This is a genomic window from Shewanella nanhaiensis, from assembly GCF_019457885.1.
Classification (GTDB): domain Bacteria; phylum Pseudomonadota; class Gammaproteobacteria; order Enterobacterales; family Shewanellaceae; genus Shewanella; species Shewanella nanhaiensis.
In genome coordinates, this window is sequence record NZ_JAHZST010000006.1 from 1 (window position 1) to 115,343 (window position 115,343).

Genomic DNA, 115,343 nt, shown 5'->3' on the forward strand with positions numbered 1-115,343 from the left:
TAAGATGAAATGTGCTTTTACCTAAATCAATCCCTATAACGCGAAAGTTAGACATGATGACCACCTCTTCTTTGTTAACCAGACAAACTGGAGTTTAACACTAGGTTGGGGCGTACCATCTTATTAACTTGCTGACTTGCCTGATAGCAAGTTTCAAATATCTTTTGAATTGGTTCATTGGGCGGGTTTGGTATTTGATGGTATCTAGGAAACCATAGCTTCAATCTTGTTAATTGCTTGCAGCATGCCTTATGTGTGAATACTTCTGCGGGACGCTATGAATATGTCCCTATACGCTCGACGGTGGCATCCCTGCCACCAACGCCCACAGCCGCATTCACACCTGAGTGTTTATCTCTTCGAATTAGGCTTTATAGTTATGGCACATTTTTGGACAAAAGCTTGCTGACTTGCCTGATAGCAAGTTTCAAGTCTCTTTTTGATTGAGTTCATTGGACTGGGTTTGTGTTTGACTAGTTTGCTGGAAACCATAGCTTTATTGTTATCTATAGCCTGCGGCTCGCATTGTGTGTAAACACTTCTGCGACACGCCGCAAGCACAATCCCTGTGGGCTCTGCCGTGACATCCATGTCACCACAGAAGGTCGCAGCCGCGTTCACACCTAGTTGTTTATCTCTTCGATTGAGGTTTTGGGTTTCAGCTAATTTTTGGACAATTATTGGTTAGAATATTAGGTCTAGTTTGGCTTACTTCATTCAACCTTCCAGTAGTACATCAAGGCTTGAACCCAGTCGATTTTTGCCTTTAATAACTAGGCCATATAGATAACTTTGCTTATTTTACTCTGACCCCAAATAGCTTCCAAATAGCTCTTTTTTAGAGGTGATTTTAGCCAATGTTAAAAATCATAAATGCAAAAAGAAACACACTAAATAAACATACTAACCTAACAGCCCAAATAGGCAAAAGAACTGTTAAGTATTTAATTAAAGCTTCTAATTTATGAGTACTAGCAATCATAATAATTAATACGGCAGTTAATGATAAACACCCTAAAACCAAAAAGATAGCTGGAAAAGTAGTTGTTTCCGCTGACAAAATTAAGGAAATACCCAGCAAAAGTCTAATTGAAAGATCAGTATACCTTGCCAATTTAGACTTTATAAGAAGTGGCATCCAATCGATTAATTTTTGGGGAGAATGGATACAGAAAGTACTTAGTAATACCATCCCAAAAGAGATTAAGATAATTATTGATTGCCAAACGGTATAACTCACTCCATTTACCTCTAATAGCTCATTGATTTGAAATAGAATAATGTTCCAGATTGCTCTTCTATTTTTAGTTAACTTATCACTGCTAACAGACAGATGTAAATTGATTGCTTTTGTGAGAATCAATGAAAACATGCAAGTGCAGCTTATCTTGTTAGGTCTGTATTGACCTCTCTTTGCCTTCTCCTTGCTTAGTAAGGAATACTCTAGTGGAGAGGAGGTTGTGACCGTCCGTGACGTGGCCGTTTTATGACATCAGCCCTATATGGACAATGGAAATGTGAAAAAATGTAGGGAACAATTTTGACCATAAATCTCGTTCATGATCTTATATATTTCACTTATCGTGTCACTGAGGTCATTTAGAGCAATGAATGGTCGACCTTCAAACTTTCAATTTTCAACCCAATACCAAACCAGCCAAAAGCTAATTAAGAAAAGTTAGTCAGACTTCATTCGAAGGCTGACTAACTTTTGAAGGCTGATACATTCTTGAAGGGTCTTATCAGTCGTCTAACCAATCCATATTGGGTAGTGCGTCCAAATGCTGGTCGTAGCGCTTTGCGTTAAAAGAGGCCCCGTTTTCCATGATATCGAATATTTCGACGGCTAGTGCGCAGGCTATCCATTTAATCGCTTCTTCACGAGGTGTTCCTGTCATGACTAAACGCATCAAGGTCGCTTTGACCTTTTTAGGCTCTCCATCGGCTATCTGGTTTTCGACTGTTTCAATTAATGTCTCTTCAGTCATGTAGCTGTCTTGTTGGTCGTCCACTATTATTTCTCTGTTATCTACTTAACGCCATTATGCCACATGCATAAGCAAAGATAGGCTCGCTATATTAAAACATAAGTACCCTGTTACTACCGGCGAAAGAAAAATTAGGAATAACACTAGAAATATCAACATATTTTTTCATCCATGTTATGAGGTAATTGTTTTGTTCAAATGCTCTGTTTCACTAAGCCTCTGTACGATGCAAAGCTAGGACAGCCATATTTTTGAGGGAGCAAAATCGAAGAGGTACTCTTGCTTAAAATCAGCAGGTGTAGGTGCGGCTGCGAGCTTCAAAAACAGGGATGTTTTGGTAGAGCCCACAAGGACGTGCTTGCGGCGTCTCGTAGAAGTACCTGCACATACCCGCTGGAAAGCGATAGGTTACAATTAAGGTGCGACTCACAAAAAGTAAGCCAACACCAAAATCAGCTTAAAGTTAAACTAAGAAAATGTAATTAGAAGGCTAGCCTTCCCTTAGTTCTCGTCTTAGGATCTTACCGACCGTTGATTTAGGTAGGGCGTCAACAAATTCGATAATGCGAGGGACTTTATAGGCGGTTAACTGTGCTCGGCAGTAACTTTCAAGCTCTGCTCTGGCTGTTTCATGGTCAGCGCTTTGATCGTTTAATACGATAACCGCTTTGACCTTTTCGCCTGCACGTTCATCTTTTACGCCGATAACGGCACACTCTAAGATAGCGTCGTGGTTGGAGAGCACATCTTCAATCTCGTTGGGGTAGACGTTAAAGCCTGAGACGATGATCATATCTTTGATACGGTCGACTATTTTATGGAAGCCGTCGTTGGTTGCTACGCCGATATCGCCAGTTTTAAAGAACCCATCTTGGGTCATCACCTTGGCTGTTTCCTCTGGTTTGTTCCAGTAGCCTTGCATCACCTGAGGGCCGCGTACTGCTACTTCGCCACTTTCACCTAGTGCTACTTCGTTATCGTCAGTATCGAGAATTCTGACCTCGGTACCAATGACTGGCTTGCCTATGGTGCCTATCTGTTCAAGCCCTGGTGAGTTAAGTGACACAACCGGCGAGGTTTCAGAGAGCCCATAGCCTTCAGAGATGGTGCAGCCTGTGGTCTGTTGCCACACATTTGCCGCTGCTTGGGTCAGGGCGGTGCCGCCTGAGATGGTCACTTTGAGATGAGAAAAATCTAAGGCTTTAAACTCTGGTTGATGACAGAGGCCAACAAAGAGTGTGTTTAAGCCTGCGAAACCAGTGAATTTATAGTTAGAGATGGTTTGGATCAGGGATGAGATATCTCTGGGATTGGGGATCAGTACCGAGCAGGCACCTCGCTCGAAATAGAGCACCAAGTTCACCATAAACGCGTAGATATGGTAGATGGGAAGGGGAGCAACGAAGATCTCTTCACCTTTGATAAGCTTATCGCCGACACGGGATTTTATTTGCATCGCATTGGCGATAAGGTTGCCGTGGCTCAGCATGGCACCTTTAGAGAGCCCCGTAGTGCCTCCTGTATATTGTAGGGCGGCAAGTTGCTCAAGTTGGCTGGTAATTGGCTGGTAGTTTAGTTTAGCCCCTTGGCTCAAAATATGATGGAATGTCAGTGTCGCAAAGGGAACCTCTGGTTGAGGCTGAGCTTGCTCTTGTGGGGCGTGTAGATCAAGAGCATGGGTTGAGATCACTGTCTCTATATCGGTTTTGGCGACCACGTTTGTCAGGGTGGGCAGAAGATCTGAAAGTACCACTAATGCTTTGGCGCCAGAGTCGTTAAATTGATGAATGAGTTCACGCTCGGTATAGAGTGGGTTAGTGTTTACTATCACCATTCCTGCTCGTATTGCACCATAGGCGGCAATCACAAACTGAGTAATATTGGGCAACTGGATGGCGACGCGATCACCGACGTTTAAACCTTCAATGCTCTGGAGGTAGGCGGCAAAGAAACGGGAGTCTCGCTCTATTTCGCTAAACGATGTGTGGTGTCCTAGGCAAGCGTAAGCCGTTTTGTCACCGTATCTATCACTGGTCTGCTCTATCAGGTCGATAAGAGAGGTGTATTGGGTGAGGTCAAGTTGCTGATCTGAGTCATACGCCATGTTGATTGCCCTTTTAAAGTATTGAAGACTTTCTTAAAAACACCGTTTGTCTGCTTTGAGCTTTTATTTTTATAAAATCAAACAGGTGTTTAGATTAGTGCTAAGAATAGCCTTAGGTCAATAGGAATTGTGAAATAGATCACGGTTGAAATACTTGCTATCAGCTTGTAAGGGTTAGAGTTTATACTCAGCTTTAGTTTGAGAAGATATTTTTATTTAGCAAAGTATGGGGTTAGCACGTAACCCCATGATGCTAGCAGGCTAGAGCGGCCCAAAGAAGTTGGATTGTTGAGATACACGACTGTCAGTTTGGTTGATGTCGGTGACAGAGAATATGATGGCGGTGCGTGTCGACATAAGCTGATCGATATCGGTTTTAAGTGTGACTGGATAATCCAGCTGCTCTCCAGGTTTTATCACTAGCTCAGCGTTACCCACTAACATAAGCTGCGGCTTGTCTATTGAGAGTCGATACTGCCTGGTTTGCTGGGTTTTATTGCGTATTTTTAGGGTGTAGCTGTTCTCTATCTGGCTCTGGGCCGTTTCGCGGTATAGATTTTGCCTGTCACGAAGCACATTGAGCTGTATATCGCTCTTATTAGCCATGTCTACACCTATCACAACTAACATGATAAGGGCTGAGAGGCCGTATCCGATAAATTTGAGTGAGGTAAAAATAGGCTGGCTTTTGCCTTTAAGTGAGTTCTCACTAACATAGGATATGAGGTTTTTTTGGTAGCCAAATTTCTCCATGGTTTGGTTACAGGCATCGACACAAGCGCCGCAGTTGATGCATTCATATTGTAAACCGTTGCGGATATCGATCCCCGTTGGGCAGACATCGACGCAAAGGTGACAATCGACGCAATCGCCTAATTCTGTTTCCTGCTTGCGCTTCCTTGCTCCTCGGCTTTCACCTCGGTTGGCATCATAGGTCACCGTTTTGGTATTGGCGTCAAACATCACTGATTGAAACCGAGAGTATGGGCAGCAGTGCAGGCACATCTGCTCGCGCATCCAACCCGCATTAAGATAGGTACAGATAGCGAAAAACCACACCCAAGTAGTGACCCAAAAACTGGCTTCTAAGCTAAATATATCGCTATAGAGCTCCCGTGCGGGAACAAAGTAGGCGATAAAGGCGCAGCCTGTCAGCAGGGCGGTGAGCCCCCAAGCTATGTGTTTAGCCACTCTTTTTACTATTTTTTGACGAGTCCAGGGGGCTTTGTCTAGTGCGATCCGCTTATTTTGATTGCCCTCTAAACGTGTCTCTATCCAGACATACATAAATGTCCATGCGGTTTGAGGGCAGAGGTAACCACACCAGACTCTGCCCCAAAAGACTGTGGTAAAGAAAAGCAGAAAGGCTGCGGCAATAAAGACCCAAGCTAACACAGTAAAATCCTGAGGCCAGAGTGTGGTGCCAAAGAAGATAAATTGCTGCTCACTTAAGTTGAACAGTATGGCTTGATTGCCTTGGTAAGAGATAAAAGGCAGTAGAAAAAAGAGGATAACAAGTAGGCTGTTAGTCGCGGTGCGTATTCGTTGGAACCTCCCTTTCTGCTCACGAATATGGATCTGACCCAAGGCTAATGGTGTTTTCTTACTGAGTTTGGCCGATTGATGTGCTGGAGAGATGGGGAGCTCTCTAAACTCAATGCGCTGCTCAGTCGCTGGGTGCCTATTCACAGCTTGAGTGGAGGAGGCGGTGACGGGATCGATATTGTTATGGCTTGTTTTGTTATTGCTCATCTGAACTCTCTAAGGGGGAAACATACTCAACACTTCCCTCACTCATAGCAAGCAGTAGGCCAAAACGAACTATTGATAACCTTTTGAATTTAATCGGTTTAAAATTGTTTATGTAACTGTTGACTCACGATATATCGCATATTTTTGATATATCGTGCTTTATGTAAAGATGGCAGGTTTATACTGATTGGTATTATAGAGGTCGCTCAATATTTAGTTTTTTCATGCGAGATCTGAGTGTGCTAGGGGGCAAGCCTAAAGCTGATGCTGCGCCTAACGCACCAGAGATCCGCCATTTTGTTTGCTGCAACACGCGAGTGATATGTTTCTTCTCCATCTCAGCTAAGGTCTGATTGGTTGAATTTGAGCTTTGCTTCTGTTGGGGGGGCTGAATGGCTGGCAGCTGCGTAAGTTTAAGCACAGGGCTTTGCGAGAGTATGGTTTCTCGTTCGAGTACATTTTGAAGTTCACGAACATTACCCGGCCAGGTGTGTAGCATCAGTTTTTTCAACCCTTGTTGACTGACTCGGGTGATCTTTTTACCCAACTTCCTGTTTAAATCCTGAATTAAGTGACTCACTAGCTCAGGTATATCACTGAGTCTATCCCTTAAAGCGGGAACCTGAATAGGGAACACATTGAGACGATAGTAGAGATCCATACGAAATAGCCCCTGCTCAACCCGTTTAAGAAGATCATGATGAGTGGCGGTGATAAGCCTTATATCAACCTTAATGGTTTCACTGCTACCAACTCGCTCAAACTCCTGCTCTTGAATGACCCTAAGCAGCTTAGACTGGGCTTCAAGGCTAAGCTCCGCCACTTCATCTAGAAACAAAGTCCCCTTGTTAGCCAGCTCAAATCGACCTTTACGCCGATTTGTGGCTCCGGTATAGGCACCTTTTTCATGGCCAAAAAGTTCACTCTCCAGTAAACCAGCTGAGAAAGCAGCGCAGTTAACACAGACTAGAGGTTTATCTGCACGTTTACTTAGTTTATGTAAGTTACGGGCGACCAACTCCTTACCTGTTCCGTTCTCTCCACTGATAAGTACGGTACTTTCTGTATTGGCAACGAGTTTAATCTGCTGAATTAACTGTTTTATTTTAGGGCTGTTACCTGAGATCCCTACATCTCCTGTTCTATCCGCTAGCTCTAATTGAAGGTATTGATTCTCTGAGGAGAGGGTTTCTGAAAGGGCTTGAACCTGCTCTAGGGCTTCTCTGAGAGACTTTTCTGTTTGTTTCTGAATACTTATGTCACGAAATATCGCGACTACACCCATCATCTTCCCATCTTTATAAACTGGGGTCGAAGTATAATGCACAGGGAAGCTAGAGCCATCCTTGCGCCAGAACACTTCATGACTGATCTCACGGGCAATACCATCATTGAGCGTGTTATAGATAGGGCACTCTTCTTTAGGGTAATGACTACCATCGCTATGGCTATGGTGATGACAATTATGGATATTCTTCCCTAGTAGCTCTTCGGCTTTCCAGCCTGTCATCCGCTCAGCTGCCGGATTAATAAAGACCGCATTTCCCGCTAAGTTAAAACCATAAATCCCCTCACTTACCGCATTTAGGATAAGTTGATTCTCGGGCAGGAATTCAGATTGAAGCGACACTATTTGGGCTTTGGTTGTGGGCATAGGGTTAATTTGTCATTCAGCAGTACTCTGGTAGTTAGCAGTATAGCGCTTTTTATTTATGTCACGAAATAGCGTGGATGAGTTTGAGTATGCTTGGTGATGATGAATGAGTTCTTATTCTTTTTCTGACTATCTAGGCTCATTTTAAGCATTTTTTCATTAAAGCTAGGCTCTTAATCTGAGGTGAACAAAATTTCAGCTAAAACATACTTGGTAAAGGGGTTTAAAAGCCATTCTTGTGTTTTTAATGTTAATTAATTGTTTCTTTAAGTGGTTGAATAGTCGTGGAAATCATTTTTACTACCATATTTACCTAATTTAGCAATGGTAATTCTGAAACTTTTGTTATAGAAATGTGTCAGGAATGTTTTACGTTCCCGTGGGGTTACTTGAACTTAAAAGGCCAATTCAAATGGTTAGGTTTGGGTAGAGACGAGATAAAAAATAATAAAGAGAAAAATGATGACAATAAGAAACAGGAAGAAGTTTGGCTTCAATGCCTTGAGCTTTGCTGTATCAATGGCGCTAGCTGGAACACTCGGATCCTCTGCGGCATCGGCTGCAGATGATAAAGATAAATTGGAAGATGTTGAAAAGATTGCGGTGGTAGGCTCTCGTGCCACACCAAGATCCATCGGTGACTCAACAGTTCCTATCGACATTATCAGTGGTGATGATATTCGCAAGTCTGGTAACTCAGATATGCTGGAAATATTAAAAGGTGCAGTCCCTTCACTTAACGTGCACTCAAATCCAATCAGTGATGCAGCAAGTTTAGTCAGACCTGCGAACTTACGTGGTTTATCAGCCGATAGTACTCTTATCCTACTTAATGGTAAGCGTCGTCACCGCTCCTCTGTGATCGCCTTCCTAGGTGGTGGTATTAACGATGGTGCTCATGGCCCTGATATCTCAGTTATTCCAAGTATTGCCCTTAAGCAGGTGGAAGTACTTCGCGATGGGGCTGCAGCTCAATACGGTTCAGATGCGATTGCCGGTGTGATGAACTTTGTACTTAAAGACAATGCTGAAGGCGGCTCTTTAGAGGTGAAAACCGGCGAGTACTATGAAGGTGATGGTGCAACAACTGAAGTGTCTGGCAACATTGGTATGCCACTAACAGAAGATGGCTTTGTTAACTTGAGCTTCCAGTATAAAAATGCCGATCCAACCAGCCGTAGTGTACAGCGCCCCGATGCGCAAGCATTTGCAGATGCTGGGCTAGATGTGGCCAATCCTGCTCAGATCTGGGGCTCTCCTGAGATCAAAGATGATATCACCCTGTTTGCAAACTTAGGCTTAGATCTCGATGATCATTCAGAGGCTTACCTTTTTGGTAACTACTCGGAGCGAGACGTTAAAGGTGGCTTCTATTACCGTAACCCCCATAACCGCCCTGGTGTTTACTCAAATGATGACGGTGCAACACTGTTAGTTGGGGACTTAACTCCTGGTCCAGTTGGACAGGTCAACGATGGGCTTGGTTTAGGCGATGGCATTGATTGTCCTGTTATCAATATCACTTCTGCAGATGTTACTCAGCAGCAAGACTATATTGATAATGTTCAGAATAACCCTAACTGTTTTGCTTTCAATGAGATGAATGGGTTAGCTGGAGGTTTTACTCCTAATTTTGGCGGTAATATTGTCGATACCTCTCTTGTTGCCGGCACTAAAGGTGAATTCCAGATGGAGTTCCTTGAAGGCATTTTATATGACTTTAGTGGTTCATATGGCAGCAACGAGTCTAGCTATAAAATTGTCAATACCTTAAATGCGTCCATGGGGCCTGACTCGCCACGTGATTTTAATCCAGGCAAATACATTCAGACTGAGTGGAACTTTAATGCCGATTTTGTCAAATATGTCGATTGGGGCTTATCTGATGACGTGAGTATCGCGACGGGCCTAGAGTGGCATGATGAAACCTTTGAAGTGGTTGCTGGTGATGAGGCTTCATTTAAAGTTGGCCCACTATTCTCACAAGGTTTTGGTATCGGCTCTAACGGTTTTCCTGGTTTTCAGCCATCAGCAGCTGGTGAATATACCCGTAAGAACAAAGCGATATACCTAGATACCAGCATGCCTATTCTTGATAGTTTAGTGGCTGAGTTTGCCGTGAGATATGAAGATTATGATTCGTTCGGCTCAACGGTCAATTATAAACTGGCGGCTAACTGGAACATTATCGATGAGCTTGCGGTTCGTGGCTCCTTTAATACAGGTTTCCGTGCGCCAACAGTTGGTCAAGCGAATGTGAGTAATGTACAAACTAACCTATCTGGTGGTGTATTGGTTGACTCGGCACTATTGCCGCCGACTAACCCTATCTCTGCACAGCTTGGTGGTACAGAGCTCACGCCTGAAGAGTCAAAAAGTTTCACTTTTGGTACGGTTTATACTCAGGGAGATTTCTTCTTAACAGTTGATTACTACAACATTAAGGTTGACGACCGTATTAGCCAATCTGAGAAGATTGAGTTAACCGATGCTGATAAGGCAACCTTGAAAGCGGCGGGCGTACCTAATGTTGATGGTCTGTCGCAGGTGAGTTTCTTTACCAATGATTTTGATACCACCACTCAAGGTGTTGATATTGTTGCTAACTACTCTGCTGAGTTGTTTGCGGGCGATTCAACCTTTGCGCTGGCCTATAACTGGAATAAAACGGAAGTTGACAGATACACAGATATTACTGGTGACTTTAAAGTTTCTCGCCTAGAGAACGATCTGCCAAACCACCGTGCTACCTTCACTTGGGGACAGAGCTGGGATCAGTTTAACCTGTTTACCCGTGTGAACTATTTCGGTGAGTATCAAGGTGTGCATGTTGATTACGATGCTACGATCAATACAGGTGAAGCAGCGGTGACTGTAGATATGGAGCTGAGCTACTTTATCAATGACTCCTTCAGTGTTGCTCTGGGTGCGCAAAACTTGTTTGACCAAGATGCCACTGAGATCGACTTTACTCCTGCGGGAGCTGCTGAGTGTGGCGGTTGTACCAATAACCAATGGGGTGGTATCTATTACGAGACATCGCCATTTGGCTTTAACGGTGGTTACTACTACCTTAAAGGCACCTACACCTTCTAACTTTTTTATTATGGTTAGTTAATCGTTTAGCTAAGAGTTTAGCTAAGAGTTTAGTTAAGTGATAAGTCAGAGCCCGAACCAATGTTCGGGCTTTTTACTTCCATCGTTTGACGCTAATGCTATTCATTAAACTTACTTGCAAACACTAGGTGCAACTTTTACCATCCAACTAACTTTTAAAGAGGCGTTTAGCGCTCTTTTATTCGGGAGAGCACCATGAGTTTTACTGCTTGGCTGGGATTACTGGCTATCTGTTGTTTAGGGGCTATGTCACCAGGCCCAAGTTTGGCCATGGTTGTCAGGCATACTTTAGGTGGCGGTAGAGGCAAAGGAATAATCTGCGCTTGGGCGCACTCTATTGGAATAGGTATCTATGCGCTAGTGACACTATTAGGTCTGGCAGTTGTACTTAAGCAAGCGCCCATGGTGTTTAATGGCATTGCCATCATAGGTGCTCTTTATCTTGCTTGGATGGGCGTTCAAGCCTTGAGATCCAAAGGCGGGATGTCAGATAAGCTAGCCGCAGGTGAAAACACCAGTGCATTAGAAGCTGCCCGCGACGGTATTGCTATTTCACTTTTTAACCCTAAAATCATGCTGTTCTTTTTGGCGCTGTTTAGTCAGTTTGTGATGGTTGCTGATAACTTAGTTGGTCAGTCACTGATTGTATTAACTCCCCTCGTGGTAGACGGGCTTTGGTATACCATTATCGCCTTAGTATTGTCCCATCAATCTGTATTGCCTAAGCTGAGGTCGAAGGCGGCATTGATCGATAAGTTATCCGGGGTTGTGTTGATCTTGCTTGCGGTGCGGGTATTGGTGACTATTTAGTTGTAAGTTTCGAGTTGCGAGCGTTAACTCGCAACTTTCTTAGCTCTGCCTAGAGTTCGCAGCTCAAAAGGTTTTAGCTTTTGAAAACTTGCACTGCGTCATCTTGAGCAGGCTCTTCTGCAGGCTCAGAGTGAGAGACTGGTGGGTGCTTGATATGATCATCTAAGTTGTCGTTGAGCATCGCTTTGTACTCATTAACGAACCACTCAAGGGCATTCTCTTTCTCAGCAGCTAGATCGGCAGACTTTAGTGCGGCTTCAAAGGCGTTAAAGCGCGAGGCGGCAAAACGTAATGCGGTACCGACTTTGCTAACATCTTGCTCTTTAGCGCTTAGCTCATTGGCTAGGGCAATAAATTGATCGGCTAACTGAAAAATGGTGGTCTCTTTACCTGCTTCTGACATGGTGCCTCTCTGTTTACACTCGGGTTAATATTTTTGGTTTAATATGGATTTTAACTTAATTTAGCCTTGAAGAAACCATAGGGTTTAACTATTGGGATCTTTATCGATGACGACACTGCCGTCGCGAGAATCATAACTGATGCTTAGGTTGAGATTATCTCTGTAGTCAAAGCGGCACTGGTTTGGCGAGATATAGTTCGCCTTATAGTCCGTTTCATCAGTTGATGTGCTGTTTGATACACTAGGCTCGTTACCAGCAAAGATGGTTTCCCATACTGAGATACAATCCTCGACATTATCTAGCTGGGGGGATGCTTCATCATCGGTGAAATAGTGTTGAGCGGGCCAGCCAATAGCATTAAAGTCCATCTCTCCCTCCTCGCCGTCACCAAAGGTAGGGAGGTTTTCTGCGGGGCCAGAGCCCACACGCACAGCCCAAACACTCCTTGCCAGGTTGATCCCAGATTTAAATGCGCCACCCGTACCAGCGACGGTTGAAACATGAGCATCTTCAGAGAGATTAATAAATTTTGGTAGGGCGACCACTGAGAGGATCCCGAGTATAATGATCACCACAACAAGCTCTATCAAAGTAAAGCCTGCGTTTTTGGTTAATGCTCTGGATGGAGAGTGGTAATGCATTTTTAAATAAGCCCTGTGAAATCTAATCTGGGATTATATCACTTTTTTGAGGCTCGCATTATGGTTTGCGGGTCTTATACCAATCTGTATTACCTAAAGATGGATGATGAGGAAAGTATGACACGAGTAAAAGATTGGGATAGTTTTCTTGCCGCAGAGAGGGAGCAAGACTACTATAAGGCACTGCAAGCTTTTGTCTCGACAGAGCGTGCAAATGGAAAAGCTGTATTTCCCCCTGAAGATGAGGTGTTCACGGCCTTTAACCTGACCCCACTCGATAAGGTCAGAGTGGTGATTATAGGCCAAGACCCCTATCACGGGCCAGATCAGGCTCATGGTCTCTGTTTTTCGGTTAAGCATGGTATTAAAACGCCGCCCTCTTTGGTGAATATGTATAAAGAGCTAGCGGCCGATATTCCTGGTTTTACAACTCCAGAGCATGGCCATCTCTCCGATTGGGCTGAGCAGGGGGTCTTGATGCTTAATACTGTGTTGACGGTAGAGCAAGGCAGGGCACATTCACATGCAAAATCAGGTTGGGAAACCTTTACTGGACATGCGATGGAGCTGTTAAACCAACAAACATCTCCTATTATCTTTATTTTATGGGGCGCTCACGCCATTAAAAAAGGCAAAGCTATCACAGGCAAGCAGCATCATATCTTATCTGGTCCACATCCATCTCCTTTATCCGCGTACCGAGGTTTTTTTGGCTGTCAGCACTTTTCGAAAACCAATGAGATCTTAACCTCGCTTGGAACCCCTGAGATCAATTGGCAGGTTTAGTGGTCTGATAGAAAAGGAGCCCTATGGCTCCTTTTTATATTTGGATATTTGGATATTTGAATACTTTTTTATATTTGGATATTTGGTTGCTGTTACTGCTCTTTGGCTAAGCGATAATACTCCGCAAGCTCACCTGTGATGCGTTGTCCCTCTTTGTCTAACATAAAGAGTTGATTCTCTCCTACCTGATATTGGTTACCGGATTGATCGCTTCCGTTAGCATGCAGAGTGATTGCTGCGCCCGCTTCATTCCATTTAAGTTTGCCCGTCTCAATAAAGCGTTTACTGCTTTTTCCCAGATAGATAGTGACAAGCTTGTAGGTGTTGTCATAGTAGAGGATAAGCTCTGTTTTAATCCCTTCACAGCTGGCACAAGGGGTGATGCCTGAATAACGACCGTTCCAGTCTAGCGAATTTTGGCTATTATCTTCGACGGCAATCACGGGCGTCACTTCTTCGCTTTTTACACTCTCCTTGATGGGCTTAGGAGCAGATTTACTGTCGGTCAAATCTGAGCAGGCTAAAATGGTTAAAGCCAAAAGAGGTAGTGTAATTAATTGTAATTTCATCATTATCCTTATGAAGCCATTTAGCAGAAAAGATTAAAGCAATAATCTAATGCTAGACTGTTTTAAGCCACTGGTTTTCTGTAAATGTCATATAATTTATTGGTAGCAGCATACCTCAAAAACGGGAGGATAACAGAAATGAGTTTAAAGATAGCTTGTATAGTCGTTTTGATGCTTGGTTGGTTCGCTCCTCCTGTATTTGGAGTCGATGAGAAAAAGACACTGAACATTGTCTCCACCAACTACCCGCCTTTTTATAGTGACAGTTACCGCAGAAATGGTGCGGTAGGTTATATTGTTGCAACCGCCTTTGGGCGCCGCGGTTATCATGTCTCCCATAAGTTTTACCCTTTTACCCGTGCTACCTTGCTGGTTAAAACGGGTAAAGCAGATGGCATAGTTGGGCTCTGGTATCGCAAAGAGCGTGAAGAGTGGGCGGAGTATTCGCAACCTATAGTGCCGTTAAATATCGTACTCTATAAACGAAAAGACAGGGATATCAGCTATGAGCAGCTCTCCGATCTGCGAGGATTACGTATAGGGATAGGTCGAGGGTATGCTAATCCTGTTGCCTTTACTCAGGCTAAGCTGTTTACTGAAGAGTCCAGCTCGGATGCGTTGAATATGAAGAAGCTGTTTCTTGGGCGTGTCGATCTGGTGTTGATCGGTCGAGAGCTTGCCCGTTATCTTATACGAACAGGCCCAGATGACTATGCTGATGCCTTTGAGGAGGTAGGGATGTCATTGAGTACTGAAGTGTTCCATTTTGGGGCGTCTAAGCAGATCCCAGGTTACCAACACTTAATCAAGGAGTTTAATTTGGGGCTAGAGAGTATGAGACGAGATGGCACCTTAGATAAGGTGCTCAAAGAGTATAAGATCACCTCAAATATTGAGTCTGCACCACTCAAAGTTAACGCACGCTAAAACTTCCATATCTTAGTGGGGGTGATAATCATTGGTAGAGGGATATCCCAATACTCGCAGGGTAAACTGTCGACTTGCTGACAATCGTGGGCATAACCAATAGGAAGTGGCGACCCCATTCGCTCCCAATTCACCAGTGTTCTGTCATAAAAACCACCCCCCATCCCCATACGATTTCCTACATCATCGAATGCCACCAAAGGAGTGATTATCACATCTAATTGGTGGGGCTGAATCATCTGAGTGATATCCAGTTTAGGCTCCCAAATCTTAAGGGAGTTTTGTACCAAGCTGGTGTTTGGTCTATAGGCTAAAAAAAGCAGGTTGCCTCGGCTAAAAGGGTGAAGTCTTGGTAGATAAACCTCGATACCATTTTGCCATAAGATCTCAATTAAAGGCTGGGTGTCCAGCTCGCCATCATTGGTTAGATAGAGGGCTAGACGTTTTACCTTGAGCTTCTCAAGTTGAGCAAGCATATGTGCACAGGCTTGTTGACCAAAACAAGCTTGTTGCTCAGGGGAGATATTGCGTCTGGCTGCGCGAATATTGGCTCTTATCTCACTGCGTTTAATGTTCGCTGAACTGGTCATCTTTTGTGAGGGAGTGGTTCCTTGATGCAAAGTGGTCGCCTTTTTCTAATGCTACTTAACCAGCTTAACACTACCCATCCATTTGGATAAAGGTAATGGCGCGTTTGTTTAATTGAATTAAGCCTTAAAAAATAGATGAGATCATCTGCATCCACTCAGAGATCTTGTTCGTATAAGTGGTAGTTATTAATTAAGAGAGCTATTTATGAAAACCACTTTTGCTATGCTAATTTTATTCATCACCCTACTAAGCTCAACTTCGGCCTCTGCGCAATGGGCACTAGAGTCAAACTCAGCTGAGTTGAACTTTTTATCGACCAAGGTGTTGATGAATAAACAGAGCATTACTGAAATTTCAGGCTTTAATACACTATCGGGCAGTGTTTCTGATGATGGGAGATTCATGTTAACGGTTCAGCTTGAGAGTGTGAATACTCAAGTACCAATTCGAGATCAACGTCTGCGTGATTGGGTATTTCAGGTGGAGAAATACAGCAGAGCCGAAATTTCAGGTCAGATATCCAAAGCTGAGCTGAAGGCGTTAGTGGTGGGTAAGCCTATGGGAATTACTCAAGAATTTATATTGAAAACACATGGGAAATCGCTGCCATTAAAGGCTGAACTACAGTTAGTGGAGAGTGCCGATGGGGCACTTCATGTTTCCACTCTTACGCCTATTTTGCTTGATGTAAAGCAGCTGGATATGAACCTTGGAGTTGAGAAACTCATTGAGGTGATGGGCTTAGCATCCATTAACCAACAGATCCCAATTACATTTAATGGCACCTTCACTGAGCGTTAATGGGTCGATAACTGGTCTCATTTAAAAGAGATATTAAGAGAGCACTGTAATTGAACGAAACTGATGAGATGTTATTAGCGCGAACGGCGATGGGAGATAGAGAAGCATTTAAGTCTCTATACTTGAGTCTTTCACCTAAGATTTTCCCTGTATTAATGCAGCTGATGCACGATCGACAGTTAGCTGAAGATCTGCTTCAAGACACTTTTGTGAGGATCTGGGAGCAAGCCTCCCGCTACGATCTGAATAAAAGTGGAGCTTATACCTGGAGCTACACTATTGCCCGTCACCTGGCACTGGACAACCTGAGGCGCAGCTCGAAACGTCGAACAGAGCAGTTTACGGGAGCAGAGATTGAACTTGAAGTGATGGAGAGCAAGATGTTTTCATCCAGTAGTCATACCCAAGGCAAAGTCGATAACTGTTTATCCCAACTTAAAGGTGATCAGCGCCAAGCTGTGATCTTGAGTTACTGTTATGGTTATGAGCAGCGAGAGCTTGTGGGTGTCCTGTCACACCCGCTAGGAACCATCAAGTCCTGGTTAAGGCGTGGAATGGAGTTTATGCAACAATGCGTATCCCACTAAGGTATCACGACCCAGTTTTGCAAAAACAGCTGATTCATAGTTATGTTAGCGGTTTGATGAGCTATCGGGCTCGACTGCGGATGAGAGGGTTACTGCAACAGCTGCCTGAACTAGAGGCAAAGCTGTTAATTGCTGAGGCCGATTTTCAACTGCTCAATGCAAATCTGGAGCAGGCTGCACCTAGTGCTAAGAGCTGGACACAGATCCAATCACGGCTTGGTTGGCAAGTCGAGCGTTGGTGGCAAAAAATTAACTATTGGAGAGCCGCCTCAGCCGCATTATCGCTCTCTTTGCTTATGGCAATTACAGTGCAGGTTTATCATCCTGAGCAGGATGTTTTGTCAGAATATGTTCCCATCAGTTATGTCGGTATTTTAAATGGTGATGATACAGAGGCAAGTCTGGCGGCGGCAGTTCATCGCGCCACAGATGCAGAAGATGCTCCTTGGATGATGACCCTGCATCTGACTCAGCCTTGGTCTGAAACAGCCGAGTCTGCTAGTTTATGGATCACCGATAGCCGTGGTCGTAAACGCTCAATGGGGCAGGTTCAAAGCCAAGATACCCAGCAGTTTCAGCTGACAGACTCCCAATGGCAGTTTATTCAAGGTGCTGTTTGGATGGAGTTGATCGCCGATAATAGTGGCGAGGTGATTTTGCAGGGCCAATGCCTCTCACTAAAAAAGTGGCAGAGCTAAAATATAGCAATAATTTGTGTAGTCCATTTAGCGCAGGAGAGCACAAGAGTAGAGTGGACACTATTTCGCTTTAGCTTTAAGCTTGTTAGCGTAATAAGAAGACAGAGCCTCTATTTAGCAAAAATAAAAGGATGTCATTATGCGCCAACCAAATGGATCTATGCTTTTGTTCACTCTTCCCCAAAACTTACTCATAAGTAACGTCACTTCATGAGCAATCTTTCTCATCGCTGGCCACATCTCCTGACGATATTGTTACTAGCATTGACCTTGGCGCCTCAAATTTCCCGTGCATCAGATATCGCTAACAGTGTTGTTGGACGAGAAGATAACCGTTTTGTTAATGGTGGTTACTTTGAGCTGGGAGCGAGTGTTTATGGGGTGAATAAAATTGATGTTCGACAAACAGATCATCAAACCATACAACCTTCATTGCTGATAAGTGGCATGTACCAGTACAAAGGGTTATTTGTTGAGATGCTACATCAATCTCAAGATGGCATTAATCTGGGGTATAACTTTTGGAATTCAGAGAACTGGTCGCTCGACCTTCTAGTCGCTAATCTTCAAAGCTCTTGGGCACGTCCAGAAGGAATCGATCCTAAAATGCTCAATGAGGCTGGCCGTGATCTCTATTTGATGTCAGAAGAGTCCATCTATGTTGGGGCAGGCTTTCGTGCCACACGATATTGGGATGATCACTACGTATTTCAGTATCGCATAGTGAGTGATTATTATGATGGTCAAGGCCTTCAAAGCTCAGCCAGATTAGGAAAATCTTGGCAGGTTCGCAACTGGAACTTCCATGCACTGGCCAGTGTTGAATACGCATCGGCGACCTTGAACAATCACCTGTTTGGTGTGAGTAGCGATGAGGCGACAACGCGATTCCCTGAGTATCACCCCGATAGCTCGTTTCATTATGGTATGGAGTTTGGAGTTGCTTATCCTCTGAGCGAAAGTCTTGTATTCCGTGCCATGTATCGCTTCAATGTACTGTCTGACGAAGTGACTGACAGCCCCTTTAATCAAGCTGGCCATGTGTCGTTTTTTAACGCCTCAATCAGCTATGTATTTTAGGCGGCGTATGGATAAGTTAAGCCTCTGGTTACTATTATTCTGTTTAATCATTCCTTTGCCCGTATTAAGTCAGGAAGGCTCAATCGTGTTTACTGCAACCCCTGAGCGATGTGTTGCGCTGCACAAGGGACAGACCTGCTATCAGGATGTACTGTTTCAGTGGCAGACACCGCAAGTAGGTAGTTACTGTTTAGTTATGTCGAAAAGCCTGCATCAATTAGCCTGTTGGAATGGTCAAACAATACAGAAGTATCAATATAGTTTTGAAGGCGACAGTACAACAGCTTTTAGCTTGATCCGAAATGATGAAGCTGAGCCTTTAGCTGAGGTTAAGGTGGTGGTGACTTGGGTATATAAAGCACCTAAACAGAGTCAGTCTGGCTGGAGATTATTTTAGCTATGTCAGCAGAAAAGCATATCTTGGTCGTCGAAGATGATATCTCGCTGGCTGAGTGGGTTAGCGATTACTTACTCGATCATGGCTATCAAGTCACGGTTGCAAGTCAAGGAGACTTTGCCTTAGAGATGATTGCTGAGGAGCAGCCCGATCTTGTTTTGCTCGATGTTATGTTACCAGTTAAAAATGGCTTTGATGTATGTAAAGAGGCGCGTGCATTCTATGCTGGCCCCATTCTATTTATGACCGCTTGTGTCGAGGATGGAGATGAGATCCAAGGCCTAGAAATGGGGGCCGACGATTATCTCACGAAACCTATTCGTCCAAAAGTTATGTTAGCTCGTATTAAAGCGTTACTGCGCCGTGCCATCGATGACAAACTTAAGCAGCAGCTGGTATTTGAATCTCTTACCTTAAATGCAGCTGCTAAGTCAGTGATGGTTGATGATGAGTTGTTAGATCTTAATGCCAATGAGTTTGATGTATTTTGGTTACTTGCATTGCAAGCGGGAAAAGTGGTTAGTCGTATCGACTTAGTGTCTGAGCTTCGTGGTATAGAGTATGATGGCCTTGATCGCTCGGTTGATATTCGAGTGTCACGATTACGTAAAAAATTACAGGATGCCAAAAGTCAGCCCTATAAAATCAAAACCATTCGCGGAAAAGGCTATCTATTTTGCCGCGACGATGATGAAGCTATGTTATGAAGAAACTCATCGCCTCACTGGTTTTAGTGGTGTTAGCCTCAATTGCCAGTTTAGGTTGGTCGATTAGCGAGTTTGCAAGCCTGCACAAGCCCGATACAGAAGCACTTACAACTGTTGAACACATAAGAGCACTGAAATTGATCGGGGTTGCTTTAGCGCAAAGTCTAGACAATGAGCAGGCCGATGACAGTTTTATCGATAGCTGGAATCAATCCAATCCAGAGAAGCTGTCATTAATAGCCGAAACAGAGTTTATTCTCCCTTTATCACTGCAATCTCAGTTTAATACCGAGGCGTCTCTGTTACTTGAGTCAGCTGAAGGGATCTCGCTACATTATCGGTTACCCAATACAGGACAAGTGCTCAACATTAGCACCAAATTGGTGACGTCAACGGATGATAGTTTAAGTTTAAATAAGCTCTATACCATGATCTTTTATGTGGGTGTGGTTGCGATTTTACTCTTGTGGGTATCACCCTTGATCCGTCAATTGTTGAATCTAAGCCAAACTGCTAAAGCGTTTGGTATGGGGGAGTTAGGGCAGCGGATCACACTTAACAAGACCTCTTATATAGGTTCAATTGAGACCGAGTTTAACCGTATGGCGGATAGGATCCAGCAGTTAGTCGATGACAATAAACTACTGAGTCGAGCTGTGTCCCATGATTTGAAAACACCAATCGCACGACTTAGGTTTGGTATTGAGGTGTTAGAGGAGAATCAAAATGAGCAGTTACGAGAGAAGTACTTCCAGCGATTAAATCGAGATCTCGATACCATGGAGGAGCTGGTGATGACACTGCTAAGTTATGCTCGGCTTGATCAAGCTAATATTCAGCCAGACATTCAACCGATAGAGCTCAATGCGTGGCTAGAACAGAAACTCGCTGAACACAATAGCGCTGCTTGCTCTGTTAATTTTGTACCTTTGCCGCAGCCAGTCATTGTTAATAGCGATCCTAAATATTTATCGATGCAAGTGAGTAACTTGCTCAATAATGCTCAAGGCTTTGGTCAATCAAAGGCGCAAGTATTGCTAGTTGTCGAGGCGGATGAAGTGTGGATCCATATTGATGATGACGGTCCTGGGATAGATGCAGAGGAAGCTGAGCAGATCATTAAACCTTTTGTTCGCGGTAAACAGAGCCGTGATAACTCTGGGCATGGCATGGGGCTGGCAATTGTAAGCCGTATTGGTTTCTGGATGGGCTCAACATTATCTATTGGTCATGCTCCTACGCTTGGGGGGGCACGCATGTCACTTAGGTTTACATCTTTTAAAGGCTCAGAAAAATAGACCTTTATAAACCGTCTTAACTAAAAACTGTAAAAGAGAAAGCGCCTTAAAGTAAGGCGCTTATATTCAATGCAGTTGCTACTGCTTAACTCTCAGGGCTCACATGGTTCAAAATGTAGTTGACATCATACACTCTGCCACCTGAGTCGGTGATGTTGCTATTGAGTCCAGTTACTTCAACGACTGAAGAGGTCTCTTTGTCATAGGTTGAGCTACCCCATAAAATATCACTATTGCTGCTCCCTATACCGAACTGTCCAACTGAATCGCGATTGGTTTGCTCATTAGTAAAGGTAAAGTAACGATAACCAGCTTGCTTACAAACCTCTGCTGATTTTAGCATGACATATTTACGTGTTAATGCTCTGTCTGTGTTGGTGTTGCCAACAAAACTTATCTGCCAGCTGTCAGGTGCTATTTGCACTGTTTCAAAGCCTTTACCGAAAGTCCAAAAGCTTTTCTCTGTATCGTAAGGAGTGGCACAAGCGCTCAATATGAGTGCCAGTGCGAGAGTTACGGATAAACTTCTTAATGATTTCATAATATTTCTCACTAAAAACTGTAGCTGACACCAAGTGTGGTAATCCATTGGTTTTTGCTATCGACAAGGGGAGAATCAGCTATTTCTGATGTTAGATGGGAGTAGCCTGCTGCCTGAGTAATGTCTAGGTGATCAGTGAGCGGTACGACCATTACATAACCCACTTGATAGGTAAATGCATCCTTGCCTTTAAATTCTGGGCGCTTGGTTGTGGCATCGGCCTTGGATACTCCAGTGTAGTAATCAACATAATCTTGACTGAAATAATGTACGCCAGCGTAAGGAACGATATCTGCGAAGCCGACGTTCATAGGGAGATAGTATGTGATATCTGCTTGGTAGCCGCCGTATACATCGGTTACATCATGTTGGAACTTAGTTGACAAGGTTCCATTCCCAAGCCTGATGTCGACGTTCAAACCTAAATCACCACTGATTTTACGATCTTTCATGCCAGCTAACACATCGGCATCTTTTGCGTCAAAACCTGGGTTACCCACGGCAAAAACACTGAAGTTTATCTTGCTGTTGTTGTCACCTAAAAAGCGGTAGTTGATGCCTGCTAGATCGGCATTAAAATCTTCGCCGTGGTAACCACCGTTAAAATAAACGCCTGTTGTATGATCTTGGCCTTTATAGAGCTCACTGCCAGTTGCTACGCCAGCACCTGCAAAGAACTGACCTTGGTGGCTGTATATATTACCGTTGCGGATATAAGTGTTATCAGCAGCGAAGGCGTGGCTAGACAGTAGGACTGCAGAGATAGCGAAGCATAATTTTTTCATGGTGTGATCCTTAAAAACTGTATCGAGTGACTGTAGAGCTACTATATTCGAGCTATAATTTTCACTCTGTATCCAAATGTATCCTGATACCGTTTTACTGATCAGCCTGAAGAATCTAAGTGTGCTTACCTCTTTAACCATCAGCGATTCGAACCCTGTTTTCGTTCAGATACAAAAAAGCCATCAGGGTTATGTGATGGCTAATTTGCTGTTCGAAACTCGAACCTAGGTCTTAGAACCTTCTTTATTTAAATTGCTCTCCAAATACCCGTTACCGCCAAGTTTTTGGTCGAGAGTCCCTTGAACCGCACTTTCGTTCAGACATAAAAAAACCACTGTTATTGCTAACAATGGCTTTCTCTTTTACTCGAAACCCGCGGCTCGAAGCTCGCAGCTTTCATTATAAATTGCTCTCCAAATACCCGTTACTGCCAAGTTTTTGGTCGAGAGTCCCTTGAACCGCACTTTCGTTCAGACATAAAAAAACCACTGTTATTGGTAACAATGGTTTCTCCATAAAATAAATTGCTCTCCAAAGACCCGTTACCGCCAAGCTTTTGATCGAGAGTTCCTTGAACCCTGTTTTCGTTCAGATACAAAAAAGCCATCAGGGTAATGTGATGGCTAATTTGCTGTTCGAACTTCGAACCTAGGTCCTAGAACCTTCTTTATTTAAATTGCTCTCCAAACTACCGTTACCGGCGTAGCCCTTGAACCGTAGGTTCAAGGCGGGTAAATGAATAAATCCTAAGGCTTCTCGATACGAGCCGAGCTTGCACAGTGTCAATAAAACATTCACCCTGGGTTTGTAAGTATCGGCACAGGGACATTGCCGGCTCACGCGTAGCCCAGAGAGCAAAACTGGTGTATTTAATTCAAATCTAATGGTTTAACCATCTTGTCGCTATAGTATTTACTATAGCGTTATCTTCTCTTGCTGACCGAATAAAATACGTAAACTGTTAATCTTCTTTGGTTGAACGCTCAACTAAGGCGTCCTCTAAAGTTGATTGTAGCAGACCGATCTTCTCATCCATCTGTCTATTGTAATCTTGATTTTTCTGCTGCTCTTCCAGCAGTTCATAGCCTATGTTCAGCGCCGCCATAATGGCAATCTCTTCACGACTTAAGTTGTTAGTTCTCGCTTTTAGCGAGGTTAACTGCTTCTCAAGTTTTTGTGCCACGTGCTGCAATGCTGTCTCTTGTCCCGGAGGGCAAGCGATGGAGTATGTGCGGCCTAGTAAGCTAATTTCAATAGCGTGGCTACTCATGAAGCTGTGGGTCCTTAAGTTTGGCTCTTGAGCGGACTATAAAGGTCTACCTATCAAAGTGCAACATGAGTCGGGCTTTAGATGGATAACTTTAGATTAAATGTTGTTTAGATAGACAGACTTGAATAGTTAGTAGGCATTTCGTTGGATTTTTTGAACAGCGCTTTTAATCGTGAGTTATCCCGTTTCTAGCTCGCTTTTCTCAATTCCCGGCTCTTTTTTAAGCTTTCTCTGAAATTTGTGGATGTTAACCCTGCCATATGCTGGGTTTTCTTGGCTGTATCTGTCACTTCTGCTAGCATGAGCATAGTAATTTGTGTCATTGGAATATTGTTATGGCGACCCCCCCATCTTTACGTATCGACAACCTAAAAGCTGCACTTAATGCGGCCGATATTGCCCAACATCCCGTTGAGGTACATGGCGCACTCGTTGGCCTTATTTGTGGCGGCATAGAGCAGTCCAGAAGAGAGTGGAGTGCCTCACTGCTTGAGTTGATGAATGATGGACAAGCCTTGCCTGAGTCTCTGCAGCATCTTATCGATGAGCTCTACCAAGACACCTTAGCTAGGATCTCTGATGTAGACTTTGGATTCTCACCTATGTTGCCTGAGGAGGAGGAGCCTGTCTCGGTTCGCGTTGAAGCCCTGTCGCTTTGGGTACAGAGCTTCTTGACTGGCCTAGCCATAGTCCAACCTAAGCTGCACAATGCATCGGCGGATGTACGTGAAGTGATTAAAGATTTAGCCGAAATTGCACTGGTTGAGTTCGACGTTGCCGATGATGATGAGTCTGAAGCGGCCTATATGGAGCTCACCGAGTTTGCCAAAATGGCTGCGCTACTTTGCTACTCTGAGTTTGGCCCTGAGCCATCAGAGTCACAAGCAGGTGTTATCCACTAAGTTCTGGCTCTGCTTAAACTGGTGAATGCCGAAAACCCAGATAATCATCTAGCATTGCCACAAGCAAGTTGACTTGTGGCGAAATAGAGAAGGCCAATGACTGCTCATACAGAACAAGATACCGATCTGATAAACGTCGATGTTGCCATCGTTGGTGGTGCCATGGCTGGGGCTACATTGGCCCTTGGTCTTAAAGGACTCGCTGATTTTCTTAAACGTCCTTTGAAAATCGCACTTATCGAAGCCCATCGTCCCAATTCAGAACATCCTGGGTTTGATGCCCGCTCTATTGCTATCGCCCATGGCTCCATCTTCGAGTTAACTAAGTTAGGTCTATGGCCTAAATTGGCCCACTTAGGGACGCCGATTGAGAATATTCATATCTCAGATCGTGGTCATATGGGGATGACAGAGCTCAACGCTGATTCGTTTCACCTTAACTATCTGGGGCAAGTTGTTGAACTTGAGCGGGTGGGGCAGGTACTGTTTAAGTTACTTGATGATGCGGATATCTCCCTCTATTGCCCAAATAAGCTGGCATCGGTAGAGGCGAAAGTCGACGCGCAACTGCTGACTCTTGATGATGGTACTCGTATTCGCACTTCACTGTTAGTGGCCGCCGATGGCGTCAACTCTAAAGTGAGAGAAGCATTTAAACAACCCCTAGAGCAAGTGGATTTTGGTCAGACGGCATTAATTGCCAATGTCGAAACCGACAAGCCCCACGACAACTGGGCTTTTGAGCGCTTTACCAATACAGGCCCTTTAGCTGTGTTGCCGATGTCATCAAATCAGGGCGGTGGACGAGTGTCTCTGGTGTGGGCACTGGATCCTGACCAAGCTAAACTTCTGCTTTCTATCCCTAAACCTGATTTTTTGAGAGCGTTGCAAACAGCTTTCGGCTCAAGAGCGGGACAGTTTACCTCTGTGGGTGAGCGCTACTCATACCCATTGCTGCTCTCCTATATGCCAAGACCCATCTATCACAGAACTGTTTTTATCGGCAATGCAGCACAAACCCTGCACCCGATAGCGGGACAAGGCTTTAACTTAGGGCTGCGGGATCTGGTGAGTCTGCTTGAGGTGATAAAGCAGGCATTACAAGATGAAACTCAAGATAAACCTGTGGATCTGGGCAGTGCTCAGATTGCCCACGCTTATCTGCAGAGCCGTGAACAGGACAGAAACAGCACCATCACTAATATCGAGTTTTTGGTGCGAGGGTTCTCAAATGATCATTGGCCATTAGTGGCGGGCCGCAGCTTAGGTTTGAGGTTACTCTCCTGGTTTCCACCGCTGAAAACCCCTGTTGCTAGAACCGCGATGGGCTGGAAACAGTTTGGTTAAAATATCGGGGCTAAATCAAAGCACTTAAGCATCAAATCGTTCACACTGGCTCTGACCAAATTTAGCGTTAACGACAACTCTGTTAGCGAATAAGTACAATTGAAAGGAAAACCGAATGTTGAGCACTAAAACCTATGACGTTGCTATTGTTGGTGGAGGCATGGTTGGCCTAGCGACTGCAATAGGCTTGGCCATGGAGAGTCTGCGTGTCGTGGTTATCGATGCGGGAGAGACTCAGGCCGTCACAGGCTCACCTAAACTTAGGGTGAGTGCAATCAACAAGGCGAGTCAGCGGCTGCTGCAAAATATCGGTGCTTGGTCCTACCTCGATGAAGCGCGCTTGAGCCCCTATCAGAAGATGGCGGTGTGGGATAAGGATAGTTTGGGCAAGATATCATTCGATGCCCATAGTCTCAGTGAGCAGTATCTTGGGAGCATTATTGAAAATGATAATATCGCCCATGCGCTGGTTAAGCGTGCTGCAGAGTTTGATGAGATCACCCATATCGAAAACCATAAGTTAGATAAGATAGCCTTTGGTGAGCGTGAAGCCTGGCTGACATTGGACAATGGTGACAATGTCAGCGCTGCATTGGTTATCGGCGCCGATGGTGCAAACTCTTGGGTGCGCGAGCAGTGCAAGATCCCTATGACATTTTGGGATTACGGCCACCATGCCATCGTGGCTACAGTACGCACCGAGATCCCCCATCAAGACACAGCCCGTCAAGTTTTTCTTAAGGATGGCCCATTAGCTTTTCTGCCACTTTATGAAAATAACCTATGCTCGATCGTCTGGTCAGTGCCACCAGCTAAAGCTCAGCAGCTGCTAGAGGGAGAGAAACAGGCTTTTGAGCGTACCCTAACCGCTGAGTTCGATGGTCGTATGGGTATGTGTCAGCTTGAATGTGATCCACAAGCTTTCCCATTACGTATGCGTTATGCACGTCACTTTGTTCGACATCGTTTGCTGTTAGCCGGCGATGCTGCTCACACTATCCACCCCTTGGCGGGACAGGGAGTGAATCTGGGCTTTCTCGATGCGGCGGCAATAATACAAACCTTAAGTGAGCTTAAACTTGAGGGCAAAGATCTGGGAGACTATGGCAACCTGCGGGCGCTTGAGCGTTGGCGCAAGGCTGACGCGCTGGAGATGATCGCCGCAATGGAGGGCTTTAAGCGTCTGTTCGAAGGTAGTCATCCGGTTAAGAAAGCGTTACGTGATTTTGGCTTAAATTTGGTCGATAATTTTTCTCCTGCGAAAACACTGTTTATGCAACAGGCCATGGGCAACAAAACAGGTCTACCGGACCTGTGTAAAGCTCAATAAACAGAATCTAGGCTTATGGATAATAAGCCTGATTTTTCAGTAAGTTGTTTTGTATTTACTAGTAAATATTTTTTGCACATAAAATTTATTACTTTTTAACATGAGAAAAAGTAATGACAAAAGGGTTCGGATTAGAAAATTCTCTTGTATACAAAATGCTGTTGCAAGGTATAATTTCGCCGCATTTTAATACCCCCGATTGGTATTAAAGGTGCCGATACATCTTTATCTGTCGCATTTGATTAACATATCGAGTGCGTAAAAACACACTGGCCTGAGTTACCCTACGCCAGGTAAGACCCGAAAAGGGCAAATAAAGAAGAGATTATAATGGCTAATAAAACAGTACTCTTTAACAAGCACCTTGAATCAGACGCTAAGATGGTAGATTTCCACGGTTGGGACATGCCACTGAACTATGGTTCACAAATCGAAGAGCATCACGCGGTTCGTCAAGACGCTGGTATGTTCGATGTGTCACACATGACGGTCGTTGACGTCAATGGCACCGATGCCTGTGCTTTCCTACGTAAATTATTAGCGAACGATGTGGCTAAACTTAAGGTGCCAGGTAAGGCGCTTTATGGCGGCATGTTAGATCATAACGCCGGCGTTATCGACGACCTAATCACCTACTACCTCAACGACACTCACTACCGTATCGTGGTTAACTCTGCGACTCGCGAAAAAGATCTAGCTTGGATTGCACAAGAGGTCAAAGGCTTCGATGTTGTTATCACTGAGCGTCCAGAGCTTGCGATGATCGCCGTTCAAGGACCTAATGCTAAGGCTAAAGCCGCTAGCGTATTTAACGCTGCACAAAATGCTGCCGTTGAAGGGATGAAGCCATTTTTCGGTGTACAAGCTGACTCACTCTTTATTGCTACCACAGGTTACACAGGTGAAACTGGTTACGAGATCATCGTGCCAGATTCAGAAGCCGAAGCGCTATGGCAGGCATTGCTAGAAGCTGGCGTTAAGCCATGTGGACTCGGCGCACGTGATACACTGCGTTTAGAAGCGGGCATGAACCTTTACGGCCTAGACATGGACGAAAGCGTTAACCCACTTGCAGCTAACATGGGCTGGACTATCGCATGGGAGCCAACAGATCGTAACTTCAACGGCCGTAAAGCACTAGAAGCCATCAAGGCCGCTGGCACCGAGAAGATGGTTGGTTTAATCATGGAAGCCAAAGGCGTAATTCGCCCAGGTATGAGCGTCTTCTTTACCGACAGTGACGGCGCCGAGCAGCAGGGCACAATTACCAGTGGTACCTTCTCACCAACTCTAGGTTACTCTATCGCCATGGCGCGCGTACCTAGAAGTATCGCAGATACGGCTGAAGTCGAAATGCGTAAGAAGCGTGTTCCTGTTAAAGTGATTGCACCATCGTTTGTGCGCAATGGTAAACAAGCATTCTAATTTTTCTTGGCTAATACTGGTTATTTCATTCTCCTTTGTTGTCGCCAGTGCTCATTGATACATATCAACTGCGCGCTGGCTCCTAAAATTAGAACGAAATTCCTGCGTATTAATCTCAGGAGATTAGGTAGGCAGTATGCTTACCCAATTGAAGATGTGAATTAACAATAAGTTATTTCATTCTTCTTTGTTGTCGCCAGTGCTCATTGATACATATCAACTGCGCGCTGGCTCCTAAAATTAGAATGAAACTCCTGCGCTGAAGCGCAAAAACTGATATAAGCCTTATATACCCAAGCTACCTCAAGATGCTCGTTTCAGAGCTCCCGTAGGATAGCTGAACAAGGCAGTGATTGAGGATAATGGTTATTCCCTTGTCGATATCACTAACGCAGTGCAGGGATTCTACGGGAACTCCCGAAGGGCATGGCGAGAAGCAACATTTTTCTGTGTTATGAAATATTGAATTAGAATAACTAGTCCTACTATTTCATGCCTTGAACTCTGTCACTTCTCGACATGCTGAATCCTGCATCTTGAAGTTGTTTGGGTATAAGTAAATCAGTGTGATCTCTTATTAAATACAGAATTAGAACAACCGAATAAGGACTAAGAACAATGAGCAATATCCCAGCTGAATTGAAATACGCTTCTTCACACGAGTGGATCCGTAAAGAGGAAGACGGTAGCTATACCGTAGGTATCAGTGAGCACGCTCAAGAGCTATTGGGTGACATGGTATTTGTTGAACTTCCTGAAGTTGGCGATACCTTAAGTGCAGGTGAAGATTGTGCCGTTGCTGAATCTGTTAAAGCGGCTTCTGATATCTATGCACCACTTTCAGGTGAAGTATTGGCGGTAAACGAAGCGCTTGAAGATTCTCCTGAGCTTGTAAACAGTGATGCATTTGGTGACGGTTGGTTCTTCCGCGTGATGCCATCTGATGTCGCTGAAATTGACAACTTGCTTGATGCCGAAGGTTATCAAGCAGTTATCGACGAAGAGTAATCGCCGATTAAAAACAAAGCCTCATTTTTTCCAAAATGAGGCTTTGTTCGTTATAGCTAAGTGACTTTGATATCGATAGAAGTTATTTAGCTATTACACTCTAGTTTTTCAATCATACAACGAGACCGGTACCTTAGCCCCCTACAGGCGGATACTGGCAAATATGGAATTAGGTTTATCATGACCACTGAAACGCTTACTACACTTGAGCAGCATGATCGCTTTTTGGGCCGCCATATAGGTCCTGACAGTGAGCAACGCCAAGAGATGTTGAACTATGTTGGTGCAGAGTCTCTTGAAGACCTCACTGCACAGATCGTTCCTGAGTCGATCCGCCTTAATCGCGATCTTGCCGTTGGCGATCATGTTAGCGAAGCTGAAGGCCTAGCCTATATCCGTCAAATTGCGGACAAGAACAAGGTGTTTAAGAGCTACATCGGCATGGGATATTATGGCACTGAGGTTCCGTCTGTTATTCAGCGTAACGTGCTTGAAAATCCAGGTTGGTACACAGCGTACACACCATATCAGCCTGAAATAGCTCAAGGTCGTCTCGAAGCGATCCTTAACTTCCAGCAGTTGTCGATGGATCTAACCGGTCTTGATTTAGCGTCTTCATCTCTACTCGATGAAGCGACTGCAGCAGCGGAAGCGATGGCACTGGCTAAGCGTGTTTCTAAAGCGAAGAAAGCCAATATCTTCTTTGTGGCTGATGATGTATTTCCGCAAACACTGGATGTGATTAAAACTCGCGCCGAGTGTTTCGGTATGGAAGTGGTTGTAGGCCCTGCTGAAGAAGCGGTTAACTACGAGCTATTTGGTGCCCTGTTCCAGTACACCAACCGTTATGGTCAGATCACCGATTTCACTGAGCTATTTACCGCGCTGCATGAGAAGAAGGCAATTGTCTCAGTTGCTGCCGATATCATGTCACTGGTGATGCTCAAATCTCCAGGTTCTATGGGCGCCGATGTTGTATTTGGTAACTCTCAACGCTTTGGTGTGCCTATGGGATTCGGTGGGCCTCACGCTGCATTCTTCGTATCACGTGACGCACACAAACGCTCACTACCAGGTCGTATTATCGGTGTATCACAAGATACTCGCGGTAACCGCGCACTGCGTATGGCGATGCAGACTCGTGAGCAGCATATCCGCCGTGAAAAAGCCAACTCAAACATCTGTACTGCGCAGGTACTGCTAGCGAACATGGCCTCTTTCTATGCCGTATTCCATGGCCCACAAGGGCTGAAAGTGATCGCTGAGCGTATTCACCGCCTGACTGATATTCTGGCTGCAGGTTTAACGGCCAAAGGCGTAGAGCTAGTTAACGATACTTGGTTCGATACACTGTCGATTAAAGGCTTAGATGCTAAAACTGTGCAAAAGCGTGCAGATGCAGCGGGTATCAACCTGCGTGTCGACTCTTGTTCTGAGAGTGATGGTAACTCTGATCAAGTGCTAGGTGTCAGCTTGGCCGAGACTACAACCCGTGCAGATGTGACTCAACTGTTTGATGTCATCTTAGGCGAAGGTCATGGTCTGGATGTGGCTGAACTCGATGCGCAAGTGATGGCTGACAGCACCTCAGTGCCAGCAGAGCTTGTTCGTCAAGATGCTATTTTGACTCACCCAACATTTAATCGCTACCACAGCGAAACCGAGATGATGCGTTACATCAAGCGTCTCGAGAATAAAGATCTGGCGCTTAACCACTCAATGATCTCACTTGGTTCATGCACCATGAAGCTGAATGCTGCCACAGAGATGATGCCAATCACTTGGCCTGAGTTTGGTAACATGCACCCGTTCTGCCCACAAGAGCAGGCGCAAGGTTACGCGCAACTCGTTGGTGAACTCTCTGAGTGGCTAGTGGATATCACAGGTTACGATGCGGTATCACTGCAGCCTAACTCTGGTGCACAGGGCGAGTATGCGGGTCTGCTTGCGATTAAGCAGTACCACGAGTCTCGCGGCGATGCACACAGAAATATCTGTCTAATTCCATCTTCTGCCCACGGTACAAACCCAGCATCGGCTCAACTGGCTGGCATGAAGATCGTCGTTACCGCTTGTGATAAAGCGGGTAACATCGACATGGAAGATCTTAAGGCAAAAGCCGCTGAAGTGGCTGATAACCTCTCTTGCATCATGGTGACCTACCCATCGACTCACGGCGTGTACGAAGAGACGATTGGTGAGATCTGTGAAGTTATCCACCAGCACGGCGGTCAGGTTTACCTCGATGGTGCCAACATGAACGCTCAGGTGGGTCTGACATCACCAGGCTTTATCGGTGCTGACGTATCACACCTTAACCTGCACAAGACATTCGCTATTCCACACGGTGGCGGTGGGCCAGGTATGGGCCCTATCGGTGTTAAAAAGCATCTAGCGCCATTCCTATCTGGCCACAGCGTGGTTAAGCACGGACTTGAATCAGACGGCAACGGCGCCGTATCTGCTGCGCCATACGGCAGCGCAGGTATCCTGCCAATCACTTGGATGTACATCAAGCTATTAGGCAAGCAAGGTCTGCGTGAGTCAACTCAGGTTGCACTGCTAAATGCCAACTACATGATGAAGAAGCTTTCTGAGCACTACCCAGTGCTCTATACAGGCCGAAATGACCGTGTCGCTCACGAGTGCATCATCGACCTGCGCCCACTGAAAGAGGCTTCAGGTGTGACTGAGATGGATATCGCTAAGCGTCTTAATGATTACGGTTTCCATGCCCCAACCATGAGCTTCCCAGTTGCGGGCACCTTAATGATTGAGCCAACTGAGTCAGAGTCTAAAGTTGAGCTAGACCGCTTTATCGAAGCCATGGTCTCAATTCGCGCCGAAGCGGCACGAGTGGAGTCTGGTGAGTGGCCTGTGGATAACAACCCGCTGCACAATGCACCGCACACGCTTGCTGATATTATGGATCCTGAGTTTGATTCACGTCCATACAGCCGTGAAGTGGCCGTGTTCCCGACGGCAGCGGTTAAGCAGAATAAGTTCTGGCCAACGGTTAATCGTATTGATGATGTGTACGGTGACAGAAATCTTTTCTGTGCCTGTGTACCAATCTCTGATTACGAGTAAATGGCTACTTAGCCTCGGTAATACGGCTTCAGCCTCAGGTTTTCGCTGCTCATTGACTGGAGTCAACTCCGCGGCGAAAACAATCGGCTTCTTTGTCTTACCGTCGGCAGTAACGCCATTTGATTGCTGCTTGGGCTCGCTACTGCGGTGTTGAACCTCGGCTCCAGTCCTCATTGACTGGAGTCAACTCCGGACTAGAGCCTTCGGTTCGTCTAGCAGTAGCATCGCCAGCGACGCAATTATGGAATAGTTAGCTTCACTTGGTTGGAGCTAGATTTGAAAAGCGAGCCGATTGGTTCGCTTTTCTGTATATGGATATACTTATCCGTGATTGCCATGGATGGTGAGTGAGGGGATTTGTATCTGGATATACTTATCCGTGATCGCCAGAGTATTGGGGTCAGAGTAAGATTAAGTTTTGGTTCCTATTTCTGACTTGGTCTTCCTCGTTTTTTTGGTCTCATAGACTCTCCAGTTAGTGTTTCAATCTCCTGCTTAAATTTGTCATTCCCGATAGCCATGTCTTCTGTGGCATGCTCCAACTCCTCTCTGCGTTCCTTCGTGAGCTCTGTAGTTAGTCGCTATTATTTCTTCATATTGTTAAGTTAATTAACAAAAAAAGCCCTTTTGGGTTAGTAGTTTTTACCTATGTTAAATGCTATTCGTTTGCTGTAAGTTATTTTTTTGATTCGTTTCACATTGAATTATTAATTAAATTATAAGGACATAATGATATGAAATTATTTTCAATATTTTTAGCTGGGTTAGTTGTCTCTTTTTCAGCTTCTGCTGAGTTTGGCGAGAAAGTTAATTGTAGAACAGAAACTACAGGCCAGATAGCGATTTATTCTGGATACGCTAGTTGTAATGCTTATGTAGACGGGCGCTATTATGTGATTGATGACTATGTGCAACCTACAACACATCAATATACTTATATAAATGACATTATTAATGGTCGCTATGCTTCTTGTAGGGCGCAAGTACCATTCCACTCATACCAAGATGTAACGAGTGAAGTTTGTGACTATAAACCTATCTCAAGTGTTGGATTTTTTAGGATAGAGGGATCAACTGAAACGTTAGTTAGCGCTAATGGTGATGATTTTGATGGAACTGTTGTTAAGAAAGAACTTTGGGTTGATGGAGTAAAGCAGTCAAGTTCAAACTCTTCTGTTGATGGGAATGTTGGTGATGTGTTTGTTGTCAAATCAAGAGTGACGGATAATGATGGTTATTATACTGATGCTACAAAAAGCATTACGATTATCTACCGCCCAGAAGATATATGTGATGTAAACCCTAGACTTTGTAGATAATAAACCTTAATGGTGGCACCCATAGTTAATTCTATCTGTGGGTGGCTTTTATATAATTTCTGGTTGAATGGATTTAGTCTGTTTTTCTTTCTGCTCCTCTCCGTGTTCCTCCGTGCCTCTGTGGTGAATCGCTTCTCTTTTTGTTAACTAATCGGTGTCAGTAGAGTATTGGCTCAGATCCTGACCCAATTTAAGCTCCATAACAAAGCGGCTTGCATATCGCTATGCAAGCCGCTTGTATTCATTTTAGTAAGCTAAACGTCATTGTCAGCTATCTCTACCCAAACCTAACCAATAAAGACCATAAACAGGTAGGCAGCTAGAATGATGGCAACCCAAAGCACCATATTGCCAGAGGGGTAGGTACTGGAGATAAAGCTTCCCGCTCCTTTGCTCTTGCGCGTTAATAGTTGCTGACCTTGGTTAAGCTTACCTAGGACTGCTTGACGCACTTCGCCATCCACTCTCCAGATAACAGCAAACATCCGCTGCAAGGCATTAGGAACTAGGCGTCTGTAGACCCAGTCCACATCCAAGTGGGTCGAACGTAGCTCTGGTGGGTACATACCTTTGAGATTCAACCATACGAAGGCCAGTGCCGAGAACAGCAGTAGCTGGGTCTGTGCGAGCACATGGGTTGCATCGTAGGGGTTGTAACCCGTATCGTATGGTAGCAGCGAATAGAGCGCTGCAGGATAGATACCAATGCCGATACACAAACAGGCTGCAATGAACATCGCCAATACCATATTGTTTGGAGGATCATTAGCTCTGATACCTGAATCATGGGCGAAAAATGCAAAGTAGGGGATCTTGATACCTGCATGGTGGAATACCCCTGCTGAGGCAAATAGCAGCATTAACCAAACCCAGTCATGACCGGTTTCAATGGCGGCTGTCATTACCATAGATTTACTGACAAAGCCGCTAAACAGTGGGAATGCCGAGATAGAGGCTGCACCGACAATACACAGTATCGTTGTTTTGGGCATGGTCTTATAGAGACCGCCGAGATCTGAGCCATTTATTCGACCTGTCATATGCAGCACTGCGCCCATGCTCATAAACAGCAAGCCTTTAAAGATCACATCGTTAAAGGCGTGAGATACAGCGCCATTAAGTGCTAAGGCTGTACCAATACCGATCCCGACCACCATAAAGCCCACTTGGTTAATCAAGCTATAAGCCAGTACTCGACGAAGATCGTTTTCTATCACCGCAAAGAAGATGGGGAAGCAAGTCATGGCTGCGCCAATATAGATCAGCAGTTCCGTGCCGGGGTAGCCGCGGGCCAGAGCATAAACCGCCACCTTAGTGGTAAATGCACTGAGTAATACGGTACCGGTCGGTGTCGCTTCAGGGTAGGCATCGGTAAGCCAAGTGTGGGCAAAAGGAAAGGCGCACTTAATGCCAAAGGCGATAAAGATAAGCCAGCCAGCAATACCCTCTAGGCCGATAAAGTCAAAGGAGATACTGCCAGTGTCTGCAATATAAAACAGGGCGCCGACCAGCAGAATTACCCCTGAGAGTACTTGCATGATCAAATATCTCATACCTGCACTGTAGGCTTGAGGGGTACGGCGAGCCCAAATTAGAAACACTGAGGTAAAGGCCAGTAGCTCCCAGAATACAAACAGAGTAAGCAGATCGCCCGCAAACACCGCACCTATGGCGCTGCCTGCATAGAGCATGGCTGCGACCTGCTGAATTGTGTCTTTAACGTGCAGTGAATAGATGATGGCAATAAATGCGGCAATATGAAAAATATAGCCAAACATCAGGCTTAATTTGTCGGCGCGGTAGGGGACAAGTTGATAGTCTAAAAACATCAATTGTAAGTGGACGCCTTCAGGTACGGTCCACAGATGTAATCCGCTGATAACCGGAATGGCAATCATCAATGCACCACGCAGCTTCCCGCGTGTCGTTGCAGCAATTAGTCCGCCAATTAGAAACAGTACAAAGGGCGGTAGCTCAAGCATCCACATTGCGGTCACCTATATCCTTTTTAACGTCAGTCGCGTGTCCGCTTGTTGCGTCAGCATCTGAAGTGGGGGTTGAGTGGTTGTTGTCATTGGCTTCAGGCTCATCATAATAGCCTTCTGGGCGCATCAGAAAGGTGCGCATCCAGCTGGCTATCAATACCAAGATGACACAGCCGACAAAGCCATAGATAGGATAAAAAATAGGTAGATTTTCCCAGCTATGATAGACATGGCGGTGGATGACGAAATCAAGTATCACAAGCAATGTGCAGCAGGCGTACAACAGATATAAAACACGCTGGATATTTTTTGGGTTATCAAAAAGGTACTGCTTCTCATTGTCCATGGCTGACTCCAGATACAGTCAAGATAGCTTTTGCTAATTCATAAAAGGGCTGTGGATAGATGAACATAGTTAAGCAGCCTAAGGTGGTGATGGTTAATGCAATCAATGATGGTAGTGGTGCTTCTTTAATACCGCCGCTTGATGCTGCTGGGTGATCCTTACCTGGGAAAAAGGCGTGGTAAGGAATGGGCAGTAGATAGGCGATATTAAGTAAAGAGCTGAGCATCAGTGTGATCATGATGAACCAATAACCGGTTTCTACTGTGCCCATTAACAGGAACCATTTACTCCATGTGCCCCCCGCAGGTGGAACGCCAATAATGCTTAGGCTAGCAATGAAAAATGCTGCCATAGTGATTGGCATCGCAAAGCCTAGGCCGCGCATCTCACTGATCTTTGATTTGTGACTGGCCACCAGAATGGCGCCAGCACAAAAGAACAGGGTAATTTTGCCAAATGCGTGGGAGGCGATATGCATAGAGCTGCCGATAACACCCGATGAGGTCGCTAGCAGCGCGCCTATGGTGATATAGCCCAGTTGGCTCACCGTCGAGTAGGCTAACCTGGCTTTTAAGTTGTCTTGTCGCATAGCCACAATAGAGGCTAATAGTACCGAAATGGCTGCTAAATATAGTAAAAACTCAGTGGTGGGTAACTTAGGTAGTAGGTCGAGTCCAAAAATGAAGATACAGACCTTGAGTACCGTAAATACCCCAGCCTTTACTACCGCCACGGCATGGAGCAGGGCGCTGACCGGTGTTGGTGCCACCATCGCAGCTGGTAACCAACGATGAAATGGCATTATTGCCGCTTTACCTATACCAAATACAAACAGTACTAAGATGGCGCCTGCGACTGTGGTATTCACATTATCATCAAACACACCGCCAGCTTTAAATTCAAGGCTACCGCTGACAAACCAGGTCAAGATGATGGCCAGTAGGAAAAAGGCGATAGAGGTGCTGAGTAAGATCCCGAGGTAGACTCGTCCACCTTGCTTAGCTTTTTCAGTACCCGCGTGGGTGACCAGAGGGTAGGTTGATAGCGTTATCACTTCGTAAAAGATGAACAAGGTAAATAGGTTCGCCGAAAAGGCGAGCCCCATTACTGCACTAATCGCCAAGGCAAAGCAGATGTAAAAACGGGTTTGATTCTCTTCTCCATGACCACGCATATAGCCGATGGCATAAATGGTGGTGATAAGCCACAGAAAGCTGGCAATAAGTGCGAACAACATACCCAGTGGTTCAACAACAAAGCTTATCTCTAAACCGGGCATAAGTGCCCACCATGAGACGCTAATGCTGGCTCCGGCATTGAGCGCTTGGTAGAGATTGACCACACAGTAAAGCACCGCCAGACTGGTACTTATGGTGACCGCCTCACGAAGATTAGGTTTCTGTCCCGTTACTGCTATTGCAAAGGTTGCCAGCAGTGGCAATAGGATAGTTAGCTGTAACATCAGCGCCAAAGAAAGATTCATGGGTTAATTCCAAACAAACTTTGAGAAGCCGCCTGTGCGACCTGCACACTCAGACGAGTATCGATACCAAAATAGATATTAGCGATGACGAGAAGCCAGATAGGGCCAAGGAAGGACCAAGGTGCCTCTTTGACCGCTTCACGCCCTGGCAGTGGTGGCTTGAAATAAGCGGTTTCCACAATACGCCAGATATACACAATCGTCAGTAGTGAACCCAGTAGAATTAGCACTGCCACTGGCCACATCCCCGCTTCAACGCTAGCGATAAGCAGGTACCATTTACTGACAAAGCCGACGGTTAATGGCACACCAATTAGACTCAGACCACCGATAACAATGGCTGACATGGTCAACGGCATCTGTCGTCCTAGTCCTTGGAATTGACTGAGCTGCACGCTGCCGATGCGGTACATTACTGCGCCTAGTGCTAAGAAGAGCGCACCTTTCATTAAGGCGTGGTTAAACAGGTGCAGTAAGCTTGCCATTACCCCAGTGCTGGTATTAATGGAGTAACCGATAATCATATAACCCACTTGAGCGATACTTGAGTAGGCTAAGATGTGCTTAACATTTTGTTGATATATCGCGGTGATAGAGGCGGCAAATACCCCCATAAGGCCGAGCACCATCAAAATGCTCTGCAGGGGCAGGGTGGTGAATGAGAAAGAGATGCCGAATACGGTAAAGGTAAAGCGGATCAGCAGGTACACAGCCACCTTAGTTGCGGTGGCAGCCAAAAATGCGGTGACGATTGAAGGTGCATAGGCATAAGCATTGGGTAACCACAGGTGTAGTGGGAACAGTGCCAGCTTTAAGCAGATCCCGACGATTAAGAAGGCAAATGCTGCAAATACCGTGCGGGTGTGGCCAACATCGACTAGTCGAGTGGCCAAATCGCTCATGTTGAGCGTGCCGGTCATCTGGTAGAGCATGCCGATACCAATCAGAATAAAGGTGGCACCAATGGTGCCCATTATCAGATATTGGTAGGCAGCCCATAATGCTCGTCTGTCTCTGCCTAAGGCGATTAAGGCATAGGCAGACAGTGAAGATATCTCTAAAAATACGAATACGTTAAATGCATCACCAGTCGCCACAATGCCGAACATGCCGGTTAAGGACAATAGGTAGAGACTGTAAAACAGGGTATGACGGTCTTCGTCTAACTCTTTTTGGATGCTTGTTTGAGCAGCAAACAACACCACAGTGCCTATGGTGGAGATGATGAGCAGTAAGAAGGCGTTAAGTTGATCGATACGATATTCTATTCCCCAGGGTGCCTCCCAGCCACCTAACTCATAGATAATAGGGCCAGACTTCATGACCTCTATCAGTAATAGTATGCTGTTGACACTGGTTGCAGCACAGACCAATAAGGCAAACATCCACACCAGCTTCGAGCGATTTAAAAACCAGCATAACGGCGCAGCCATTAGCGGTAGCACGACTTGTAAAATAGGTAGGTGAGCTAACACTATGATTTATCCTCGTTAAGCTGATCCTGTCTTTGGATCTCATCCTCTTCTACACTGCCGTAGGATTCTTTGATTCTGACGGCCAGTGCCAGTCCAAGTGCGGTGGTGGCTATCCCCACCACAATGGCAGTTAGGATCAATACATGGGGTAGCGGGTTAGAGTAATCACTAATCCCTTCTGCCAAAATCGGTGCGCTGCCGCGCTCGACCATGCCGACGCTGATATAAAAAATAAATACTGAGGTTTGAAAAATAGTCAGTCCGACTAATTTTTTTATTAAATTTCCGTGGGCGATAACGATATAAAAACCGATCATCATCAAGAGTACTACGATCCAATAGTTATAGAGTCCGAGAAACATCATGCTCCCCTTTTTGTTCTGTGCAGTGTTGCTGGGCTTGTCTGCGACCATCAAAGTTGAAAAAGATGCTCAACATCACTGCGGCGACTGTGATACCTACCCCTAATTCAATCAGCAAGATCCCTATATGTTGGCCAGCAACTGGGTCATCAGCCAGCACGTTATAATCTAAGAAATTGGCGCCATTGAGCATGGATACCACCCCAACGCAGGCGTAGACCAGCAATCCAACAGCTGCGAGTAGCTGGATTATCGACGGGTTAAACACCTTCTTAGCGGTTTCTAAACCAAATAGCATGGTGTAGAGAATAATCGCCGCTGCGAATATCACGCCAGCCTGAAAGCCGCCGCCGGGACCGAAGTCGCCATGAAATTGCACATAGAGAGCAAACAGCAAGATGAAAGGAATAAGAACCTTGCTTACAATACGTAGCACCATATGACGCTCATGCATCTGCTCTACCGTCGCCTCATCAGATTTGACGGCCCTGCGGCGCCTAGGCAGTGACAGCAAAGAGAGCACACCTATACCTGCGGTAAAGATAACCGCCACTTCTCCTAAAGTATCGAAGGCACGATAACTACCTAAAACCGCAGTAACAATATTGGGGACGCCAACCTCCTCCATTGATTGATGAATATAGCGAGGTGCAACATGTTGATGAACAGGGGCGTCAACAGCACCAAAATAGGGCATATCCATGGTGCCGTAGATCAGCATACTGCCGGTGACCAGTACGACAAAAAGTGCAAGAAACGGTTTATGACGTCTCGGGGCTTCTTTTCGCCCTGTCATGGTAATGGCTGTCAGCATCAATAAGCCGGATATTCCGGCACCAACAGAGGCTTCGGTAAAGGCAACATCTACTGCGTCAAGTACCACAAAGAAGCTGGCAGAGAGTAAGCCATAGATCCCGGTTAACATGACGACGGCTAATAGATCTCTAGTGCGAACAATTGCGATGGCTATGACCACCAGAAAGGTTAACAGTACGATATCAACTAAAGTTTCGATGGCTTGTCCCCTCCCTTATTTGCACCCTTATCTTCGCGCGGTAACAGGCCATTATGCAGTGCGGCTTTGGCTAATGCATGGCTGGCTGACGGATTGATAAATAGTGTGAACAGTAAAATTAATATCAGTTTAATGAGTACTAAACCGTCTGGACTTTGCAGCATTAGCCCTAATAACACTAGGCCTGCACCTAAGGTATCTGTGATGCTCACTGCGTGCATGCGGGTATAAAAGTCAGGAAAACGTAAAATTCCTATACCACCTGAAAAACAGAGGAAACAGCCAACAAGTAGGCAAATTCCACTGCTGATTTCGAGAAAGAGGTTCATTCTTCCCCCTCCTTGGTTGATTGGCGTTCATAGGGGGTGACCTTGAACTCGGCGGAGTCAGAAAAGCGTAATACGCCGATGACACTGATAAAATTAATTAGGGCATAGACGAGCGCGATGTCGAGGAACTCTGGTCGTCCCATTAAAAAGCCTAATACTGAGATCAGCAGTACCGTTTTGGTACCAAACATGTTGAAGGCTAATATGCGATCGTACAGGGTCGGGCCGACGATGCAGCGAGTGATCGCTAGCAACATAACGACGAGGATTGCGATTGTGGCGGCAGCTAACATTATTTTTCCAATTCAGTTACTCGGCGATCCATCTCGCCGACTCGTAAAGTATCGATATTTTCTTTGATCAAAGCGTGTATGGTCATGCGATCATCGACTAAGTCCACCGTGACTGTGCCTGGTGTTAAGGTGATGGAGTTGGCGTAGATAACCTTGCCGAGATCTGTGTGTTGACTGGCATCTATCGTTTCAAGGGTTGGGGAGATACTGCTATTGCCTAGCCAGATGTGTTTGACCACAGAGATATTGGCAAGGACTATCTCTTTGGTTAGCCATAGCAAGTAGCCAGGTATTTTTATTGAAAGGTGAATTGGCTGAGACTCATGGTCAATCACATTCATCCTGTATGCAATATAGATAACGAGCAGGATAGAGGAGGCGCCGAGGGACAGCAGAAGTAGGTTGCCGTAATTTGAGTTTATCCACCAAAAGAGAGACAGGGTTACACTGAGACTTATTGTATGGCTCGGTAGATACTTAGCTCTCTCTTCGAGCGTTGATTTATCATCATTCATTGTCATTTTCTCACTGTTACTCATGAGTTATTGGGTTGACTAGGGCTGATACATGGCTTCGCTATTAAATTTAATACTTATATTCTGTTGGTTACGAACATGGTAGTTCCACTATGAGCGCATCTGAAATCTGTGTATGTAGTGCTTCCATCGACTCGATAGGGGGCGAAAAATGTTCAATGAGGCGCTGGGTTAACTGTTCAATATTTTTATCTTTAGGTAAGCATAATGGGATCGGTTGCTCTTCCGAAGTCTGCTTGCCGACTCTAGTTCGATAGGCCCTATCGAGAAACTCACCTGATGTTTCACGTACGATAAAAGTTGATTTTGTACTTAGGGAACCAGCTAGAAATCCTCGGACGTAGTAAAAACAAGGGGCAGCTGCGAGGTCTTTAGGTGCATGATTAAGTGATGTACAAGATTCAAGTACAACTCTTTCTTCATCTGTATGAGCAGTTGGGGCTGCAAGTAAGGAAAAGGGTAAAACTAATGTGAATACTAGTAATATTTGGCTGATTTTCATTTTAACCCCCTTGTTATAATTTGACTCATCCGATTGTCATCACTGTATCTAAAGCAAAATAGTTATATGTTATTGGCAAGCATAATCTCTTTATTGTTATTTTTTATGCTGGCTACTCACTTAAACTTTTAGATATTGACTCTGATGGATTTTGAGTTCCCTGTATAGCTGATTGTTACTCGAACATATAATTAACATACTATGAGCTTAGCTATTTTTCCTACTAATATACTAATAACTCATATATAAATTGTTCGGCGTCGTTACTCTTCGACCTTTACCAGTTAAGAGTAAATGGCTAGTTAGTGTAAACTCGGATATTCTTACTTTGCGCATCGGAAAAACCAAGGTGTCATTTCAAGGTATTGTTTATTATAGTATAAGTCAATTCTTTTGGTGGTTTTTTGTTCAAGGGGGAGGCTGATTAAGTTTGCATTTATGTTAATTCAGTCTTTTTTGGCTGTTTTTTAAGTTAGTTTAAGGTGTTGCGTTGGCATTAACGTTATCTTGAGTATTGAGTAAGGGCTCAAGATTTAAGTTTTACGGCAAAAGCAAAGGAAAAGAGTGATATGCAGGAAGATCTTCCCATCAAGATAGCGGCCGATGGCCAATTCTCAAGCGCACTTAAGCCCCTGTTAATGAAGCTGGAGATGTGGATCAATTTTCAAGCGCTAAAAGCGGATTGGTACGCTAGTGAAGAGCTTATCCTCTCTTTTGATTTCACCTTGGTCAGGTCATTGGATGAAAAAGTACAACAGATCACAGCTGCTAGAGTGGATAGTAATGAAAGTGCTCAGAGTTGGGTCGTGAAGCAAGGTTATGCGTATCATTATCAGAGCAGTCATTTAATGACGATTGCTTTTATTGCGGTAGATGATCTGCTTGAAGATGGTGTTGGTATTGAACTGGCGATAAAAGATAGAATGACGACTGTTGCCAATGGGATCGCGAGCCAGCATGGTTTACTGGCTTTGTCTTAGGCATGTATTTATTACCTACAGCTCAATCCTATTGTTTGCTATGAAGTTAGTCTACTGGTCATAACGAGAAGCAGTCAGGGCAGACTTTAAACTCTGCCCTGTTTTAATATATATCTTGCTGTTATTTAATCAGCTTCCTCTTCATCCTCTTGTTTGTACTCTTCGAGTAAGCCATCTAACTGGTTATGAAACTCCTCTAGAACAGACTCAAAGTACTGATTGACGGTTTGAACGTTTTCCTCATAAAGGGCCGCAAGTGTATTATTTATCTCTTTAACTAACTCTTCTGATGAGATGGCACTCTCATCGAATTCACCTGTGTCTGGATCGCTTTTGCCATTTTCGCATAACTCTGTATAGGTTTTCTCTCTAGCTATGTCATCGATGAATTGAGTGGAGTGAAAAGCATCTAAGATATGATTTTGATCTTCAAATGCGTCATCAAGTAAGGTGTGGGCGGTTTCGAAATTCTCTAGGTATTGCTGGAAAGTCGATTCGGGTTCTGCTTTTTTTATCTCGTCTAAAAATTCGCAGCATTTGGCTTCAAAGTCTTCTAAAAACTGTTCTGCTGATTCTTGGATTGTGTCTCTATCTATGTATCTTGCATCATCAAATGAAGGTGCTGACAAGTCAGACATGAACTCTACTAACTCCTCCATACTATCAATTTGAAAGTGAGCGACTCTAGAGTCTTCAAGTATTTGCTCAAGCATCTCTTTTAATGCATTTTTGCTAAAATCTGAACGAGTTGCTTTAGTTATTTTGTCCGCAATCTCTGTTGCACTACAGCCTTTAATCTCAAGTGGTTTAAAGTCGCTGTACAGCTCGGTTAAGGTTGATAGTAATCGCGTTTTTATTTGCTCGCCACCTGATTTTGATATGAAAAATAGTTCGGTGTTAGGGTGAGAGTCTGCACCTGTAGTGAAGTTTTGTGAGCCGATGATGGCATAATCGTCTCGAATAAAGAGCTTAATATGACACTTTTTGACGCAGTAAAGTGTTAAAGACTCTACTTGTTCACTCAGTGATGTTAGCTGCTTACACAAATAATCAAAGTGTGTGGTTTTATTTATTTGGGCGACCAAGGTCACGTCGCCTGTGCATTGTTTTATATTGTCTATGACGCTCTTAGCAAAACCTTTTTCTATTGTATAGGTGAACACGGTTAATGAGCTGCTTGGAACAATGGATATAAAGCTGTTTAGCGCTGCTTTTTTTGGTCTAAGAAAGAGCTCAATGTCGAAATCCTTTCCGTTGCCGATTGAGCATAATTCTTTAATTAAAGCATCAGTTCTAGGTGTTTTAAAATCAGAGAACTTATCATTTTTGTGCATTTTCATTCCTTTGAAGGTAAAGATTAGGGTAAAGAGTTTATCTACTGTTTTTACTGGTTTAAAAAGCTTGAGGTCGTTCATTTGCAAGCTGATATTTAGGCGATACAGAATAAATTATATTGCTCAGTAGTTGCAATCATGTTGTTTACTTAGCTTTTATCGTTCTGGTGCGATGTACTGAGTGGGTAAGTTTGTCTAGCCACTGCATTGAGAGTTGTTTAAATGCTGGACCGAGTGTGACTTCAAAGCAGCGATGGATAACATAGGCTAGTAGTAACATCACTGCGATAGTTATCGCGATAATCCAGCCGATATTATGTTGGCTGCCAAAGTAGTTGAATATCATGTAACCGATATGCTGGTGAATGAGGTACAAGGGGTAGGTGAGCACCCCAAGAAGGTAGCATGCCTTAAATCTAAAAGGGTGACTTTTACATAGGGATGTAATGCAAAAGCTAAAGAAAAATAGACTATTGAGGAAAACTAAAACTCCTGAGTTGAATTCAATCGCAAACCATTGGCTCATGAGATCCCCAAAAAGCGTTGATTGCTTCAACACAAACAGGTAACCCACAAGCAGTAAAGTCCCCTTGGCTTTATTTAGACCATCGCGTTTTGTTAGGTAAAATAAACAACCCACAGCAAAGTAGCCGCTCCAGTGAGGAAAAATACCGTGCCACATATCCACTGTGGCTGCCCAGTCACTAAACAGTGCTAATGTTGACCCGATAAGGGTGATAGCGACCAGATGCGGGAAGTAGTGGCCGAGCTTAAGCTGCATTACTAACAAGACAGCAAAGTAAAATTGAAGCTCAATAAACAAGGTCCAATAAGCGCTATCAATGGAGCTTTGTCCAAAAAGCGGATTGAGCATAGTAATATTGGCAAAGAACTGCGTGAGCGTTACAGAGAAGGTCTCATCACCAATAAGCAGGGTGATCATAGTGGTTAATACAAGTGCGCACCAGTAGGCAGGAAAAAGTCGACTAAAACGTGATGCAACAAACCTGCTGGCATTACTATCTTCAATGCTCATAAATATAACAAAACCACTAATAATAAAGAAAAAATTAATTCCAACGTAACCGTATTTGGTGAACTCCCTCAGTTGTGGGAAATCCGCTATGGTGGCAAATCCCTCCATATATCCTGTATAGGTATAGTGAAAAATAACCACAGCTAAGGCAGATAAAAAGCGCAAAATATCTATTTCATAAAACCGAGTGTCCATACAGTAATTAGTCCAAATTTATTAGGTTAAAATCTAATTAATACAATATGTTTTAACATGCCCATAGCCACTTAGCTACGGGACTATTGATGGTGGACTTTACCTTTGCTTACTCTATGAAGTATTGATGAGGCGTTAGTTCGGCTAGCTAGTTAAACTTGAGGTTAATCTGGTGTTATCTGGCTATATGTATTGATAATTAGCGGCAAAAAATTGAATTTTTGTATCGGTACAGTGATAGCTAGATGTATGTGAGATTAGTTGGGTGGAGTTTAAGGGATTCCTATGACATTCGATCCCTTAACTTTAATCTGTTTCTTTATGTTCTACTAAAACTCTTATAAAAGCTTAGTAGTACTTCTCTCGATAATATTTACCCCATAGATTTAGTTATCCATATCAATCAATTTGAAGGGGAATATTATGAGTTTAACCAAGTCTGCTTTAATCAAGAAACTATTGTCAGTATCTGCAATCTTTTTGGCGTCGCTATCGGTATCGATACCAGCACAAGCTGCACCTTTACCTGTTGTGGTGGCGACCTTTAAGTCAGTGAATACCTCACTGCAATTTCATACTTCACCTAAAGCATCGTTTAAGGCATCAAATGGTGTTGAGATCGCGATTCATATGCCACGCAGCTCCGATGATAATCGTGTGTTAATTATGGATAAGGATTGGTCAATTCTGCCAACTCACCATAAGTTGGCTAACCACATGGGGATTATTGAAGCTGCCTATGAATATACCCGCAGCGTGGGACTAAATGTTGAGTTAAGTAAGGGGGAGCAGTTTTATTTTGATGGTTGCCATGGCTTTGCTTACGAAGTGCAGATAAAGAGTTAAATCAATAATTGAGTTCGTATACCTGAATTTGGTCAATTCTGAGCTGTGAATGCTAGCCTGTAAAGTTTAGGGTTGACTTAAGTTGTTGTATTTTTATTTATTTTAAAATTACTTAATGGGGTTGGTGTTAGGATATCAAGTGTCTTGATGCTTTAACGTGAAGGTAGTTTGATTAAGGATTTACCATGAAAAGATCTATTGTCGCTTTAACTGTTTTATTGGCTTTTGGTGCAACGGCTGCTGAACTCCAAAAACGAGATAATGTTTTTATAGAAAATGCAGCTAATCATGCTATCAGTATTCACGATTGGGATAAGGCTGAAAACTCAGCATCTACATTCCCTCACGCATATAAGTTTACTCACTCATATAAGTTAAACACCTCAGGTGTAGTACCCCAGGAGTTTAAACCTGTCGATCTAGGCCTAAATAAGATTGTTGTGTCTGATATCGAGGGCGATATTAATTTAGAAACCTTCTTGCGTGAGCGTATAAAGAATCACTCTTTAGTTGTTATTAAGGGGGATAAGATTTTACATGAGCACTATTGGAATAATATGACACCGAGCTCTACTCACCTTGATGTGTCAGTCACTAAGTCGTTTACGTCTTTGGCTGCACAAAAAGCGGTGGGTGCTGGCAAGCTGGATATGGATAAAAAAGTGATCCATTACCTGCCTGAGTTAAAAGGAACTGTGTGGGAAACTGCCACAGTTCAAGAAGTATCTGATATGCGTACCAGTGTTATTCAGCCGGTATCGGCACATAAGAGTTGGGATGATCGTATGACTATATCTCAATCATATAACAGTGATACAGGCGTAAAAGATTACCCTAATGGGGTGTCTGATTACTTTCCGCTTGTGACTGAGTTTAAGTACAGTATGGGTGAGACCTACACTTATCAGTGCGTGAATACTGAAGTATTAGGTAAAGTTGTTGAGAAGGTGACGGGTGAAAATCTTGCAGATATCATCGAGGTTATCTTTCAAGATGTTGGCGTTGAGAATAACGCTTACTTGATGGCAGATCATGCTGGTGGAGCAATGGCCTCTGGTGGATTGAACGCAGGTACAAAAGATTTAGCCCGTGTTGGTGCTATGCTCCTTAATGACGGTAAAAACTATCAAGGTATGCAAGTTATCTCGTCAGCATTTATTGATTCACTATTTGATGGTAATGAGCTGGTGCGTTCAGCTTGGACTAAGAGCAAAGAGGCTGCGTTGGCCGATGGCTGGTATAAAGATCAATTTCGTTTGTTGAATCTTGATGGTCACGAGATCCTGGCTATGGTTGGTATTCATGGACAGGTGGTAGCAATGGAGCGCTCAACTGGCACCGTGATAGCGATGAATGGCGGTTATCCGCAAACAGAAACGCCACGTATGGCGATCTCTATCTTCCATAAAGCTATTCCAGCAATATTGAAAGCTGCTGCTAGCAAGTAATGGATTGCTTTATAAGCACATTAAGTGAAAATAGAAAAAGGACGCCATTTGGCGTCCTTTTTCATTTTGAATACTTACTTTACTTGCCAACCTGCATCCAGTCGACTTTAACGCCTGATTGGTCGAACATATCTTGGCTTATCTTTATTTTGTCACCCCAACGTGACAGGAAGTCTTCGCTTGGTTGTGGACTGTGTACAGTTCTCAACCCTGTTTGGATGATCTTGGCTGCACAGTTAGGGCAGGGGAAGTGAGTGACCCAAATTTCGCAGCCGCTGAGATCTCGTTTAGCATAGAGAATGGCGTTCTCCTCTGCGTGCAGAGTTTTGAGAAGCTTCATCTCTCGATTATCCGTTTCTGCACTATCGGAGATCCCGTGGGGGTAGCCGTTGAAGCCTAAAGAGACGATACGGTTATCTTCGGTGATCACCGCACCCACTTGAGTTGAGGGGTCTTTGCTCCAAGATGCTACGAGCTCAGCCATCTGTAGAAAACGTACGTCCCATTTTGTCATCATCTTTTACAGACTCCTGTTCTATGCCACTGAATAAATTACCAACTAGAGGTTATTTTCTATTTAGAATAGTGATAAATCAACCTCTAGGTTTTATTTTAACTCTCGCTATGTTTTTATGATGCTTTGGAGCCAATTGTGATGGATTATGTTGTCGAGTACTAATCAAGATTTATGATTCTTGTTCTTGAGCATAAGCCGCGTATTGCCTACAATAGCGCACATTTTTTTATTCCAATTTCCAACTCTATATTTGGGGTCACAACCATGAACGACACAACATCGCAACCAACTTTACCGGATCGTCTTTCGGTTAATCCTCGTAGCCCACACCACGTGGCAGCAATTTTTGAGCATGATATTGGCATTAAAGTGAACGGTAAAGAGCGCTTTGATGTTGAAGAGTATTGTATCAGTGAAGCTTGGGTTAAAGTGCCATCATCTAAAGCACTGGATCGTCGTGGCCAACCACTTTTGATGACAATTAAAGGCACGGTTGAAGCCTTCTATCGTTAAAGATAGCAGCTATATAAGGCAGATATTGAAGCGGCCATCCATATTGTGGGTGGCCAGATTTTCTATCTCAAATCACTACCTACTACAGCTTATTTTACCTGTCGCTATTTGTGAAATATGAGTGAGCATTATGGACAGGCGGGAATTGTCACTGCCTGATGCTTATCATTTTCAATCACGCCATTGATCACCTTGATATTAGTCCCACATACATTTTTGGCTTTATCTGTTATGAGTATGCTTCGTGCAAAGGCGTTCTTACTGGTGATATTTTCAAGTTTTACCCCGTCGACATTAAATAGTGCGATATTGTCGTCTCCGCTTGAGTCCAGTATGCAGTTTCTGATTAAGATATTAGTTGCGGGCAGATCATCGGGTTGATTTAGTTGAATCCCACCGCCGCTGGCTGAAAGTATTGGCGTTTGCTCAAAAATTGGTGCAGCTCTCACCATTTTGCAGTTACTGATGGTGATATCTTTAATGGCGACTTGATTGCCATCTTTATCCTTCGTCCCTCTGATAATACCCCTGGTACTGTGGGTCCATTTAATATTGTTCATAGTGAGTCGCTCTCCACCTTTAAAGCTATAGGGAAAGGCGGACTTTTTCGCTTTGATAGCAACATAACTGCCCTTGGTATAGCCATTATCTGCTAAATCTTGGTTAGCGTTGGCAAGGTGAAATCTCCATTGAAGGCCTTTAACGTGTTCAGGAGGATAAGCTGAACCACTGCGGTAACCGTATTTGACCTGCTTATTTGCTTGTTGAATGATTTTTGGATTACTTTGGCTGTTGGTTGCACGTTTCAGATAATGTCCCATATCGCGGTAACGCCAGAGAAAATCAGGCTTAGGAAAACCTTTGTGGATATTGATAATGATCTCGCCAGGTGATGTGCTGACCACTTCTCCCTGAGTGGCTGAGTAATGTTCACGGGTAAAGTGCAGCCCTTGCAATGTGAGTCCTTGAGTCATTTTTCCGTACACGGCTATCTGTTCAAAATCACTAAATACTAGTGTTGTTTTATTGCGTCCCTGACCTTTGAAAAGCAGCTTTCCATTGTTTCCGGTTTCAAGACCACTGAATACCAATGTCCCTAGTTTGTCTTGATTAGAGGAGAGATTAAACTCTCCTGCAGGTAAGCTGATAGTGGCAATACTATTTTCGTTTCCGGCTACTTTAAGGTAGGCAATCGCCTCTTCAATGGTACTGTTTAATGTCGAGGTGTTGATTTTATCAGCATCTAGATTCCATTGTTTGTGATTGGCTATCGAAGTTGCAGAGCAACCTACAAGCGTCAGAGTGACACCAAATATCGCCAGTTTTTTAAGTGGTTTTATGGGGGGAAACATAAAGCCCTCCTTTATTGTTAGTGTGTAAACCTTTACCTGTTTTAAATATTCACAACAATATTTATATAGTAATATAAATATTATTAAAGTGGGTTTACACTTCTTTAAATTAAAATAAGCATAATAAGTGCTAACTTTTGTTTATATGGATCATTTTTATAATGGTTAATAATGAGATTAGCTGGCTCATCTACTGGCTCTGATAAGATTGATGGGGTGTTGTTTATTTGTAATGTTTGTTGAGATCATCTACCCTATTTGTCATACAAAGGCCATTGCATAACGGTTTGATTCATTAAGAAACCTTAGTTATTCCCTATGTAAATAACCACAGGAGAAGCATGTCAGACTCAGATATATCGCCTCAATTCAGTTCAAAAATGAGCATTAGTGATTATAAGAAAATAATTCAAGATGCTGACAACTACTTTAATGATAACTTTACCTATATTGCTATTGATGAAATTGTAAAGTTACGTGCCGATTTCTTTGATACTCTGCTGCTTCACCTCTGGGAGTGCGCCGAGCTCACCTCCGACAATATCTCTCTCAACGCTGTTGGTGGCTATGGCCGTCAAACCCTACATCTTCATTCTGATATCGATATCTGTGTACTTTTCTCCCAAACGCTCACTCCCCAAGAGGAGTCTCAAATTGGTCTTTTCTTTACCCAATTGTGGGATCTTGGTTTAGAGCTTGGTCATAGTGTGTTGGGATTGAGTGAGGTAGATAAAGCTTGTAGAGAGGATATCTCTACCGCGACCTCACTGTTCGAGATGCGTCACTTAACTGGTCCAAAATCCCATGCTGAAGAGGTGTTAAGTCGACTATACGGCGATAATCTCTGGAGCAGTGAAGCCTTTTTTAATGCAAAGGTGATTGAGCAAGATGAGCGTCATCAAAAAGCCCAAGGCAGTGCTTTTAGCTTAGAGCCAAACCTGAAAAATAGCCCAGGGGGAATGCGCGATATTCAAACCCTTATCTGGGTTACCCGTAAGTATTTTTCCGCTGAAGATATGGCGGCTTTAAGGCGCTTTGGCTTCTTTACCTCCGATGAATATTCGGAGTTGCTAGAATCACAAAACTTTATTTGGCGAACTCGTTGGGCACTGCATGCTGCAGCGCAGCGTTCTGAAAATCGTCTACTTATCTCTTTGCAAAGTGATGTCGCGCGCCTGATGGGGTTTGGCGATAATAGCCATCTGGCTATCGAAAAGATGATGCGTCAGCTATACCGTGCTATGAGGCGGATTAGCGAACTTAATCAGATGTTGCTGCTCTATTTTAAGGATGAGCTTTTAGCGCAAACCGATAAAAAAACGACCCTGTTAAATGAACATTTTGAGATAAATAGCCGACTGATTAATGCACGCCATGATGATGTGTTTGTTGACCGTACACAGCTGATGGCACTCTTTATTCATATTGCTGAAAATGCAGATGATATTGATGGTATTTCACCACAAACGATTCGTTTGATCCGTCAAGTAAGACGTCGTTTACTTGGCGATCTACAAGATTTTCATCGTTGTCGGAAGGAGTTTATCTCTCTATTTCGCCATCCAGAAGGGATGGGACTGGCATTATCATTAATGCTAAAACATGGTGTTCTAGCCTCATATTTGCCCCAATGGCGTGAGATCGTAGGGCAGATGCAGTTCGATCTTTATCATGTTTACCCTGTTGACGAGCATACTCATAAATTACTTAAAAACCTCTACTCCTTAAAAGATAAGCCTGAGTCGGCCTCGCTTGTACAACCTAGTGCGGTTTACAAAGCGATTGAAAATAAAGAGGTGCTACTGTTAGCGGCGCTGTTTCATGATCTTGCTAAAGGACGTGGGGGCGATCATAGTGAGTTGGGCGCGGTTGATGCGATGCAGTTTGCCAAATTTCATGAATTAAAACCATCTCAAGCTAAAGTGATCGCCTGGTTAGTGCAAAACCATCTGCTGCTATCTCTCTCCTCCCAACGACTCGATATCTATGATCCTTCGGAAGTGAAGAACCTTGCTAAAACCATAGGAACCAAAGCCAGACTCGATGCTCTCTACTGTTTAACTGTTGCGGATATTAAAGCGACTAATGATGATCTGTGGACAAATTGGAAGGCAACGTTACTCCGTGATCTATATATGTCGATAAGCTTTGCCCTACGTAACGGCTTAGAAAACGTGTTAGAGCAGCGGACAATTGTCCGTGAGCATAAGAATGAAGCCCTAGAGTTGATGGGGATGGGTGAAGTTTCCGAAGAGATCAAACTGCTCTGGAAGCGCCTGCCGTTGTCATTTTTCAGTAATGCTCAGCCCAGCGATATTGCTCGTTACTCCCAAGCTATGATCCAGTACCCGGCAGAGCATGCACTTATTTTATTGGATGAGGGCAGCACTAAGGGCTGTAGCGATCTATTCGTCTATATGAAGGATAAACCAGGTTTGTTTGTTACTCTGTTTAATACTTTAGCCTCGCTGCAGATCTCTGTTCAGCAAGCTAACATCTCTAAGACAAAAGATGGTTACGTGGTGGAGTCACTGAAAATACTCGACTATGACCAGCATCCAATACGTACTGCTGGCCGTCGCGAGAGTATTAAGCTGAAGCTGGAGCAGGTGTTATTTCAGAATAAGAAAGTCTCTAAACAGCGTCTTAACAGTAACTTGGACTCATTTGTGAGTGAGCCTAAAGTGGAGTTTTTGCATTCGCGCAAAAAAGACAGAACCCTGATTAGTGTGACGGCTCTGGATAATCCCCAATTTATGAGCCACTTCTGTAATGGTTTTAGGCAGTTTGAACTCAATATTCACTCGGCCAAAATCACCACTGTGGGTGAGCAGGTCGATAATGTCTTCCTTGTATCCGATAAAGATGGTCAGTCTCTCGATGATGAGAGTAAGCAAACCTTAAAGTCCTTCTTTGTTGATTTCATTAAGGAGCAGCCCACAGCCTGATCGATTACCGCTAAGTCTCTGCTTTGTTGTGCTGTCAGTCAGGCTTAGCGGCATCTCCTTATCAGCTCGCGCAGCAAGTGAGCCGATGCTAGGACAATCTCTCCTTTATAAGACAAAATCGAGATTAACTCATCATCTAGGGCGCTAAGCTCAGTTAAGCTGTTGTTGCGACACGATTGAACAAGCTTGATGCCTAAGGTGAGAGTTTTATCATTTAGCTCTGCTACCTGCTTGATACTGTGTAACTTGGGTGATTGCTCAATGAGTCGCTTTAATCTTGGTTGATTTTTTTGCCACTTTAGCAGTGATACCTCAATAAGGTTGAGCGCATTGACGAACTCCATACTCTCCCTATCTTTTGCTTTCGCTAACCCTTGATGTAAAAAGATCAGCGGTAGGCTCTCAACATCAAGGTAGTCCACAAATCGATTCAGTGGTGCTTGCTGATGATACTCATTAGCTTGAAACTTAAGGTGGTGGCGAGTGTAGTAGTGTGCAGGCTCCACCGTTTCAGCAAGCAGTTGTAAAGGCGATATATCGCTATCTTGATGGACTAAGTTTTGTAGCCCTTGCTGTTGCTGCTGTTTATGTTTGAGGCCGATATAGCGCTGGCTATAGCTGCTTATTGAAGCTAAACGTTGATACATATTTTGACTATCGGTGAGCTCTTTTGGCGACCACAACCGCTCAGCGATAGCGTATAGTCGTGGCCAGACTCTGATGTCGATATTTTCATGAGTGATAAGCTCAGACCATATCGTCGCTTCACCACCTAAAACCTTCTTATGATCAGCAATGAGCTCTACAGGAGCTTGCTTTAATTTTGCTTTAGTTAACTGACTTGCCTGAGCTAGCGCTGAGCGCTGCCCTGTGACAGGGTAAAGCGTATTGCCGACAAATATGTGCCCGGTTAAAACAGTGTCGTTCGATATGGTGAACTCCGCTGTGGTTGGCCCCATCCAGGTATCTATACGGTACTCAATCTTATTCTCTGAGAGTGTGAGCTTGCTGACTTTTTTGGATAACTTTCCGTTGAGGCTGAGGTAAGCATAGGGTTGGTTATCGTGAACTACTAATAGCTCACCATGAATAGGAGAGCCTTTATACCTTGGCATAGTAAATTGCCATACCTTACCTTGAACATCTGCAGGCAATAACGCTACTAAGTGGGCAGGCTTATTTTGTGGATCATTGCGATAGTGATAGTCAGTATATTGAGCTTGGTCGATATAGAAGCCTGTTGAGAGCAAGCCTTGATATCCAGCGGCGGTAATTTGCGAAAGTGAGTCGAGTCCACGCCATGATTGTACCAGTATATTCGAAGGTAATTTAGGGTGAAATATCTCATCCCAGCCCATCATAAACCGTTTGTGTTGAGCCAAGATCTTATTCACTTTTTGATTAAAGTGCGCCTGTAGATCTTCTGCGCTAAGCAAAGCATTTTTTTGCATATACTCTGTGATATCTTCATTATTGAGCCACTGAGTCGGTGGGACCTCATCGCCGCCTATATGCAAGTAATGATCGGGAAAAAGAGTGGTCAACTCACCGACTAGTTTATCGATAAACTGATAAACCTCGGGGTTTGTAGGATCGAGAATAGGCTCAAATACTCCCCATTGTCGCTCCATTTCGTAGGGACCCTTCGCGCTCATCAACTCTGGGTAGGCCACCGCGATTGCTGAAGCATGGCCAGGTAGATCTAACTCTGGGACTACACGGATCCCTTTATGGGAGGCGTATTCAACAATCGAGGTTATCTCGGCTTGAGTATAAAACTTTCCATCAGATGCCTTCTGGTGCAGGGCTGGGTAAATTTTTGATTCGATCCTCCAACCTTGATCGTCAGTTAGGTGCCAGTGAAAAACATTGAGTTTTGCCGAAGCCATACCGTCGAGTTGACGCTTAATGGTTTCGATTGGCATAAAATGACGCACACTATCAATGAGCAAGCCCCGCCAAGGGTAACGAGGTTTATCTTTTATCACGAGCGCAGGAATATTTGCTTTACCTATCTCTTTCGGTGTCGTTAGTAGTAGCTGGCTGAGCGTGTTAAGCCCATGTTTGATACCTAGTTCATTGTTAGCGATAAGGGTGATCTGTTTTGAGTTGATATCTAGCTCGTAGCTTTCATCATCACCGAGTTGAGGAGTGCGGTTTAGTGGTTGCTGCGTCAGTTTAACTAGAATATCTGGTTTATCACTACTTTTGAGGTTGGCATCGATAGAGCTGAGCGTTAAATCCGTTTGAGTTCTGGCTGCGAAGATCTCTTGCATGGTTTGTTTAAATTGCTGCGCATTGCTATCAGGGATACCTGAGGTGGCAAATGATAGGGTTGGAGAGATGTAAAAGTGAGTTGAGTCGGTAGCCGTTTTCAGCTCGGCAGGAAGCGGCATAATATTGATAGGCTTGGCATGTGTGCTTATGCAAACCGATAGCAAGATGACACTATTTAGAAAAATTACCAGTTGTTGCCGCATCGAATTAACTCCTTTTAGTTCTACTTTATCACCCATATTTTGTGCCATTTCAGCTGGGCTAGGCTGTAAGTTGACTCAGTTTGAGTTGCAACCTTGGCTAAATAATGACAGCGTTGTCTATTTGTGGTCAATATTTTAATTATCGAATAGTAAAGGGGATTTTATGAGAGGTGTCAGTTTTTTAAGCTGCATAGCATTGTTGTTACTGAGTCCAATGAGCACGCTCTTAGCGGATCAACGTCATAGTGAAGATTGGGTTAAGGAGCAGGTTTTTACTTCTGGTGTTGAGGGGCCTGCAGTGAATAGCAAGGGGGAGCTATTTGCGGTTAATTTTGCCAAAGAGGGGACAATAGGCAAGGTGACGGCTCAGTACAAAGCTTCACATTTTATGACTTTACCCGAAGGCTCAGTGGGTAATGGGATCCGCTTTGATAAACAAGATAATATGTATATTGCTGATTATGCGGGCCATAACATTCTAAGAGTGGATGCTGGCACTGAGGTCGCTTACGTTTTTTCCCATCAGCCAAAGATGAATCAGCCTAATGATATTGCAATGATGGATTCAGGTATTCTTTTTGCCAGTGATCCTAATTGGTCGAATAGCTCTGGTCAGTTATGGCGTATTGACACCGACGGAGTGACTCAGCTGTTAGAGTCTGACATGGGCACTACAAATGGTGTTGAAGTGAGTCCAGATAATAAAAGGCTCTATGCGAATGAAAGTGTTCAACGAAAAGTCTGGGTGTATGATCTAAATATGCAGGGTGAGATCAGTAACAAGCGTTTGTTGATTGAGTTTGCAGATCATGGCTTAGATGGAATGCGCACCGATATCCACGGCAATTTGTATATTGCCCGTTATGGCGCAGGTGTTGTTGCTGTAGTTTCTGCGAGTGGCGAACTGCTTGAAGAGATCAGGCTCAAGGGCCAGCATCCGACTAATGTCGCATTTGGTGGAGAGGATGGACGTAGCTTGTTTATCACGATGCAAAAACGTGGGGCTATAGAGCATGTTCGTGTTAAATATGCTGGCAGAACTTTTATGTAACTCTCTACGTTGCGCTTCCTACTGTTGGGTTTCAAAGCTGCGATAAGCTAGATTTTTTGACTGACAAAGCCACTCTAGATAGGGATTAGAGTGGCAAAATGGATAAGTTTTGGATGTAAACTTACTCATCAATCACTACACTTGTTAATGATGTTAAATTTTGCAACAAGTACTATTCTCACATAAACCGATACTATTCTAACGATTTTCCTTTCGGTCAATTTTAATACCTAGTCACATTGAATGTTATAAAAATTGATTTAAATCAATTTTTTAGATGTTGTGTGTATTTTGATTATCATTAGTGTTTGGCTTTTTAATATCCGTTTCTTACGCTCATCCCACCTATTTTTGGTTAATTAGATGTAGAGATCTTGTTGCGCATTGTGTAGTATTTGAACTACTTATGACAGCGTTGTCATTTCCGCCAAGGAAGTGGGCATGAGTAACATAACGATAAGAAATTATATTAAGGGACTTGAAATGCGACGTACTAATTTTAAGAAAAGCGTTCTAGCAACGAGTATTGCCGTTGTTTTGACCAGTAGCTCACCTTCGCTTGCGATTGCTGCCGAAGAGACTAATGCTGATGATAATATTGAGATCATTGAAGTTACTGGTATTCGAGCCAGTTCTAAAGCCAGCATAAACCAAAAACGTTTTGCCACATCGCAAGTTGATGGCATCACAGCGGAAGATATCGGTAAACTACCTGATGTCACCATTGCTGATTCACTGCAACGTATTACTGGTGTTCAGATCACCCGCTCTGCTGGTGAAGGCGGTACGATTGCCATTCGTGGTTTACCTCAAGTTGGCACCACAATGAATGGTGAGGTTTTCTTAAGTGCGACGACCATCGACACTTCAGGCGCTAACTTTGGCGACCTTCCAGCACAGCTTTTCTCTGGTCTTGAAGTATTTAAAAGTGCTGAAGCTAGCCGTAGTGCTAAAGGTATCTCAGGCTCTGTAGATCTAAAAACGCGTCGTCCTTTCGATATGGATACAGGCTGGACCTTTAATGCCGCAGCTGAAGCCAGTCAAGGTTCAATCAGTGAAGAGACAGATCCTAATTTCAATGGACTTGTTAGCTTCAATAATGACAAATTTGGTGTGCTATTTTCTGCAGCAAAGCAGCAAGCGACTCTAGCCACAGATTATAATGGATATTTTGATACCTCTGAAGATGGTGGTATCGGTGCAGCAAATAACAGCCACACTTGGGGCGCAGGTCCTAACAGTGGTGATATTCGCCATGTTGTGCCACAAGGCTTTGCAGCATTTAATAAGCAGGAGGAGCGTGACCGTGATGCGTTCCAGCTTTCTGTTCAAGCTGACTTAGGTGAAGGCTTCACCTTAACGGCTGATGCGTTCTATTCCAAGCAGGAACGCTTTAATAACCGTAGCGGTTTCTCGCAAAATAACCGCTGGCAGTCATTTAATGACTATGCCTTCCCAAGTGATGGTTTTACCGACGATACTCCTTTTACCGATGATGATGGCAATGAGTGGCGCGGTGTTAATGCGTTCGATATGAAGTCCTATCGCATGCAGTCGTTTACTCAGGTCAATATCAATGAGGAGGAGTCGCAGAACTACAACTTGCAGCTCGATTACGATAATGGCGGTGCGCTCACAGGTGGCGTGCGTATGACACGCGCTAAAGCTGAAGCTTCAATGCGTCACGCTTATGGCGAAGGTGATATCTTAAGCATTGACCAAGGAACACTGGTTACTGGTCCTGGTGGCCTTGCACCTGCAAGTTACTGTAATAATGGCGAAGAGATTGTGGGCGACCAAGGTGGATGTTTCGCACAATACTCTCAAGGTATTCAAGATCAGTTTATGCTGAACTATGATGCTCGCGGTGAGCACCCGCACTTCTCCGGTTTTAACCAGATGGTTAATGGCGGTAAAGGGATGCGCTCTGTGGGTGACTATATGTCAGACCTAGACTCCTACCATGTTGGCGCATTCTCCTCTGAAGGTAATACCGATGATGTCGGTGAGATCAACACCTTTAGTACAGCATGGAACTACGCATTTGATGATATGTCCTTTATCACGAGTGTTGATTTTGGTGTTCGTTACGAAGAGCGTAAGGTCGACCATGACCAATTTACCTACACCTCTGAATTTGGTGGTGGGTGTGATATTGCACAGTGGAAAGCCGTTGACCAATTCTATGGCGATGAGTGTGTCGGTGTAGATGGTGCTGGTGAGATGGTAGACGGTGAATGGACACCTTATACACTACTTGCGCCGACCCGTCTTGACGAGCATACAAGTGTGTCATACCAGACCGATTTTGGTAACGTTACAGGTATTCCAGGTGTTTGGGTGATAGATCCTGAGAACTTCCGTGACCCACGTCAGTTCCAAAAAGATGTGTTTGGTAATGTTCAGCGAGTTGAAAATGCTGGTCGTACCTATGATGTTAACCTAAATGAGTTTAGCTACTTCCTACAGGCCAACTTTGAAGAGGGGATCTTCAGCGGTAACTTCGGTGTGAAAGTGGTGGAAACTGAGCAGTATGTTAAGCAGAACTTAGTTGGGCCTAGTTTACCCCATTCAGGTTTGAATCCAGATATCGGAGATGTGGTTACTGAGCGTGACTATACCGATGTATTACCATCGATTAACGTTGCAGCAGCGGTTACTGATGATGTGATTCTGCGTGCTGCCTACGCGAAAAACATGATGCCGCTTAATCTAGGTGCACTTGGCGGCGGTAAATCTGTCGGTAAGGTATTTAACGAAGAGTGTGGTTGTTTACGTGTTGTAGAGGGAAGCTTAGCGGGTAGCCCAGATCTAGACCCTTGGCGTTCAACGAACTACTCTGTATCGGCTGAGTGGTATAACGGCGATGCCTCTATGATGTTCATCTCTGCCTTTAACATCGACATTGAGAGCTTTGTTGGTTCTGGTACTGTGATGATCGATGAGCCAGATGATGATGGTGTTAAACGTGGTCCTTGGCCTTTCTCTACGCCAGTACAAGCTGAAGGCGGAAGCATTAAAGGGCTAGAGCTTGGTGCTCGTGTGGCTTTTGATGATTTCATCGATGTGCCAGTACTGTCAAACTTTGGTCTAGATGCTAACTATACCTACTCAGACAGTACTCAAGACAGTGATCTTGCAAAAGATGTCTATGGTAGTGACCTACCATTCCCTGGCATGTCAGAAGATACCTACAACTTTGTACTTTGGTATGAGCAGGAGGATTTCTCTACACGTCTAGCTTGGAACTCGGTTAGCCCACGCTTGATCACAACTGGTGGTGCTGGTGTTGGTGGACAAACTCTGTATCAAGATACTTACTCACAGCTTGATTTCAGTGCAACTTACAACCTGAATGAGATGTTTAGCTTCTATGTGTATGGTTCTAATATTCTTGAAGAGTATCAGCAAACTTACCTAGAAAACTCATCTCAGAAGGCGTTCCAGAATGTCTATGAAGCGCGTTGGACACTGGGTGCCCGTATGACGTTCTAATCGATGAATGTTATCGATTGATGTACATAATGAAAGGCGCCGCATATGCGGTGCCTTTTTGTGTAAAATGAATGATATACCGGTTTTTTACAAGTAAATAATAACAACACATCAGCGTGGTACTAATGATGGAAAATTCAAAACAGGTGATAAGGTCAATTGTTATCGTTGGAGGCGGCACTTCTGGATGGATGACTGCGGCAGCATTGAGTCATTTCTTTAAGGGTAAACCAGTAAAGTTAACCTTAGTTGAGTCCTCAACAATAGGCACTATTGGTGTAGGAGAGGCGACAATTCCAACCCTAAGGCGTTTCTACAACAAATTGGGTTTTAGTGATTTTGATGTGATAAAGGCAACCAATGCCACCTGTAAACTTGGCATTGAATTTAAGGATTGGAAGCAAAAAGGTAGCCGCTTTATTCATCCGTTTGGGCTGTTTGGTCAGGGGACTAAGGAGGTTGATTTTCATCACTATTGGAATCGGGCTCGGCTAGCAGGCGAGGCTGAGTTACTTTCAGAGTATTCCCTAGGGGCATCTCTTGCTCTTCATAATAAGTTTGTTCTGCCATCAACTCCTCCATCCAGTCAGTTAGATATCTTTGATTGGGCGCTTCATTTCGATGCAGCCTTGTTTGCTAATTTAATGAAAGAGTTTGCACTTTCCCATGGTGTGATGCTTAAAGATAATGTGGTTGAGAAGGTTAATGTCGCGCAAAGTACAGGCAATATCGCCAGTGTGACACTTGACAGTGGCGAGCAGGTTGAAGGCGATCTATTTGTTGACTGTTCTGGGTTTAAGTCGCTGCTGTTACAAGAGACATTGAAAACAGGTTATCAAAACTGGAGTGACTATCTTGTTTGTGATCGCGCAGTGGCAGTGCAAACTCAGGCGCGAGAAAATCCTGTTGTACGTACAATCTCTCAAGCACAAGAGTCGGGTTGGACTTGGAAGATCCCACTGCAGCATAGAACGGGCAATGGCCATGTCTATTCAAGTCAATTTATCTCAGATGATGAGGCAACCTCTACACTGGTAACGCAGCTTGATGGGGAGATGCTGCACGCACCAAGAATGTTTAGTTTTACCCCTGGCCGAGCCGAGAAAGCGTGGAATAAAAACTGTATTGCTGTGGGGTTATCCTCAGGCTTCTTAGAGCCGTTAGAGAGCACGAGTATCGCTTTGGTTGAAACCGCCATTGAGAAAATTCTGCTATCGGTAAAAGATGCAAGTTATACGGAGCAGGTAAGGGATCGTTTTAATCAAGTGACAGCGCTTGAATATGAGCGAGTAAGAGATTTTATCATTTTACATTACAAGCTCACCCATAGAACAGATTCTGCAATGTGGCGTTACTGCCAGCAGATGGCTATTCCAGATGAACTTGCATCGAAAATGCAGGCTTTTAGCCGTGACGGTAGTATCAAATCTTACCCTTGGGAGATCTTTGGTAAAGACAGTTGGCTTGCCATCTATGATGGTTTTGATTTCAGGCCGGAGAGTTTTAATCCCAAAGCCTTAAATATGGAGCTGGGTTACCTGAAAAAACACCTGAGTTTTATGAAGAGCAGCATCGGTAACGCCGTTGAGTCGGCGCCGACACATGCTGAGTTTCTCGCTCAAGTTGCAGCTGATGGGATGTAACTTGATTTTAGATACAAGATTGAGGATAAGTAACAGATGATCCAAGAATCTATTAAAAAATTTGTTATCGTTGGTGGCGGAACAGCCGGTTGGATTGCGGCTGCTACGCTAGGAAATATTTTTCGTCATTCAGAGGTTGAGATTGAGTTAGTCGAGTCTGATGATATCGGTGTTATTGGTGTGGGGGAGGCAACCATCCCCCCTTTGCTCACGATTTTAGAGAGCTTAGGGATCGATCTGGTCGACTTTATTAAACACACGCAAGCGAGTTTCAAGCTAGGTATACAGTTCGATGATTGGCACACTATTGGACAGGGGTATTTTCACCCTTTTGGTACGCTTGGCCGCTCAATCGATGGCCATGACTTTTTCCAGTGCTGGCTAAAATCAAAATCTGAGGGTGATGATACCCCTTTAATGGCTCACTCTCCGGAGTCTGTACTTGCCGAACAAGGGCGTTTTTTTCTGCCCTTTGAAGCTCAAGGAACCCCTCTGGCTTCTACGACATTTGCTCTGCATTTAGATGCGGTTCTGGCTGGGAAGTATTTACGAAAATTTGCTGAAAAGTCAGGAGTAAAGCGTACTGAAGGCTTAGTTGAGTCTGTGTCCAAAAGTGATAAAGGTTTTATCGAGAGTGTGACGCTAAAAAGCGGCGTTGAGATCGCTGGAGATTTCTTTATCGATTGTAGTGGTTTTAAGGGCTTGCTGATTGAGGAGGCGTTAGAAACTGGCTATGAAGATTGGTCTGAATTTCTTCCCTGCAATAGGGCCGTAACGGTTCAAACTGAGAATATGGGTGATACCACCCCATACACCATAGCGACAGCCAGAGCTGCGGGGTGGACGTGGCGAATTCCACTACAACACAGAACCGGAAATGGTTATGTATTTTGTGACAAATATTGCAGTGATGAGGAAGCGGTAGAGACTCTGCTCAGTTCGATAGAGGGAGAGCCACTTACTGAGCCTAGAGTTATCCCTTTTACCACAGGAGTTCGCCATAAAGCGTGGAGTCAAAATTGTTTAGCCTTAGGCCTAGCACAAGGGTTTCTTGAACCTCTGGAGTCCACCGCCATCCATCTTGTTTCTAAGTCTTTGGCGCTATTTGTACGCCTGTTTCCAACGGCTGAATGTGATACTCAATTAAGTGATGAGTTTAACCGCAGAGTGCGTCAAGATTATGAGGAGATCAGAGACTTTTTGGTGTTGCATTACTGCACTACACAAAGGGATGACACTCCTTTTTGGCGCTGGTGTCAGCAGATGCCACTCCCTGAGAAATTAAAAGCTAAGCTTGAGCTGTTTAAGGTTCATGGGGGACTAATTCCTGGGACTGAAGAGCTATTCCAGCCCACAAGTTGGTATGCTGTTTTCGATGGTATGGGGGTTGAGCCCATTGGCTATAATCCGACATTGGATGCCATTGATTATCACAAATTGAAGCAAAGTTTACATAGTGGCAAAACGGCAATCCAAACCAGCGCAGCTACTCAGCCAAGCCATGATGAGTTTTTGCGCACCTATTGCCCAGCCCCTAAAATTTAAACTTGCCTATTGAGACACTGCTTTGCAGTGTCTATCAATAAAAGTTTGATGGCTAACAGATTGACTCGCGGCATTGATTATTGAGTGTTTCATCTGTGCTAGGTTTTGCTTAACAGTCTCTAAAGGGATGGCATCGACTCTTGGGTCGTAGCGGTTAGGTAATACACCAAATGCGTGATACATGGTCAGCCAGCTTGCCGCTTCGAAGGACTCATTTTCACGTAGGATGATATGTCCTTGGCTACGGTAGACATCAATCTTATGAGAGAGGGTTTCAGGCACTGCCATCTCTTGGCAGTATTGCCAAAATGGGGAGTCTATTCCATTTGCTAGCTTGTAGTGCAGGATAATAAAGTCTCTTACATGCTCCAATTCACTGTTATGTAACCTGTTTACTTCATTGATATCATGTTCATTAAAGCTAGTATCAGGGAAAAAGCTCAATAGCTTAGCTATTGCACTCTGTATCAGCGAAATACTGGTCGATTCAATTGGCTCAAGAAAACCGCTGGAAAGCCCTACCGCAAAGCAGTTTTTATTCCAGATCTGCTTTCTTCTTCCGGGTGTGAATGAAAACTGCCTAATTTGAGAGATGGGCTCACCAGTTAAACTGGTGAGCAAGTTTTGCTTCGCTGAGCTTTTATTTTCAAATTGGCTACTGAAGATATAGCCATTTCCCGTTCGGTGCTGCAGCGGAATATGCCACTGCCAACCACTATTATGAGCTATCGAGCGAGTGTAGGGGTTGGGTGAGACTGTTGATTGAGTTTGCACGGCTAAGGCGGTATCACACAGTAACCATTCGCTCCAATCATCAAAACCAGTTTTCATCGCTTGCTCGATAAGTAGTGCTTTAAAACCTGAGCAATCAATAAAGAGATCGGCTTCGAGCACCCGACCATCATGCAGTGACACTGACTTAATAAATCCATTTTGCTGCAGGTTAACTCGATCAATGGTTGCATCTACATGCTCGACGCCCATCTTTAAGGAGTGTGATTTTAACAGCTCGGCGTAGAGCCCCGCGTCAAAATGGTAAGCATAGGAGTAGTCTGCAAGGGGAGAGGGGGGATTGGGGTGAGGTTGGGCAAAGTTGCCCTGCTGAGCAAGTATGCTTGAGAAGCTATAATCATCTAGTTTAATACTATGACCTTCTAGCTTATGCCCTTCTAGCTTATGGTTTTCTAGAGCTAAGCGATTGACGTATTGATGGAAATCAACCTTGTTGATCGGTAAACCATAATCGGAGAAAGGGTGAAAAAAGCTGGGGGAAGTCTGACTCCAGTTTTCAAACTTTATGCCCAATTTGAAGGAGGCTTGCGTTGCCTTGATAAACTCTATCTCATCCAAACCAATACTGTGATTGAACTCTACGATATTAGGTATTGTTGCTTCACCTACACCAACAGTGGGAAGCTGAGATGACTCAATCACAGTTATCGTTAGGTTTTTCCCCTGTGCGTATCTACCTAAGCTCGCTGCCGACATCCATCCGGCTGTACCACCACCGACAATGATCACCTGTGTGATTGGTTTCGTCATCTTAATATCCTTGCTCTGCTGATTTTGATATTGGTGGAGCGTTATCAATAGATTGAAACGACAGTGCTTTTTAGGTAAATAGGGGACTTTAATACACTGTCTACCGCTTAGTTATACAGTAGATGTTATCAATAGTTGACAGCGTTGTCATTGGTTTGTTGCGCCTGAGTTTTGTTCGAGCCATGTTCGGCTACTTAATCAAAGTAATGAATATACGGGAGTTATTGGTATTATTGATAGAGGTTCATTGGTTGTACGATAAAAGGTAAACTGAGGTGTTGAAGTTAATTTGCGTCAATCCATATGAATGAAATGCTTTAATGATTGAAAAGATCAGCTTACCGCTACCCTCGCTTATTCATCGAATTGGCCGTGAAGCGGTTAAAAACGCTCAAGCCATCGCATTACAATCTAATTGTGCGCTTAAGCGTGTGCGTCGTTCACGCAACTGGGAAGTGATTGGCGAAGCTATTAAGATCCAATCCTTCTCTACTGAGTTGAAAAAGCAGGGAGATGGTCGTTTTAACTTTCTTATTAAGAAGATTGATACTGGACTGCTCAGCCATAGTGATAAATTGGAGCCTTTAGAGGTAAAGCTGGCGCGTTTGATCGCTGCTAACCCCAATATTACTTTGGCTGAGTTAATGCACATTACAGATTGCACCTTAGCAGAAGCGAGAACTGCACGACTAAACAGCGATGCTTGGTAGTATTAACGGATATTCAAAACTGTCAGCCACTTTGAAGTTGCTAGAACTATTTCCTGTGGAGAGTTTTTCTGGGTAAAATTCTTTACTTTTTAGTGGCTTATAGTGTTCATCTGAACCTCGCTTAGTCAATCCCTCCCGAGTGCAACGCCAGCATAGCATTTACAAAAACTGCCATTCAAGCCCTAGAATCTTACCTGAGTCATACTATCTAAAAGCGGTCACCTATGGGGCTCTAAGCGGTCACTCTATGATTAGTTCAATTGGCCTTTATTGGTATTACTGAACTGCCTTGTATTCATATGGCGTATTATTTCGTTTTCAGTTAAGCGAGTTAAGCTGTCGGAGTTGTTAACTCTTTTGCTGTAAGCTACGCCACCCTTAAGAGTAGGGTTTTTGTACCACCAGCTACATTCTAAATTTGAGCATGTGACAACTTGGTCTCCGTACTCAAAATTAAGAATGTTACTGCACTCAGGACATAATGGAGTTAGGCTGTGTATGTATAATTTTTCATCGTAACCTCTATTCCAGTTCCACTTCCAATTAACTCCCAAGATAGAATCTCGATTGTAATCTAGAGGTGTTTCGGACGCTTGCTCATTCCTAGATTCATAAAAAAACATAGCCAAAGGAATTGCTATTAGTAGCGCTAGACCTATTAGTATCAGCAGCCATAGCTGCATTGTTATATCTTGAGCAAACCAAGCGGCAATACTTGATAGGGTGCTAGTTATGAAATTGTATATAGCACCAAAGATGGCTTTGTAGCTGATACTTGAGAGGAGAGGGGTAACGATTACGACTATCGCCCCACCGATAGTGGCAGATATGAGAGGGTGCTTAAGTGCTTTTGAGGTTAATTGTTTTATCTGCTTTATCACAGTGTGTAGTCCGTAAAAGTTGTATGATAGGTTATTGCTAGTAAGTCATTGATAATATCACACAAAAAACAACCATCAAAACATTACACTTTCAACCATTGAGTGCTTATCTTAATTCATTAGTGGGGGGATTTAACCGTGATAGCATTGATTAAGTGTCTAATGTTATTAAGTATTATCAAGGGAGGAGCATGTTTATTTCAGAGGGAACGTTACAACCTAAGTGCCCTGTATGTGGCGTGCAGCCTGTTCATACTGATGAGTATCAAAAGTTTATGATTTGCAAAGAGTGCGGTCATAAAGAGGATTTTGATGACTTTATGGAGGAGTTAAGATCCAATGTTTTTAGAGGTGTTACGGACTCTGTAGCTAATTCTCTAGAGGGAATAGCAAGGAGAAATAAGAGTATTAAGTTTACCAGGAAGTAAGTGATGGAGCTGACAACAAGCATGGTTGGTGTTTTGAGTGTGGTTAGTCTTGTAGCTGCTGTATTGGCGGCTTTATTTGCTGGCTACTTAATTTGGTTATCTAGATTCGCTATTTCCACCTGCTTGTAAGCTTTTTAACTGAGATATTCAGGCTTGTTTTTTGAATTTATCGGCCTTTGTAGTCAGGATGTGTAATTAACCCAAGACTAATGAGTCAAAAACACCGATAATTCCCCACAATTAAGTTCATTTGCTCAAGGGCCACGTAAGACCTCAGGGCTGAGTGACACTCGCTATATAAGTGGAAATCTATTCAATGGAAATCAAAGTTAATTTTCTCGACAATCTGAGATTGGAAGCTAAGTTCGATGACTTTACTGTCACGGCAGATCAGCCTATTCGCTACAAGGGCGACGGCTCGGCGCCGAGTCCTTTCGACTACTTCTTAGCATCGTCTGCCTTGTGTGCCGCCTATTTTATCAAGGTGTACTGCAAGGCTCGTGATATTCCGACTGAAAACATTAGATTGTCACAGAATAATATTGTCGATCCTGAAGATCGCTATAACCAGATTTTTCAAATTCAGGTTGAGTTACCTGAGGATATTTCAGAGAAAGATCGCCAGGGGATTTTGCGTTCCATTGAGCGTTGTACCGTTAAGAAAGTGGTACAAACAGGCCCTGAATTTAAGATTGAAACTGTTGAAAATTTAGATGCCGATGCCAATGCAATGCTCATGGGACAAGGTGATAGCGACGCGAACACCTATATCTTAGGTAAAGATCTGCCACTTGAGGAGACTATCTCCAATATGACAGGCATCTTGGCCGATCTTGGAATGAAGATTGAGATCTCTTCATGGCGCAATATCGTACCCAACGTATGGTCACTGCATATTCGTGATGCTGCATCACCTATGTGTTTTACCAATGGTAAAGGGGCGACCAAAGAGAGCGCACTTTGCTCTGCGTTAGGTGAGTTTATCGAGCGTCTTAACTGCAACTTTTTCTATAATGATCAGTTCTTTGGCGAAGAGATTGCCAATAGCGAATTTGTTCATTACCCGAACGAGAAGTGGTTTGAGTTAACTGACGATGATTCACTGCCTGCGGGTATGTTAGATGAGTATTGTTTAGAGATTTATAACCCAGATGGTGAGCTTGCAGGCTCTAACTTGATTGATACCAACTCGGGCAATATCGACCGCGGGATCTGTACCATTCCCTATACGCGTCATTCAGATGGTGAGACAGTGTACTTCCCATCAAACCTAATAGAGAACCTATTTTTAAGTAATGGCATGAGTGCGGGTAATAACCTGCAGGAAGCACAAGTCCAGTGTCTGTCTGAGATCTTTGAGCGCGCCGTTAAACGTCAGATCATCGAGCAAGAGATAGTCTTGCCGGACGTGCCGCAAACAGTATTAGAGAAGTACCCAAGTATCTTAGCTGGAATTAAGGGACTAGAGGAGCAAGGCTTCCCTATTGTCGTTAAAGATGCCTCACTAGGTGGTCAGTTTCCTGTGATGTGTGTGACCTTAATGAATCCAAAGACTGGCGGTGTATTTGCCTCATTTGGTGCCCATCCAAGTCTTGAGGTCGCACTAGAGCGGAGCTTAACTGAGTTGCTGCAAGGCCGAAGCTTCGAAGGGCTAAATGATGTACCTAAGCCTACTTTTAACAGCATGGCCGTGACTGAGCCTGAAAATTTTGTTGAGCACTTTATCGACTCAACCGGCGTGATCTCATGGCGCTTCTTTAGCAGTAATGCTGAGTTTGAGTTCTGCGAGTGGGATTTCTCAGGCACTAACCAAGAGGAAGCTGATAGCCTGTTTGGTATTCTTGCTGACTTAGGTAAAGAGGTATACACCGCTGAGTTTAACGACTTAGGTGCGTCGGCATGCCGTATGCTAGTGCCTGATTTTTCAGAGGTCTATCCAGTCGATGATCTGATTTGGGATAACACCAATAAGTCGCTTGAATACCGTGAAGATATCTTAAATCTACACTCCCTGTCTGATGATGAGCTGGTGGATCTGGTCAATCGTTTAGAGGAGAGTCAGCAGGATAACTACACCGATATTCGTACCATGATAGGTATCGTGTTCGATGAGAATACCGTTTGGGGTCAGCTCACCATTATTGAGCTTAAAATCCTTATCTATCTAGCACTTGGTGCTCACGAGGAGGCGATAGAGTTAGTTGGTGACTTCCTGCAGTTTAACGATAATACGGTTGAGCGTGGCCTGTTCTATCAAGCGGTGAATGCTGTGCTGGAAGTGACTTTAGATGAATCCCTTGAGCTTGAGCACTTCATCCACAACTTTAACCGTATGTTTGGTATCGATGTGATGCAAAATGTGGTTTGCTCGGTTAATGGTGATGTTCGTTTTTATGGCTTGACCAAGACCAGTATGGCGTTAGAGGGGATTGAGCCACATCTGAGACTGATTGAAAGCTACAAGAAGCTGCATAGCGCGCGAGCAAAGAGCGCCGCAGAATAATCGACTTGTTCTAGAGCAAAAAGCGAACCTTATGGTTCGCTTTTTTGTGGCTAAAGCCTTGATCTCAATCAAGGTAGTATTTCCGATTAGGTCTCATTATATTAGTCAAATACGATACTGCTGATTGAGGCGCTTATGATGACTGATAACAAGCTAATTCTGATCCTAAAGTGCTGTATCGCGGTTGGTATCTGCTTAATCCTACTTGGAGTCTATTTCCATAACTTCAATGAGACCATCGAAGCTATGGGGGTTAAAGGAATCATCATTAGTGCCGTTTGTGTGGCTTTTGGTATGGCGCTCTCTCTTCCTACAAAAATGTATCTAACCTTTATTCTCGTTAAGCGAGAGTCTGAGAAAAGCTAATTAACCGCTTCTCCACGTACGGCTGCAAACTTAAACTCTGGAATTTTTCCTACGGGATCCAGTGCTGGATTGGTCAGCAGATTTGCCGCCGCTTCCACATAAGCGAAGGGAACAAATACCATATCTTCGGCAACGGCTCTATCGGCGCGAGCGAGCAGCTCTATCTCGCCACGGCGAGAGAGCAGACGGATCATGCCACCTGGCGAGATTCCTAAGCGCCTAAGTGTCTTAGGATGAAGTGAACAGTTAGCCTCAGGTTCTACTGCATCTAAGACTTTGGAGCGACGTGTCATACTGCCCGTATGCCAATGCTCCAATTGACGGCCTGTGGTCATAATCAAAGGGTACTCCTTATCCGGCAGCTCGTCGGGGGCGATAACACTGGCGGGAGTAAACTTTGCTCGGCCACTCTGGCGGGGAAAACTATCACCAAATACAATGGCTTCACCGGGTTGGTTTTCACCATAGCAGGGGTAAGTGACTGCGTTCTCACTTGATAACCTTTCCCAACTAATATTGTCTAATGAGCTCATACCCAACTTCATCTCATTGAAGATCTCACGGGGTGAAGGATATTGCCAGTTAAGCCCTAGGGCGTTGGCAAGCTCAATCAGTATCGCCCAATCTTGCTTGGCTTCTCCCGGCGCATCTAAAGCTTTTCGCCCCATCTGTACCTGCCTGTTCGTATTGGTCACTGTGCCATCTTTTTCGGCAAAGGCGGCAGCTGGGAAGATAACGTCTGCGAAGCTTGCGGTTTCGGTTAAGAAGATATCCTGAACGATTAAGTGTTTCAGTTTAGCTAATGCCTTGCGTGCGTGGCTAACATCGGGATCTGACATCGCAGGGTTTTCACCGAGAATGTACATGCCGCGGATCTTATCCTTATGGATGGCATCGATAATCTCCACCACTGTGAGTCCAGGGGTTGCAGATACTGCTATCGCGCCACTCTCCTCTTGCCAGATCTCATCAAAGTGTGCGCGGATATTGTTATCTTTCACAGTTTGATAGTCAGGGAGAAACATGGGAATAAGGCCAGCATCTGATGCGCCTTGGACATTGTTTTGCCCCCTGAGAGGATGCAAGCCACTGCCGCTACGACCCACATGGCCACACATAAGGGCGAGTGAGATGAGGCAGCGAGAGTTATCGGTACCGTGAATATGTTGACTGACCCCCATGCCCCAGAAGATCATGCCCGCTTTGCCTTTAGCGAAGGTGCGCGCGACCTGACGAAGTGTCTGTGCATCTATGCCGCACAAAGGTGCCATCTTTTCGGGCGAGAAGCCAACAAGGTGGTCTTTCTGAGCTTGCCAGTTTTCCGTATGCTCATCGATATAGGTTTGGTTTTGCAGCCCCTCATCAACAATGATATGCATGATGGCGTTAAGTAGGGCTACATCGGTGCCGGGTCTAAACTGCAGCATATGAGTGGCGAAACGCTTCATGGCTGTGCCGCGAGGATCCATCACGATTAACTTGCCGCCTCGGCGCACAAACTGTTTAAAGTAAGTGGCTGCGACTGGATGATTTTCTGTGGGGTTACACCCTATTACGATGGCAACATCGGCGTGCTCTATCTCGTTGAATGAGGCTGTCACGGCCCCTGAGCCAATATTCTCAATTAGAGCCGCCACAGAAGATGCATGACACAGACGAGTGCAGTGATCGACATTGTTATGGCCAAAACCTTGGCGAATTAATTTCTGGAATAGGTAAGCTTCTTCATTGGTGCACTTGGCTGAGCCAAATCCCGCCACACTCTCACCGCCATGATTTTGTTTAAGTGTTGACAGCCCCTTGGCTGCGACCTCTATCGCCTCTTGCCAACTTGCTTCTCTAAAATGGCTTAACGGATTAGCAGGGTCAACATTTAAGCCTTTAGGGGCATCTTTGAGTCTAATAAGCGGCTTAGTCAGTCGATGAGCATGGTGGATATAATCGTAACCAAAGCGTCCTTTAACACATAGGCGAGACTCATTAGCTGGACCATCTAATCCGTCAACATACTGAACCTTATTATCTTTTACCTTCAAAGATATCTGACAGCCAACACCACAAAATGGACAGACAGATGAGACCGCTTTATCGATTGATTCCTCACAGGTAATGTCCGTATTGTTAGCAATAGATGCAGGCATTAGGGCATCGGTTGGACATACCTGTACACACTCACCACAAGCAACGCAGCTAGACTCTGCCATCTTATCACTTTGATCGAAGATGATGGCACTATCTCGGCCTCGATTGGCCATGCCGATAACATCGTTAACTTGCACCTCCCGACATGCTCGTACGCACAAGTTACACTGGATGCACGCATCAAGGTTAACACTCATGGCGACATGGCTGTCGTCGGTTAGGGGGACTCGTTTTGGCTCTATTTTTGGGAAACGACTAGCATCAATATCTTGTAACAGCGCCATCTGGGTAAGATGGGAGCCACTGTCACTGATCTGCTTTGGTTGATCGGTTAACAGTAACTCCATCACCATTTTTCGAGAGCGTGTTGCTCGAGCGCTTTGACTATGCACCACCATGCCTTGAGTGGGCTTACGTAGACAGGAGGCAGCAAGCACTCGCTCTCCCTCTATTTCAACCATGCAGGCGCGGCAGTTACCGTCGGGTCGATAACCTGAACTGTCAGTAAAGCAGAGGTGAGGTAGCTTGTTTCCTTGGCGTTTGGCGATTTGCCATAGTGTTTCATCAGGACTTGCGGTGACTTTACTGCCGTCTAAGGTAAAGGCGATGGTGTGCAGTTTAATATCCATGGTGTTACACCTCATCGGGAAAATGTTTGATGGTTAGACGGATGGGGTTTGGCGCTGCTTGACCTAAACCACAGATGGAGGCGTCCTCCATGACACTGCTAAGCTCTGATAATAAGCTGGTATCCCATCTATCCTCACGCATTAACTTGACCGCTTTTTCACACCCCACTCGACAAGGCGTACATTGACCACAATTTTCATGATCGAAAAACTCCATCATATTAAGGGCGGCATCGCGGATGCTGTCTTTATCCGATAACACCAATACCGCAGCGGATCCTATGAGTGAACCGTGGGGTTGCAGGGTATCAAAGTCCAGTGGCACATCGGATAAACTGGCGGGCAAAATGCCAGAGGAGGGGCCGCCAGGTTGATAAGCTTTCAGCTGATGACCTTGGGTCATGCCGCCAGCCGCCTCAATAACATCGGTAATGGTCGAGCCAGCTGGTAGAAGATAAACTCCGGGGTTGTTGACTCTGCCAGAGACCGAATAACTGCGCAGTCCAGTGCGGCCATTTTTGCTGACAGAGGTCAGTATCTCGCCACCTTCGCGGCAGATCCTAGCGACCCAGTAGAGAGTCTCTATATTATGAACTAAGGTGGGTTGGTTAAAAATTCCCTTTTGAGCCACAAACGGCGGACGATGTCTAGGTAATCCACGTTTGCCTTCGATGGACTCAATCATGGCACTCTCTTCACCGCAGATATAGGCACCTGCACCTCGGCGAAGTTCGATATAACCAATAGGGACGATATTGGCTGATTCCAGTTCGGTAATTTCACGTTTGAGGATAGTTAGCGCAGCAGGATACTCATCACGAAGATAGAGGTAGATATGCTCAGCCTCAACGGCTTGTGCTGCGATCAGCATCCCCTCCAAAAAGAGGTGAGGCTGAGTCTCTAGGTAATACCTATCTTTAAAAGTACCGGGCTCCCCCTCATCACCGTTAACGGCCATGTATCTAGGACCCGATTCCGCGCGCACAAAACTCCATTTCTTACCCGAAGGAAAACCTGCACCGCCCATGCCTCTGAGGCCTGCTGAGAACACCTTATTCTCGACATTAATGGGGTCTAAAGTGCCGACTTTCATCTGCTCGTAGAACTGATACCCGCCCCCTGCGAGGTAATCAGTAAGGGATTGATAGCTAGGAATAGGGGCTGTGAAGGCTTTTGATGAAATAGCCTGTTGAAGCTTATTGGATGTGGCGTGATCGATATGGTTTTTACCAAGGGCTACGGTGGGTGCGGTATTGCAGCGACCCATACAGGGAGCACGCAACACGCGAACCTCTTGATTGTCCAAGGTCTTGTTTAACTCGTCGGCTAACTCATCAGCTCCAGCCATTTTACAGGAGAGGCTATTACACACTCGCAAAGTGATGGCTGGTGGAGGTGTTTGTCCCTCTTTTATTAGATCGAAGTGGGCGTAGAAACTGGCAACTTCATAGACCTCAGCCTCGCCAATATTAAGATGGTCTGCGAGAGCTTTAATGTGCGGTGCACTAAGGTGGCCAAATGTGTCCTGAATTCTGTGAAGATACTCAATCAGTAGATCACGCCTGAGTGACATATCTTTTATAAGCTGTTGAACTTCATTGAGTGCCTCCTCAGACAACTGGCGTCCCTTAGGTGTTGCACGCCCTTTGCCCTTTGCTGACTTCCAAATTCCAGCGTCCCGTATCTCTGCCATCTCATCATCTCAAAACATCTAGTTATTTTATTTAACATAACTCCTTTTGCAGTGATAGCAAGTGTTTGTAGGCTAGGTTATTTTTATCATCAGATTAAATATATTTATCGATAGATTATATTTATATACTGGCTGAGATAAGCCCAAGATCATGATGGGCTTTGCACTCACACAGCCAAGCATTGTCCTGTTATCCCAATATATATCGTTATTTTATCTAATATAATGACTTTTATTGTGATAGTAAGGGCTAGTTTAGGAGTATAGAGCCCTCTTCTTTAAGACTTTTAATGATTTTAAAAGTGTAGTTAGTTCTTTTGAACCTTGTATTGCTATTTTATTCAAAGCTCGTTAGGTTGTTTGTGTGAAAAATGCGCACTAATGGAAGTGGTGCTTTTATTGAAAGGAGATATAAATGTTTAATCGTATATTTATAGTATCAGTGTGTTTCATGCTTCAGGCATGTACTGTGACACTTGTTCAACCCTATGATGAGAAGCTTTTAGATGGTACAGAAGCCTATTATAAACAGGTTTCACAAGAGATTGAGAAGGCTCGTATAGCTTCGCCAAAAACAAGAAATTTAGCTGATGGGCAATCCCCTAGCTCAAGTAGTGGACATATTTCTCATTTTAAAAATATGTATAGTAAGTTTAAAATTGATGCCAATGCATTAATTATTAGAGCAGTAGTTAATAGTTATCAAGTAGACAGTGTTGCTGGCACTATACATAAGAAAATAGAGGACTTTATTTCTAGCTCTTTCCCTTCAAATTGTGAAGGCTCAAATGCAATGATTGAGGGGCAGGTAACACTTACCGTTCAAAACTATCTAGATTTAAAGTGTCTAGTTGTTCACTGGGAAACTCAACATATCGACGCACCTAATCAGATTTTAAAAAGTTCTACATGGGAAAGCAGGCAAATGTCTTTTACAAATATGGTTATCCTATTGCAGAGAGTCGAATCTTTTAAAAAGGACGTTAAAGTTAATTAAGGAATAATTATTATGGCAAAAATTAATGGGGTTGATATTGGAAATGTTGTAAAAGAGGCACTGGATGCTGCGAAGGGCGTTAGTGTAGGTAATTGGTCTGAAGTTAAAGATATCGTAAAGAACATCGGTGATAGTATGCTAGTTGATCTGAAGTATGTCGCTAAGAAAAAGCTATCTGGTGATTTTGATGAGTATGATGCAAAGATTTTTATGGAAGATCAAAAAATGGTAGCTAGGGTTCGCCTTAGATCGTTGGCTATTATAACTCTAAAAACAGCCGAAGATATAATTAACGCTGTTATTGATATTTTTAGAGCTGCTGGAAATAAAGCTTTAGGTTGGGAAATATTTTAATTTTATATCAATGCTATGATGTACTTAAGTATAAAAATGGAGTCATAGATTTGACTCCATTTTTACTTATATAAGTTCTATTTTTTAAGAGAGTTAAAAACTTCTCTCGAGGACTGTTGATTTTCTATATAAGGCCTGACGGCATCGATACTATCAAACTCGACATTGTCTAATGGTTAGAGATGGAAGTACTGCGAAACCATCCCAGTGAATGCTCTATCTCTATCTCTATCTTTATCAATACGCCTGTCAGTTCACCTATTTACCATCCAATAATTTCTGCGATCTTTGATTTGTAAATGCCTCAGGCTTATGTTGCGTCTATGTTTCAAATGATTACACTGTGTGGCCATATTCTCCTCTCCCCTTATAGTGATGAGTACCATGGACCAGATTAAAATTTTGGTGATTGAGGATGACAAGCTTCTCAATGCCCAGTTAGCTGAACTACTGCGAGCCAAAGGCTACTTTGTTAACCAGAGCTTTGATGGTGAGGATGGGTTACTGCAAGCATCATCTCAGCGGTACCAGCTTATCCTACTCGATGTGATGTTACCGGGCCGTGATGGTTTCTCACTGCTTAAAATGTTGCGTAAATCTTGCCAAACTCCAGTAATAATGGTGACAGCTAAAGGCGCCGAAGAGGAAAGAATTCAAGGGTTTAGTCAAGGTGCTGATGACTACGTGGCAAAACCTTTCAGCAGTACTGAGTTACTGTTACGTATCGAAGCCCTGCTACGGCGAAGCCATACTTTAAAGAACGAGCTGATATCCCATGAGCTGATACTGGACAGTTTACAGATCAACTATCGTGAGCAGAAAGTTGTGGTCAGTGAGCGGACGCTGGAGTTTACTCCTATCCAATTTAAGTTACTTTGGGAGCTGCTGTTACATAGAGGTGAAGTGCTCAGTAAAGCCTACCTATACCAGAAAGTGTTGAATCGAAATATCGGAGCTTATGACAGAAGCTTAGATATGCATTTGAGCCGAGTGAGACGTAAGCTCAATGACGCCAACTGGCAGGGAGAGCGGCTGCAAACATGCCACGGTAAAGGATATTGCTTGATATGAGCCGTAAACTGTTTTGGAAACTCTGCTTGATCATTGCTACTGGGGTCGTTGCACTTTTCTATGTGATTGGTTTGTTGACCTCCCGCACTGAGGAGGGGATGAGTTTGCTTGCTGTGGAGGACAGACAAACCTTGACCGCATGGGGAAAAGAGGCAGAAGCCCTCTACTTAGCCGGTGACGAGCAAAAGCTGGCCTTGTGGTTAGCCAATTTGCAACGTGAGGAGAATACTTGGGCTGCGGTTGCCAGTTATGATGTAAAACACTTAGCTGGTAGCGATCTAGGAGATAAATTCAGTCAGGGTTACAATTTAGGCCGTAATGTGGAGTGGAAAGTACACCTCTACTTTGCAGCTAACCCTACTATGGAAGTGCCCTTTACCGATCAACAGGTGAGTTTCTTAATCCGCTTGCCAGAGAGAATGAGACCGGGCGTTTACTGGCGTCATACTGAGCTTACTTTTCAGATAGTTTTGCCTACCATCCTATTAGCTCTGCTCTCTTTTATCCTTTACCGACATATTATGAAACCCTTGCTGCAACTGCAGTTGGCCACTCGTCGCTTCAGTAAGGGAAAGTTTGATGTGCGGGCGAAAGCCTTAATGGGGGAGCGAAATGATGAGTTCTCCGACTTGGCTGGTGCTTTCGATCAGATGGCTGTTCGAATTGGTGAGCAGATCATCAGCCAACGTCAGCTGATCGCCGATCTCTCCCATGAACTTCGCACTCCATTAACACGATTAGATATCGCGTTAGGAGCGGTAAAAGAGAGGGGGGAGGATGAAAATATTGAACGGATCGATAGAGAGTCTAGCCATATTCGCAAGCTAGTGGAAGATACTTTAACCCTTGCTTGGCTTGAGAATGAGCAGCCGGAGTTGCAACAGGAGTCTCTAGAGCTGATCGACCTTTTGGACGTCCTGATTGATGATGCAAAGTTTGAATTTCCTGATAGGGAGATCGTCACTCAGCTTCCCGACAGTGCCTTGGTTGAAAACTCAAGCCACAGAGCTGCTGGTCAGCCTCTGGAAAATATTTTACGTAACGCTTTACGTTACACTCCCAGGGGCAAAGTGGTACAGGTTATATTGGCTGATCTGGGTGATGTTTTTCAAATCGATATTCTCGACCAAGGGCCAGGTGTGCCAGATCAATTTTTAAGTGCCATTTTCAAACCTTTCTTTCGTTTAGATAGTTCTCGTGGAGCTGAGGGCAGCAGTTTCGGTTTAGGCTTAGCTTTGGCCCAGAGGCAGTTAGCCGCGATTCGCTCAAGTGTTACAGCTCAAAACAGGAGGGAAGGAGAAGGCTCAGGCCTGTGTATGACCATTAAAATCCCTAAAGTTTAATACCATGAACATCACTGTTTAACTCGATTTAACAGGTCACCGATGACTTGGTAAATGTAACAATTGTAAAATCACTGTCATTACAGTTTTAAATGATAATAATTCTTGTTTACATTTTATCGTTTACATAGGCGCGTTATGACATCGTTTCACTCGGGGAGAGGAGTAAAGCCTCTCACATTAGCTATCTCGCTGGCACTGGCTGCGAGTAATGTGTACGCAGAAGAGTCAGCAGTTAACGAGAGCAAGGTGATTGAGTCAATTGCAGTTGTCGGCCAAACGACCAACACTGAGATCACCCCCGATGAGCTTGAGAAGTATCAAGCCAATGATCTTGCCGATATTTTTAGATTTGTACCTTCAGTTTCTGTGGGAGGCTCTTTAGGGATAGCACAGAAGGTCTATATTCGTGGTCTAGAAGACACCTTATTCAATGTTACCGTCGACGGTGCGCCGCAAACTGGTACTCTATTTCACCATATTGGTCGCGTGGCGATCGATCCTGAGTTGTTAAAAGAGGTCGAAGTGCAGGCGGGTGCTGGAGAGGCAACCAGTGGCGCAGGTGCTATTGGTGGAGCGATCCGCTTTAAAACCAAAGGAGTCGATGATCTGCTTAGTTCTGACGAGCTGTTTGGTGGAACGATTAAAGCGGGTTACTTCAGTAATGACGGTTACAAAACCAGTGGTACCTTTTATGGAAGGCTTTCGGATAGCTGGGGAGTATTAGGATCTTACATTTATATCGACCGTGACAATATGGAAGATGGTGATGGCAACGAACTCTACGGCACCTCAGCTGAGCAGAGTTTAGGCTACGTTAAGGTTAATGGTGAATTGACCGATAAGCAGACCTTAAGTCTTAGTTATGAGAAGCGTAATGAGGAGGGGGAGTTTGGGGCAAGACCTAACTGGCCAACCTTAGAGGGAGACACGCTATTTCCTATGGAGGGTGATCGTGAGACCTTTGTGTTAAATCATCTTTTTTCTGCCAATGACTTCATTAATCTTGAAACAAGCTTGTTCCATACTCAATCTTCGGTGGAGCAGAATCGTTTCGATCGTTGGGGGCTCTATGGTGCAGAGATGAAAACCTATGGCTTTGATATTCGTAATATCAGCCTATTGGGCAATCACACCCTGACCTATGGTATTGAGTATCGTAAAGACAAGGTCAGTAGTGAGTATCTTGCCGATGCCAGCGTATGGCAGAAGTGGGCTTGGGATCCGAATATCGGTAAGTTCCAAGAGGAGGGGGAAGTTAAAGGTGTGTATCTGCAGGATCACTGGCAGATCAATAATGAACTCCTACTCAGCTTTGGTGTGCGCTACGATCAATATGATGTTGAGCAGGTAACTTATGATAATCAAACCGACAGCGACGGTGTTAGCCCGAATATAGGCCTGAATTATGACTTCCATCCGAACTGGAGATTGACCTTAGGGTACGCTCAAGCGATGCGGGGCAAAGAGGTAGGTGATGCCTTTACCTTAGCGCAAGCGCCAGATTGGGTATCAATCGATCCTGCTCTCGATGCTGAAAAGGTGGATAACACCGAAATTGGTTTGAACTACCATGATGAGCATTGGCAGGTGACCGCTTCTGTGTATCAATCTGATATCGATGATGTCATCTATGATCAACTAGGCCGTGGTGTTTATTTTGAGAATATTGGTCAGTTAGAAACTAAAGGTTTCGAGCTAAAAGCTGTTTACTGGTATGAAGATTGGCGTGTACAAGCCAGTTACAGTAATAACGATGCTGAGCTAAACGGTAATACTGTCGAGGGCTATGAGCATATCGGTTTGGCTAATGCTCGCGGTGATACCTTAGGTTTAAATGTTAACTATGCGCTTTCTGATAATCTTGAGATGGGTTGGAACTTTAGTTATGTCAGCGATCTCAATGATATCGAGGTCCTTCAACGTGGCGTAGAGATAGGTTGGATAGAGCAGACTCAAACTATCGATAAGCCGGGTTATCAGGTCCATGATATCTATGTTCAATGGGTTCCGCTAAATAGTGAAAGCTTGACGGTAAATCTCGCGGTACAGAACCTGTTTAATGAGCAGTATCGTGATCACTCAAGTGTTGGTGATTATAACAAAATCAAAGGTTGGGAAGGGGTTGCAGGCCTCTATGAGGCTGGTCGAGATATCCGTGTCTCAATGACTTACCAGTTCTAAAGAGTTATTTGATAACTGTTTTTAAGTTGTCACTAAAAAGCCTGCAATAGTTGCGGGCTTTTGTCAGTGTAAAAAGCGGCTGATTATGAGAGACTCTGCTCCATTGAACGAACAGGAATCAAGAGTACTAATCAGATGAATGATGAACAGAATATTATCGACAACCTAGATGATTTAAGACGCTTTTTGGTATCGGTTGAAACCGGTGGTTTAGGTCTTCAAGGTGTTGAAGGCGTGGGTATGGCAACCAATAATGCCGATGGCCGTCACTTTGTTGCAGTGTTTGATGCCAACCATAAGCTTTTACATGCGCGTTGGGTGACCGATGAAGTGTATGAAAATGGTAAAGAGATGGTGCGTGATGGTGTAAGGTAAAACAACAAAGTACTAGCAGCAATAGAGTGATGTTATGACTGATAAGCTATCTTTGGAAACTGCGGACTCATTTATTGAGCATCTGAAACTAGAGCAGCATGTTGAAGGGGGTTATTTCCGTTCTTCATATCGCTCTGATGAGCAGTTTGATGATACTCGACCTCTTTGGACAAGTATCTACTTTCTGTTACGCACTGGAGAGGTATCTAACTTTCACCGTTTGACGGCCGATGAGATGTGGTATTTCCATGCAGGTCAATCGCTTACTATTTACATGATTGATGAGGCAGGGGAGCTAACTACGGCTCTGTTAGGGTTAAACCTTGCAGCTGGTGAGCGGCCACAGTTTTTGGTCCCTAAGGGATGTATTTTCGGCTCGGCTATGAATAATCCAGGATTTTCGTTAGTGGGTTGCATGGTGTCGCCAGGCTTTACGTTCGATGATTTTGAACTGTTTAGTCAAGAGTGGTTACTGGCCCAATACCCCCAGCATAAAGAGGTTATCACCCGCCTTAGTCGTTAGATTGAATAACCCCTTTTAGCAGATAAAAGAGAGCCAGTATCAACATCCGTTGATACTGGCTCTTTACACTTTACCCTGAGATTTTTTAAGACTTGTTGTATAGCTTATCTAAATTTGAGTTTTGCTCTGCCTTTAAGGTTGTCATTGTCTTTGACAACAAGTTTTACCTTAGAGGCGCGGTTGCCAAATTTAATGGTAACTGGGCCAGAGGCTTTGCTGCCATCATTAAACTTCCATCTGTGCTGGGTGATATAGCCATCGTCATCATAGCTAAGTGATACAAAAACATGGATAAACCATAGGTTTATATGCTTAATCACAGCGGTAGGTTTACTCTTTTTAGATACTGAGATTGTTTGTGAACTGGTGTGAGACAGGCCGTCATCGTCGGTCACGGTGAGGCTCACCAGATAATCGCCGCTTTGACCATAGCGATGGGTCAAGGTTTCGGTATCTGCACTGCTTCCATCACCAAGATCCCACAGGTAACTGACTATCTCGCCATCCTCATCACTGGCGGTGCTAGTAAAGCTGACCTTACTGTTTTTGATATTAAAGTCAAAGCTAGCAACAGGGGCGATATTCTCCTCCTCATCTTCGATGATAGTGATCAGCAGAGGCGGATTATCGGCAGGGGCATTAGCGCCCGAGAGAATGATATTGAACTGAGTGTCACCTTCCAGGTTATCGTTATCTAAGATATTGATGGTTAGTGTTTTAGTGGTTTCGTCAGCAGCAAAAACTACATGGGTGTCGATGGCCTCATAATGGATGCCAGCCATGGCAGTCAGATCTTGGGTCGCTACTTGAATCGAGGTTTCACCTGCAACGCTGCCCTCTCTTTGTAAGGTAAAGGTGAAACTCATGCCATCTTCGGCAACGCTATCGCTGCTTAATACTGCATGCACCTTGTCCTGAGATACGGCATCTACCTGTATGCTATCGAAAGAGGCATCGCCTTTTTCTCCCTGAACTTGGTAGTCGAGTCTAAACTGAACCTTCTTCCCTGCGTACTCATCGAGATCCACATTAACCTGCTCCCACTCTCCATCTGTGTGTTTTTGACCTATCATCTGCCAAACAGGAAGCCAGTTTTGGCCATTATCTAATGTGGCTTCAATGGAGAGTGTGCCCATATCCTCACCATACATGGAGAAGTAGAACGCCATTGTTGGAGAATTCTTGCTAGTGAAGTCAAAGCATGGGCTGAGCATGGCAACATGATCGCCTTCGCTAATAAAATCATCCATCCTACTGGTGTCGACATGGATAAAGCTATGGCCCTCTACGGGCTCATCGGCACCGGTGCGCGATGAGGAGGTGTCACTGTCAAAGCGCCAGTTATATCTGTTATTGGCGACATCCTGAACCCAAGGGGTTGCAGCTACTACCTCGTTAACGTTAAAGCCTTCATGGTGAGGATATTCAATCACTTGGGTTGAGTTATCACAGGTTGGAACGGTTCGACCTTCGCCATACTTGTCATAAAGATGGTACTTGTCGGTGGAGATCAGACTTAGCATACGAGTCTGCTGCTGCGGGGAGAAGTGAGTACGGCAGCGGTTTCTGCCTCCGCTCATGATGTTTTTAGCATCTGGAGCATAAAGCACTCCCTCATCATCAACAAGGTCACCGTTATATACACAGTTTTCTATGTAATCATCTTCATCGGGATCTGGAGGGGTATCGATAATATGATCGCCATATTTCCAACCCATAGGACCTGCTAGCAGCGAAATTGGGCCATCACTGTTACTTGAGTAGGTGTGTCTGATGCTGAGGTTGTGACCTATCTCATGGGCGGTGGTGGAGTAGATAAGATCTTCGGGATCGACCTCTACAGCATCCGTTGCTTCATAGGGCCACCAAGCGTGACCATTAAGGCGTTTGAGCTCGGTCACGAGTATGTTGTAGCTATTGAGGTCAAAGAAGGGTCTGACTAGCTCCTCATCGTCTGTGTCCCACCCATCTTCTGGATCATGGAAACCCGGTACATCTTCGTTGGTAATATAAACCGTATCTTTATGATTAAACTGCACGCCCATAGATTGGTAGTATAAGTTTAACTTTTCGATCCCCTCTCTTAGTGTCTCCCCATCTGCTTGCGCATCTGTTCCCTGTTTATCTGCTGCGGCAACTAGAAAGCGAACATCTAGTACCTTAACCTCATTGTCCTCTGCTAGAGATTGAGAGGAAAACAACAATAAGGCTATCACTCCATATAAGCTGCGATATGAATATTTCACGTTAATATCTCCATCACTTTATTATTATCTGTTGGTGTTTATCTGCTTGTTGATTGTCTTTAATTAGTCCATGGTCAATTCACCTTTGCGGCAGCGCTAACGCCCTGACTGCCGAATCTCACTTGTGTGAATATACTCATCAGATAGTGGGTGGGAGATTTCTAAAACCTTTCTAAGCTCGTTTTTATATCTATTTTTTATCTCTACCAGCAACTCATTGAATTTCATAGGGTGGTTTTGTTGGAGTATTAAACTGATTGTGAGTGCTTTCGTGGTGTTTTATCTTGAACCTTGTTGCTGAGGGAGAACATCTTAGATAGCTGAGGGAGTCATTAATCTTTAAATCAGTGTCGTCATCTCTTGTTATGGCGACACTCATTCACCTGAATCATACCCCTAAAAATCCTTCCTATATCACATTATTAATTAATCAAACCTCGCTGGTGTCATGATTGCGTATCCAGTCACAATCTAAAGTGAAATTATGGATATGATCCGTGCTCCTAATCCAATGTCGGGTTATGAACATGAGAATAAATAAGTGAAAAAGCTAAAGTTATCTATTTTAATTGGTGCGTTATTAGGTACTTCAACAGCTGTGATGGCCGATGAGTTCAAGCCTTCTGTTGATTTGGGCGGTGCTGTAAAGGTTAAGTACTTCGTTGATGATGGCAATGAAGCGTCTAAATCAAATGGCGGTACATTCGCATTTGACGCATTAGAACTCGATATCGATAGCCATATTAGTGAAAACTGGACCGCAAGTGCTAAGTACGTTTTCAAAAACTCTTCAAGCAATCATTTCATTAAGTACGCTTTTGCTGCGTACAATGGTGTTGAAGATTGGCAGTTCCAGGGTGGTGTTATCAGCAAGCCATTTGGTAATAAGAGCTTCATCTCACACAACTGGTGGGAGAGTATCAACTACTACATGGGCTTTGAGGATGACTATGATCTAGGTGCTAAAGCTATCTATAGCAGTGGCAACTGGACCTCTGAAGTAGCATTTTTCAAGAACAGTGAATACTACTCATCATCTGATACCCGCGGTTATGCTGCAGATGCCTTCACAGGTTCTATTGGCGATAACACCTATGACAATGAAGAAACCAATACATTCAACATCCGCCAGTCTTATGTTTTTGACTATGACAAGCTAACAGTCCAAGTTGGCGCGTCACTAGAGTACGGACAGCTATATAATGCCACCCATGACGACCATGGAACATCGACAGCCTATGCTGTTCACTTAGATGCTCAGTACAGCGGTTACCAGCTACAGCTACAGATGGTTGATTATGACTATGATCAATATGATAGCGAAAACAGCAATGGTCTATATGCGATGAAGATGGGCGGTGGCGCTTATGAAGTGGCTGCTAAAGGTCAAATCTTTGCTGCTAATATCGCCAAATCTATCGGTTATGATTGGGGGACAGTTACCCTGTATAACGACTATAGCCTCTTGACACCAGACACAGATATTAACGCTAATCTAAATGATTCGGTGATCAATACAACTGGTGTGAGTATTGGGGTATCTGACTTCTTTATTTTTGTTGATCATATCTACGGCAAGAACGCTGTATGGTTAGGTGGTCAACAAGGTCTTGGTATCGAAAACCAAGATGATAATTTCTACTCTCTATTCAATATCAGCGTAGCTTACTATTTCTAATCTTAAGACTCGTAAAAGAGATCTAGAATACACACTAGATCTCTTTTGAATCTCTTTCTTATCAGTAGAGAGGATTTAGTCTGCGTTAACAGAGCGTAAGAATGTTTTTCTATGGTTATACTTATGATTAATATCAATATTTTCTGAAAGTGTCATAGTAACCGCTTTAACCACTTCCCCATCAGCTTGAAATTTGCTGACACTATGATTAACAAAATCAACCACAAAAATACTCTCATGAGCTTGATCAACTAAATTTGTATCTGCCTGCTGTAGTCGTTGTGAGGCGGAGCAATCATTACACTCAATTGTGCTGAAGTGGGCATAAGAGGCGCCGGAAAGTAATGAGCCGAAAAGTAGTCCAGCAGTTATAATTATTTTATTCATGTTCTCTCCCATATTAACCTTAATCATTTTGTGATCTAAGTCACACTTATTGTGCTGGTTAAATTCTAAATTGTCCATCAGTTTCGTTAACTTTTACTTACTGATTTTAACTATTACCTGTTTTATATTAATGACTTATAAATGGTTGACTAAATTAAGATTGGCTACTATAGGGCTGATTTTTTACTGCTATTTGCTGTAATGTTGATGGGAAAAAAGCGTGAAGATGATGATTTAAAGAGATGTTGTGTTATACCAATCGGTGTTAACTGATATCAATTTTTGATAAAAAAGCCAGTCAGTGAACTGACTGGCTTTTTACTTACTTTATCAAAGCTTAGTGCTGTCTATTTGTGTTACCAGATGCGAACGCGCTGATCTTCAGGAAGATACAGCTCATCACCCGGTTTTACATCAAATGCCTTGTACCAAGCATCGTGGTTACGTGGAGCTTGTGCGCGGTAACGGCCAGGAGCGTGAGTACCTGCACGTAGCTGGTTTAACATGCTCTGCTCGGTGCGCTTCTCTTTCCATACCTGTGCCCAAGCAAGGAAGAAGCGTTGATCGCCAGTCACACCGTCTATAACAGGGGCTACTTTACCGTTCAAGCTGAGCTTGTAGGCGTGGTACGCCATAGAGAGGCCACCCACATCGCCAATATTCTCACCTAAGCTGTTACGGCCATTGACGAAGTTATCTGGAATTGGCTCATACTTGCTGTACTGCGCGGCAAGCTGATCGGCCTTGGCTTCAAATGCGGCGCGGTCAGCGTCTGTCCACCAGTTACGCTGAATACCGTTTGCATCTGATTTTGAACCTTGATCATCGAAACCATGGCCCATTTCGTGACCGATAACCGCACCAATACCGCCGTAGTTCACTGCAGGATCGGCATTGGGATCGAAAAACGGTGGTTGCAAAATTGCCGCAGGGAACACAATCTCGTTAAACGAGCTGTTGTAATAGGCATTCACACGCTGTGGTGTCATGCCCCAACGGTTACGGTCGGTTTTCTTTAGCTCTTTGGCTATGCTGTCGGCTTTAAAGTATTGACGTAGGTTTTGGATATTTCCGACTAGATCTTTATTGGTTAACTTAAGACCATCAAACTCTTGCCACACATCTGGGTAACCAATCTTAGGGTTAAATGCGGCAAGTTTTGCATGAGCGTTAACCTTAGTGTCTGCGCCCATCCAATCGAGACCGTCGATACGTTGACCCATAGCTGTGCGTAGGTTTTCAACCAGCTCAGCCATCTGCTGCTTTGATGACTCTGGGAAGTAGCGCGCCACATAAACCTTACCAATGGCAAAGCCAAGTGATTGTGTGCCTGACATCTCAGAGATAGCACGCTTCCAACGTGGGCGAGGCTCCTCCTGACCACTTAATGTTTTGCCATTAAAGGCAAAATTAGCGGCGTAGATATCTTCAGAGAGTAACCCTGCATTATTGCTGATGGTGTGGAAGGTCAGGTAATCCTGCCATACACTGAGTGGCTCTTGGTTGACCAAGGCGATCATCGCTTTAATCGGCTCAGGCTGTGACATATTCAGCTGAGGAACCTGATAACCTGTCTCCTTGAAGTAGAGATCCCAATTAAACCCTGGGTACTCTTTAGCAAGCTCAGTACGCTTTATCTGGTTTAGAGTCAGATCGCGATTACGACGCTTCTCACGAGGCCATTGACCTTCGGCCATCTTGGTCTCTAGCGCTAAAATTTCAGTCGCACGAGCTTTGCCATCTTTTATTCCGGCAAAGGCAAGCATCTCGGCGATATGCTCAACATAGGCGGTGCGAATTTTGACAAAGCGCTCGCTATCCTCAAGGTAGTAGGAACGGTCGGGAAGCCCTAATCCAGTGGCACCCATTGACATCTCATACTGGTTTGGATCTAAGCGGTTAAACCACATACCGCCTGCGATAGGTGAGCTTGCACCTGTTAGCCAAGCGCCGCCGAAGATCTTAGTTACATCATCGGTCGATTTGATCTGCTTGATTGAATCTAAAGTAGGTTGTATTGGAGTGATACCTAGTTTGTTAGCGGTATCAGTATCCATATAGGCTTGATAGAAGTCTGCAATTAGCTGCTCTTCAGCGTTAAGGTCGCTGCGGCTAGCGATATCATCGATGATCTCTTTAACCTGCTTTTCGCTGCGCTCCGCTAAACCGGTAAAGGCGCCAAAGCGAGTCTTGTCTGCTGGCATCACATAGTTGTCATACCAAGTGCCGCTAGCATACATAAAAAAGTCATCGCCAGGCTTAACGGCTTCGTTACGCGCCGAAAGATCAACACCAAAACTACCTAGCTCTGCCTTGGTTGAACTGGCTGCTGTCACTGCCTTCTCAACGTCACTGTTTTTAACTTCTGATGTGCCGCAAGCCGCTAAAAATGTGCTGGCTAAGGCGATAGCGATTAAGGATTTTTTCATTTTTTATATTCTTCCTTGCTAAAGTGGGTCGCTGTTAAATAAACCTGTACATACTCCAATGTTGTCAAAAAATGTCAACATCTGATTTGTTAGCAAATTTAAGTAAAGTTTGAATGAAAAACTAACTATGTTATCTATGTTAACGCTTACAGATTAATTGGCGATTAAAGCTCAGAAGGTCCGGGCTTTGTCCTGCTAGAGAGAAGATGAATAGCCCGATAAATAGAGTATGAAGAGGATTTAAGCGTCAATGGATATCACCTTAACCCATGCGGTTTTGCTACTTGTTACCGGCTTTTTTGCTGGAATCATTAATACCTTGGCAGGTGGTGGCTCAAACCTGACCTTGCCTGCACTCATGGTGATGGGGATGCCTGCTGAGGTGGCTAATGCCACCAATCGAGTTGGCGTTTTAATGCAGTCTGTTGTTGCGGTATTGGGATTTAAAAAGCATGGCAAGCTCGACACGGATGATACTGTGCCTATCCTGATCCCCACTATTGTTGGTGGTCTCTTAGGCGCTGCAGGCGCTGCTTATGCTCCCAGCGAATGGATAAAACCTCTGCTGCTGGGCACCATGTTATTGATGGCATTTATTATTCTAGTTAAGCCCTCGATGGTGGCACCTGAGTTAGGCACTCCAGTTAAACTGGTATCGCAAACCCCAGCTTCATGGTGGTGGTTAGGCGTGGCTGGTTTTTACGGTGGTTTTGTACAAGCGGGCGTAGGCTTTGTTTTACTGGCCGCTCTAGCAGGCTCTTTACGATACGATCTTGTGCGAGCTAACGCACTCAAAATGCTCTGTACATTAGTTTTTACCTCAGTTGCACTAGTGCTATTTATCATTGAGGGGCTAATTCAGTGGTTACCTGGATTGATACTCGCGCTTAGCACCATGTTTGGCGCTCACCTTGCGGTGAAGCTTGCGATTAAAGCCAGGCCTGAAACTTTAAAATGGTTTCTGTTTATTATGACCTTGGTAGGTTGTATAGCAGCTATGTTTAGTTAGTTCTGAACGCTAACGTATTGTGTTTTTGCTTCTTTTTTGCTTCTTAGTATCACTATTTGGTGAATAGTTTTTTCTTGATGTTTAAAAAAGTAGACGTTAAATAGGGGGGGGGGGCGCGAAAGTAGAAATGGATGTAAATTTAAAGCTAGTGTTGTATTGTTAGAACAAGGGAATAGGAATTAGTGTATTAGTCTGAATACATGTTAAATACCACATTAGGGATTAAAGTGATTTTAACGGAATCTAAAGAACGCAAAGGTGTGAAGCTATGTAAATGGGACAAGGCTCAAGCTTGTGTTCTTGTTATATCTGCTTTTGTATTACTCCTTCTTACAGCATTAGGAGTTGTAACTGTTTTACCCAGCCTGACAACTACCGTAAACTCTTGGTTTGATGGTAATCACTGGATCGCAAGCTATTCAGTTTTTTTATTTGGCTGGGGAGTTTCATTATTTTTGAAACTATTATCTGATCGCTTTCAATTTGAACAGTGGAAATATGTTTTTTTGTTAGCATTTTCTTTGCTAGGCTCAGTATTAGTGTCAGCTTTAACTGTAAATACGTTTTCACCTTATTTAATGGCTGCTGCTCTCACTCTTGCTCATTTAAGCTGGTGGTCTTGGCGTAAAGAGTTTAATGAAAGTAAGACGTTTAATACTAAACTTTCTGATACTGTTAATTCGTTAGAGGGTAGTTTAAGCACTTTAGATAACAAAATTTTAGAAGCTACTAGCAGCTTGTCACAGATTGACACTACGGTTAATACTCTTGACCAAGTAATTAATAATATGCCAAACGAGTCTGCTTTTAAGGCTGCTTCTGAAATTTATGGTGTAACATTTAAAGTTGCTACCGATCTTAAAAACTCACTTCCTATACTTAGTAAAAGTGTTAAAAACTTAGGGAGTGACAGAAAGAAGACAAAGGAAGCACTGGAAAAGAGTGATTCAGAAGCCCGAGATGCAATTAATAGTACGTTAGAGTCTTTTTGTGCTATAGCTGAAGCGTGGACACAAACAACGGCTTCGTTTTTTGAAGCTAATATTATGCTTGTAGAAAAATCTACTGATTTAGATAAGAGTTCTGCTCATAATCAGGAGGCTTTTGAAAGAGGCTCATGTTTTTTCCCTAGTAACGCTTCGTTGGAGAATTTGTCATCTATTTGTGAGAGTGTGCTATCTGTTTTTACGGATGTCGGCTACTTTGATGAATCTCGACGTGGTAGCAAAAAATTAAAACCCTTACTCTTACCTGTAGGCGTTTTTGCAAAATATGATGCTATATCAGTGCCAGGAGCACCTTCTGCTTTTGAAAGTAAAAATGTTGTACTGATAAACAATGTTGCTGATATTGCAAATACTTTTAAGTCATATGGTGATATTCAGAAAAATAGTATTAGTGCGTATTTTGATAGTCAAAAAGGTTGTGGCTCTGTTATTTCATTACCGATACCTATGACTTGGTCTCATGGTGGATATTTCGGAGTTGTAAATGTCTATAGACCTGAGTCTGGTGGGGTTAAAAACGAACATCTTTTTTATCAACTTTGTACACCAATTTTGTATCTTTTGTCTGATCTGCTATCATACAAGCTCAGACTGTCCAGTTTGAGTAAAGACCTAGAGGTTTTCGTAGATGAGTAATTTTGTTTTTTTAACCAGAACAATTAATGAACATATTTCTAGTGAGTTAGAAGTTTCTGATGAGCAAGATCTACAAGTGTTAAATGACAGAATTCAAAAGAATATTCAGATGATTTCGGAAATTAATGGTGTGTATCTGCACACTCGAGAAAGCTGTACTAATGAAAAGAAGCAAGAAGATAACTGGACTACAGCTGTTGCAGGCTAAGTTTTGCTTCTTGAACAACTTAAATTAATAATTTAAATCGGTTTATCCTTATAGGTTTTACCTGTTAGCTTATCCCCCCTAAAGAAACACCCTTCTAACGTAGCTATTTTTGAACTGATAAAGCTGCAATCAACTATCGAAAACTTGGGAAAGTGAAAGTTGAAGCAGAATTCACATCAAAAATTGATCACAGAGAATGGCTTTACTGTTTTTAAACAACCTGAAGGCTCAATTTGCCGATGATACTTGTCTTATCCTCTGGGCTGGAACTTGTAACTGCTCCATAAGATAGAGCTTAAATGGGCTTCACAGGGCTGTTTTGCGATAGCTTTCTCCAACGCCATATTCGCAACTTCTTGGGGTCATCTATTCTCTCAAATCATTAGCGATAGCTCACCCAAGGCTAAGTTAAGTGGTGGGACTTAACCTCGGGAGAGCAGTTTAGCTAATGAAAGTCGCTTACTTTATATCGAATCTATCATTGACCATCACCTTATGCCAAGCGGCGATAAAGTCAGTGATAAACTGCTCCTCAGCGTTTTTAGATGCATAAAACTCACTGATGGCGCGAAGCTCAGTGTTAGATCCAAACACTAGATCCACTGGAGTCGCAGTCCACTTTAGCTTACCTGTTTTTCTATCATAGCCCTCATAAAGCGCCTCACTCTTAGGCTTTTTAGACCACTTCACAGACATGTCGAGAAGATTGACGAAAAAGTCATTGGACAATACGCCGGGCTGATCGGTAAATACTCCGTGATTAGACCCGTCGGCATTGGCTGATAACGCCCTCATGCCGCCAACTAATGCTGTCATCTCTGGCACGGTTAATGTCAGTAGATCTGCTTTATCAATCAGCATCTGCGCTGGAGAGAGATTACTCTCATCAGAATAGTAGTTTCTGAACCCATCGGCCGTACTCTCTAATACCCCAAAAGAGGCCACATCTGTCATCGCTTGGGTGGCATCCATTCTGCCAGGAGTGAAGGGAACCTTATTGTTAAAACCTGCCTCTTTTACCGACTTTTCGATGGCTGCAGCACCACCTAATACAATGAGATCGGCAAGAGATATCTTGGCTTTTTTAGACTTTTTATTAAATTTGTCTTTAATCTTCTCTAGCTTATTTAATACCTTAGCTAGTTGCTTAGGATTATTGACCTGCCACTCATTTTGCGGTGATAGATTGATGCGAGCGCCATTGGCGCCACCACGCATATCGGTGCCGCGGTAGCTCGATGCTGACGCCCAGGCTGTGAGCACAAGATCTTGAACCGAGAGGCCTGATTTGAGTATCTCCGATTTCAGTTTAGCGATATCGGCATCATTGACGACAGGGTGATTTAGCTCAGGGATTGGATCTTGCCAAACCAGCACCTCTTTAGGTACCTCATTTCCTAAGTAGCGAGAACGCGGGCCCAGATCGCGGTGATTTAGTTTGAACCAAGCTTTAGCAAATGCGAGTTCATATTTGTCTGGCGACTTTCTAAAACTCTCGGCTATCGCCCTAAACTTAGGATCTTCCTTGATGGCGATATCTGTGGTGAACATGATGGGGGCATGACGCTTAGTGGGGTCATGGGCATCAGGTACTAAGTTAGCAGCTGTGTCTGTATCTGGGATCCATTGAATCGCCCCAGCTGGGCTCTTAGTTTTCACCCAATTAAAGGTAAATAGATTATCGAGGTAGTTAGTGGTCCACTGGGTTGGGGTGATTGTCCATGCTCCCTCTAATCCACTGGAGGTTGTGTCGGCACCTGAGCCTGTTCCACAGCGATTTTTCCAACCAAAACCTTGCTCCTCTACTGCGGCAGCAGCAGGCTCTGGACCTACGCATTCAGTTGGTTTTTTTGCGCCGTGGGCTTTACCAAAAGTGTGTCCACCGGCAATCAGTGCAACAATCTCTTCATCATTCATCGCCATACGGCCAAAAGACATACGAATATCATTAGCGGCGAGCAGTGGATCTGGGTTGCCGTGTGGGCCGACGGGATTAACATAGATAAGTCCCATCTCAACTGCGGCTAGTGGGCCTTTGAGCTTGCCTTTTTTATCACGCCTCTCGTCGGTGAGAAACTTACTCTCTGGACCCCAATAGACGAGATCAGGTTCCCAATCATCTTCTCTGCCGCCTGCATAACCATAGGTCTTAAACCCCATAGACTCGAGTGCCACGTTACCGGTTAATGCGATAAGATCGGCCCAAGAGATACTCTGTCCATATTTCTGTTTTATCGGCCAAAGTAGTCTTCTTGCCTTGTCTAAGTTGACGTTATCTGGCCAGCTGTTGAGTGGGTCAAAACGCTGCTGTCCGCCTCCCGCTCCACCACGGCCATCGTGGGTTCTATAGGTGCCTGCAGCATGCCAAGCCATGCGGATAAAGAATGGGCCATAGTGACCATAATCAGCAGGCCACCAATCTTGTGAGTTGGTGAGTACTTTATCGATATCCTTTTTTACCGCTTCAAGATCGAGTTTTTCAAAGGCTGCTGCATAGTCAAAGTTGCGATTTTGTGGGTTTGACTCAGCGCTGTGATTTCTAAGAGGGGTTAAATCTAACTGATTTGGCCACCAAAATTGGTTTGATTTAGGTTGTTCATTTTCCACCGCAGCAGCGGCGGTAACCATCACCGCAGATATGACAAAAGATAAGATCGTTTTCTTAAACATAATAATGACTCCGTTCCATTTAAATATCTTGAAATGTTAATTAGAATTATTCTTTATTCGTGCTTAGATTAAACTCAAGGTTCATTTCATCTGGTAACCACCTTTATATTGTCTAATGTTTTTAAAAAGCTTGTTATATCCTCGACCTCTTTATTGGAGAGTGTTATTCCAAGTTGATGAAACCCAGTATCTTTTACTGCTTGTTCTAATGATGTTTCTGCTCCATCATGAAAATAGGGCGCCGTTTTTGATACATTTCTTAATGAGGGAACTTTAAATTGAAAATCGTCGGCAGAACTCTTAGTTAAATGAGCTCTTCCTCTATCAATTTTATTAGGGTAGGGATTAACAACGCCCATTCTTGTAAACATCTGTCCTCCAAGAAGAGGGCCATTGTGGCATGCGACACAGCCCGCAGTGATAAAAGTCATCACTCCCTGTTTCTCTTTTTCAGATAACACATTGGTCTCACCATTTAAAAAAAGATCAAACCTGTCTTCCGATATTAAGGTTCTTTGAAAGGCGGCTAGGGCATCCAAAATATTATGAAAATTCAGCGGGGAGTCTTCATCTGGATAGGCTTTAATAAATAGCGCTAAATAGCCTGTGTTTGTTAAGCGAGTGATAGCTTCCTCTTCCGAGGGGAGTGCCATCTCTATGGGATTTAATATTGGAAATTTTGCTTGCTCTATTAGTGTCTTAGCTCTTCCATCCCAAAACTGAGTAAACTGCAATCCAGCGTTCCAAGTGGTTGGGCTATTTCGCGTACCTGCCGTACCTAAAGCCCCAAAAGACACTGCTAAGTTATCTGTGCCAGAACCGGGGTTTTCATCTGTGCCTAATAAGTTATGACACGAGTTACATGACTGGGTTTTATTGATGGATAGTTGATTATCAAAATAGAGTCTTTTCCCTAAAGCTATTTTATCATCATTGTCATTTTCTCCCCCAGGCATCTTATTGGGTAAGGGTTTAAAAAATTTAATCGCGATAGCATGAATAGAGTTTTCTGTGGCATCAGCCTGTACTGAATCACAGATAAATAGGAGTGTAAGTAAACAAAATATTGTATGTTTCATATTTGTTTCTTTTAAATTAGATGTGTTTAAATTACATTAAAAATGAAAGGGTACAAATCAATTGTATCGATTGTTTTAATAGCTAAAACAGATTGGTAATAGTATTGGGGAATATGTGGTAGTACTTTTGTCTATTTCGGGGCGATAAAAAAGGATATGTTTAGGCTATTTATGTTCCATCTGTTCCAATTTCATCTGTTTAGTAAAACAAGATGAGTATGGTTATATAAATAGTGTTGTTTAATCATGTTAGTTATAAAAGAGTAAAAGTCGGATGAAGGCACTATTTACTCTTTTTTAGCCTAAATCAAAAGCGGCTTGGATCAATTGAAAGTGTATCGGCACGAGTGCACTTTGCTCTGTGCGGTAACCGCCACCGACAACGGCGGCCACAGGAATGCCTCGCTGCTTCATGGTGTCGAGTAGAAAGTGGTCTCGCTGGTAGATGGCTTGAGTCGATATATTGAGGTATCCCAGCTCATCGTCTTGATGTATATCGACGCCTGCATCATAGATAATAAGATCCGGCTGGTGCAGGTTTACCGCCATCTCAACCACCTGCTTAAACGTGGTAAGAAAGTTGTTATCGTCAGTGCCACGGGTTAAAGGCAGATCGAGATCGGAGTCAGGTTTACGGGTAGGGAAGTTTTTATCACAGTGAAAGGAGAGGGTGATGATATCATCCCGGTCTTGGCATAAGGTTGCGGTTCCATCACCTTGATGCACGTCGCTGTCGATGATCAAGACCTTGTCGATATTCTCTCTTTGCAGTGCAAAGTGAGCCGCTAACACCAGATCGTTGAGCAGGCAAAAACCGCTACCAAAATCTTTATGTGCATGGTGATACCCGCCACTTAAATGGATGGCAACTCCATGCTCAATCGCTTTCATCGCCGCTAATACTGTGCCAGCTGCTGAGGTTAGCGTGCGCTGCATTAGTGCTTCACTCCAGGGGAATCCGATACGGCGCATCTTATTTGCTGCTAATGTCCCAGTTATTAACTGCTCAACATATTCATCGCCATGAACCTGCTTAACCTCATTAGCTGTTAACGCTTCAGGGCTGAAAAATGCCAGCCTCTGCTGCCAGTTACTGTCTGTTTCCCTTTTTTTAATTATGAAATCATAAAGATACTGATACTTCATTATTGGGTATCTATGACCTTCAGGTAGCGAGAGGTGAGAGTACATCGGATGATAAATCAGTGGCAGCATGGCAAGTATTAGCGGTGAACAGTGGCAAGATAATAACAGCTTTATTATGTCTGTTTAAATAAGCGGTTTTAAACATAGGACGACACTGATTGCCTGCGAGGACGTTCGCAAGCTCACTGCTAGGACGCTACGCTGCGAGTTAAAAGCCAAGCCGAGTATTTGTCATTGCCGTCATCCCGGGCTTGTTCCGGGATCCATTGTTTTGAAACTGAGAAGGGCGGGCTTCGCCCTGCTAGAACGGCACTACGTGCCTGCGAGTACGTTCGCAAGCTCACTGCTAGGGCGCTACGCTGCGAGTCAAAAACAAAAGCAAAGACTCAAGACAAAAGACAAAAGCAAAAGATGTTCTCACCACGGAGCGCTACGCTACACGGAGGTAAAGCTGGAGGAAGAGATGATGGCTTTTGATCTTCTCCGTGGTATCAGTGTTCAACAACGTCCCTGTTTAACGGCTAGTTCGGCTCCTGCCTCTTGCTCATTGGCACATGGCTTTGCCATATTCGCTGTGGTGAATGGCTTAGTGCTTTAGAGCTGGTGCAAGTTTCTGTCTAGGAGTTGCGAATGGAAAATAGGCTGTTACTTTAAAATTTTAAAAATAAAGTATATAAAAAACGAGAGTCTAAGCTAGCTTATTATAAAATAATTTAATTGATTGGTAAGTATATTGGTTTTTGTGGTTGACAATATTAACACTCCTAAGTTAACAATGAAAAGAGCTGTAGGTAAATTGATTTTTACCTATACCATTCTTGTTTTACTTTATAAAAAGGAATTAAAATGAAAATCAAAGCATTGACAGCTTTATTGACATCAATTTTGATATCGAATCCAAGTGTGGCTATAAATTTTAATGATATACACAGTTGCCGAGCTCATCTTGACTTTATAACTGAATCAAACCTTAACCCCGTACCTTCACAGTATTCCTCTTCTGATATAACTCAGATTCGAAAGTCATTAGCGGAATATAATCAAGATATTATGGATAAATACCTTGAGCCTGCGCTACAAGAGGAGAGTGGAGGAGATGCGGATAAATTAAAATTGATGAAAGATAAAATTGTTCAAAATCATCGTATTATTGTGAAAAACCTAGAGGCTAGATATCAGGATAAACGTATCTATATGGAGTTGGTATTAGCTGTAGATAACTGCATTAAGTCTGTTAGACCATCAGATAATCTAAATGAAGAGTTAAATAAGACTGTGAATACAATGCTATCACTGGCCATGAAAAAATAATCCTCTTTAAATATTTCATACTTTATCTTTTTATTTTTCTTAAGTTTGTTTTTGATTAATAAACGTTATAGATAGTTTTTATTTGTGGAAAGCATCAAGGGAAGTGCCATTTACATCTTCGCTTGGTGATTTTTGATTTTTATACATCACTTGAATATAAACATTTGTGGATTTTCTTTAAAAACTACCAACTCTACCTATATCTCGTTCCAATAGATTCTGAAAGAATTATTTAATCAACGGAAATTATAAATCTCAGGTAATGAGGAAACGAGGCACGAATGAAATTTAAAAAAAATATAAGAAAAATAGTAGGTTTGAGCTCCTTTATCAGTATGAGCTCTTTTGCGACAAACCTTCCAGTTAGCACAACTCCTTTAGACTTAGATACTTCATTTAATTCCAGTGGATTAGTTCAGTTCAATTATGGTGATAGTACTGCTGTTGACGCTAGATCTTATTTCTATGATGTTGAAAGTACAACTGACGGTAAAGTGATTGCTGTTGGTCATGTGTCTCGAGCTAGTGTTAACGGTGCTTATGACATGCTTATCGTAAAGTACAATCAAGATGGCACCTTAGACACCAGCTTTGATTCTGATGGTAAGTTGATTATGCCAATGCTTGATGATGCTCGTTTGGGCTCAGTGGCGATACAGCCTGATGGTAAGATAATAGTATTGGCAATCACTCGAGAGGTTGATAAACCTTTTCAGGTTCAAGTGATGCGCTTTAATATAAATGGGGCATTAGATACAAGCTTTGGGGATAGTGGGAAGTATACATTAGTTAACCCAGACAAAGAGTTACGGGGGAAAGATCTGGCTATAGCCTCTAATGGTGATATTTTATTTATGGCCCATGAGTTTCTCGAGAAGTCGTTTGGGATCCAGAAGTATCAAACAAAAATTATCAAGTTGGATTCATCCGGTGCCGTCGCCCCTGGTTTCAACTTAGCTTATGTAGATTCGGTACATGTAGGTGATTCGAGTGAGCACTCTATCGAGATGGAACAGCTCTCTTTAGATGACAGCGATAATATTTACGTCTCAGGTCGTATGATTGGTGTTAGTAATAGCAGCCATACCCGACGTTATACGATGTTGGCGGGCAAATATAACATTAATGGAGATCCGCTTACATTTGGTAACCTCGGTGCGGATTCGAATTTTTGGTATTTACATTCAGATCTCACTGATACAGCCCCTTCAGGCGTTCCTCAATCCAACAATATCCTCAACACTAGTCTTGTATTGCCAAATGGTGATGTTGTTAGTGCGGGTTGTGATGCTACAGGGCTTTCAAGATTACAAAAACAGACAAGCTCTGGAGATTTTGTCACTGCATTTGGAAATAATGGAGTACAAACATTTGATAATTTGACTAGTGCTGGTGGTGGAGAGGAGTGTATCAATGAGCTAGCATACCACCAAAACATAGGCCTAATTGCTGTAGGTAATGATAGTAATGAACAGATGGTCTTTACTATTGACTCTCTGACCGGCAGCTTAACCCAACTCTCTTCTGGAAAGCTTATTCCCTCCTCAACTGGAACGAGTCCCAATGGTCGGCTGGATGCCATTAGTGTTCTGAAAAATGGTAAAATATTAGTGTCTGGCACTACCGGTGTACCTTTTTCCTCGGGAAATACAGTTGAGTCAGCATTAATGGTTCATATTGGGGAGTCGCTTCCTGATGCAACCAACAATATTGATGTAATGAACTTTGCTTCTGTTAATGATGCGCCTTTATCATCTCAAGTGACTTCGGTAGCAGATACGGCAACTATTTCCCCTTCTGGAACCGTGACGGCATCGGTATTAAATGGTGCTGTTATTCGTAATGGAGGGGATAGGCGATTAACTGGACTACTTGGTATTTCCGATGGCGATAGTCTTCAGCTTTCACACACTTCTGCAAATGAAGTTAGCGGGAGTAAAACAACCTCATTAATTGTTCGGGCAGGTCAAGTTGGTCATCATAGGAATAATAGATCGTGGAATACAGGTAATGAGGTATTCAATTTCACCTCAATTGCATCGGCGGCTGACACAGTACCAGATAGTTTTGTGTTACAGCCAACATCGACAACTCTTTACCAGTTAGCTGTTATCGCAATCTCGAATACGATCACTGTATCGGGTATTAATGCCGATACGCCTATATCTGTCACTGATGGAGAATACTCTATCAATGGTGAAGGATATATCAGTACAGATGGCATAGTTCAACAGGGGGATACAGTATCAGTTAGGCATACAACGGCAACGTGTACCTCTTGTACCCAAACGACGACATTAGATATTGGTGGAGTAATAGCTAATTTTGAAAGTACCACTATTGAGACTGATACCACACCAGATCCTATACCACTTAATCATAATTACAGCGAAACCCCGCTACCAAATGAAACGATCACATTTAATGATGTGATCACTGTAACAGGAATTAATGCGCCAACGGAGGTCAGTATCTCAGCTTCGGCACTCTACAGTATCAACGGTGGTACCTTTACCAGTGATACTGGTACGGTGAATAATAACGATGTGATCAGTGTTCGATATGACGCGTCTGCTATTTATAATGGGGCTAAATCAGTTGAAATGTTGATTGGTGGTATATCCACTCATTTTCACAGTACAACAGCAGAGAAAGATACCACCCCTGCTAACTTTAGTTTTGGTGTGGTAAACAATGTCGCAATAAGTACGCTAGTAACATCAACACCATTAACAGTGAGCGAGATAAATGCTCCGACTGCTATCTCAATTGTTAATGGTGAATATAGTATTAATGATGGAGCGTTTATGACCTCGGCATCTACTGTCAGCGATGAGGATAAAGTCATTGTACGTCACACATCTTCCGATAAGAATGATGTTACTAGCATTACAGAGCTGACTATAGGTGGAGTCGTGGGTACCTTTTCGACTAAAACAGAACCCCTTGATGATAAAGTTAATCACAATAGTAGTGGCGGAGCGTTAGGAGTGGGGTTGCTATCACTGCTACTAATCTCTGGCTTTAGGAGGATAAGGGAGTTATAACCAAGAAGCGAGGGAGCTAGATCAAATCTAAAGGGTGAATTTGAATGTTCAAATTCACCCTTTTAGGTTGCTACTAAAGCATTTTGTCCAGCGATTAATTTTGAAACTAGTATCGAACGTGACGATAAATTGAGTTTGAAGTAGATATTCGCCAGATGATTTTCAGTGGTCTTCCTTGATGTAGACATCTTTTCTGCTATCTCTTCATTAGATAAGCCTTGACTAATAAAAAAACATATAAGAAGTTGTTTTTTAGATAAAATATTAAAATCTTTTCCAAAAAAATGAAGCTCGACAATATAATAATTATTTTTTTGAGTAACGATAGAGATGAGGCCTGCGAAACCATACACTCCTTCAGATAACGGAGAGCGGGGTAAAATTGCTTGTAAGTTTGAGATCCCTGCCATCTCTAATAGTTCAGTAAATCCTTCTTCCTGTTCTAAAATCTCACCTTTCTGGTTGCAAACCGCTTTAAATCGATATGAGCACTTCTCTGAAAAGTAAAATTTAGACAATAGGTTAAGGCGAAAACCTTCGGCAATATGAGGTAATATAAATTGAATTATTTCTATCTGGTTAGCATCTAAATCGGACGGTGTAGTGGCTGTCAGTGAATGAACTAAACCGGATTGTTCGGCCTGATATTCAAAGCGATTATCTTGGGGAGGGAGTTGCTTGGTATCTGAAATATTCCAGGTAAATATTTCACTAGGAATAAACTCAGTTAAACCTGCTATACAGTGTGCTTTATACTGTTCAGAGGTTAGGTATTGGCTGCTATTATAGATCCCAGCAATATAAAGGCTTAATTCAGAGGATAAAAGGCACGGCTGACTCGGTCGCTTCATTTGGGCTCCAATAGCACCGCAATGGCTTGATATCTCGATGTCACATTGAGTATCTTGTTTATCTCTTTTAAATGATTACTGACAGCATCTTGCGAGATATACATCTTATTTGAGATCTCTTTGTTTGATAAACCTTCACATAAAAGTTTACATACCTCCTTTTTTCTTTTACTTAAGCTTTCCTCAATAGATAGTTTGTTTATTTCAACATATATTAGCCCATCGAAATTTTGGGTGCTTACCTGTATTTTATTTTTCTTTAAAAACGTAGGGTTGTAGAGGTTTTCTATATCTAGAGTATTGCCATTAACTATGTTTAATTCATTAATAAACTGTTCGAACCTCTCTTCTGACTCTATGATTTTCCCATGCTTATCGACTATCCCTCTTAAACAGTAACGGTCTTTCCCTTGCTTACTCACTGAACTGATTAGGTTTACTCTAAGCGCTTCAACAAAATTGGGGATGAAAAACTGTTTTATCTCTCTCTCCTCTTGAGTGAAGTTGACGCTTCTATCATTGCGACAAAAGGAGAAAGCATTAAAGATTTGAGAGTTTAAATTAGCATGCATAGTGACCATCGCATGTTCTATATCATACTTTTTACAGTGCAATAAATAGAGATCGGAGCTTTCCATTATGTCATTTGGAATGATCTCTAATACATCGAAGGTTTTGTTTAAATGAGTCTGAAGGTGTCTTGATATCGTTTGGGCTGTTTCAGATGCAGAAACCATCTCAATATAGTTTTTCATCACGCCATTTGGCAGGTTGTAAGTAAAGGAGTCGTCATCGAAATATGGTGTATCCATTTCAGAACGAGTGATCCAAAATCCCATATCAATAGGAATCAGCTCACTAAATCTATTCATGGCAGCTTGCTTAAAGTTCTCTATTGGTTGTTCATATGCGAGTCGGTAGATATCAACAATACATCTATTGATTTCTTTTTTATCTAACAAGTTCAAACCCTTACCTCTTTTTTGTTGATGATTTTAATTCAGCTGATACTTTGAATTTGTTAGTGTGAGTTTACTAAAGTGTAAGGTAATTGGTAGTTTTTTTATCGTCTAGATTTTAGTGTTGCAGTAGATTCTGCTGATGAATCATAAAAGGTTGGGGGAAGGGACTTCATCTTGATGTTTTAAGATATCAAGGTCGGGCTTCGCCTTGCCAGAACGGCACTAGGTGCCAGTGAGGTTGTTCGCACGCTCACTGCTAGGACGCTAGGCTGCGAGTTAAATGCTCAAGACAAGGATAAAGGATGGAGGTAAGGAAAGTAACTTACGGGCATTAACGTAGGAGAAAGGTATAGGCTCCAGTTTTTAATAAAGAAAATATAAAGTGATTTTTGATTATTATGACCTTCGTTTATTGTATTATCTCTAACTTTAGCTATTCGATAAGGTTGAATGCCTGAGATAGGATATTTGATTTTATAATAATTAATCAATTAAGAGGAAAGAGCATTGGTAACTATTGATGGGGAAAGAGCTCAATATAGATAATTCTTCATAGTTATTGACATTATCAATAACTATTTTGAATTTAGATAATCGTTCAATAACATCTTTAAAAACATTAACTCTTGATTCAATGCAATAGTTGTAATTATGTTTTTTCCATTTTATTGGGTTTGGTATCTTTATTACTTCAATTAATTCTGTGAGTATTTTATTTTTATAAAAATCTTGCTCCCACCAAGCATGATTGCATTTTGCAATTACCACTCCATTATCACGTAAGTAGAACATACTTTTTATTACTGATTTATTATAAAAGCTATTGTTGTTATTGTTTATTTCTACAACAAGGGTTTTATTGTTTTTTTTTAAAATGTCATTGACTAATACGATGAGTTTCAATAGGCCTAAGTTAAAAAAAATAGAAGGGCCGAAGTCAATGAATAATACTTTAGACTCGATGTAGTATGGGTTGTTACCAAGGTATTTAAGTACTTCATATATACTCTCAATACTTTTGCTTGTTGTATAGTTATTAAGTTTTGTATGTTTTTCGTGTAACTCTATCTCGTGGCCAATTAAAGATAGATCTCTATTCACAATTGGGCTAGTACTATATGAAAAACCGCATCCATTAAGATCTTTTATAGCCAGAAAGGGACTGGCTATGTTATTAATAATAGGTTTTTTGTTTGATATTTTTAGTGAATGCATATATATCACACCATGGTAAATGATTACTCTTGAACAAATATAAGTATATTTTGCATGCAATGCACATAATTTTAAGTAACTTATGTTAAATAAAGTTATTTAATTATAATTATTGTTTTTAATAGAGGAGGTGGAAGGGATATTGTAGTAGATTTAATATTTTATTAATTAACTCTATTTATAAGGTGCGTAAATGGTACTGAGAGAGTGTAGATTGGCGGGTAGTGTATGGGGTTGCAATTAATAAGTTGAATCGTAGTTTCGGTGTTGAAAATTGGTTTTAAAAGGCATGTTGTTGGTATTATATGTCTTGCTGTATAGTACATCTTCGATTAAGGAAATCTACTATACATACAGAGTAATTTGATCAGGTACCTTTGTCGAGTGTGATGTAAAATACTCCTGAGTAATTTCCAGGAATTTTAGAGTTTGGATCAAATAGCTCTGTAGTTGCTGATAAGTCAAAGCTTTTACAAGTCTGTCCATCTGGTGAATCTTGACTAGGTAAGTGACTAAAATCTAGAGTTTTAATAGTTGATAAGCACAGCTCAGTATTAGTGTCCGTACAAGTTGATGTTGTTACGTTACGAACAGTGAGGCCTAACTTCTTTGATTTTAAAAAATAGTTAATTGTTATATTATCACGATTGTTTCCATCGTTAGCATTTGATTCTGATTTAGTGAGGTATAATCCTTTAATCTGTTTTGATGTGTGTAAATATGAACCTCCACCAATAACGTACAGCTTGATATTACTATAATTGTCTGCTTGTAAGCAGAACTCTAAAGAACCATGGCCATACATACTCATTTCATTTAAGGTTGTAAAAACTATCGGTAATGTGTTCCCTTGCAGTGCATAAAGCTTAGTTGTTGATATGTTTGAAGCTGCTTTAGTTACATTAACAGTGAAGTTAAAAGTTGTTCTAAGGATTAAATAGTCACTGGCAAAATCATTAGTGTTAAATTGCGTGGTCGCAGTATAGTTACCTGAAGGGACATTATCGAAGCTTTCAGTTAGAAAAAAGAAATTCATATTCTTAGGCTGATTTTCTTGACCAGTTTGGGGTCTCCAGCCTGCATTACAGCTTAAGCTTGGATAGCCAGCAACATCTGTGGAACAGTACAGAGTAACCATATATATTTCGCCAGTATCTACATTGGTGATCGGTAAATTATACGGATAATCTGTTGGATTTGGACCATGCACAGCATATGTAAATGGATGGCTAGCTAAAGATGTTAGAGCATAAGTGTCATTGGTCTGCATTAATAAGTTATCACCGTATTGATCGTCACGGCAATCTACCCTTAGCCCGAATATTAGGCTACTTAGTTTGTCATCTTCTGTGCATATTACTGTTGGGGTAATATAGCTCGCACTTTCGGATAGGATAGGGGTTGAGTCTGTAATTGTAAAATTTAATGTTTGAGTGTCAGATGCTGGACGATATAATGTTGCTCTGCAACATATTGGCAGTATAAAAAATAAGTATAGTAATGAGGTTAGTGCTTTACTTTTTAACTTAAACATTGAGAGAGTCCTTGTGAATATTTGATTTATGGTAATTAATTTTTTCTAGCAGTATTACGTTTAGTTAAATAGATATAATATATTTTAGTTTAAATAACCTGTGTTCTGATATAGTTGTGTTATAACTTAAAGGTTAGGTTGACTTTACCCGTTAATAAACTTGGAAGTATTTAAAACTCTTTTGATTTTAAAGTCCTACTACATATTGTTGAGTGAGTTTACTGCAAAAAATTAGATGGAGTAGTGGCTATATATCAAGTTCCTTTATCAAGTGTGACGTAAAATACTCCTGAGTAACCTCCTGGAAGTTTAGAATTAGGGTTGAATAACTCTGTAGTTGCTGATATATCAAAGCTTTTACAAGTTTGCCCATTTGGAGCATCTTGATCAGGTAAGTTACTTAAATTAAGAGTTTTTACTGTTGCCAAGCATATCTCTGTATTAGAGTTTGTACAATCGGATTGTAAGGAGTTATGTCCTGTGAGGCCTAGTTTTTGTGATCTTAAATAGTAAGCAATAGTTATTCTTGAGGGAGTATTTCCATCACTAGCACTAGATTCTGATTTAGTTAAATATAGTCTTCCAATATATTTTGCTATATGTAAATATGTCCCCCCACCAATAACGTATAGATTAATATTGCTATAATCATCTGTTTGTAAGCAGAACTCTAATGAGCCATGGCCATACATACTTGTTTCATTTAAGGTTGTAAAAACTATCGGTAATGTGTTTCCTTTTAGTGCAAATAGTTTAGTTGTTGGTGTACTTGAAGCAGCCTTAGTTACATTGATATTGAAATTAAAATTTGTCCTAAGAATCAAATAGTCCCCAGCATAGTCATTTGTGTTAAACTGGGTTGTAGCAGTATAGTTACCTTGAGGCACCTCATCGAAACTTTCCGTTAGAAAAAAAAATTTCATTGATTTGGGCTGTCCTTCTTGACCTGGTTTAGGTCTCCAACCCGCATTGCAACTTAATGGCGAGTAGCCAATTATCTCTGCTGCACAGTATAAAGTAACCATATATATTTCATTGGTCGCTACATTAGTGATCGGTAGGTTATAAGGGTAATCTGTTGGAAGTGGATTAAAAAAAGACGCTGTTAGTCCATGGCTTGCTAAAGATGTTATAGCTACCGTATCATTCGATTGCTGCATTAAATTATCGCCGAAATAAATGTCACTACAGTCTTGCCTTACTTTAGCTATTGGGCTATTTAGTTTGTCATCCTCTGTGCAAATAACTGTAGGAGTGATATAAGTAGCCATTGGTGAGTAGTCGGAGGTAGAGTCAGAAATAGTAAAGTTCAAAGTGCTAGTATCTGTACCTGTCCGGTATAATGTTGCATTGCTTTGCAATGGAAGTATAAAAAATGGTAGTATTTTTATAATCTTGTGATAAAGCACCGTGATAGTCCACTTATGAGTTGTATGTTTTTGTTTACTCTTACTCATTTATTATTCGTCCTGATTCAGTCATGACAGAAAGTTCCGAAATTTCGCATTTAGAGCTAATTGGTATTTTTTGATTTGGGTACAACCTAAATTCACTTTTATCTAACTCCTTACATTCCGATTGTACATGAATTCTCCTGTTGCCTGTATTTGATAAAATAAATTCATTATTATTTTTATTAACGTTAAAGGCGTACTTATCTTTGTTTGCAATCAACCTGACAAGCACACCATATGAGACCTTAACGGTTAGTCCTGCGTCAAAGCTATTTCCTGGAATGACTCTGACTCTATACAGTGTTTCATTGGTAACTGTTTTGTTTGATGTAATAATTCTTATTGATTCTGTTTCATTTGGAGAAAGCTTAAATATCTTTGGATAGACAGTTAATTCAAGTTGATTACTGTTTTTAACTAAGCTCTCTTTTTGATTTGGCATTCCAGGATTTAATATTTTGTACACAAGTACCTTTACATATTCGTCATATTTTGTGTTGTTGCTAACTTTTATTGTTTGTGTCGTAATTGATTCCACGGTTCCTTCCATATCCATTGGGCTGACTGATATAGCTTCTACTGACTGAGGAATGGCTAGTGCCATAAATATTATTAGAACAAGGGAAACGTTAATTTGTCTCACAATCTATCTCCTGCAATGATAAAAAAATATTATTATGATTTGATATGTTTTTTATGCTGCACTTAGTTAGAGAGTTGTTTATTGATAATGTTATTTCTTTGTTTTTTATCGGGTTCTCGGTGCAGCTAAACTCATACTCGTTGTGTAACTTAAAGTTTAGTTTGCAGTTTTCTAATTCAATCGTTTGGTTGTTACTTGAATTATAACTAAAACTTAACAAAAGTTTATTTGTTTTTGTAAAATCAATAGTTTTTACATCGCCTTTAAATAAGTTGAATTTTTTTTGATTTACACGAAGATCGCTCAACCCCGTTTTATTATTTCTATTGTCATTTACTCCCAAAACGTACTCTCCTGGCTTTAACGCAATGAATTTTTGATCATTAGTTGGTATGCTATGAGAGTAGGTAGAGGTTGTGCCTCTAATTACTAGATTGATATTTCTGTCAAGTTGTTCTGCGCCAGTGTCGACGATTATACCTGTATCACTAGAGAATGAATTTGTAGATTTTAAACTATAAGATTTGTCGTTAATAGCGAATGTGGTTTCATGACCGATATTCGATTCAAATACTTGATCAGAATGAAAGCTATTTATATATAATGAACCTAAATCACCTCGAAAAGAACTTGATAACGAACCAGAATATGAATCTATTCCAGTACCTTGATTATGTAAACCGAATCTTCCATTTAAATTGACACCGTCACTATTATAACCAATATTAAATGAATTATCACGAGTGCTTGTATTACCTCCTCCTGCTAAAGATGAGTTTATGCTTGTGCTAAAGTTGTCAAAAAAATAACTTATGTTTACTCCGATGTAATAATTATCACTCTCAATTATTTGATTGAATACTTTATCTTTTGAGCTTTCGTAAGAAGCGTTAACCCCTAGAATTAGGCCTTTTGCTAAGGATACGTTACGTGTCAAACTAAATCGGTGAGATAAATACTGTGGATTGTTATTGGTTGAATAGTTTATTTTTGAGTTTCGATAGTTGTATACAATATTGAAATCCAGCGGCAGCAAGCTTCCAATAGAGATATTGTAAACTTGACTACAAGTTCTATTGATAAATAACAGCTTTTTCGTGCAGTCATTGGCTGTTACATGTTTAAAGGAGCCATTTGCATATAAATACTTAAATGGGCTAAATGAGAATCTCATCCCCACACCATATTCGTCATTAGTGCTTGCAATTGCGAATATAGATGTTGAACCGTATTGATATTCAGAGGAATAATTTGCTTCCATAGATGCATCTTCGATCTCTGATAGATATAAGCTATTAAGAGACAGTGTGCCGAATGTATTACTTGATGTCATATTTGCTGAAAAGCTGTTCAAAAAATTATTATCAATGTTTTGTTGTCCGATAGAAAACTTCAAGTAAGTGCCAAACTGAGATGGTCTCTTAAGTGACTTTTTAAAATAATCTATGAAATCAATATCTACATTACCGTTGCTATATTTCTTTTCTATTTTTATACTGTTATTTCCAGGGCTCAATAATCGGTCGCTTAGTTTATTGAAACCTGGTTCTAGCTGGATGTTTTCAACATACTGGCCATTAGAGTATATAGTTGCAAAAGCATAATCATTAGAAAAAATTTGAAAGTTTGAAGATGATTGGTTTATTTTGTATTCATGATCAAATATACTAAAGTTGTATATGTCAATACCTCGGAACTCTCCTGTTTTTAGTAGTTGAGGGTTGTAAATAGTCCCATTTGGTGAATTATAATTAGTATTTTGTGTCCAACTTGCTGCAAGTTGTATGTTGGGTGATAAGGGCTTAACTAAATACGCTATATTGTTTAGTGTAGCCTTACTATTTGATGAATAGCTATACTCAGTATTAATCATACCCAGCTTGTTCTTGTATGAGTCTTTAGCTCTGACATTAAAATTGTACACACTATTATTTTTATCAGTATGTGAATATCTGGCTGATAAACTTTGCCAGTGTACAAGCCCAGTTTCAAGCCCGTAAGAGTAATTTTCTTTAGTGTTTGTATCTATTATATCAATGTTTAATGAAGAATCTGACAGAAACACGCCTAAAAACACCCCATTTTCAAGCTTCAAAGTGCTATTTTGTGCTACTCCATTTTTTAAATGTAGATTTGCTAGTTCTAAGGTTGATTCAGATAACTTAGAGGCTAAAGAAAAATCAATGTCATTTTTTATTCTTATTGTTTTATTATTAATTTTTGCGTCAACTATTATTCCATTTTGACCATTTATGTATGCGTGGAATGGTTCATACTCACTATCTATTGCTGAAAACCACTCAGGAGCGTTCACAGTAATGTTTTCAACATCTACTTTTGTCATTGTAAATTTAGGTGGAGGGTTATTATTTCGTATATTTTTTTCTAGTCTCGTTTCAACACTGGACCTGTAGTGAATAAGAGCCTCCTTGCTTATTTGATTATTTTTAATCAATAATTTAGGGAAGCGGTTTCTAATAAATTCATCTGATTTTTTAGATTTTCTTACATCGGAAGGCAAGCAGGATTGCATAGAGAAAAATGTATCGTTCATTAATATGCATTGGTTAATATTAATATCATCCACGTTCTCTTCACCTCTTACATTTACATTTACATTTACATTTACATTTACATTTACAGGGAGCTGCAACAACAACTCCCTACACACTTTAGTTTAGATTAAGGGGCTAGTGAAAAGTCAATTGTGAATACTCCAGAGTATGTACCAGATTGTAGGGTGGTTGTTGATGTGCTTGCTATTGATAAAGGAATATCTTTACTCCCAGTTATGACACTATTTGTTGCATCATAAGTAAATAAATCTGCTTTATCTAAAGTTGTCGCTGTATTTTGTACTAGAGCTGTGTTGTTTATTTTAAATTCCAATGGAATTGAAACGTTTCTTATTGGATCTGAAAGTGATGGAAATGATTGTAGGGTAACTTCAACATCTTTATAATCATTGGCTGTAAAATTAAGCAAAATATTTCGCGTAATTAAGCCATCGCCAGCGCTATTTGCGTTCATTACAATGGGGGAGTTCCATACTCCAGATATGTCAGTAACACTCAAGCTAGTATCAATAGATGCTTGAACCTGAACAACTTGAGTTGCTGCTGTAGCAGTGTTTATGGTAAGAGCAGAAGTAAGTGCTGCCGTAAATAGTGATAGTTTTATTATTTTTTTTATATTTGTCTTGTTTTTCATATAGAGTCTCCCAAAGTGACTATTAGTATGTCTTAGATTAAAATTAAGTGCTTAGGTAGTGCACACTTATAGTGTATGTTTAACTTTATTCATACGGTAATAAATTTTAATTAAATATTATTAAGGGGTGTTAATCTCTATTAAGTGTAATTTTGGTCTCTGTTTATTTTTATAAATTATTGTCTTGGGGGATTAAGTTGTTGGCTTTGTTTGCTGTTTATTGGTTTTTATTTTGTTTTATATTGATATTATTTCTGGGTGATGGATTATATAGCCTTGGAGTAGATCTTCTTCTTTAGATATGTTTTTTACAAAATAAAGCTGAGCTTCAGTTTCAATACGCTCAAATACAATTATCTTATTTTTTTTTGAAATTTTTCTTACTTCTTCCTCATACTCTAAAAGGTACTTGCAGTTAAGTTTTGGAACTTCAATTTTTACAATTTTAAAAAATTTTGATATAAATTCCTCTCTGAAATCTCGTTTAAATAATACGTAATCATCAGCAGCTAGCGTAACACCATTATTATAAAGGTATGTTAGTCCATTGTGATAATGTGTACATGGGTGACATAGATTTCTTTCAGTTATTTCACATACTAGTTTACTCCCATAGGCATCAACTATCTTGTTAAATTCTGATATTTTTTTTAGTGTTTGTATATTGCATAGCTCGTATGCTTCAACGTTTATAAATATTTTATTCCCTAACATGAAGTTTATTTTATTATCATTTCTCAAGCTATCATAGATTCTATCCGTTAATATAGATACTGAAAGTTTCTCGCTAGAGTTAACTTGTAATGCAAGGATTTCATGACCATATATTCTCCCTTTTTGGGTGACGATTCTTTGTTGTTTATACTTTTTTTTAATTTGAGAAGTGTCAAATCCTGTAAACACAAAATCATCTTTGTATTTTTCATTCAGAAACAAACAATCTTTAATTATATTATTCATTAACTGTTCCCATTAGTATATAGCCTAACCCTCTTAATGTTACTATTTTAAATTTTGAACCTTGGAGTATTTTTCTTAATTCGTTTATCAGTACTGGAACGCTATTTTGTCCTATCATTCTACCTGACCATACGAATTTTGAAATTTCATCTTTAGATACTGGCTTTTCAAAGTTCTCAACCAATATACATAGGCACCTAACTATGTAATTACTACAGGCAATACTTTCATTCTTACCTTTTATGTTTAATTTCGTAAACTCGCTTCTGTCATTTGTATTTATGTTGATTTTATATGAAAATCCAACGTTATTTAATTTGCATGTTTTTATATCGCATAATGAGCAATGTAGTATTTCGCAAACCTTTATATTTGACATTTATTCACCCTGAGCACTTAAGTGCAGCTCTGAATGCTCTGATTTAAGTTTTTCGACTTAAATACTCACACTATTTAAACAATGTTCACTTCCTTTTCACATAAAGTACCATTAAACAATAATAGTGAAACTAATTAAATATTAATAATTATTATTGATTCTTAATCGTTGGGTTTTATAGGAAAAATTTTAGTTCGAAATATTCATTTATGCCTTTCAATGGTGTGTTAATTGTAGGCAGGCAATTGTCTTTGAGCTATTGAGTATTGTTCCTAGCATAAGAATTGTGAGGAAAATAATGATCTGTGTCACAGGGTGATAAGTTTGTAATGTTTCTGTGATGGTGGCTAGCGTGTCTGCTTGGTATTATTAAGCTTTAAGTGAACCATTTTTGAGAAAATTGTCATGTGGGAGGCTGTCGAGTGCTAGAGCTGGATATGCTAAGAAAAGTTATCATTTATACTAATGGGGCAAAAGTGTGCGAGTCTGCTTCTTTGTCACCTAATGAGGTTAACATTCTGTCTGAATTAATAATATACAAAGAAGGCTGTAGTCGAGAATATCTTCTCCAAAATTGTTGGGAAGGTAAGGTAGTGAGTGCCAACTCGGTTACTGTTGCAATTGCCAATATACGTACAGTGGCTAAACAGCTTGGTTTGTTCGACTTGATTAGAACAAAAAGGGGGGAGGGTTATCAACTATCCCAACCGATGAGATTACTTAAATCTAAGGTTGCAATAATTGATAGGGCTAAAGGCCTAATTGAATCTATTTTATTTGATATAAAAAGTAATCGTTGGTTATTTTTTATAAACTTATCTTTAACTTATGTAATCTATTTACTATTGAAGATCTATTTTGAGGCTTGGGTTTCGTGATAACTTATTTTAAACTTTGTGTGTCTCTATTAATTTTATTAATCTTTTTTCCTATATTTAGTGCCTTGAATGAACAGCGGTTCCTTGTTTTTGAGGATGGTTCTACGCACGTTGAGGTTAATCAAAAATTCGCTACTTTTACAGCGGTTTCCAATGGCCCAAATGAATATAGGTTTGTCAATCATGGTTTTTATATTAAGCTCCCTGGAAGGGTGTATGTTTATTTTCCAACACTCAGAAGCAGCCTTGATGAGAGACTTAAACTTAAACAAGATTTTAATCTAAATCCTTACTCACCAGTATCATCTATTAATTCGATTTTAATTTTTAAGCATGATGATGATTTTATTCGATTTGTTGATAATTCTGGAGGCCATACTTATAAAATAATAACCTTGAAAACTGATTCTGATTAATTCTTAGTAATATTGTATTTACCTTTATTAAGGCGAGCTTGATGTGTTTTGCATTTTTTTCTCACAGTCATTATATATTTTATTCAAATCACTCGAAGATAATGAGTTCAACATAATTAACTCACTTCTTTTAATTTTTTTTTCTAGTAATATTTCTTTTATTTTATTGATTGTACTATTCTCATGTTTGTTTTCTTCACCACTAATCATCATATAACCAAACCCTCTAAGGTTAATGATTTTTAAATTAGTACTGTTGATAAGATTTCTTACTTCATTTATCGTTACTGGAAGGCTATTATTTCCCACGCATGTTTCTCCCCATATGTGAGCCTTAAGCTCATCGTAGCTGATCGGTAGCTGGTGTTTTTTTATTAGAATACAGATTAACCTTATTGCAGACAAACTGATTTTTATTGAGGTTTCAGATAGCCTTCTATTCATTATATCAATATTAACTCCTCTTGAAGTTAGGAATGAACGTTCGAAGTGTTTACACGTTTGACAATGAAAACTTAGATTGCAGGCTTCTTTATTTTTATGCATAGTGGTTTTAATTTGTGATAATTTTATTTAAATTTAATCAAAAAATTATTAGCTTTAATAATAAATAATTATAAAATTTTTTTGTTAAAAAATATCCTTTTGAAACAGTGTTTTATAGTGTTTTTCTATAGTGATTTATTTTGTTTAACCTCTGTTTTATGTTCTATATAGTGCAAGAAATCTAGGTAATCATTATTTTGGTTGTTTCAAGTTTATTGTATTATAAGAATTTGTTACAACTTGAATTGAGCTACTTGAGAGTGCATCTCTTTTGATAAAATGGTTAGGTTTTCAACTGATGTAGACAATTCAATTGATGATTCTTTAGATGAGATTGCTATTTCATTAATGGTTGAAATACTTTGGTTAATTCCCTCTACAAAGTTACTTTGCTCTTCTGCTGCGATTGCTGTCTTAGTATTATTATTGTTTATAATGTCTACTGAATTCACAATTTCATCTAATGCTAGACCGGCAATATTTATTTTATTTTTTGTATCATTAACTCGATTAATACCCAAGCTCATTGAGTCAACAGCATCATTTACACCTTTTTGAAGGCGTTCGATCATATCTTCAATTTCTTGTGTTGATTTGTGTGTTCGTTGTGCCAAGGTTCTAACTTCATCAGCAACAACAGTAAATCCCCTACCTTGTTCTCCTGCTCTTGCTGCTTCAATGGCTGCATTCAATGCTAGCAAATTCGTTTGTTCTGCAATTCCTTTGATTACGTCGATTACGCCGCCAATGCTTAGGCTTTCATTAAGTAATTTTTCTATAATACTAGCAGTTTTTTCTATTTGTTGTGAAAGTAACAACATACTATTTATTGATTGTTGTACTAGGTTGTGCCCATTGCAGGCACTTTTTTGTGCATCTTCAGCTGAATTAGCGGCTGCTACAGTGTTTTCTGCAACTTCATTTACGGCTGAAATCATTTGATTCATTCCTTCTGCTGTGATTTCAGTTTCATGTTGTTGTTTATGTAAGCCTTCACAGTTATTATTTGTATATTCACTTAACCTCACTGTTGAAAGCGCCACTGTATCTGATGCACTAGCAATAGAATTAATAATGCTTCGTAAGTGACTAATAAACTGCGTTAGTCTTGCAGATATTTGTCCTAGCTCATCATCATTAAACTGTTTAAAATCTATAGTAAGATCTGAGTTTCTTTGAACCTTGTTTAAATTATTTACTATGTCGTCAATTGGAATTAATACAGATTTTATTACCCAGATACCAATTAGTGTACTTATACAAATTGTTATTAGTGTAAGAATGATGAATATTTTCTTTGATGTGTTATAAATGTGGCTTACATTTTTTCTTTCAATTTCTGCGACCTCTAACTGCAAGGTTACAAGTTCTGAAATTTTTGAATTTATTGGATCAATTACGTTGTAGAGTTTGGATATGTCATCTGTTAATCCTCCATTTAATTTTCCTTGATGTGTTTTTAGTTTTGATAGAATCGATGTGATTGATTTTTCAGCTGAAAAAAATAAACTTTCTGCTTCGTATGTAAGTTGAACTTCTTTTTTTGTTAGTTTTGTTGATTTATACTTTTTCCACTGTTTTTTGATATGAGCTCTTGCATCTTTTATGATCTCGATTGTTATAACTATATCTATAGTGTCTGTGTTAGCTTTATTTATTGAGTCTATTATTTTTACCGAATATTCGTCATTTATTTTCTTTAGTGTTTCTAGAGGGATAACTCGATCGTTGTAAATGCTAACTACTCCAGTTTCAATTCTTCCCATCAATACTATAGCAAGGAGGCAAATTAAAACCATCAGGGTTATTGGCACTAGCAAACCAATAATCATTTTATGTTTTATTTTAAGGGGTAGCATACGCCATATCTCTATTTATTTGTTGTGTTCTTTTACTCTAAGAAGTCACTTATTTATACCAATAATACTTATGTTTTTACCATAAAGAAAAATTATTAATTATTAATTAAATTTGTTCGATTTATAGTCATGATTAGTTAAGATGGATAAGAGGTCATTATGGTTTTGCTATTTGATTGAGTTTTAGTGTTTTTTCTGGTTTTT

The 115,343-nt window shown here is 42.3% G+C and carries 94 protein-coding genes and 1 other RNA gene; 46 read left to right on the top strand and 49 right to left on the bottom strand.

The genetic code is table 11. The features are described 5' to 3' along the window. Positions 1-850: 850 nt before the first annotated feature. From K0625_RS09915 to K0625_RS09935, 5 genes are all read right to left on the bottom strand, one after another. Entirely contained in the window at positions 851-1,372 is a 522-nt protein-coding gene (locus tag K0625_RS09915; protein ID WP_220109549.1) for a hypothetical protein, read from the bottom strand. A 370-nt stretch (positions 1,373-1,742) separates the two neighbouring features. Further along, positions 1,743-2,012 carry a hypothetical protein gene (locus K0625_RS09920; protein WP_220109550.1) on the bottom strand — a complete coding sequence of 90 codons (270 nt, stop codon included), beginning with the start codon at positions 2,010-2,012 and terminating at the stop codon, positions 1,743-1,745. A 466-nt stretch (positions 2,013-2,478) separates the two neighbouring features. Continuing rightward, positions 2,479-4,092 carry an AMP-binding protein gene (locus tag K0625_RS09925; RefSeq protein WP_220109551.1) on the bottom strand — a complete coding sequence of 538 codons (1,614 nt, stop codon included), beginning with the start codon at positions 4,090-4,092 and terminating at the stop codon, positions 2,479-2,481. A gap of 261 nt (positions 4,093-4,353) precedes the next feature. Next, a complete protein-coding gene (ccoG, locus tag K0625_RS09930; protein WP_220109552.1) occupies positions 4,354-5,844 on the bottom strand; it encodes a cytochrome c oxidase accessory protein CcoG in 1,491 nt (496 codons plus the stop codon). A gap of 193 nt (positions 5,845-6,037) precedes the next feature. Beyond that, positions 6,038-7,498 carry a sigma-54 interaction domain-containing protein gene (locus K0625_RS09935; protein WP_220109553.1) on the bottom strand — a complete coding sequence of 487 codons (1,461 nt, stop codon included), beginning with the start codon at positions 7,496-7,498 and terminating at the stop codon, positions 6,038-6,040. Between the two features lie 462 nt (positions 7,499-7,960). Between K0625_RS09935 and K0625_RS09940 the strand changes: the two genes are divergently transcribed. Continuing rightward, complete coding sequence (locus K0625_RS09940) at positions 7,961-10,594, top strand: TonB-dependent receptor plug domain-containing protein (RefSeq protein ID WP_220109758.1); 2,634 nt, start codon at positions 7,961-7,963, stop codon at positions 10,592-10,594. Positions 10,595-10,810: 216 nt separating this feature from the next. Next, positions 10,811-11,425, top strand: coding sequence for a LysE family translocator (locus K0625_RS09945; RefSeq protein WP_220109554.1), 615 nt, complete (start codon positions 10,811-10,813; stop codon positions 11,423-11,425). Positions 11,426-11,498: 73 nt separating this feature from the next. Here K0625_RS09945 and K0625_RS09950 read toward each other — a convergent pair whose 3' ends face one another. Continuing rightward, positions 11,499-11,828, bottom strand: coding sequence for a DUF3144 domain-containing protein (locus K0625_RS09950; RefSeq protein WP_012326576.1), 330 nt, complete (start codon positions 11,826-11,828; stop codon positions 11,499-11,501). 84 nt (positions 11,829-11,912) lie between these two features. Continuing rightward, positions 11,913-12,470, bottom strand: coding sequence for a pilus assembly FimT family protein (locus K0625_RS09955; RefSeq protein WP_220109555.1), 558 nt, complete (start codon positions 12,468-12,470; stop codon positions 11,913-11,915). A 117-nt stretch (positions 12,471-12,587) separates the two neighbouring features. On the opposite strand from K0625_RS09955, the gene ung reads away from it, so the two are divergent. Beyond that, positions 12,588-13,256, top strand: a complete 669-nt coding sequence (gene ung / locus K0625_RS09960) for a uracil-DNA glycosylase (RefSeq protein ID WP_220109556.1) — start codon at positions 12,588-12,590, stop codon at positions 13,254-13,256. 92 nt (positions 13,257-13,348) lie between these two features. Here the strand turns inward: ung and K0625_RS09965 are convergent, their stop codons facing one another. Then, on the bottom strand, positions 13,349-13,825 hold the full coding sequence (locus tag K0625_RS09965; protein ID WP_220109557.1) for a copper resistance protein NlpE: 477 nt from the start codon (positions 13,823-13,825) through the stop codon (positions 13,349-13,351). Between the two features lie 138 nt (positions 13,826-13,963). On the opposite strand from K0625_RS09965, the gene K0625_RS09970 reads away from it, so the two are divergent. After that, positions 13,964-14,752 carry a substrate-binding periplasmic protein gene (locus K0625_RS09970; protein ID WP_220109558.1) on the top strand — a complete coding sequence of 263 codons (789 nt, stop codon included), beginning with the start codon at positions 13,964-13,966 and terminating at the stop codon, positions 14,750-14,752. Here K0625_RS09970 and K0625_RS09975 read toward each other — a convergent pair. Beyond that, a complete protein-coding gene (locus K0625_RS09975) occupies positions 14,749-15,372 on the bottom strand; it encodes a 5-formyltetrahydrofolate cyclo-ligase (RefSeq protein ID WP_232847023.1) in 624 nt (207 codons plus the stop codon). The genes K0625_RS09970 and K0625_RS09975 overlap by 4 nt on opposite strands. Before the next feature lie 175 nt (positions 15,373-15,547). Between K0625_RS09975 and K0625_RS09980 the strand changes: the two genes are divergently transcribed. The 7 genes from K0625_RS09980 (at position 15,548) to K0625_RS10010 (ending at position 20,911) form a co-directional block, all read left to right on the top strand. Continuing rightward, positions 15,548-16,144 (top strand): YceI family protein, encoded by a 597-nt coding sequence (locus tag K0625_RS09980; protein ID WP_220109559.1) that lies wholly within the window; start codon positions 15,548-15,550, stop codon positions 16,142-16,144. Positions 16,145-16,194: 50 nt separating this feature from the next. Continuing rightward, complete coding sequence (locus K0625_RS09985) at positions 16,195-16,731, top strand: RNA polymerase sigma factor (protein ID WP_220109560.1); 537 nt, start codon at positions 16,195-16,197, stop codon at positions 16,729-16,731. Further along, positions 16,716-17,429 carry a hypothetical protein gene (locus tag K0625_RS09990; protein WP_220109561.1) on the top strand — a complete coding sequence of 238 codons (714 nt, stop codon included), beginning with the start codon at positions 16,716-16,718 and terminating at the stop codon, positions 17,427-17,429. The genes K0625_RS09985 and K0625_RS09990 overlap by 16 nt, the downstream gene beginning before the upstream one ends. A 210-nt stretch (positions 17,430-17,639) precedes the next feature. Next, entirely contained in the window at positions 17,640-18,509 is an 870-nt protein-coding gene (locus tag K0625_RS09995) for a MipA/OmpV family protein (protein ID WP_220109562.1), read from the top strand. A gap of 7 nt (positions 18,510-18,516) precedes the next feature. Then, positions 18,517-18,906: a DUF3019 domain-containing protein gene (locus K0625_RS10000; protein WP_220109563.1), complete on the top strand. Its 390-nt coding sequence runs from the start codon at positions 18,517-18,519 to the stop codon at positions 18,904-18,906. Between the two features lie 2 nt (positions 18,907-18,908). After that, positions 18,909-19,613, top strand: coding sequence for a response regulator (locus K0625_RS10005; RefSeq protein ID WP_220109564.1), 705 nt, complete (start codon positions 18,909-18,911; stop codon positions 19,611-19,613). Then, positions 19,610-20,911, top strand: coding sequence for an ATP-binding protein (locus K0625_RS10010; protein ID WP_220109565.1), 1,302 nt, complete (start codon positions 19,610-19,612; stop codon positions 20,909-20,911). The genes K0625_RS10005 and K0625_RS10010 overlap by 4 nt, the downstream gene beginning before the upstream one ends. 85 nt (positions 20,912-20,996) lie before the next feature. On the opposite strand, the gene K0625_RS10015 is transcribed toward K0625_RS10010, so the two are convergent. The 4 genes from K0625_RS10015 to K0625_RS10030 all read right to left on the bottom strand — a co-directional run bounded on the left by K0625_RS10015 (position 20,997) and on the right by K0625_RS10030 (position 23,508). Next, positions 20,997-21,452: a CC0125/CC1285 family lipoprotein gene (locus tag K0625_RS10015; RefSeq protein WP_220109566.1), complete on the bottom strand. Its 456-nt coding sequence runs from the start codon at positions 21,450-21,452 to the stop codon at positions 20,997-20,999. Positions 21,453-21,463: 11 nt separating this feature from the next. Further along, positions 21,464-22,237: an outer membrane protein OmpV gene (ompV, locus tag K0625_RS10020; protein WP_220109567.1), complete on the bottom strand. Its 774-nt coding sequence runs from the start codon at positions 22,235-22,237 to the stop codon at positions 21,464-21,466. Positions 22,238-22,914: 677 nt separating this feature from the next. Continuing rightward, positions 22,915-23,095, bottom strand: a non-coding RNA gene (gene ssrS, locus K0625_RS10025) — 6S RNA. 104 nt (positions 23,096-23,199) lie between these two features. After that, positions 23,200-23,508: a cell division protein ZapA gene (locus tag K0625_RS10030; RefSeq protein WP_012326561.1), complete on the bottom strand. Its 309-nt coding sequence runs from the start codon at positions 23,506-23,508 to the stop codon at positions 23,200-23,202. Between the two features lie 335 nt (positions 23,509-23,843). Between K0625_RS10030 and K0625_RS10035 the strand changes: the two genes are divergently transcribed. The 7 genes from K0625_RS10035 to K0625_RS10065 all read left to right on the top strand — a co-directional run bounded on the left by K0625_RS10035 (position 23,844) and on the right by K0625_RS10065 (position 33,929). Further along, positions 23,844-24,410, top strand: coding sequence for a UPF0149 family protein (locus tag K0625_RS10035; RefSeq protein WP_012326560.1), 567 nt, complete (start codon positions 23,844-23,846; stop codon positions 24,408-24,410). A gap of 96 nt (positions 24,411-24,506) precedes the next feature. After that, positions 24,507-25,757, top strand: coding sequence for a 2-octaprenyl-6-methoxyphenyl hydroxylase (gene ubiH / locus K0625_RS10040; RefSeq protein WP_220109568.1), 1,251 nt, complete (start codon positions 24,507-24,509; stop codon positions 25,755-25,757). 115 nt (positions 25,758-25,872) lie between these two features. Next, positions 25,873-27,087, top strand: coding sequence for an FAD-dependent monooxygenase (locus tag K0625_RS10045; protein WP_220109569.1), 1,215 nt, complete (start codon positions 25,873-25,875; stop codon positions 27,085-27,087). A 330-nt stretch (positions 27,088-27,417) separates the two neighbouring features. Then, positions 27,418-28,512: a glycine cleavage system aminomethyltransferase GcvT gene (gene gcvT / locus K0625_RS10050; RefSeq protein ID WP_220109570.1), complete on the top strand. Its 1,095-nt coding sequence runs from the start codon at positions 27,418-27,420 to the stop codon at positions 28,510-28,512. Between the two features lie 618 nt (positions 28,513-29,130). Further along, positions 29,131-29,520, top strand: coding sequence for a glycine cleavage system protein GcvH (gene gcvH / locus K0625_RS10055; protein WP_012326555.1), 390 nt, complete (start codon positions 29,131-29,133; stop codon positions 29,518-29,520). 180 nt (positions 29,521-29,700) lie between these two features. Further along, positions 29,701-32,610: an aminomethyl-transferring glycine dehydrogenase gene (gene gcvP, locus K0625_RS10060; RefSeq protein ID WP_220109571.1), complete on the top strand. Its 2,910-nt coding sequence runs from the start codon at positions 29,701-29,703 to the stop codon at positions 32,608-32,610. 734 nt (positions 32,611-33,344) lie between these two features. Continuing rightward, positions 33,345-33,929 (top strand): hypothetical protein, encoded by a 585-nt coding sequence (locus K0625_RS10065; protein ID WP_220109572.1) that lies wholly within the window; start codon positions 33,345-33,347, stop codon positions 33,927-33,929. Positions 33,930-34,216: 287 nt separating this feature from the next. Here the strand turns inward: K0625_RS10065 and K0625_RS10070 are convergent, their stop codons facing one another. The 10 genes from K0625_RS10070 to K0625_RS10115 form a co-directional block, all read right to left on the bottom strand. Next, positions 34,217-35,917 carry a Na(+)/H(+) antiporter subunit D gene (locus K0625_RS10070; protein ID WP_220109760.1) on the bottom strand — a complete coding sequence of 567 codons (1,701 nt, stop codon included), beginning with the start codon at positions 35,915-35,917 and terminating at the stop codon, positions 34,217-34,219. Further along, positions 35,904-36,260: a hypothetical protein gene (locus tag K0625_RS10075; RefSeq protein WP_220109573.1), complete on the bottom strand. Its 357-nt coding sequence runs from the start codon at positions 36,258-36,260 to the stop codon at positions 35,904-35,906. The genes K0625_RS10070 and K0625_RS10075 overlap by 14 nt, the downstream gene beginning before the upstream one ends. Continuing rightward, the gene (locus K0625_RS10080) at positions 36,250-37,743 is read right to left on the bottom strand and encodes a proton-conducting transporter transmembrane domain-containing protein (RefSeq protein ID WP_220109574.1); all 1,494 of its coding nucleotides are present in this window, start codon (positions 37,741-37,743) and stop codon (positions 36,250-36,252) included. The genes K0625_RS10075 and K0625_RS10080 overlap by 11 nt, the downstream gene beginning before the upstream one ends. Continuing rightward, the gene (locus tag K0625_RS10085; RefSeq protein ID WP_220109575.1) at positions 37,740-39,218 is read right to left on the bottom strand and encodes a monovalent cation/H+ antiporter subunit D family protein; all 1,479 of its coding nucleotides are present in this window, start codon (positions 39,216-39,218) and stop codon (positions 37,740-37,742) included. Before K0625_RS10085 ends, K0625_RS10080 begins: the two co-directional genes overlap by 4 nt. Continuing rightward, a complete protein-coding gene (locus K0625_RS10090) occupies positions 39,218-39,580 on the bottom strand; it encodes a cation:proton antiporter subunit C (protein WP_012326539.1) in 363 nt (120 codons plus the stop codon). The genes K0625_RS10085 and K0625_RS10090 overlap by 1 nt, the downstream gene beginning before the upstream one ends. Beyond that, positions 39,561-40,556 carry a Na(+)/H(+) antiporter subunit B gene (locus K0625_RS10095; RefSeq protein ID WP_333473844.1) on the bottom strand — a complete coding sequence of 332 codons (996 nt, stop codon included), beginning with the start codon at positions 40,554-40,556 and terminating at the stop codon, positions 39,561-39,563. Before K0625_RS10095 ends, K0625_RS10090 begins: the two co-directional genes overlap by 20 nt. Positions 40,557-40,582: 26 nt before the next feature. After that, on the bottom strand, positions 40,583-40,924 hold the full coding sequence (gene mnhG / locus K0625_RS10100) for a monovalent cation/H(+) antiporter subunit G (protein WP_220109576.1): 342 nt from the start codon (positions 40,922-40,924) through the stop codon (positions 40,583-40,585). After that, positions 40,921-41,217, bottom strand: coding sequence for an MrpF/PhaF family protein (locus K0625_RS10105; RefSeq protein ID WP_220109577.1), 297 nt, complete (start codon positions 41,215-41,217; stop codon positions 40,921-40,923). The genes mnhG and K0625_RS10105 overlap by 4 nt, the downstream gene beginning before the upstream one ends. After that, the gene (locus tag K0625_RS10110; RefSeq protein WP_232847024.1) at positions 41,217-41,732 is read right to left on the bottom strand and encodes a Na+/H+ antiporter subunit E; all 516 of its coding nucleotides are present in this window, start codon (positions 41,730-41,732) and stop codon (positions 41,217-41,219) included. The genes K0625_RS10105 and K0625_RS10110 overlap by 1 nt, the downstream gene beginning before the upstream one ends. A 91-nt stretch (positions 41,733-41,823) precedes the next feature. After that, positions 41,824-42,255, bottom strand: a complete 432-nt coding sequence (locus tag K0625_RS10115) for a hypothetical protein (protein ID WP_220109579.1) — start codon at positions 42,253-42,255, stop codon at positions 41,824-41,826. Between the two features lie 569 nt (positions 42,256-42,824). On the opposite strand from K0625_RS10115, the gene K0625_RS10120 reads away from it, so the two are divergent. Then, positions 42,825-43,235: a hypothetical protein gene (locus tag K0625_RS10120; RefSeq protein ID WP_220109580.1), complete on the top strand. Its 411-nt coding sequence runs from the start codon at positions 42,825-42,827 to the stop codon at positions 43,233-43,235. 125 nt (positions 43,236-43,360) lie between these two features. Here the strand turns inward: K0625_RS10120 and K0625_RS10125 are convergent, their stop codons facing one another. Both K0625_RS10125 and K0625_RS10130 read right to left on the bottom strand, forming a co-directional pair. Further along, positions 43,361-44,569 carry a phospholipase D-like domain-containing protein gene (locus tag K0625_RS10125; RefSeq protein WP_220109581.1) on the bottom strand — a complete coding sequence of 403 codons (1,209 nt, stop codon included), beginning with the start codon at positions 44,567-44,569 and terminating at the stop codon, positions 43,361-43,363. A gap of 145 nt (positions 44,570-44,714) precedes the next feature. Further along, positions 44,715-45,800: an acyltransferase family protein gene (locus tag K0625_RS10130; protein ID WP_220109582.1), complete on the bottom strand. Its 1,086-nt coding sequence runs from the start codon at positions 45,798-45,800 to the stop codon at positions 44,715-44,717. Positions 45,801-46,223: 423 nt separating this feature from the next. Between K0625_RS10130 and K0625_RS10135 the strand changes: the two genes are divergently transcribed. Together K0625_RS10135 and K0625_RS10140 are read left to right on the top strand one after the other, a co-directional pair. Beyond that, on the top strand, positions 46,224-46,646 hold the full coding sequence (locus K0625_RS10135) for a hypothetical protein (RefSeq protein WP_220109583.1): 423 nt from the start codon (positions 46,224-46,226) through the stop codon (positions 46,644-46,646). A 185-nt stretch (positions 46,647-46,831) separates the two neighbouring features. Beyond that, the gene (locus K0625_RS10140; protein ID WP_220109584.1) at positions 46,832-48,094 is read left to right on the top strand and encodes a serine hydrolase domain-containing protein; all 1,263 of its coding nucleotides are present in this window, start codon (positions 46,832-46,834) and stop codon (positions 48,092-48,094) included. A gap of 79 nt (positions 48,095-48,173) precedes the next feature. Here K0625_RS10140 and K0625_RS10145 read toward each other — a convergent pair whose 3' ends face one another. Next, complete coding sequence (locus tag K0625_RS10145) at positions 48,174-48,611, bottom strand: dCMP deaminase family protein (protein WP_065187836.1); 438 nt, start codon at positions 48,609-48,611, stop codon at positions 48,174-48,176. A gap of 264 nt (positions 48,612-48,875) precedes the next feature. On the opposite strand from K0625_RS10145, the gene K0625_RS10150 reads away from it, so the two are divergent. Then, positions 48,876-49,124 carry a DUF3297 family protein gene (locus K0625_RS10150; protein WP_065187837.1) on the top strand — a complete coding sequence of 83 codons (249 nt, stop codon included), beginning with the start codon at positions 48,876-48,878 and terminating at the stop codon, positions 49,122-49,124. 128 nt (positions 49,125-49,252) lie between these two features. On the opposite strand, the gene K0625_RS10155 is transcribed toward K0625_RS10150, so the two are convergent. Beyond that, positions 49,253-50,476, bottom strand: a complete 1,224-nt coding sequence (locus K0625_RS10155) for a hypothetical protein (RefSeq protein WP_220109585.1) — start codon at positions 50,474-50,476, stop codon at positions 49,253-49,255. A gap of 341 nt (positions 50,477-50,817) precedes the next feature. Between K0625_RS10155 and glnD the strand changes: the two genes are divergently transcribed. Continuing rightward, positions 50,818-53,424, top strand: a complete 2,607-nt coding sequence (glnD, locus tag K0625_RS10160) for a [protein-PII] uridylyltransferase (protein WP_220109586.1) — start codon at positions 50,818-50,820, stop codon at positions 53,422-53,424. Between the two features lie 44 nt (positions 53,425-53,468). On the opposite strand, the gene K0625_RS10165 is transcribed toward glnD, so the two are convergent. After that, on the bottom strand, positions 53,469-55,904 hold the full coding sequence (locus tag K0625_RS10165) for a beta-N-acetylhexosaminidase (RefSeq protein WP_220109587.1): 2,436 nt from the start codon (positions 55,902-55,904) through the stop codon (positions 53,469-53,471). 214 nt (positions 55,905-56,118) lie between these two features. Between K0625_RS10165 and K0625_RS10170 the strand changes: the two genes are divergently transcribed. The 4 genes from K0625_RS10170 to K0625_RS10185 all read left to right on the top strand — a co-directional run bounded on the left by K0625_RS10170 (position 56,119) and on the right by K0625_RS10185 (position 63,638). After that, the gene (locus tag K0625_RS10170) at positions 56,119-56,955 is read left to right on the top strand and encodes an SMP-30/gluconolactonase/LRE family protein (RefSeq protein WP_232847025.1); all 837 of its coding nucleotides are present in this window, start codon (positions 56,119-56,121) and stop codon (positions 56,953-56,955) included. A gap of 483 nt (positions 56,956-57,438) precedes the next feature. Continuing rightward, positions 57,439-60,450 carry a TonB-dependent receptor gene (locus tag K0625_RS10175; protein ID WP_232847026.1) on the top strand — a complete coding sequence of 1,004 codons (3,012 nt, stop codon included), beginning with the start codon at positions 57,439-57,441 and terminating at the stop codon, positions 60,448-60,450. A 125-nt stretch (positions 60,451-60,575) separates the two neighbouring features. Next, positions 60,576-62,093: a tryptophan halogenase family protein gene (locus K0625_RS10180; protein WP_220109590.1), complete on the top strand. Its 1,518-nt coding sequence runs from the start codon at positions 60,576-60,578 to the stop codon at positions 62,091-62,093. A 36-nt stretch (positions 62,094-62,129) separates the two neighbouring features. After that, entirely contained in the window at positions 62,130-63,638 is a 1,509-nt protein-coding gene (locus K0625_RS10185; RefSeq protein WP_220109591.1) for a tryptophan halogenase family protein, read from the top strand. Positions 63,639-63,644: 6 nt separating this feature from the next. On the opposite strand, the gene K0625_RS10190 is transcribed toward K0625_RS10185, so the two are convergent. Beyond that, on the bottom strand, positions 63,645-65,180 hold the full coding sequence (locus K0625_RS10190; RefSeq protein ID WP_220109592.1) for a tryptophan halogenase family protein: 1,536 nt from the start codon (positions 65,178-65,180) through the stop codon (positions 63,645-63,647). A 320-nt stretch (positions 65,181-65,500) separates the two neighbouring features. On the opposite strand from K0625_RS10190, the gene K0625_RS10195 reads away from it, so the two are divergent. The 3 genes from K0625_RS10195 to K0625_RS10205 all read left to right on the top strand — a co-directional run bounded on the left by K0625_RS10195 (position 65,501) and on the right by K0625_RS10205 (position 70,068). Continuing rightward, a complete protein-coding gene (locus tag K0625_RS10195; protein WP_220109593.1) occupies positions 65,501-65,890 on the top strand; it encodes a ribosome recycling factor family protein in 390 nt (129 codons plus the stop codon). 1,625 nt (positions 65,891-67,515) lie between these two features. After that, a complete protein-coding gene (locus K0625_RS10200) occupies positions 67,516-69,702 on the top strand; it encodes an OsmC domain/YcaO domain-containing protein (RefSeq protein WP_220109594.1) in 2,187 nt (728 codons plus the stop codon). A gap of 138 nt (positions 69,703-69,840) precedes the next feature. Continuing rightward, positions 69,841-70,068, top strand: a complete 228-nt coding sequence (locus K0625_RS10205; protein ID WP_220109762.1) for a hypothetical protein — start codon at positions 69,841-69,843, stop codon at positions 70,066-70,068. Here K0625_RS10205 and fdhF read toward each other — a convergent pair. Together fdhF and K0625_RS10215 are read right to left on the bottom strand one after the other, a co-directional pair. Then, positions 70,065-72,839, bottom strand: coding sequence for a formate dehydrogenase subunit alpha (gene fdhF, locus K0625_RS10210; RefSeq protein WP_220109595.1), 2,775 nt, complete (start codon positions 72,837-72,839; stop codon positions 70,065-70,067). The two genes, K0625_RS10205 and fdhF, sit on opposite strands and share 4 nt — an antisense overlap. A gap of 4 nt (positions 72,840-72,843) precedes the next feature. Further along, on the bottom strand, positions 72,844-74,532 hold the full coding sequence (locus tag K0625_RS10215) for an NAD(P)H-dependent oxidoreductase subunit E (RefSeq protein ID WP_220109596.1): 1,689 nt from the start codon (positions 74,530-74,532) through the stop codon (positions 72,844-72,846). Between the two features lie 415 nt (positions 74,533-74,947). Here K0625_RS10215 and K0625_RS10220 point away from each other — a divergent pair, with 415 nt between their 5' ends. The 7 genes from K0625_RS10220 (at position 74,948) to K0625_RS10250 (ending at position 81,379) form a co-directional block, all read left to right on the top strand. Next, entirely contained in the window at positions 74,948-75,529 is a 582-nt protein-coding gene (locus K0625_RS10220; RefSeq protein ID WP_220109597.1) for a hypothetical protein, read from the top strand. Between the two features lie 12 nt (positions 75,530-75,541). After that, the gene (locus tag K0625_RS10225) at positions 75,542-75,883 is read left to right on the top strand and encodes a hypothetical protein (RefSeq protein ID WP_220109598.1); all 342 of its coding nucleotides are present in this window, start codon (positions 75,542-75,544) and stop codon (positions 75,881-75,883) included. 384 nt (positions 75,884-76,267) lie between these two features. After that, positions 76,268-76,954, top strand: coding sequence for a response regulator transcription factor (locus K0625_RS10230; protein ID WP_220109599.1), 687 nt, complete (start codon positions 76,268-76,270; stop codon positions 76,952-76,954). Next, the gene (locus tag K0625_RS10235; RefSeq protein ID WP_220109600.1) at positions 76,951-78,297 is read left to right on the top strand and encodes a sensor histidine kinase; all 1,347 of its coding nucleotides are present in this window, start codon (positions 76,951-76,953) and stop codon (positions 78,295-78,297) included. The genes K0625_RS10230 and K0625_RS10235 overlap by 4 nt, the downstream gene beginning before the upstream one ends. A 138-nt stretch (positions 78,298-78,435) precedes the next feature. After that, positions 78,436-80,481, top strand: a complete 2,046-nt coding sequence (locus tag K0625_RS10240) for a TonB-dependent receptor (RefSeq protein ID WP_220109601.1) — start codon at positions 78,436-78,438, stop codon at positions 80,479-80,481. Between the two features lie 135 nt (positions 80,482-80,616). Further along, positions 80,617-80,856, top strand: coding sequence for a hypothetical protein (locus K0625_RS10245; protein ID WP_220109602.1), 240 nt, complete (start codon positions 80,617-80,619; stop codon positions 80,854-80,856). 52 nt (positions 80,857-80,908) lie between these two features. Beyond that, positions 80,909-81,379 carry a cupin domain-containing protein gene (locus tag K0625_RS10250; protein ID WP_220109763.1) on the top strand — a complete coding sequence of 157 codons (471 nt, stop codon included), beginning with the start codon at positions 80,909-80,911 and terminating at the stop codon, positions 81,377-81,379. Between the two features lie 104 nt (positions 81,380-81,483). Here the strand turns inward: K0625_RS10250 and K0625_RS10255 are convergent, their stop codons facing one another. Next, complete coding sequence (locus K0625_RS10255) at positions 81,484-83,625, bottom strand: PKD domain-containing protein (RefSeq protein WP_220109603.1); 2,142 nt, start codon at positions 83,623-83,625, stop codon at positions 81,484-81,486. A gap of 541 nt (positions 83,626-84,166) precedes the next feature. On the opposite strand from K0625_RS10255, the gene K0625_RS10260 reads away from it, so the two are divergent. Continuing rightward, positions 84,167-85,303, top strand: a complete 1,137-nt coding sequence (locus K0625_RS10260; RefSeq protein ID WP_333473847.1) for a hypothetical protein — start codon at positions 84,167-84,169, stop codon at positions 85,301-85,303. Positions 85,304-85,378: 75 nt separating this feature from the next. On the opposite strand, the gene K0625_RS10265 is transcribed toward K0625_RS10260, so the two are convergent. Both K0625_RS10265 and K0625_RS10270 read right to left on the bottom strand, forming a co-directional pair. Continuing rightward, on the bottom strand, positions 85,379-85,690 hold the full coding sequence (locus K0625_RS10265) for a hypothetical protein (protein WP_220109604.1): 312 nt from the start codon (positions 85,688-85,690) through the stop codon (positions 85,379-85,381). Between the two features lie 356 nt (positions 85,691-86,046). After that, positions 86,047-88,119, bottom strand: coding sequence for a M13 family metallopeptidase (locus tag K0625_RS10270; RefSeq protein WP_220109605.1), 2,073 nt, complete (start codon positions 88,117-88,119; stop codon positions 86,047-86,049). Positions 88,120-88,369: 250 nt separating this feature from the next. Here K0625_RS10270 and K0625_RS10275 point away from each other — a divergent pair, with 250 nt between their 5' ends. From K0625_RS10275 to K0625_RS10285, 3 genes are all read left to right on the top strand, one after another. Next, positions 88,370-89,128, top strand: coding sequence for a sulfite exporter TauE/SafE family protein (locus K0625_RS10275; RefSeq protein ID WP_220109606.1), 759 nt, complete (start codon positions 88,370-88,372; stop codon positions 89,126-89,128). A gap of 227 nt (positions 89,129-89,355) precedes the next feature. Beyond that, positions 89,356-90,771: a hypothetical protein gene (locus K0625_RS10280; RefSeq protein ID WP_220109607.1), complete on the top strand. Its 1,416-nt coding sequence runs from the start codon at positions 89,356-89,358 to the stop codon at positions 90,769-90,771. Continuing rightward, positions 90,764-90,979, top strand: a complete 216-nt coding sequence (locus tag K0625_RS10285; protein WP_220109608.1) for a hypothetical protein — start codon at positions 90,764-90,766, stop codon at positions 90,977-90,979. The genes K0625_RS10280 and K0625_RS10285 overlap by 8 nt, the downstream gene beginning before the upstream one ends. A gap of 459 nt (positions 90,980-91,438) precedes the next feature. Here the strand turns inward: K0625_RS10285 and katG are convergent, their stop codons facing one another. The 3 genes from katG to K0625_RS10300 form a co-directional block, all read right to left on the bottom strand. Next, positions 91,439-93,649 carry a catalase/peroxidase HPI gene (gene katG, locus K0625_RS10290; protein WP_220109609.1) on the bottom strand — a complete coding sequence of 737 codons (2,211 nt, stop codon included), beginning with the start codon at positions 93,647-93,649 and terminating at the stop codon, positions 91,439-91,441. Positions 93,650-93,735: 86 nt separating this feature from the next. After that, positions 93,736-94,728 (bottom strand): cytochrome-c peroxidase, encoded by a 993-nt coding sequence (locus K0625_RS10295; RefSeq protein ID WP_220109610.1) that lies wholly within the window; start codon positions 94,726-94,728, stop codon positions 93,736-93,738. Positions 94,729-95,025: 297 nt separating this feature from the next. Continuing rightward, positions 95,026-95,943: a histone deacetylase family protein gene (locus tag K0625_RS10300; protein WP_220109611.1), complete on the bottom strand. Its 918-nt coding sequence runs from the start codon at positions 95,941-95,943 to the stop codon at positions 95,026-95,028. A gap of 394 nt (positions 95,944-96,337) precedes the next feature. Between K0625_RS10300 and K0625_RS24665 the strand changes: the two genes are divergently transcribed. The 3 genes from K0625_RS24665 (at position 96,338) to K0625_RS10310 (ending at position 100,232) form a co-directional block, all read left to right on the top strand. Beyond that, entirely contained in the window at positions 96,338-96,472 is a 135-nt protein-coding gene (locus K0625_RS24665; RefSeq protein WP_269902798.1) for a hypothetical protein, read from the top strand. Positions 96,473-96,720: 248 nt separating this feature from the next. Continuing rightward, entirely contained in the window at positions 96,721-97,185 is a 465-nt protein-coding gene (locus K0625_RS10305; RefSeq protein WP_220109612.1) for a hypothetical protein, read from the top strand. A gap of 281 nt (positions 97,186-97,466) precedes the next feature. After that, positions 97,467-100,232, top strand: a complete 2,766-nt coding sequence (locus K0625_RS10310) for a delta-60 repeat domain-containing protein (RefSeq protein ID WP_220109613.1) — start codon at positions 97,467-97,469, stop codon at positions 100,230-100,232. A gap of 62 nt (positions 100,233-100,294) precedes the next feature. On the opposite strand, the gene K0625_RS10315 is transcribed toward K0625_RS10310, so the two are convergent. The 10 genes from K0625_RS10315 to K0625_RS10360 form a co-directional block, all read right to left on the bottom strand. Continuing rightward, entirely contained in the window at positions 100,295-101,083 is a 789-nt protein-coding gene (locus K0625_RS10315; protein WP_220109614.1) for a helix-turn-helix domain-containing protein, read from the bottom strand. Next, a complete protein-coding gene (locus K0625_RS10320; protein ID WP_220109615.1) occupies positions 101,080-102,045 on the bottom strand; it encodes a helix-turn-helix domain-containing protein in 966 nt (321 codons plus the stop codon). The genes K0625_RS10315 and K0625_RS10320 overlap by 4 nt, the downstream gene beginning before the upstream one ends. A gap of 483 nt (positions 102,046-102,528) precedes the next feature. After that, positions 102,529-103,260 (bottom strand): hypothetical protein, encoded by a 732-nt coding sequence (locus K0625_RS10325; RefSeq protein WP_220109616.1) that lies wholly within the window; start codon positions 103,258-103,260, stop codon positions 102,529-102,531. Between the two features lie 367 nt (positions 103,261-103,627). Continuing rightward, entirely contained in the window at positions 103,628-104,794 is a 1,167-nt protein-coding gene (locus K0625_RS10330; RefSeq protein WP_220109617.1) for a hypothetical protein, read from the bottom strand. 254 nt (positions 104,795-105,048) lie between these two features. After that, positions 105,049-106,251, bottom strand: coding sequence for a hypothetical protein (locus K0625_RS10335; RefSeq protein WP_220109618.1), 1,203 nt, complete (start codon positions 106,249-106,251; stop codon positions 105,049-105,051). Beyond that, positions 106,244-106,891, bottom strand: a complete 648-nt coding sequence (locus K0625_RS10340; protein WP_220109619.1) for a fimbria/pilus periplasmic chaperone — start codon at positions 106,889-106,891, stop codon at positions 106,244-106,246. The genes K0625_RS10335 and K0625_RS10340 overlap by 8 nt, the downstream gene beginning before the upstream one ends. Then, entirely contained in the window at positions 106,878-109,544 is a 2,667-nt protein-coding gene (locus K0625_RS10345) for a hypothetical protein (RefSeq protein WP_220109620.1), read from the bottom strand. Before K0625_RS10345 ends, K0625_RS10340 begins: the two co-directional genes overlap by 14 nt. A 29-nt stretch (positions 109,545-109,573) precedes the next feature. Continuing rightward, positions 109,574-110,101 carry a CS1 type fimbrial major subunit gene (locus K0625_RS10350; RefSeq protein WP_220109621.1) on the bottom strand — a complete coding sequence of 176 codons (528 nt, stop codon included), beginning with the start codon at positions 110,099-110,101 and terminating at the stop codon, positions 109,574-109,576. Positions 110,102-110,338: 237 nt separating this feature from the next. Further along, entirely contained in the window at positions 110,339-111,061 is a 723-nt protein-coding gene (locus K0625_RS10355) for a YuxH family protein (protein WP_220109622.1), read from the bottom strand. Continuing rightward, positions 111,054-111,440 carry a winged helix-turn-helix domain-containing protein gene (locus tag K0625_RS10360; RefSeq protein ID WP_220109623.1) on the bottom strand — a complete coding sequence of 129 codons (387 nt, stop codon included), beginning with the start codon at positions 111,438-111,440 and terminating at the stop codon, positions 111,054-111,056. The genes K0625_RS10355 and K0625_RS10360 overlap by 8 nt, the downstream gene beginning before the upstream one ends. Before the next feature lie 422 nt (positions 111,441-111,862). Here K0625_RS10360 and K0625_RS10365 point away from each other — a divergent pair, with 422 nt between their 5' ends. Together K0625_RS10365 and K0625_RS10370 are read left to right on the top strand one after the other, a co-directional pair. Continuing rightward, entirely contained in the window at positions 111,863-112,318 is a 456-nt protein-coding gene (locus tag K0625_RS10365) for a winged helix-turn-helix domain-containing protein (protein WP_220109624.1), read from the top strand. Further along, positions 112,315-112,734, top strand: a complete 420-nt coding sequence (locus tag K0625_RS10370) for a hypothetical protein (RefSeq protein ID WP_220109625.1) — start codon at positions 112,315-112,317, stop codon at positions 112,732-112,734. Before K0625_RS10365 ends, K0625_RS10370 begins: the two co-directional genes overlap by 4 nt. 27 nt (positions 112,735-112,761) lie before the next feature. Here K0625_RS10370 and K0625_RS10375 read toward each other — a convergent pair whose 3' ends face one another. Together K0625_RS10375 and K0625_RS10380 are read right to left on the bottom strand one after the other, a co-directional pair. Then, on the bottom strand, positions 112,762-113,280 hold the full coding sequence (locus K0625_RS10375) for a winged helix-turn-helix domain-containing protein (RefSeq protein WP_220109626.1): 519 nt from the start codon (positions 113,278-113,280) through the stop codon (positions 112,762-112,764). A gap of 233 nt (positions 113,281-113,513) precedes the next feature. Beyond that, positions 113,514-115,139, bottom strand: coding sequence for a HAMP domain-containing methyl-accepting chemotaxis protein (locus tag K0625_RS10380; protein ID WP_220109627.1), 1,626 nt, complete (start codon positions 115,137-115,139; stop codon positions 113,514-113,516). Between the last annotated feature and the right edge of the window lie 204 nt (positions 115,140-115,343).

Excerpts from the sequence above, each read along its gene's own strand:
- K0625_RS09915 (WP_220109549.1), bottom strand. The coding sequence starts at position 1,372 with ATGTTTTCATTGATTCTCACAAAAGCAATCAATTTACATCTGTCTGTT.
- K0625_RS09925 (WP_220109551.1), bottom strand. The coding sequence starts at position 4,092 with ATGGCGTATGACTCAGATCAGCAACTTGACCTCACCCAATACACCTCT.
- ccoG (WP_220109552.1), bottom strand. The coding sequence starts at position 5,844 with ATGAGCAATAACAAAACAAGCCATAACAATATCGATCCCGTCACCGCC.
- K0625_RS09935 (WP_220109553.1), bottom strand. The coding sequence starts at position 7,498 with ATGCCCACAACCAAAGCCCAAATAGTGTCGCTTCAATCTGAATTCCTG.
- K0625_RS09940 (WP_220109758.1), top strand. The coding sequence starts at position 7,961 with ATGACAATAAGAAACAGGAAGAAGTTTGGCTTCAATGCCTTGAGCTTT.
- K0625_RS09945 (WP_220109554.1), top strand. The coding sequence starts at position 10,811 with ATGAGTTTTACTGCTTGGCTGGGATTACTGGCTATCTGTTGTTTAGGG.
- K0625_RS09950 (WP_012326576.1), bottom strand. The coding sequence starts at position 11,828 with ATGTCAGAAGCAGGTAAAGAGACCACCATTTTTCAGTTAGCCGATCAA.
- K0625_RS09955 (WP_220109555.1), bottom strand. The coding sequence starts at position 12,470 with ATGCATTACCACTCTCCATCCAGAGCATTAACCAAAAACGCAGGCTTT.
- ung (WP_220109556.1), top strand. The coding sequence starts at position 12,588 with ATGACACGAGTAAAAGATTGGGATAGTTTTCTTGCCGCAGAGAGGGAG.
- K0625_RS09965 (WP_220109557.1), bottom strand. The coding sequence starts at position 13,825 with ATGAAATTACAATTAATTACACTACCTCTTTTGGCTTTAACCATTTTA.
- K0625_RS09970 (WP_220109558.1), top strand. The coding sequence starts at position 13,964 with ATGAGTTTAAAGATAGCTTGTATAGTCGTTTTGATGCTTGGTTGGTTC.
- K0625_RS09980 (WP_220109559.1), top strand. The coding sequence starts at position 15,548 with ATGAAAACCACTTTTGCTATGCTAATTTTATTCATCACCCTACTAAGC.
- K0625_RS09990 (WP_220109561.1), top strand. The coding sequence starts at position 16,716 with ATGCGTATCCCACTAAGGTATCACGACCCAGTTTTGCAAAAACAGCTG.
- K0625_RS09995 (WP_220109562.1), top strand. The coding sequence starts at position 17,640 with ATGAGCAATCTTTCTCATCGCTGGCCACATCTCCTGACGATATTGTTA.
- K0625_RS10000 (WP_220109563.1), top strand. The coding sequence starts at position 18,517 with ATGGATAAGTTAAGCCTCTGGTTACTATTATTCTGTTTAATCATTCCT.
- K0625_RS10005 (WP_220109564.1), top strand. The coding sequence starts at position 18,909 with ATGTCAGCAGAAAAGCATATCTTGGTCGTCGAAGATGATATCTCGCTG.
- K0625_RS10010 (WP_220109565.1), top strand. The coding sequence starts at position 19,610 with ATGAAGAAACTCATCGCCTCACTGGTTTTAGTGGTGTTAGCCTCAATT.
- K0625_RS10015 (WP_220109566.1), bottom strand. The coding sequence starts at position 21,452 with ATGAAATCATTAAGAAGTTTATCCGTAACTCTCGCACTGGCACTCATA.
- ompV (WP_220109567.1), bottom strand. The coding sequence starts at position 22,237 with ATGAAAAAATTATGCTTCGCTATCTCTGCAGTCCTACTGTCTAGCCAC.
- K0625_RS10030 (WP_012326561.1), bottom strand. The coding sequence starts at position 23,508 with ATGAGTAGCCACGCTATTGAAATTAGCTTACTAGGCCGCACATACTCC.
- K0625_RS10035 (WP_012326560.1), top strand. The coding sequence starts at position 23,844 with ATGGCGACCCCCCCATCTTTACGTATCGACAACCTAAAAGCTGCACTT.
- ubiH (WP_220109568.1), top strand. The coding sequence starts at position 24,507 with ATGACTGCTCATACAGAACAAGATACCGATCTGATAAACGTCGATGTT.
- K0625_RS10045 (WP_220109569.1), top strand. The coding sequence starts at position 25,873 with ATGTTGAGCACTAAAACCTATGACGTTGCTATTGTTGGTGGAGGCATG.
- gcvT (WP_220109570.1), top strand. The coding sequence starts at position 27,418 with ATGGCTAATAAAACAGTACTCTTTAACAAGCACCTTGAATCAGACGCT.
- gcvH (WP_012326555.1), top strand. The coding sequence starts at position 29,131 with ATGAGCAATATCCCAGCTGAATTGAAATACGCTTCTTCACACGAGTGG.
- gcvP (WP_220109571.1), top strand. The coding sequence starts at position 29,701 with ATGACCACTGAAACGCTTACTACACTTGAGCAGCATGATCGCTTTTTG.
- K0625_RS10065 (WP_220109572.1), top strand. The coding sequence starts at position 33,345 with ATGAAATTATTTTCAATATTTTTAGCTGGGTTAGTTGTCTCTTTTTCA.
- K0625_RS10070 (WP_220109760.1), bottom strand. The coding sequence starts at position 35,917 with ATGTGGATGCTTGAGCTACCGCCCTTTGTACTGTTTCTAATTGGCGGA.
- K0625_RS10075 (WP_220109573.1), bottom strand. The coding sequence starts at position 36,260 with ATGGACAATGAGAAGCAGTACCTTTTTGATAACCCAAAAAATATCCAG.
- K0625_RS10080 (WP_220109574.1), bottom strand. The coding sequence starts at position 37,743 with ATGAATCTTTCTTTGGCGCTGATGTTACAGCTAACTATCCTATTGCCA.
- K0625_RS10090 (WP_012326539.1), bottom strand. The coding sequence starts at position 39,580 with ATGTTTCTCGGACTCTATAACTATTGGATCGTAGTACTCTTGATGATG.
- mnhG (WP_220109576.1), bottom strand. The coding sequence starts at position 40,924 with ATGAACCTCTTTCTCGAAATCAGCAGTGGAATTTGCCTACTTGTTGGC.
- K0625_RS10105 (WP_220109577.1), bottom strand. The coding sequence starts at position 41,217 with ATGTTAGCTGCCGCCACAATCGCAATCCTCGTCGTTATGTTGCTAGCG.
- K0625_RS10110 (WP_232847024.1), bottom strand. The coding sequence starts at position 41,732 with ATGAATGATGATAAATCAACGCTCGAAGAGAGAGCTAAGTATCTACCG.
- K0625_RS10115 (WP_220109579.1), bottom strand. The coding sequence starts at position 42,255 with ATGAAAATCAGCCAAATATTACTAGTATTCACATTAGTTTTACCCTTT.
- K0625_RS10120 (WP_220109580.1), top strand. The coding sequence starts at position 42,825 with ATGCAGGAAGATCTTCCCATCAAGATAGCGGCCGATGGCCAATTCTCA.
- K0625_RS10125 (WP_220109581.1), bottom strand. The coding sequence starts at position 44,569 with ATGCACAAAAATGATAAGTTCTCTGATTTTAAAACACCTAGAACTGAT.
- K0625_RS10130 (WP_220109582.1), bottom strand. The coding sequence starts at position 45,800 with ATGGACACTCGGTTTTATGAAATAGATATTTTGCGCTTTTTATCTGCC.
- K0625_RS10135 (WP_220109583.1), top strand. The coding sequence starts at position 46,224 with ATGAGTTTAACCAAGTCTGCTTTAATCAAGAAACTATTGTCAGTATCT.
- K0625_RS10140 (WP_220109584.1), top strand. The coding sequence starts at position 46,832 with ATGAAAAGATCTATTGTCGCTTTAACTGTTTTATTGGCTTTTGGTGCA.
- K0625_RS10145 (WP_065187836.1), bottom strand. The coding sequence starts at position 48,611 with ATGATGACAAAATGGGACGTACGTTTTCTACAGATGGCTGAGCTCGTA.
- K0625_RS10150 (WP_065187837.1), top strand. The coding sequence starts at position 48,876 with ATGAACGACACAACATCGCAACCAACTTTACCGGATCGTCTTTCGGTT.
- K0625_RS10155 (WP_220109585.1), bottom strand. The coding sequence starts at position 50,476 with ATGTTTCCCCCCATAAAACCACTTAAAAAACTGGCGATATTTGGTGTC.
- glnD (WP_220109586.1), top strand. The coding sequence starts at position 50,818 with ATGTCAGACTCAGATATATCGCCTCAATTCAGTTCAAAAATGAGCATT.
- K0625_RS10165 (WP_220109587.1), bottom strand. The coding sequence starts at position 55,904 with ATGCGGCAACAACTGGTAATTTTTCTAAATAGTGTCATCTTGCTATCG.
- K0625_RS10170 (WP_232847025.1), top strand. The coding sequence starts at position 56,119 with ATGAGCACGCTCTTAGCGGATCAACGTCATAGTGAAGATTGGGTTAAG.
- K0625_RS10175 (WP_232847026.1), top strand. The coding sequence starts at position 57,439 with ATGCGACGTACTAATTTTAAGAAAAGCGTTCTAGCAACGAGTATTGCC.
- K0625_RS10180 (WP_220109590.1), top strand. The coding sequence starts at position 60,576 with ATGATGGAAAATTCAAAACAGGTGATAAGGTCAATTGTTATCGTTGGA.
- K0625_RS10185 (WP_220109591.1), top strand. The coding sequence starts at position 62,130 with ATGATCCAAGAATCTATTAAAAAATTTGTTATCGTTGGTGGCGGAACA.
- K0625_RS10190 (WP_220109592.1), bottom strand. The coding sequence starts at position 65,180 with ATGACGAAACCAATCACACAGGTGATCATTGTCGGTGGTGGTACAGCC.
- K0625_RS10195 (WP_220109593.1), top strand. The coding sequence starts at position 65,501 with ATGATTGAAAAGATCAGCTTACCGCTACCCTCGCTTATTCATCGAATT.
- K0625_RS10200 (WP_220109594.1), top strand. The coding sequence starts at position 67,516 with ATGGAAATCAAAGTTAATTTTCTCGACAATCTGAGATTGGAAGCTAAG.
- K0625_RS10205 (WP_220109762.1), top strand. The coding sequence starts at position 69,841 with ATGACTGATAACAAGCTAATTCTGATCCTAAAGTGCTGTATCGCGGTT.
- fdhF (WP_220109595.1), bottom strand. The coding sequence starts at position 72,839 with ATGGATATTAAACTGCACACCATCGCCTTTACCTTAGACGGCAGTAAA.
- K0625_RS10215 (WP_220109596.1), bottom strand. The coding sequence starts at position 74,532 with ATGGCAGAGATACGGGACGCTGGAATTTGGAAGTCAGCAAAGGGCAAA.
- K0625_RS10220 (WP_220109597.1), top strand. The coding sequence starts at position 74,948 with ATGTTTAATCGTATATTTATAGTATCAGTGTGTTTCATGCTTCAGGCA.
- K0625_RS10225 (WP_220109598.1), top strand. The coding sequence starts at position 75,542 with ATGGCAAAAATTAATGGGGTTGATATTGGAAATGTTGTAAAAGAGGCA.
- K0625_RS10230 (WP_220109599.1), top strand. The coding sequence starts at position 76,268 with ATGGACCAGATTAAAATTTTGGTGATTGAGGATGACAAGCTTCTCAAT.
- K0625_RS10235 (WP_220109600.1), top strand. The coding sequence starts at position 76,951 with ATGAGCCGTAAACTGTTTTGGAAACTCTGCTTGATCATTGCTACTGGG.
- K0625_RS10240 (WP_220109601.1), top strand. The coding sequence starts at position 78,436 with ATGACATCGTTTCACTCGGGGAGAGGAGTAAAGCCTCTCACATTAGCT.
- K0625_RS10245 (WP_220109602.1), top strand. The coding sequence starts at position 80,617 with ATGAATGATGAACAGAATATTATCGACAACCTAGATGATTTAAGACGC.
- K0625_RS10265 (WP_220109604.1), bottom strand. The coding sequence starts at position 85,690 with ATGAATAAAATAATTATAACTGCTGGACTACTTTTCGGCTCATTACTT.
- K0625_RS10270 (WP_220109605.1), bottom strand. The coding sequence starts at position 88,119 with ATGAAAAAATCCTTAATCGCTATCGCCTTAGCCAGCACATTTTTAGCG.
- K0625_RS10275 (WP_220109606.1), top strand. The coding sequence starts at position 88,370 with ATGGATATCACCTTAACCCATGCGGTTTTGCTACTTGTTACCGGCTTT.
- K0625_RS10285 (WP_220109608.1), top strand. The coding sequence starts at position 90,764 with ATGAGTAATTTTGTTTTTTTAACCAGAACAATTAATGAACATATTTCT.
- katG (WP_220109609.1), bottom strand. The coding sequence starts at position 93,649 with ATGTTTAAGAAAACGATCTTATCTTTTGTCATATCTGCGGTGATGGTT.
- K0625_RS10295 (WP_220109610.1), bottom strand. The coding sequence starts at position 94,728 with ATGAAACATACAATATTTTGTTTACTTACACTCCTATTTATCTGTGAT.
- K0625_RS10300 (WP_220109611.1), bottom strand. The coding sequence starts at position 95,943 with ATGCTGCCACTGATTTATCATCCGATGTACTCTCACCTCTCGCTACCT.
- K0625_RS24665 (WP_269902798.1), top strand. The coding sequence starts at position 96,338 with ATGATGGCTTTTGATCTTCTCCGTGGTATCAGTGTTCAACAACGTCCC.
- K0625_RS10305 (WP_220109612.1), top strand. The coding sequence starts at position 96,721 with ATGAAAATCAAAGCATTGACAGCTTTATTGACATCAATTTTGATATCG.
- K0625_RS10310 (WP_220109613.1), top strand. The coding sequence starts at position 97,467 with ATGAAATTTAAAAAAAATATAAGAAAAATAGTAGGTTTGAGCTCCTTT.
- K0625_RS10315 (WP_220109614.1), bottom strand. The coding sequence starts at position 101,083 with ATGAAGCGACCGAGTCAGCCGTGCCTTTTATCCTCTGAATTAAGCCTT.
- K0625_RS10325 (WP_220109616.1), bottom strand. The coding sequence starts at position 103,260 with ATGCATTCACTAAAAATATCAAACAAAAAACCTATTATTAATAACATA.
- K0625_RS10330 (WP_220109617.1), bottom strand. The coding sequence starts at position 104,794 with ATGTTTAAGTTAAAAAGTAAAGCACTAACCTCATTACTATACTTATTT.
- K0625_RS10335 (WP_220109618.1), bottom strand. The coding sequence starts at position 106,251 with ATGAGTAAGAGTAAACAAAAACATACAACTCATAAGTGGACTATCACG.
- K0625_RS10350 (WP_220109621.1), bottom strand. The coding sequence starts at position 110,101 with ATGAAAAACAAGACAAATATAAAAAAAATAATAAAACTATCACTATTT.
- K0625_RS10355 (WP_220109622.1), bottom strand. The coding sequence starts at position 111,061 with ATGAATAATATAATTAAAGATTGTTTGTTTCTGAATGAAAAATACAAA.
- K0625_RS10360 (WP_220109623.1), bottom strand. The coding sequence starts at position 111,440 with ATGTCAAATATAAAGGTTTGCGAAATACTACATTGCTCATTATGCGAT.
- K0625_RS10375 (WP_220109626.1), bottom strand. The coding sequence starts at position 113,280 with ATGCATAAAAATAAAGAAGCCTGCAATCTAAGTTTTCATTGTCAAACG.
- K0625_RS10380 (WP_220109627.1), bottom strand. The coding sequence starts at position 115,139 with ATGCTACCCCTTAAAATAAAACATAAAATGATTATTGGTTTGCTAGTG.